75 protein-coding genes, 2 tRNA genes and 3 pseudogenes are annotated in these 101,866 nt (G+C 57.9%); 38 read left to right on the top strand and 42 right to left on the bottom strand.

Features of this window, described 5'->3' with window-relative positions; genetic code table 11:
- Positions 1 to 99: 99 nt before the first annotated feature.
- A complete protein-coding gene (locus tag LC334_RS19030) occupies positions 100 to 1,131 on the bottom strand; it encodes an SDR family oxidoreductase (protein WP_085801805.1) in 1,032 nt (343 codons plus the stop codon).
- Positions 1,132 to 1,556: 425 nt separating this feature from the next.
- On the opposite strand from LC334_RS19030, the gene LC334_RS19025 reads away from it, so the two are divergent.
- Positions 1,557 to 2,918 carry a sulfotransferase family protein gene (locus LC334_RS19025; RefSeq protein WP_176237746.1) on the top strand — a complete coding sequence of 454 codons (1,362 nt, stop codon included), beginning with the start codon at positions 1,557 to 1,559 and terminating at the stop codon, positions 2,916 to 2,918.
- 144 nt (positions 2,919 to 3,062) lie between these two features.
- Here LC334_RS19025 and LC334_RS19020 read toward each other — a convergent pair whose 3' ends face one another.
- Positions 3,063 to 3,734 carry a hypothetical protein gene (locus LC334_RS19020; protein ID WP_370737946.1) on the bottom strand — a complete coding sequence of 224 codons (672 nt, stop codon included), beginning with the start codon at positions 3,732 to 3,734 and terminating at the stop codon, positions 3,063 to 3,065.
- 12 nt (positions 3,735 to 3,746) lie between these two features.
- Entirely contained in the window at positions 3,747 to 5,153 is a 1,407-nt protein-coding gene (locus LC334_RS19015; RefSeq protein WP_085801802.1) for a selenium-binding protein SBP56-related protein, read from the bottom strand.
- Between the two features lie 625 nt (positions 5,154 to 5,778).
- Between LC334_RS19015 and LC334_RS19010 the strand changes: the two genes are divergently transcribed.
- The 3 genes from LC334_RS19010 to LC334_RS19000 all read left to right on the top strand — a co-directional run bounded on the left by LC334_RS19010 (position 5,779) and on the right by LC334_RS19000 (position 16,659).
- Positions 5,779 to 6,846 (top strand): CAP domain-containing protein, encoded by a 1,068-nt coding sequence (locus LC334_RS19010; RefSeq protein ID WP_085801810.1) that lies wholly within the window; start codon positions 5,779 to 5,781, stop codon positions 6,844 to 6,846.
- Between the two features lie 343 nt (positions 6,847 to 7,189).
- Positions 7,190 to 10,840, top strand: a complete 3,651-nt coding sequence (locus LC334_RS19005; RefSeq protein ID WP_085801800.1) for a Tc toxin subunit A-related protein — start codon at positions 7,190 to 7,192, stop codon at positions 10,838 to 10,840.
- A gap of 2 nt (positions 10,841 to 10,842) precedes the next feature.
- Positions 10,843 to 16,659 (top strand): toxin TcdB middle/N-terminal domain-containing protein, encoded by a 5,817-nt coding sequence (locus LC334_RS19000; RefSeq protein ID WP_085801799.1) that lies wholly within the window; start codon positions 10,843 to 10,845, stop codon positions 16,657 to 16,659.
- A 406-nt stretch (positions 16,660 to 17,065) separates the two neighbouring features.
- Here the strand turns inward: LC334_RS19000 and LC334_RS18995 are convergent, their stop codons facing one another.
- The 8 genes from LC334_RS18995 to LC334_RS18960 form a co-directional block, all read right to left on the bottom strand.
- Positions 17,066 to 18,454: an NAD(P)/FAD-dependent oxidoreductase gene (locus LC334_RS18995; RefSeq protein ID WP_085801798.1), complete on the bottom strand. Its 1,389-nt coding sequence runs from the start codon at positions 18,452 to 18,454 to the stop codon at positions 17,066 to 17,068.
- 48 nt (positions 18,455 to 18,502) lie between these two features.
- Complete coding sequence (locus tag LC334_RS18990; RefSeq protein ID WP_085801797.1) at positions 18,503 to 20,008, bottom strand: aldehyde dehydrogenase family protein; 1,506 nt, start codon at positions 20,006 to 20,008, stop codon at positions 18,503 to 18,505.
- Positions 20,009 to 20,035: 27 nt separating this feature from the next.
- Positions 20,036 to 20,395: a cupin domain-containing protein gene (locus LC334_RS18985; protein ID WP_085801796.1), complete on the bottom strand. Its 360-nt coding sequence runs from the start codon at positions 20,393 to 20,395 to the stop codon at positions 20,036 to 20,038.
- Positions 20,392 to 21,669 (bottom strand): nucleotide disphospho-sugar-binding domain-containing protein, encoded by a 1,278-nt coding sequence (locus LC334_RS18980; protein WP_085801795.1) that lies wholly within the window; start codon positions 21,667 to 21,669, stop codon positions 20,392 to 20,394. Before LC334_RS18980 ends, LC334_RS18985 begins: the two co-directional genes overlap by 4 nt.
- 28 nt (positions 21,670 to 21,697) lie before the next feature.
- Entirely contained in the window at positions 21,698 to 22,759 is a 1,062-nt protein-coding gene (locus LC334_RS18975; protein ID WP_085801794.1) for an ABC transporter ATP-binding protein, read from the bottom strand.
- A complete protein-coding gene (locus LC334_RS18970; protein WP_085801793.1) occupies positions 22,756 to 23,547 on the bottom strand; it encodes an ABC transporter permease in 792 nt (263 codons plus the stop codon). The genes LC334_RS18975 and LC334_RS18970 overlap by 4 nt, the downstream gene beginning before the upstream one ends.
- Positions 23,540 to 24,400 (bottom strand): ABC transporter permease, encoded by an 861-nt coding sequence (locus LC334_RS18965; protein ID WP_217809124.1) that lies wholly within the window; start codon positions 24,398 to 24,400, stop codon positions 23,540 to 23,542. The genes LC334_RS18970 and LC334_RS18965 overlap by 8 nt, the downstream gene beginning before the upstream one ends.
- Positions 24,401 to 24,489: 89 nt before the next feature.
- On the bottom strand, positions 24,490 to 25,530 hold the full coding sequence (locus LC334_RS18960) for a polyamine ABC transporter substrate-binding protein (RefSeq protein ID WP_085801792.1): 1,041 nt from the start codon (positions 25,528 to 25,530) through the stop codon (positions 24,490 to 24,492).
- A gap of 197 nt (positions 25,531 to 25,727) precedes the next feature.
- Here LC334_RS18960 and LC334_RS18955 point away from each other — a divergent pair, with 197 nt between their 5' ends.
- The gene (locus LC334_RS18955) at positions 25,728 to 26,660 is read left to right on the top strand and encodes a GntR family transcriptional regulator (protein WP_085801791.1); all 933 of its coding nucleotides are present in this window, start codon (positions 25,728 to 25,730) and stop codon (positions 26,658 to 26,660) included.
- Complete coding sequence (locus LC334_RS18950) at positions 26,657 to 27,940, top strand: nucleotide disphospho-sugar-binding domain-containing protein (protein WP_085801790.1); 1,284 nt, start codon at positions 26,657 to 26,659, stop codon at positions 27,938 to 27,940. Before LC334_RS18955 ends, LC334_RS18950 begins: the two co-directional genes overlap by 4 nt.
- A gap of 177 nt (positions 27,941 to 28,117) precedes the next feature.
- Here the strand turns inward: LC334_RS18950 and LC334_RS18945 are convergent, their stop codons facing one another.
- The 5 genes from LC334_RS18945 to LC334_RS18925 are packed head-to-tail and all read right to left on the bottom strand — an operon-like array spanning position 28,118 to position 33,612.
- Positions 28,118 to 29,242, bottom strand: coding sequence for a zinc-binding dehydrogenase (locus LC334_RS18945; protein WP_085801789.1), 1,125 nt, complete (start codon positions 29,240 to 29,242; stop codon positions 28,118 to 28,120).
- Positions 29,243 to 29,269: 27 nt separating this feature from the next.
- Complete coding sequence (gene gabT, locus LC334_RS18940; RefSeq protein WP_085801788.1) at positions 29,270 to 30,556, bottom strand: 4-aminobutyrate--2-oxoglutarate transaminase; 1,287 nt, start codon at positions 30,554 to 30,556, stop codon at positions 29,270 to 29,272.
- A gap of 42 nt (positions 30,557 to 30,598) precedes the next feature.
- Positions 30,599 to 31,957 carry a TRAP transporter large permease gene (locus LC334_RS18935; RefSeq protein ID WP_085801787.1) on the bottom strand — a complete coding sequence of 453 codons (1,359 nt, stop codon included), beginning with the start codon at positions 31,955 to 31,957 and terminating at the stop codon, positions 30,599 to 30,601.
- A gap of 6 nt (positions 31,958 to 31,963) precedes the next feature.
- Positions 31,964 to 32,551, bottom strand: coding sequence for a TRAP transporter small permease subunit (locus LC334_RS18930; protein ID WP_085801786.1), 588 nt, complete (start codon positions 32,549 to 32,551; stop codon positions 31,964 to 31,966).
- A 32-nt stretch (positions 32,552 to 32,583) separates the two neighbouring features.
- Positions 32,584 to 33,612: a TRAP transporter substrate-binding protein gene (locus LC334_RS18925; RefSeq protein ID WP_085801785.1), complete on the bottom strand. Its 1,029-nt coding sequence runs from the start codon at positions 33,610 to 33,612 to the stop codon at positions 32,584 to 32,586.
- A 220-nt stretch (positions 33,613 to 33,832) separates the two neighbouring features.
- On the opposite strand from LC334_RS18925, the gene LC334_RS18920 reads away from it, so the two are divergent.
- The gene (locus LC334_RS18920) at positions 33,833 to 34,807 is read left to right on the top strand and encodes a LysR family transcriptional regulator (RefSeq protein WP_085801784.1); all 975 of its coding nucleotides are present in this window, start codon (positions 33,833 to 33,835) and stop codon (positions 34,805 to 34,807) included.
- On the opposite strand, the gene LC334_RS18915 is transcribed toward LC334_RS18920, so the two are convergent.
- Positions 34,754 to 36,121: a uroporphyrinogen decarboxylase family protein gene (locus LC334_RS18915; protein WP_085801783.1), complete on the bottom strand. Its 1,368-nt coding sequence runs from the start codon at positions 36,119 to 36,121 to the stop codon at positions 34,754 to 34,756. The two genes, LC334_RS18920 and LC334_RS18915, sit on opposite strands and share 54 nt — an antisense overlap.
- A 127-nt stretch (positions 36,122 to 36,248) precedes the next feature.
- Between LC334_RS18915 and pdxR the strand changes: the two genes are divergently transcribed.
- Positions 36,249 to 37,727 (top strand): MocR-like pyridoxine biosynthesis transcription factor PdxR, encoded by a 1,479-nt coding sequence (gene pdxR, locus LC334_RS18910; protein ID WP_085801782.1) that lies wholly within the window; start codon positions 36,249 to 36,251, stop codon positions 37,725 to 37,727.
- Positions 37,728 to 37,844: 117 nt separating this feature from the next.
- On the opposite strand, the gene rtcR is transcribed toward pdxR, so the two are convergent.
- Positions 37,845 to 39,422 (bottom strand): RNA repair transcriptional activator RtcR, encoded by a 1,578-nt coding sequence (gene rtcR, locus LC334_RS18905; protein ID WP_085801781.1) that lies wholly within the window; start codon positions 39,420 to 39,422, stop codon positions 37,845 to 37,847.
- 173 nt (positions 39,423 to 39,595) lie between these two features.
- On the opposite strand from rtcR, the gene LC334_RS18900 reads away from it, so the two are divergent.
- From LC334_RS18900 to LC334_RS18885, 4 genes are all read left to right on the top strand, one after another.
- Positions 39,596 to 41,152 carry an RNA-binding protein gene (locus LC334_RS18900; RefSeq protein WP_085801780.1) on the top strand — a complete coding sequence of 519 codons (1,557 nt, stop codon included), beginning with the start codon at positions 39,596 to 39,598 and terminating at the stop codon, positions 41,150 to 41,152.
- Between the two features lie 184 nt (positions 41,153 to 41,336).
- Positions 41,337 to 41,411, top strand: a tRNA-Lys gene (locus LC334_RS18895).
- A 179-nt stretch (positions 41,412 to 41,590) separates the two neighbouring features.
- A tRNA-Asn gene (locus LC334_RS18890) sits at positions 41,591 to 41,665 on the top strand.
- A gap of 279 nt (positions 41,666 to 41,944) precedes the next feature.
- A complete protein-coding gene (locus LC334_RS18885; protein ID WP_085801808.1) occupies positions 41,945 to 43,363 on the top strand; it encodes an RtcB family protein in 1,419 nt (472 codons plus the stop codon).
- Positions 43,364 to 43,417: 54 nt separating this feature from the next.
- On the opposite strand, the gene LC334_RS18880 is transcribed toward LC334_RS18885, so the two are convergent.
- The 5 genes from LC334_RS18880 to LC334_RS23210 all read right to left on the bottom strand — a co-directional run bounded on the left by LC334_RS18880 (position 43,418) and on the right by LC334_RS23210 (position 49,749).
- Positions 43,418 to 44,794, bottom strand: coding sequence for a TRAP transporter large permease (locus tag LC334_RS18880; RefSeq protein ID WP_085801779.1), 1,377 nt, complete (start codon positions 44,792 to 44,794; stop codon positions 43,418 to 43,420).
- Positions 44,794 to 45,462 carry a TRAP transporter small permease gene (locus LC334_RS18875; protein ID WP_085801778.1) on the bottom strand — a complete coding sequence of 223 codons (669 nt, stop codon included), beginning with the start codon at positions 45,460 to 45,462 and terminating at the stop codon, positions 44,794 to 44,796. The genes LC334_RS18880 and LC334_RS18875 overlap by 1 nt, the downstream gene beginning before the upstream one ends.
- Before the next feature lie 96 nt (positions 45,463 to 45,558).
- Positions 45,559 to 46,560 (bottom strand): DctP family TRAP transporter solute-binding subunit, encoded by a 1,002-nt coding sequence (locus tag LC334_RS18870; protein ID WP_085801777.1) that lies wholly within the window; start codon positions 46,558 to 46,560, stop codon positions 45,559 to 45,561.
- Between the two features lie 235 nt (positions 46,561 to 46,795).
- Complete coding sequence (locus LC334_RS18865) at positions 46,796 to 48,007, bottom strand: sigma-54-dependent transcriptional regulator (RefSeq protein ID WP_085801776.1); 1,212 nt, start codon at positions 48,005 to 48,007, stop codon at positions 46,796 to 46,798.
- On the bottom strand, positions 48,004 to 49,749 hold the full coding sequence (locus LC334_RS23210) for a sensor histidine kinase (protein WP_085801775.1): 1,746 nt from the start codon (positions 49,747 to 49,749) through the stop codon (positions 48,004 to 48,006). The genes LC334_RS18865 and LC334_RS23210 overlap by 4 nt, the downstream gene beginning before the upstream one ends.
- 29 nt (positions 49,750 to 49,778) lie before the next feature.
- Between LC334_RS23210 and LC334_RS18855 the strand changes: the two genes are divergently transcribed.
- Positions 49,779 to 49,916 carry a hypothetical protein gene (locus tag LC334_RS18855; protein WP_176237745.1) on the top strand — a complete coding sequence of 46 codons (138 nt, stop codon included), beginning with the start codon at positions 49,779 to 49,781 and terminating at the stop codon, positions 49,914 to 49,916.
- Positions 49,917 to 49,972: 56 nt separating this feature from the next.
- Here the strand turns inward: LC334_RS18855 and amt are convergent, their stop codons facing one another.
- Both amt and LC334_RS18845 read right to left on the bottom strand, forming a co-directional pair.
- Positions 49,973 to 51,295 (bottom strand): ammonium transporter, encoded by a 1,323-nt coding sequence (gene amt / locus LC334_RS18850; protein WP_085801774.1) that lies wholly within the window; start codon positions 51,293 to 51,295, stop codon positions 49,973 to 49,975.
- 22 nt (positions 51,296 to 51,317) lie between these two features.
- The gene (locus tag LC334_RS18845; protein ID WP_085801773.1) at positions 51,318 to 51,656 is read right to left on the bottom strand and encodes a P-II family nitrogen regulator; all 339 of its coding nucleotides are present in this window, start codon (positions 51,654 to 51,656) and stop codon (positions 51,318 to 51,320) included.
- Positions 51,657 to 52,144: 488 nt separating this feature from the next.
- Here LC334_RS18845 and LC334_RS18840 point away from each other — a divergent pair, with 488 nt between their 5' ends.
- Complete coding sequence (locus tag LC334_RS18840; protein WP_223413078.1) at positions 52,145 to 54,247, top strand: eCIS core domain-containing protein; 2,103 nt, start codon at positions 52,145 to 52,147, stop codon at positions 54,245 to 54,247.
- Between the two features lie 12 nt (positions 54,248 to 54,259).
- Here LC334_RS18840 and LC334_RS18835 read toward each other — a convergent pair whose 3' ends face one another.
- The 4 genes from LC334_RS18835 to LC334_RS18820 form a co-directional block, all read right to left on the bottom strand.
- Positions 54,260 to 55,834, bottom strand: coding sequence for a sialate O-acetylesterase (locus LC334_RS18835; protein ID WP_085801772.1), 1,575 nt, complete (start codon positions 55,832 to 55,834; stop codon positions 54,260 to 54,262).
- An 85-nt stretch (positions 55,835 to 55,919) separates the two neighbouring features.
- Positions 55,920 to 56,693 (bottom strand): FkbM family methyltransferase, encoded by a 774-nt coding sequence (locus tag LC334_RS18830; protein WP_085801771.1) that lies wholly within the window; start codon positions 56,691 to 56,693, stop codon positions 55,920 to 55,922.
- Positions 56,690 to 58,414, bottom strand: a complete 1,725-nt coding sequence (locus LC334_RS18825; protein WP_085801770.1) for an FkbM family methyltransferase — start codon at positions 58,412 to 58,414, stop codon at positions 56,690 to 56,692. The genes LC334_RS18830 and LC334_RS18825 overlap by 4 nt, the downstream gene beginning before the upstream one ends.
- A gap of 12 nt (positions 58,415 to 58,426) precedes the next feature.
- Complete coding sequence (locus LC334_RS18820; RefSeq protein ID WP_223413077.1) at positions 58,427 to 59,965, bottom strand: glycosyltransferase family 2 protein; 1,539 nt, start codon at positions 59,963 to 59,965, stop codon at positions 58,427 to 58,429.
- Between the two features lie 620 nt (positions 59,966 to 60,585).
- Between LC334_RS18820 and LC334_RS18815 the strand changes: the two genes are divergently transcribed.
- Positions 60,586 to 61,635, top strand: a complete 1,050-nt coding sequence (locus LC334_RS18815) for a glycosyltransferase family 2 protein (RefSeq protein WP_085801768.1) — start codon at positions 60,586 to 60,588, stop codon at positions 61,633 to 61,635.
- Here LC334_RS18815 and LC334_RS18810 read toward each other — a convergent pair.
- Positions 61,620 to 62,465: a hypothetical protein gene (locus LC334_RS18810; protein ID WP_223413076.1), complete on the bottom strand. Its 846-nt coding sequence runs from the start codon at positions 62,463 to 62,465 to the stop codon at positions 61,620 to 61,622. The two genes, LC334_RS18815 and LC334_RS18810, sit on opposite strands and share 16 nt — an antisense overlap.
- 6 nt (positions 62,466 to 62,471) lie before the next feature.
- Here LC334_RS18810 and LC334_RS18805 point away from each other — a divergent pair, with 6 nt between their 5' ends.
- Positions 62,472 to 63,881: a glycosyltransferase family 2 protein gene (locus LC334_RS18805; protein ID WP_223413075.1), complete on the top strand. Its 1,410-nt coding sequence runs from the start codon at positions 62,472 to 62,474 to the stop codon at positions 63,879 to 63,881.
- A 118-nt stretch (positions 63,882 to 63,999) separates the two neighbouring features.
- Here LC334_RS18805 and LC334_RS18800 read toward each other — a convergent pair whose 3' ends face one another.
- Entirely contained in the window at positions 64,000 to 66,303 is a 2,304-nt protein-coding gene (locus tag LC334_RS18800; protein WP_176237743.1) for a M23 family metallopeptidase, read from the bottom strand.
- Positions 66,304 to 66,680: 377 nt separating this feature from the next.
- Between LC334_RS18800 and LC334_RS18795 the strand changes: the two genes are divergently transcribed.
- From LC334_RS18795 to LC334_RS18780, 4 genes are all read left to right on the top strand, one after another.
- Positions 66,681 to 68,231, top strand: a complete 1,551-nt coding sequence (locus LC334_RS18795) for a winged helix-turn-helix domain-containing protein (RefSeq protein WP_176237742.1) — start codon at positions 66,681 to 66,683, stop codon at positions 68,229 to 68,231.
- Positions 68,232 to 68,349: 118 nt separating this feature from the next.
- On the top strand, positions 68,350 to 68,631 hold the full coding sequence (locus LC334_RS18790) for a PepSY domain-containing protein (protein WP_085801764.1): 282 nt from the start codon (positions 68,350 to 68,352) through the stop codon (positions 68,629 to 68,631).
- Positions 68,632 to 68,694: 63 nt separating this feature from the next.
- Positions 68,695 to 69,204 (top strand): helix-turn-helix transcriptional regulator, encoded by a 510-nt coding sequence (locus tag LC334_RS18785; protein WP_085801763.1) that lies wholly within the window; start codon positions 68,695 to 68,697, stop codon positions 69,202 to 69,204.
- Between the two features lie 9 nt (positions 69,205 to 69,213).
- Positions 69,214 to 70,533, top strand: coding sequence for a ferredoxin reductase family protein (locus LC334_RS18780; RefSeq protein WP_085801762.1), 1,320 nt, complete (start codon positions 69,214 to 69,216; stop codon positions 70,531 to 70,533).
- Positions 70,534 to 70,570: 37 nt separating this feature from the next.
- Here LC334_RS18780 and LC334_RS18775 read toward each other — a convergent pair whose 3' ends face one another.
- Both LC334_RS18775 and LC334_RS18770 read right to left on the bottom strand, forming a co-directional pair.
- The gene (locus LC334_RS18775; protein WP_085801761.1) at positions 70,571 to 71,098 is read right to left on the bottom strand and encodes a VOC family protein; all 528 of its coding nucleotides are present in this window, start codon (positions 71,096 to 71,098) and stop codon (positions 70,571 to 70,573) included.
- A 28-nt stretch (positions 71,099 to 71,126) separates the two neighbouring features.
- Positions 71,127 to 72,062, bottom strand: a complete 936-nt coding sequence (locus LC334_RS18770; protein ID WP_085801760.1) for a carbon-nitrogen hydrolase family protein — start codon at positions 72,060 to 72,062, stop codon at positions 71,127 to 71,129.
- Positions 72,063 to 72,246: 184 nt separating this feature from the next.
- Between LC334_RS18770 and LC334_RS18765 the strand changes: the two genes are divergently transcribed.
- Positions 72,247 to 72,597, top strand: coding sequence for a hypothetical protein (locus tag LC334_RS18765; protein WP_085801759.1), 351 nt, complete (start codon positions 72,247 to 72,249; stop codon positions 72,595 to 72,597).
- Between the two features lie 115 nt (positions 72,598 to 72,712).
- On the opposite strand, the gene LC334_RS18760 is transcribed toward LC334_RS18765, so the two are convergent.
- The gene (locus tag LC334_RS18760; RefSeq protein WP_085801758.1) at positions 72,713 to 73,642 is read right to left on the bottom strand and encodes a LysR family transcriptional regulator; all 930 of its coding nucleotides are present in this window, start codon (positions 73,640 to 73,642) and stop codon (positions 72,713 to 72,715) included.
- A 478-nt stretch (positions 73,643 to 74,120) separates the two neighbouring features.
- Here LC334_RS18760 and LC334_RS18755 point away from each other — a divergent pair, with 478 nt between their 5' ends.
- The 3 genes from LC334_RS18755 (at position 74,121) to LC334_RS18745 (ending at position 81,593) form a co-directional block, all read left to right on the top strand.
- Positions 74,121 to 78,434 (top strand): spondin domain-containing protein, encoded by a 4,314-nt coding sequence (locus LC334_RS18755; RefSeq protein WP_085801757.1) that lies wholly within the window; start codon positions 74,121 to 74,123, stop codon positions 78,432 to 78,434.
- Positions 78,435 to 78,525: 91 nt separating this feature from the next.
- A complete protein-coding gene (locus LC334_RS18750) occupies positions 78,526 to 80,250 on the top strand; it encodes a type I secretion system permease/ATPase (protein ID WP_085801756.1) in 1,725 nt (574 codons plus the stop codon).
- Positions 80,250 to 81,593 (top strand): HlyD family type I secretion periplasmic adaptor subunit, encoded by a 1,344-nt coding sequence (locus LC334_RS18745; RefSeq protein WP_176237741.1) that lies wholly within the window; start codon positions 80,250 to 80,252, stop codon positions 81,591 to 81,593. The genes LC334_RS18750 and LC334_RS18745 overlap by 1 nt, the downstream gene beginning before the upstream one ends.
- Positions 81,594 to 81,726: 133 nt before the next feature.
- Here LC334_RS18745 and LC334_RS18740 read toward each other — a convergent pair whose 3' ends face one another.
- Both LC334_RS18740 and LC334_RS18735 read right to left on the bottom strand, forming a co-directional pair.
- Positions 81,727 to 82,863 (bottom strand): MFS transporter, encoded by a 1,137-nt coding sequence (locus LC334_RS18740; RefSeq protein WP_139836481.1) that lies wholly within the window; start codon positions 82,861 to 82,863, stop codon positions 81,727 to 81,729.
- Between the two features lie 254 nt (positions 82,864 to 83,117).
- On the bottom strand, positions 83,118 to 83,558 hold the full coding sequence (locus tag LC334_RS18735) for a DUF4399 domain-containing protein (RefSeq protein ID WP_085801753.1): 441 nt from the start codon (positions 83,556 to 83,558) through the stop codon (positions 83,118 to 83,120).
- A gap of 53 nt (positions 83,559 to 83,611) precedes the next feature.
- On the opposite strand from LC334_RS18735, the gene LC334_RS18730 reads away from it, so the two are divergent.
- The 5 genes from LC334_RS18730 (at position 83,612) to repC (ending at position 88,731) form a co-directional block, all read left to right on the top strand.
- Positions 83,612 to 84,154: an RNA polymerase sigma factor gene (locus LC334_RS18730; RefSeq protein ID WP_223413074.1), complete on the top strand. Its 543-nt coding sequence runs from the start codon at positions 83,612 to 83,614 to the stop codon at positions 84,152 to 84,154.
- Entirely contained in the window at positions 84,151 to 84,912 is a 762-nt protein-coding gene (locus tag LC334_RS18725) for an anti-sigma factor family protein (RefSeq protein WP_085801752.1), read from the top strand. Before LC334_RS18730 ends, LC334_RS18725 begins: the two co-directional genes overlap by 4 nt.
- Positions 84,913 to 85,094: 182 nt before the next feature.
- Positions 85,095 to 86,306 (top strand): plasmid partitioning protein RepA, encoded by a 1,212-nt coding sequence (gene repA / locus LC334_RS18720; protein ID WP_085801751.1) that lies wholly within the window; start codon positions 85,095 to 85,097, stop codon positions 86,304 to 86,306.
- Positions 86,303 to 87,316, top strand: coding sequence for a plasmid partitioning protein RepB (gene repB, locus LC334_RS18715; RefSeq protein WP_085801750.1), 1,014 nt, complete (start codon positions 86,303 to 86,305; stop codon positions 87,314 to 87,316). Before repA ends, repB begins: the two co-directional genes overlap by 4 nt.
- A 176-nt stretch (positions 87,317 to 87,492) precedes the next feature.
- Positions 87,493 to 88,731, top strand: coding sequence for a plasmid replication protein RepC (gene repC, locus LC334_RS18710; protein ID WP_085801749.1), 1,239 nt, complete (start codon positions 87,493 to 87,495; stop codon positions 88,729 to 88,731).
- A 66-nt stretch (positions 88,732 to 88,797) separates the two neighbouring features.
- Here repC and LC334_RS18705 read toward each other — a convergent pair.
- Positions 88,798 to 89,123: pseudogene (locus LC334_RS18705) on the bottom strand (integrase); the annotation flags it as partial.
- Between the two features lie 126 nt (positions 89,124 to 89,249).
- On the opposite strand from LC334_RS18705, the gene LC334_RS18700 reads away from it, so the two are divergent.
- The 3 genes from LC334_RS18700 to LC334_RS18690 are packed head-to-tail and all read left to right on the top strand — an operon-like array spanning position 89,250 to position 91,011.
- Positions 89,250 to 90,158, top strand: a complete 909-nt coding sequence (locus tag LC334_RS18700) for a DUF1403 family protein (protein WP_085801748.1) — start codon at positions 89,250 to 89,252, stop codon at positions 90,156 to 90,158.
- A 3-nt stretch (positions 90,159 to 90,161) separates the two neighbouring features.
- Positions 90,162 to 90,779 carry an SMC-Scp complex subunit ScpB gene (gene scpB, locus LC334_RS18695; RefSeq protein ID WP_085801747.1) on the top strand — a complete coding sequence of 206 codons (618 nt, stop codon included), beginning with the start codon at positions 90,162 to 90,164 and terminating at the stop codon, positions 90,777 to 90,779.
- Complete coding sequence (locus LC334_RS18690; protein ID WP_085801746.1) at positions 90,763 to 91,011, top strand: WGR domain-containing protein; 249 nt, start codon at positions 90,763 to 90,765, stop codon at positions 91,009 to 91,011. Before scpB ends, LC334_RS18690 begins: the two co-directional genes overlap by 17 nt.
- An 8-nt stretch (positions 91,012 to 91,019) precedes the next feature.
- On the opposite strand, the gene LC334_RS18685 is transcribed toward LC334_RS18690, so the two are convergent.
- Both LC334_RS18685 and LC334_RS18680 read right to left on the bottom strand, forming a co-directional pair.
- Positions 91,020 to 92,027 (bottom strand): nucleotidyl transferase AbiEii/AbiGii toxin family protein, encoded by a 1,008-nt coding sequence (locus LC334_RS18685; RefSeq protein WP_085801745.1) that lies wholly within the window; start codon positions 92,025 to 92,027, stop codon positions 91,020 to 91,022.
- Positions 92,028 to 92,029: 2 nt separating this feature from the next.
- Positions 92,030 to 92,626 (bottom strand): DUF6088 family protein, encoded by a 597-nt coding sequence (locus LC334_RS18680; protein ID WP_085801744.1) that lies wholly within the window; start codon positions 92,624 to 92,626, stop codon positions 92,030 to 92,032.
- 516 nt (positions 92,627 to 93,142) lie between these two features.
- Between LC334_RS18680 and minC the strand changes: the two genes are divergently transcribed.
- The 3 genes from minC to minE are packed head-to-tail and all read left to right on the top strand — an operon-like array spanning position 93,143 to position 94,901.
- Positions 93,143 to 93,775: a septum site-determining protein MinC gene (minC, locus tag LC334_RS18675; protein WP_244900073.1), complete on the top strand. Its 633-nt coding sequence runs from the start codon at positions 93,143 to 93,145 to the stop codon at positions 93,773 to 93,775.
- Positions 93,772 to 94,620 (top strand): septum site-determining protein MinD, encoded by an 849-nt coding sequence (gene minD, locus LC334_RS18670; protein ID WP_085801742.1) that lies wholly within the window; start codon positions 93,772 to 93,774, stop codon positions 94,618 to 94,620. Before minC ends, minD begins: the two co-directional genes overlap by 4 nt.
- Positions 94,617 to 94,901 (top strand): cell division topological specificity factor MinE, encoded by a 285-nt coding sequence (minE, locus tag LC334_RS18665; RefSeq protein WP_085801741.1) that lies wholly within the window; start codon positions 94,617 to 94,619, stop codon positions 94,899 to 94,901. Before minD ends, minE begins: the two co-directional genes overlap by 4 nt.
- 517 nt (positions 94,902 to 95,418) lie before the next feature.
- Here minE and LC334_RS18660 read toward each other — a convergent pair.
- Positions 95,419 to 95,778, bottom strand: a complete 360-nt coding sequence (locus LC334_RS18660) for an H-NS histone family protein (protein WP_085801740.1) — start codon at positions 95,776 to 95,778, stop codon at positions 95,419 to 95,421.
- A gap of 277 nt (positions 95,779 to 96,055) precedes the next feature.
- Positions 96,056 to 96,214 (bottom strand): hypothetical protein, encoded by a 159-nt coding sequence (locus LC334_RS18655; protein WP_176237740.1) that lies wholly within the window; start codon positions 96,212 to 96,214, stop codon positions 96,056 to 96,058.
- 689 nt (positions 96,215 to 96,903) lie between these two features.
- Here LC334_RS18655 and LC334_RS18650 point away from each other — a divergent pair.
- Entirely contained in the window at positions 96,904 to 97,179 is a 276-nt protein-coding gene (locus LC334_RS18650; protein ID WP_085801738.1) for a hypothetical protein, read from the top strand.
- Between the two features lie 1,153 nt (positions 97,180 to 98,332).
- Positions 98,333 to 98,491 (top strand): annotated as a pseudogene (locus LC334_RS18645) (transposase); the annotation flags it as partial.
- Positions 98,492 to 99,524: 1,033 nt separating this feature from the next.
- Here the strand turns inward: LC334_RS18645 and LC334_RS18640 are convergent.
- Positions 99,525 to 99,770, bottom strand: coding sequence for a hypothetical protein (locus LC334_RS18640; RefSeq protein WP_085801736.1), 246 nt, complete (start codon positions 99,768 to 99,770; stop codon positions 99,525 to 99,527).
- A 790-nt stretch (positions 99,771 to 100,560) separates the two neighbouring features.
- On the opposite strand from LC334_RS18640, the pseudogene LC334_RS18635 reads away from it, so the two are divergent.
- Positions 100,561 to 101,046 (top strand): annotated as a pseudogene (locus LC334_RS18635) (integrase core domain-containing protein); the annotation flags it as partial.
- Positions 101,047 to 101,866: the final 820 nt, after the last annotated feature.

Below are 101,866 nucleotides of genomic sequence, written 5' to 3'. Positions count from 1 at the left end.
TAAACATGCGCCCACCAGTACCTGAAACCTTATTAGAGAAACCTCAAATCAGTGGTACGGAAACAGGGGGCTAGACATTCTTCTGAAACCGTTTTCCGCTCAGTTGATCAGATCTAAATCAATCAGGCTTTGTGCTGTGGCGACCACGGCTTCTTCTGTAGGTATGAAATCTATGTTCAGCGCATCTTTCGTCGCGGTGTTATCCACTATCACCGCTCTTCCGAGATCTGGCAGCACTGAACGGACATCTGGATCAAAGAGAGCAATGAGGCGCACCACGAAATCCGGGAGCTGTCGTTTTGGTACCTTGCGTGCCCGCTCTTCCAGCCCATCTCTGATCGCCTGGGCAAAGTCCCGAAACCATATCGCCCTGTCTGAAGCGATGAAGCGGTCCAAGCCGCTACCATCGTTTTCCATGGCCAGACGATGACATTTCGCGACGTCACGCACATCGACGCAAAACATGCTCAACCTCGGCGTTCCAGGGTACTTTCCGTTCAAAAGGTTCAGCACCAGCCCTGCAGAAGAGCCAAGGTTTTTGTCGATAACCGGACCAAGAATGAAACCGGGATTTACGGAAGCATAGGTCATCGGGCCTGAATACTCAGACATGAACTTGCGGGCCGCCTGTTCCGCCAGTGTTTTGGACTTCGCATATGCCGAGACACCCTGGTCAATGACATTGGTCCAGTCGTTTTCTGTAAAGGGTTCAATTCTGTCGTGGGGATGACCGTATGCCACCGCCATCGTCGAAGAGGTTTGAACAAACCGCTTTACACCACCTTTGGATGCGCTTTTCAAAACACGCAGCGTGCCCTCAACCGCTGGCTTAATCAGCTCGTTCTCATCTTTCGGCGGCGATAGTGGAAAAGGCGATGCAATATGGGCCACATAGTCACATCCCGCGACGGCCTCGTCCCATCCCTCATCTGACAACAGATCTGTCGCGACAAACTCGAGGGACGACACATCGGTATGCATCGCCAAAAGCTCACGGACGCGATCCGCCTTTTTCATTGAGCGCACGGTTCCGCGAACCTTGTACCCGTTGTTCAGAAGCTCAATTGCTGTTTGAAGTGCGACGAAGCCGGAAACTCCCGTCACCAACACCGTTTTGTTAGATTTCGACAACGCATCTTCTCCATTATTGCGTTAAGCGGCTAGCGTTTTTATCCGGGTCGAGCATCCATTGAGCCTTCCTTCTCGGAAATTCGAAATCTTCTCATCACCACGCGGGCAGAAATAATCGCTGCTGCAACGATCAATGCGATTCTGACGAACCCAAATGTGAAAACAACCCAGCCTGCAATCCAACCTGAGACAAACATGGCACCCTTTTGCTTTCTTCGACATCTTTATGATTTGAATTAGGGTCTAAGACGAAAGCGAGAGTAATCCGGTCGCGCTTGAAACTCTTGGGCAATTTTGCCCATTCGTGCACCGTCATTATGGCGTACCAGTCAAGAAGCCACGAGTGCGGGCCAAAGAATGAGCGCTCAGTTCTGCATGGCACGCTAAGTTCGGTTAAAAAAGGAATTCAAGGCCGGGGGGAAAACATGCCACATTATTACCACGTCGATCCGTCGAAGACCGCAGGCGACACCTCGGGCCGATATCCCGGAAACCACGTGAAATTCTCGAAACTCCTGGCCCCGGTGCGCTGGCTCGACAAGACCAAGAGAGCGTTGACCGGTTCCAGTGCGTTCAACCTGACCAGGACAATGTTGAATGAGTTCGACAAGCCGGGCGATCTGCATCCGCGTTGGGGATCGAAGAAAGACATTCGGGTCTTGCGTGACTGCGTGGAAATGTTCGCAACAGGCATCGACAAGAACCCCTATATTTCGCCGATTGGTCGGATGTTGTTGAAAGGCATTTACGTGGCGCATCTGCGCAATCGGACGGCCTTGATCAAATTCTATGAAGAAAACGCAGATTTCATTGAAAAGAATGGCAAATACAAAGCGCCGCTGCTGGTGACAGGTTATCCACGGACGGGCACAACTCTCCTACATCGCCTTCTGGCCGAAGATCCGCGCTCGCGCTCGCCCTACACATTTGAGATGGAAAAGGTCCTGCCGCCCCTCAGGCAAGGCGAAGATCCGCTGGTGAACGACCGTATCAAGAAAAGTAACGCTTCGATGAACCTGCTCACGAAATTCGCGCCAGGCTTTGTCGAAAAGCTCAACGAAAGCCACCTGTGGTCGGCCACCGAAAAAGAAGAGAGCTTGCTTTACATGCAGGTTCACAACGGCATGAGCAATGTCCATCACTACCAGGCCGGGCTTGAATACATGCTACGATCCGCGGAAGCGGACGCGGCTCCGGCGCTTCTGAAATACGAGCGCAACTTTTTCACCATGCTGGATGCCTATGCGCCGGCGCAATCGCATTGGATCAACAAGGCGCCGAGCTATGCGCTGTATTTCGGTGCGATCTTTGATGAGTTTCAGGACGCCCGTGTGGTCGTGACCCATCGCAATCCGGCCAAGAATGCTCCATCAATAGCCCGCCTGCAGGAAAGCACTGCTATTCCCTTTGACGTGGAGGGCAGTTTTGACAAGCATGCCTTTGGCCAGATGGCGACCGAATTCTGGGGCCTGACGTGGCAACGACCGCTGGAATATCGCGCCGCGCATCCTGAACGTGAAAGCCAGATCATTGATGCGGTGTATAATGACACTTTTGCGGACCCGATGGCGATGGTGCGCCGGATTTACGAGAAATTCGAGATGGATGTCACACCTGAGTTCGAAGAGCGGATGAAAGCCTATCTTGCCAATAATAAACAAGGAAAACATGGCCGCCATCGTTATTCCAACGAGGAATATGCGATTGACACAGAAAAATTGAGGATGCGTTACTTGGACTATTTCGACAAATACAACTTCACTACAGATCCGGCCAAGCACGACTGAATCTTTCACGAATAAGCTGAGACTCTGCTTAACCGACGTTGAAGCGAAGCACGGCAATCGGTAGAGTTGCCATGTTCCGCGGCAAGTTGACTGCCACCAAACATACACATTTTGAGATGGCTCACGCGGGTGCTCATCATTGGATCAATGGTGGCCCGCATAGGCGGAATAGATACCAAAAGCGCCAACAAACACGAGGCTGAACGCCCAGACAAGATCAAGGTTGAACCAGCTTTTAGAGATGAACTTCAGGCCAAACCAGAAATAGACAAAGACCGCAATCGCCGCGCCGATCCCGGTCATGGCGAGGGTGTGTGCGGCCGCGACGAGCAAGGCCGTGGTAACGTTGCTGCTCATCAGTTGCTGGGCGGCGGCATGGCCAGTGTCGGTAATGTTACCGGGTTCCAACAAGCCGCAAATGCCCAGAAAAATTGGCACCAGCATCAGACCGGCCCCATGAGCTGTGGCCGCCAGGAATGACCACAACCCAAGCTTGGCGGGATGTACGCGCGCCAGGATCTTTGGGTGACGCCTGTTGATCAACAGATACACCCCCATGGCGACAACCAGAACGCCTGCGCCGATACGAAATTCGCGCTCGTTGTCGGTCAGAAAAAACATCAACGAAAATGGCAAGAGGATCACGATCATCGCCAGGAAGTGACCAGCCGCCAGCATTGTCAGGGCCTTTGGCATGGCACTTTTCTTACGCTCCATCAGGGCGGCGGACACGGCTAAGGGCCAGCCCATGCCGGGATTAACGCCGTGATAGAGCCCTGAAAAAATGACGGCCCACCAAAGGGCCGTCACTGTCATGTCTTCCATGGATTATGCCGACGGGTAACAGAAGCTGTCGGTAGAGCAATCGCCACCTTCCAGGCGGATTTGATGGGCGCGCGACCCCTCCGGGAAGTTGATATAGAAATCAGGGTCCAGCGCAAAACTGCCGTCGTCTCCAACCTGTGCCATCACCATCTGACCTCCTTCCTGATCAGGATAAAACTGATCGTCCCATGAGGAATAAAGCGAGTTCGTCCAGTAGACCCGCTTGCCGTCGCGGCTGATCTCGACCATCTGCGGTCCATAGATAAACTCTTTGCCATTCGGGTGCTTGGTCCTGCGGCCAATGCCACCCAGTTCGACCTTGCCGTTCAGGACCGGGTTCATCGGGTCAGAGACATCATATTGATGCATTTCGCCCAGACCCCAGCAGGCAACATAGAGGTATTTATCATCGAGGCTCAGGTCGATGTCTGTGACCAGTGGCGGCACTGCGCCAAAACCCTTCAGAAGTTCAGGCAGGTTTTCCGGATCCTCGGGGCGGGGATCAATGGTAATCGTTTTTTTGGACTGCCACTTACCGTCTTCGTCGCGCCACCAGGTAAAGATCGCTCCCTGAAGATTGGTCGTGTCAACAACGACGCCGCAGAAGCCATAAGATTTGGTCGGATCATGGGCCGGGCGAATTTCCAGCGCCATCTGGTAGTTTTCACCGAAATCCATCGTCTGGATATTCTTACGCGCCCGCAGGTCCCAGAAGTGGATCGAGTGCCCATATTTGTTCGACAGAAGGTCTTCGGGTATCACGCCATTCTCGTATTGCGGCGGCAAGGCCCATTCCGAGCTGACCATGTAGTCCTGCGGAAGGTTCCACCAGAAGTCGTAGTGCTTGTCCTGCTTGCCGCGATCCATCTCGTATTTGCCTATGATCTCGAAGGTCTCGCAGTCCATGATGAAAATGCCCGGGGGACCGTCAGTGCCGTCGGGGCCACCACCACCCAAGGTCGAAACATAGATACCTTCGGGCCCGCAATGGATGGTGTGCGGGCGCGAATAACCGGTCTTCCTGAACAGTTCTTCGGGTTCGATCACCTTGTGAATCTTGGCTTCCAACGGCTCTTTCACATCAAAAATGTATATCCGCGATGACCGGATGCCCGGGACGATCAGATAACGTCTTTCCAGGAAGGCATGGCCCGATAAAGGCGACAACGACGAGGAACAGGCGTTCCAGCCGAAGTGGTGGAATTCATCCCCGGTGGTCGGCGTCATTACCGTATGAACGATCTGGCCATAGGTTTCCGACCCCTCGCGCAGATCTACAACTGCAATCCCGTCGTGTTGACTGGAATCTTTGCCAAGCATCACCGTAAAGGCAAAGTTCTCGGGCGGTGCCTCCATTGCCAGTTTCGGGGACGCATGGAATGTCGGGTCCGGTCTCATTGGTCTATTCATCTTTTCCTCCCTTTGGTTTCAACCCCGTACCTCAAGTGTATCGCAAATTAAGTCGCGTTGGTCGTCCTAAATCTCGCCAACGTTACACAATTGGATCGCACTGCTGATTGTTATTGGCCAGCCCTGCCAACTGACGCCTGATACTGTGTATCCCATCTGTGTCGTGCCGGCGCACAGAACCCCCAGCCCCAACGCCGAACGTGGCCACGATGTTACCCATAGTGATGAGAGAGCCTCCCCATCTGAATGGGCCCATCGTTCTTTTTTGGAAACGGAGGGCCAAGATATGGCACATAAACGAAACTGAAACAGAGCGTTTCGAAGTTACGTCAGGTTGATGTTCTGACAGGGCAGGAAGCCTACATCTGGCTATTTGCATCGGGCTTTAGATACGATCAGATGGAATTGCGTTGGCATAATTTCTCCGATTTCCTCCAATCCTATGGGCGCATATCAGCCAATAAGACGAAATTGCGGCGGAACGACCAAACTTTGGCCTTCATAACTAAATAGCCATTCTTATACAGACCGGACACTCTTGGTAATGAAACTCCTGGAGGCGACGGGTGAAATCAACTCAACTTCGGCGCCTTGGGGCACAAACAACAAGAAAGATAACCGTCTAATGTCCAAAGCAAGCTCTCTTGAACGCCAAATGCTGGATCTGATCAACGCCGAACGCGCTAGCCGGAATCTCAACCCGCTGCAGTTGGAATTGCGGCTTAACGATGCAGCCGAGGATCATAGCCAGTGGATGATTAACACCGACCGGTTCAGCCATACGGGCGCTGGCGGGTCATCCCCCCGGGATAGGATGGAAGACGCGAACTTCAATTTTACCGGCAACTGGCTTTCCGCCGAGAATATCGCCTGGCAAAGTGTGCGTGGGCAACCCGGGCTGGCAGATGACGTTGTCAATCTGCATCAAAGCCTGATGAATAGTTCCGGCCACCGCGCCAATATTCTGAATCCGAACACCGAAGTCATCGGCATCGGGATAGAACGCGGCGATTATAATGGATGGGACGCGCTTTTCGTCACGCAGAATTTTGCCCGCACAAGTGCCCCGCTGCAGATTGACCAGCCGGGATCAACACCTCAACCTCTGCCGCCGGCACCGAACAACAGCGATCAGCAGCTGAACGGCACAGGTGTGTCCAACATTTTAGCGGGCGCCAGTGGCGATGACACGCTGAACGGCAATGGCGGCGACGACACTCTCAGGGGCAATGACGGAAATGACCTGCTGAATGGTGGCACGGGTGCGGATAAGCTTTCGGGCGGGCGTGGCAGCGATGCAGTGATCGGCGGCGACGGCAATGATGTTCTGCGGGGAAATCACGGCCGTGATGACCTGCAGGGTGGCAATGGGCGCGACCGCCTGATCGGTGGCAGTCAGGCCGATGTTTTAGACGGCGGCGACGGCCACGACATCCTGATAGGCGGCAAGCACAATGACCGGTTTGTATTCGCCAACGATCACGGCCGCGACAAGATCATGGATTTTGACGCCCTGACGGCCCGGGAAAAGATCGACCTTCGGGGCATCGATGCCTTCGATAGCTACCGTGATGTCAAACAGGCGGCGACACAAATAAACAACCATGTGCGAATTGAGACGGGCGATGATAGCTGGATCACGCTGATGCACACACAGCTGAGCCAACTGGATTCGGGCGACTTCCTGGTCTGAGTGGCACCGCCCCGGCGCCAAAGCTGGAACAATCGGACGCGTGTCACCCCGGTGACGCGCGTCCTTCTTTAGCAGGTCCGGCAGAGCCGATGAAACCGGGCGTGCCGTCCAGTTATGGCGGCAAATGAGAGGCGTCATTAACGCATTTCAAAATCTTAGATCGCCGCAACATCTGCATTTAGCAGCACCCCGAACAAGCGAATTTGCGCCACTCGCGCCATGTGCTTTTCTACCGCAAGCTCGACATACCATAGGTTGTATGATACCATTACCCACATTACCATAAAGATATTCTTCGACCTCAGCTTTTCTAGCAAAATGATTTTATTGAGAGAACCCGGCAATGAAACACCTGGACAATTTGATGTCCGTGGCCTCGATCAAGGGCACGGTTACTGATCACACTGCGCATTTCGATAACCTCGTTTCAGTCTTGCAGGCCGACCCCGAGCCGGATGCAAACCTGAAGTCACGGCATAAGCTGGCCCAGATCCGGATGATCCTGGCGCGCGCTAATCGGAATTTCCAGCGAGGGCGATATCAGAGGGCCTTGCGAGGGTACCGCAGGCTGCAAGGCCTGATCTACGGGTTGCTGCAGCCAAGCTTCAATCCCGACATTGTTTTCAACCCGTCGCTGGTCATTCCGCTCGACACCCAGCTCTTTCCGCTTCTAATGACCACGAGCCTCGACCTGGTCGAAAAGATATCTCCAAGCGGCATCTATTCCAGCGCCGGAAGCACCACGCTGAACCTGCCTGTTGGCGTCGTGAAAGACATGCAGCCTTTCGTGAACGCGGGGGTCACGGCTGAAACCGGACTTGCGCCAGAGGTGCGTGAAGCTGCCATGGTCGGTGCCGACTACATGGCGAACAAGCAGTGGACCAAGGCTGCCGAGTTCTTCCAGCTGGGCCTTAAGGGGATAAGCGGCAGCGGTGAAGTTCAAACAACCGCGAAGGCCGCGATGGCAATGAACCTGGGGACGGCATTGCTGCAGGCAGGCCAGCTTGATCAGGCTCAGAGCCAGCTCAAGAAAGCGATCTCCAGCTATAAAAGGGCCGGAGACACCGTCGGCCAGTCACAGGCCTTGACGAACCAGGCCGCCGCCCAAGCCAAGGCGGGTGATTTCGACGGAGCGACGAAGACCCTCGAAGAAGCCGACCAGCTTCTGGTTCAGGCAGGTGGCAAGATCCCGGTCGCTCCGCAGACTTTTGAGATCAAGCCCGCGCAATCACCGGCCACGCCGACGGCACCTGTCACGCCTGCTTTCCCTTCCGGCCCGGCTGTCATCTCGCCAGTGGCGCCAACCCCGAACTTTCCCGGAGTGATCGCCGGGCCGCGCGGACGCGCCGCCCCGTCGAGCACACTTGTTGCCAGTACCGCGCCGATGGTTTCGATGCCCTTGGCGACAAACACCGCAACGCTCGATTCCAATGCGTTGTCAGGAGCCATCGACGCGTCCGCAACCGCGGTCGTGATAAACATGCCCGCTGCATCTGACGGTTGGGTGGTTCAGGATCTTGCCACCGTTGTCGAAAATGAGGCGGCACTTGAAACCAAATCCCTCGCCGCCCAGTTTGGCAAAACGGAATTGAACCTGACATGGCAGGTTGACGAGAAGATCGACGACAGCGCGGTGATCGACGCGCTCTACAAAACGCGCCTCAAAAGCGACGACCTTGCGCTTTTGAATTTCCGCTACGATCTAGATTCCGACTTTTCGCTGCGGCTGCCGCACCTCTATTATTTCTCGCTGCCGGTGAAGATCGGCGATTGCTACAGAGAGCTTGGGCAGTACGACGAGGCAATCGCCTCTTTCCGCGATGCAGCGAATTACGAATTCCTAAACGAAGTCGTCGAGATGCCAGCGCTTTGGCTACGGCTGGCGGAAACCGCGCTTCTGTCAGGTGATCTGCTTTTCCGTCAGGGCAAACCGGTCGATGCGGTCGATATCTATGCTGAGGTCATGACGCTGGAAGAAAAAGCACCTGACGACACCTTCCTGTATGACGGGCCGCTTGACTCATTCGGCGCAACGGTCGCACAGGTCATCGACGACCTCGACAATGCCGCCGACAGTGATCTCAACCCACGTCTGACCGGCATTCTGGTCGATATCCGTACCAAGCTGCGGATGATCAAGGCAGGACTGAACTTTTGGGGTATCCCGGCCAATTATTTCCCGATTTTCAAATTCGACTACCTGCAAAGCGTGGCCACACACTTCGCACAGCTCGCCGTGCAGGCCGAGCGGGAATACATCAACTTTACCGCCCGGGGTGAAGACGAGGAACTGACCCGCACGCAGATCGAGCAATCAGTGGAAAGCGCCAAGGCCGAGGTGGATCTGGCCGAGGAGCAGCTCGACTACGCCCAGGCCGAAGCCGACGTCACGCAGGAGGCACTGGATCTTGCCCGGTTGCGCCGACAGAATGCTGAACAGCAGCGGCAGGACTTTGCAGATGCTGCCTATGAGATGGCGCATCTGGATGCCGCCTCGCAGTTCGCCGGCGGGCCGGAAGGTTATTCGGTTTCCTATACCTACTATTCACCCTCGGAAGGCGAGAACGTCACGCTTGAAGGTAGTGACGCATATAAGGTGATGGCAGACGCCGCCTACAAGAAGGGTATGATCTCGCGCGATCTGGAACTGGCCAACATGGACCGCCAGATCGCCGAACTGGAGCAGAATGAGGATCTGGCGGAGGCGCAGGTCGACGCGGCCGAGGCGCGTGTCGATGTGGCCGAGCAACAGCTGAACATCGCGCAGCTGCACCAGGACCATGCCGAGGAGTTGCTTGACCAGTTCGAGGATCAGACCTTCACCCCCGAAGTGTGGTTCCAGCTTGGCGCCCATATGCGCTGGATTTCAGCCTCGCATATGTATCGCGCCCTGCAGGTGGCCCATAAGATGGAGCTCGCCTACGAGCTTGAAACCGGGTTCAAGGTCAACGCGATCAAGGACAGCTACAACACCAACATCGTATCAGGCCTGCTGAGCGCCGACTACCTTCTGAAGGATATCGAGTATTTCACCTTCCACCGCATCATGCAGTCGAAGGCGAAGGACGTGCCGATCAAACAGGAATTTTCGCTGGCATCGCTGAACCCCCAGGGTTTTGCCACGATTTTCAAGCAGACCGGCATCCTGGATTTCGATCTGGCACTTGCGGATTTCGACCGGGCCTATCCCGGCTCCTACATGCGAAAAATCAAGAAGGTCGAAATGGTGGTCGAGGGGCTGTTGCCACCGGGCGGCGTGCACGGCACGTTGAAAAACACCGGTATTTCACGCGATCGGCGCAAGAACGGCGATGTCTTCTTCAGGCTGCAACCGCGTGAGACGCTCTGGCTGTCGGAGTACAGCCCCAAGGCCGACATCGCGATCTATCAGCCGGACAACCGGGTGCTCGACGTCTTCGAGCATTGCGGCGTGGCCAGTGGCTGGACGCTGGAAATCCCGCCCCATGCCAACGACCTCGATTATTCGACGATCTCGGACGTGCGGATGATCGTTTATTACACGGCGCAGCACGATCCGCTGCTGGAGACCGCGATCCGCAGCAACCTGCCGACAACAGGCTCCGAAGCCGCGGTGATCCCCTTCCGCATCCTGCTGCCGGACGCCTATTTCGCCTTCCTCGACACCGGAGAGATGAATTTCGATCTACGGGCCGCCGATTTCGCCTACAATCAGGAAAACCTCGCGATCAAAGAGGTCGCCATCCGCGTGGTGCGGCAGGACGGTGCCGATCCGTCCGGCATCTCGCTGACGGTGGAGACCGGAGGCGATCAGGGGCAGGATACCACGGACGCCAATGGCACCGTGCGCTCGGATCCGAACGATCCGGCACCTCTGAACGCACTCAGGGGAAATCCGGTGATCGCCGACTGGCGGGTTGCCGCACCCGAGGTGGATAATCCGGGCTTCGACCGGTCAACGATCCGCGACGTCTTCCTCTTCCTCGAATACGATTTCGACTATCGGGGACTTTAAAGATGGCGGCGCAGAATGGCACAGACTCCACGGTCCTGCCGCTCCCGAAGGGTGGCGGTGCGGCGCGGGCAATAGACGAGGAATTTCAGATCAACCTCAATACCGGCGGCGGGCTTTACCAGATCCCGATCCGGCTGCCCAAAGGGGTGGATGACCACCAACCGAACCTTGTCCTGAGTTACTCGACCGGCAAGGGCAACGGCCCTTTCGGGCTGGGGTGGGAGTTGCGCGTTCCCTCGATCCGCATTGATCCCGACCGCAGACGCCGCGGCGTAGATCCCGTCTTCCTGTTCGAAGGACGTCGACTGTCCCCGGTCGGTGGCGGCCGGTATCAGCCGGTGGCCGAAGCCGAATTTTCGCGCATCACCCGCCTGCCCGGCGACGCCGGTTGGGAAGTACGTACCAAGACCGGGCAGCTACTGCGGATGGGAACTGACCCGTCATCGCGTGTGGGTGACGGGGTCGAAACACGCGAATGGCTGCTGGACGATATCCGCGACATCAACGGCAATACCATCACCTTCACCTGGGAAGAGCACGGCAACCGCGCGTATCTGTCACGTGTGGCCTATGCTATCTACGAGGTGCACTTCGCCTACGAAGCGCGCCCCGATGCCCATTCGTCCTTCCGCGACGGTTACGAAGTGGAAACCGCAAGGCGCTGTTCCCAGATCGCCGTCCTGCTGACGGTGCCCGATCCCCGGCGCTTCAAGACCTACCGCCTGAACTATACGCAAGCCGCACATTCGGAGATTTCGCTGCTGACGCGTGTCGATCCCGTGGCGCAGGAGCAAACTGCACAGGGCGGACCTGTAACCGAGTTGGCTCTGCCCCCGGTGTCGATGGAGTATACGACCTTTGACCCCGGTTCGGCCCAACTGGAAATTCTCGATGCCGGGTCCGATCTGCCACCGGCGCTCAGCCAGTCGGATACCACGCTTCTCGACCTCGACGGCACCGGGCGACCCGGGGTGATCCAGATGTCCGGTGGCACGGCGCGCTTCTGGGCCAATCACGGAACCGAGGGCTGGGGCGCGCCGCGCAGTCTGGGCAACCTGCCGACATCAGCCGATCTGGGCAGCGGCAGCCTCATCCTTGCGGATATGGAAGGCAACGGTACTGCCGATCTGATCGACGCCGCCGCGCAGACAAATGGTTTCTTTCCAGCCATTCCCGGTGGGGAATGGGGGCGCAAGATCGACTACCGTGAAAGCCCGACAACGGCGCTGGCCGACCCCTCGGCGCGCCTGGTCGATCTTGACGGCGACGGACGCGTGGACCTGCTGACCTATGATGGCAGCCGTGCCTATCACTATTTCAACGAGGGCGCCGACGGATGGGACCCGGCCCCCGTGGTCACCGGACGCGGGGATTTCCCGCCGGTCGATCTTGCCGACGACCACACCCGCTTTGCCGATATGGCAGGCGATGGACGCTCGCACCTTGTGTCGATCCACGACCGCCGCGTGGTCTGGTATCCGAACCTCGGCCAGGGCCGCTGGGGCGGTGCCCGGCACATTGCAAACGCACCGGAATTGCCCCGACACTACGACCCAGATCGGCTGTTCCTTGCGGATGTTGACGGCAGCGGCATGGCGGATGTCATCTACGTCGATTTCGACCGGGTGATGATCTGGATCAACCGCTCAGGCCGCAGTTTCGCGCCGCCGGTGACCATTCCCGGCACGCCGCCGATGGCGGCCGCCGCGATCCTGATCGCCGACATGCGCGGGCGCGGCACACGCGGCATCCTATGGAGTTATCCGGCCGCCCTGCGCGGACGTGACGCCTACCGATATCTTGACCCGACAGGCGGGACGAAGCCCTACCTGCTGACCCGGATCGTCAATAACCGGCAGGTGGAAACCCGCCTGACCTATAGCACCTCGACCGACTGGGCGCGCGACCGCGACGACCCGGATATCGAACAGGCGGGTTTCCTGCCCTTCCCGGTTCCGGTGGTCGCCCGTATCGACGTCACCGACCCGGCGCGTGGCCTCACCTCATCCAGCGAGTTCGAATACCGCAACGGGCACTTCGACGGCGACACACGTACTTTCACGGGGTTCGGGCGTGGCACCCGCCGGGACCTGGGCGATGCGAGCATCCCGACGCTCGCCACTGTCAGCTATTTCCACACACTCGATCCGGGCAGGAAGGGGCTCAGCTTTCTGACCCGTACCTTCGGCGAGGACGGTTCGGTCAATGCGCATCGTCCCTATCAGGAGGAAGAGTCGCGTTTCGAGATGGTTGAGCTGGCCGTTGGAGAAGACGGTGAACCGATCCGCCATATCCGCCGGACCGAGGCAATAGCCCGAACGCTGGAACGCGGGGCAAACGCCATGGAGCGGCGCACGGTCGAAACCTATGACGCTTTCGGCAACGTTACCGAAATCCGCGAAACCGCGACCTGGAACGACGGCGCGCCGCAAGAGAACGTGACCGTCACCACGCGCAGCTACACCAGTAACGAACCCGACTGGCTGGTCGGCCTGCCGGTACGCGATGTTACCCGCGATGGCGCGGGCAACGTCCTGTCCGCCAAGGTCCGGCATTACGACGGGCCGGATTTCGCCGGGCTGCCGGAGGGTCAGGTCACGGTGGGCAATCTGACCCGCGAGACCGATCTGGCAATGCTGCCCGAGCATGACATCTTCGGGTTCGATCCGGCGCGGATTGCCAATGCTGGCTATCACAGCCGAAATGACGCCGAGCTTGGCGGCAGCTTTTGGGTCGACAGTGTTTCGCAGCGCCGCGATGCCAATGGACTGCTTGCAGAGCGCCGCAATGAACGCGGCACGCCGACGGTGATCGAATTTGACAATCACAACCTTTATCCGGCGCGAATTGTCTTTGACAACGGCGCCGAAATCCGGGCCGAATACGATCTGCGTTACGGCGGGATCAACCGCTACACCGACGTCAACGGCGTTGAACGCGGTTTCGCCTATGACATTGCAGGCCGGCTGATCTCGGCCTCGCGCTTCGACGACGCGCCCGGTCAGCCGTTCATGGAACATCGCTACGACGAAACCGCAGTGCCAATGCGGACCGAAACCCTGACACGCGCGGAACCAGGTGGCCCGCAACACCGCAAGGTGCAGTTCTTCGACGGGGTCGGCGAAGTGATCCAGACCCGCGCGGAGGCCGCCGATAGCCAGATTGTCGTCAGCGGGCGAAAGGATCTGAACACTCGCGGCCTGTTGGAGCTGGAATTGGAGCCTTACTTCAGCACCGGACTCGACTTCTCGACAGCGGATCAAACGGCCGCTGATCGGGCCGTACGGATCACCTACGACGCCCTGGGCCGAACCCTGAGCCGGACCGACTGGAACGGTGAGGTCTACCGCTCTGAATACGCGCTTGGCCAAGCGGTGCATTCTGATCCCTTCGATCTCGATACGACACCCGGTAATGCGAAGGCCAACACCCCGCAGCGTGTCCACAGCGACGCGCTTGGCAGGGTAACGCTGATACGCGAAGAGCACGAGACCGGGGCTTACGAGACGCGCTACAGCTACGACGCCGCCGGACGCCGGACCGGCGTGGAGATCAACCGCGACACCTTCGCATCGAATACCTACGACTGTCTCGGGCGGCGCATCCGTTCAGTCTACCGCGATGCGGGCACATGGACTTTTTTTCACGATGCCAGCGGGAACCTTGAAGAGCGCCAGGACGGCAAGGGCGACCGGGTTCACAACAGCTATGACGGATTGAACCGGATCACCGAATTGCGCCATGGCGGCCCAGCAGGATCGCCGGAGGAATCCTATCGCTATGACGTCGGCGAACCGGGCGAAACACACACCATGGGCAAGCTCACACAGGTGACCGGTCCTTTTGGAGTGGTGCGCTACGGCTACGGTCCCTGCGGTTGCCTGCAATCCAAGACACGCGAGTTTCCCGGTCTCGCCGCGCCGCAGACCTTCACCTACCTGACCGACGCCCTCGACCGGTATCAGACGGTGATCTACCCCGACGGCTTTGCGCAGGACATGCTCTATGACGAGGGTGGCCTGCTCCGCGCCATCCCGGGTGTTGTCAACCGGATTGACTACACCGCCACTGGTCGGAAAGCGCAGATCGAGTATGCCTCGGGCGTCGTGACACGTTACATCTACGAACCCGGGTCACAGCGGCTGTTGCAACAGGTCACAACCGCCCCGGACGGGACGACCACTTACGTAGATGCGACCTACGCCTACGATGTGCTCGGCGCTGTCGAAACCATCACCGATGCCGCAAATGTTCCCGGACATGTGACGAACACAAGGGGTTATCATCACGACGGCCTCAGCCAGATTCTTGAAGAAACCGGGATCGACGGTGGTGGCGCCTATGCAAATGTCTACGACTACGATGCCCACGCGAACTTGACGGCTTATCCGGAAAGCTTCGGGCCAGATGCCATTGTTCACGGCGATCCAGCACATCCGTTTCAGGTGACCGACCGTGGCACACCTGCGGCGCCCGCAGGGTACGCCTACGATGCGGCAGGCAACATCACCCAGACACCAACCTGCCAATACACGTTCGACGCCCGCAATCGGCTGACCCGGATCGACCACAGCAATGGCACGGTCATCACGTATCAATACGACCACCAGGGCGTTCGGGTTGTCACGCAGGTCACCGTCGGCGCCGTCACTGATACCGAGTTCAACTTCGACGATGTCTTTCTGATCAACGGGGCGACCACCACCCGGATCGTGTTCGACCCCGAAGGTGCGCTGGCGATGGTGCGCTCGGACGGCACGCAGGCCGTTTTCCATCAGGATCACTTGCGCAGCCATGTGGCGGCGACCGACCTCGCGACAGGATCGTTGTTCGGAACAACAACCTATTACGCCTTTGGCCGCATTGCGACCACGACCGGCGGCATCCCGGGGCCTTTCCGATACAATGGCAAAAAGTACGACGAAGCCTGCGAGATGGTCTTTTTCGGGTCGCGTTACTACCTGCCGGAGCTTGGGCGATTCCTTTCGCCAGACCGGCAGTTCCTTGAACACCAGCCGGACCGTTTCTTCGCCTCGCCGCGCCAGCTTGCGCTCTACACTTTCGTGATGAACAATCCGGTCAACATGCTCGACCCGGACGGGAGCTTTGCCTTCCTCGCGGCTCTCGGGATCGCGGCTCTGATCGGCTTCGCGGTGGGGGTCGGCGCCTACTCGATCAACCAAGCGGTGTCAGGCGGTACCTGGCAGTTGAGCGAAGCCTTGTTTTCGGGCCTGATGGGTGCGGTCGCCGTAGGGATCGGTTTTGCAGTGGGTGGTCTCGCTGGAGCTTTCATCGTGGGCGCGGCGATGCTGCTGAAACCGGCGGTCACCGGGGCGCTTGATCAGGCCGCCATGGGGGATGATTTCGGCTCCCGTTTCCTTGGCTTCCTGAGCTTCGCGATCAAGTTCGCCTCTTCCCCCGTGACCTCGACGATCGGCCTGCTGATCGGCGGATTCGGAACGGGCTTCGGGCTGTGGGGCGATGTTGAGTGGTTCAAGGGCGGTGTTATTGCGTTTGAGTATAATCCCGGCTCAGCAGGTTTCTCGGCTGTTACATTAGGCGCTACCGTCAACATCTGGGAGGGAAACACTAACAACGCACTATTTGCCCACGAATTGTATCACTCGCGCCAATACACCTATTTCGGGGACGCCTTCATTCCCTTCTGGCTTCTGGGCGGCGTTTACGGCCTGATCTCCTCGGCGGCAGCCGGGAACTTCCAGTGGGATTGTTTCAATTCAGGCAACCCGACACGCGGTTACGGCAACCCGCTCGAAGACGGGGCGCACGCCGCCGCACGTGGGGGTGGCTGTACCTGACGTCGCCCTTCATCAGGATAAGACGTTTAATACACAAAGCCAGTGCTGCCCGCGACTGCGTTTTGGCAACTTCGAAATTGTTGAGCGAATGTTATTGGGCGACACTCATGAGACGACCACGCTTAGTCAGCCCTGCAAGTCTATTTCGATTGACTTCGCCAATCTAAGAGCGGCTTCACAGCTTTTTCACAAATATCATCACTGTCTTGCGAGACCGCCAACTCTCCATGCTATGCTTTGACTTATTCATCTGTCGAATTCTTTGGTCGATACATTAGTGGAGGGGGGTTTCGTGAAAGCCGAATGCGATTTGATCATGAAAGGCGGGGTAACATCAGGTGTGGTCTATGCTAAGCGCTAGTTAGTGTGGCTTTCGTAGTCCAAGTATTCTGAAATTGCACAGCACTTATGAATCGAAACCAACGCCAAACCGGTCCAGCGCACGCAGGAAAAGGGGGCGATGGCCTGTCTTGTCTTCGTGTGCCAGGCCCTTTTGGGCCAAGCGAATAGCCAATGAGCGAAACGGTTCCGGTGGAAATCGGACAGGCGCACTGTTCAGCATTTTCAGGGAGGTCCGTTCCGTTCGGTCACCCTGAAGCAGATCTAGCATGGTCAGCGCCGCAAACCGGCTGGCAGACACGCCCTGGCCGGTAAAACCCATCGCATAGGCCAGTTTGCCTGCGCACTCGGTGCCGACAAAGAAAGTCGTGCGCGCGGATGTGTCGATGATGCCGCCCCATTTGTAGTCAAACTTCACATCGGCAAGGGTTGGGAAAACCGTGGCGAATTGTTCGGCCAGAAGTGCAAAGGTTTCCTCGCGCTGCATGAGTTCCGCGTCGCGGCGGCTGCCATAGTGGTAAATCGCGTCAAATCCGGCCCAGAGAATGCGGTTATCCACTGTTTTCCGAAGGTAATGAAACTGGTTGCCTGTATCGGCCGCGCCGTGGCGACCGGTCCAGCCGATTCCAGCCAATTGCGCATCACTCAGCGGCTCCGTGACCAGCGAATAGTCGAATATCGGCAAGATCGCCTGACGCAGTTTACGCAATATGGGTACGGCGGCATTGGTGGCGAGAATGGCGTGTTTTGCAGTGACAACAGCGTTGGGTGTTTCGAGGCGCAGGGCGTTTCTCTCGTGGCTGGCGCGTTTGACGGGCGTGTCTTCGAATATCCGAATACCCTGAGCCAGGCAGCTTTTGCGCAACCCTGCGGCAAGCTTGCTGGGATTGACTAGCGCATAGTTCGGCTCGAACAGCCCGGCGCTATAGACAGGGCTGTCGAACTTTTCACGTAGCGCGTCACCTGCCATCAGGCGGCAATCTATGCCAAACCGCTCATAGTTCGCGGCCATGTTTTTGAGGTCGTGGACCTGCCACGGGGTCGCGGCGAGGTTCAGCTTGCCGGCCCTTTCAAAGTCGGCGTCGATGCAATAGATTTCGAGATCGTTTGCAAACGCATCCAGATTTTCCCGCCCCAGACGGATCAGGGTCTCCGCCTCGTCCGGCCAGCGGGTCAGAGCGTTCGAGACACCGTGAGAAATCGAGGGCGCGCAAAACCCACCGTTGCGGCCTGACGCCTCCTGACCGCAGCGTTTGGACTCAAACAGCATGATGTTCGCATCCGGATGCCGCCGCCGTGCATGCAAGGCGCTCCAAAGCCCGGTGAACCCGCCACCGATGATCGCCAGATCGCAGTTTGTATCACCGGCCAGTGCCGGACACGGCTCGCTATCGGGCACCGTGGTAAACCAATAGGGTGTGGTGTTGGCCTTGGCGTAGGGAGTGGGTGGGGTCATCTACACCTGCCTTCGCGTCCTTGCAGGTTGCCTCGAAGGATCAAGGCCTTACACAAGTTTCCGCCCGCCCGCGTCCAGAAACCAGTTGTCAGGGTACGGGTACCACCACTCCTGACGGACCGGTTTATGATCCATGATTACCATCTTGGTGCGCCGGAATGCGTCAAGGCCCTGACGGCCCAGCTCCCGCCCCATACCCGACGCCTTCCAGCCGCCAAAAGGCAACGCATCATTGTCGATCATTGGATTGTTGATCCAGACCATGCCGGATTGAAGGCGTTCATGTGCCTCGTGCGCCTCCTCCAGAGACCTTGTGAATACGCAGGCGCCCAAACCGAAATCCGAGGCATTCGCACCGTCGATTGCGGCCTCAAAATCCGGCACGCGGAGAATGGCGGCCACCGGGCCAAAGCACTCTTCGTTCAGGATATCCATATCGGCGCTGCAGTTGGTCAGGATCGTGGGTTCATAGAACCAGCCGTTGTCAAGTGCTGGGGGAATACGCCCGCCGCAGATCAGGTCGGCGCCTTTAGATACCGCGTCCGTCACCAGCCGTTCCACTTTGTCGCGCGCGAATTTACTGCTGAGCGGGCCGATTTCGGATTTGCCAAGACCGTTACCGATCCGCAGGCGCGCCGTTTCTGCCGCAAAAGCCTCTACAAACCGGTCATGAACGCTGTCCACCACATAAAGCCGCTCGGTCGAGGTGCAGACCTGCCCCGACATGTGAAACGCGCCGGTGACCGCGCCTGCGCTGGCCACGTCGATATCGGCATGGGCGCTGATGATCATCGGGTCCGAGCCGCCCGCTTCGATGATCGCGGGTTTCATCCTGGCCCCGGCGGCTGCGGCCACGGCTTGCCCGACCGTAACCGATCCGGTGAAAGCGACGGCATGGGTAAGATTGCTGTCGACCAAGGCTTTTCCCACCTTAGCCCCGCCGGGCAGACACGCCATCAGATTGTCCGGAAGGCCTGCAAAGACCTTCATGAACTCCAGCGTCGACAGCGTGGTGATTTCCGCTGGTTTGACCACACAACCATTGCCCGCGGCAAGCGACGCCGCGACCGTCCAGCACATCAACAAGACCGGAAAGTTGAATGGCATGATATGTGCCGACACCCCCAACGGTTCATATTTCGCAAACTGAAACGACCCGGCCTGTGTTGTCCCCGCGATCTTGCCGGCCTCGTCACGGGCCATCTCGGCGTAGTAGCGAAAGATCGGGGCACAATTCTGCAACTCTCCGATGGCTTCGGGATAAGGTTTGCCCATCTCGCGGCTCATCAGGATGGCGCAATCGGTCAGATCGGTGGTCTCAATCCGATGAGCAAGATCATGCAGCGCCTTGGCACGCGATTTTGCGTCCACCTGCTTCCACAACGCCTGTGCCTCGTTTACCCGGATCAGAACCGAGGATAGCTCCTCGGTGGTCACTTCCGTACGCTCGCCAACGGTTTCCAGCGTGGCTGGATCGATCACGTCATGCACCTGTCCGGCGCTGGCGTGATAGCCGGGGCAGAGGAAATAGCGGGCGGTCGGCGTGTCGGGCATGAGGCCTCCTTGGGCGTAACGATCCGGTCAGCGGATCATGTAAACCTTCTTGACGGTTTCGTGGACGGTGCAAACGCCTTTCCAGCCCTGGGGAAAGAATGCAGCGGTATCTGGCGTGACCTCGATCACGTCGCCACTTTCGTGGACATAGGTGCAGCGCCCTTCGAGGAAATGACAGAACTCATCCCTGGTGACATGGCATTCCCATTTACCGGGGGTGCAAATCCATAAACCGCATTCAGATTGCCCGTCCGGTCCCTTGTGAAGCAGTTTGCCGCTGGTATGCGACTGCCCTTCGAGCATGGTCGGGATCGGCCCCCAATCAACGAGGTCATCATACTGACAGGGTTCGTGGATGTGCGGCGCTGAGGCGGCGAGGCTGTTCATTTCAACAGACTCACCAGCAGCTTGGCCGCCTTGGTTGGGCCTTCGCAACCCTGCATGTGCTTGGAAATATCCGCCAGCTTGCCCTGCATCTTCGTGTCCGTCAGGCAGGCTTCGATCTTGGCGATGATATCTTCATCACTCCAGTCATACCGATCCGAACGAAAGCCGTATCCGGTTTCCTGCACCCGCATGGCGTTGTCGTGCCCGTCCCAGACATAGGGCATAATGATCGCGGGTTTGCCAAAATAGAGGCATTCGGTGAAGGAGTTGTTGCCGCCATGATGAATCACCACATCGACCTGCGGAATGACTGATGGCTGCGGATACCAGCTTTGGATCACGACATTGGGCGGTATGTCGGCATAGTCGGCCTCGTAATCGCCGACATTGACCAGTGCGCGATAACGCGATTTACCTACCAATGCGATCAGGCGCTTCAGCAGGTCCGTATCGCCAGCACCCAGTGACCCGAAAGAGATATAAAGCAGTGGCCCGTCATTGTTGGCGGCAAATGCCGGCACCTCATAGGGATCGTCCTGCCGCACGCAGCCCTCAAGATACTGGAACCGCGCCGGATCAAGCGGCTTTTTGCGGTTATACGTTAGCGGTTCGGGGTAGAGCATCATGTTCATATGCGGTGAGGGCTCGAAGAACTCACCGATTTTGTAGGGTGCTTCGCCGCACTCGGCCAGGAAGCTGTTGAAGTCGGCATGGATCGGCGCGATCACCTCTTCGAACCGCGCGCGGAAAACGGCGTGACCTTCTTTGTCATTCTCGGACATGCCCGACAGATGCGGCGGGATCGCAGGGTCTTCGATTTCGTTTTCCGAACACGAGATAATCCGCACCCAGGGCACGCCGTATTGCTTGATCGCCGGAAACAGGATCACGTTATCCACGGCGATCACATCCGGTTTGATCTTGTCCAGAACGCCGGGCAAATCCTTTTCCGCCCATTTGGCGCTGTCGACGATCGCCTCCCAGCATTCCTTGACGTAATTGTCGATCTGGTCGATCGGCGCCTTACGGAAATTGGGGATGTGACCGTTGATGAAATCCTCCCAGAACTTGGCCATCTGTTCCGACGGCATCGGCTCGGACAGGGCAACGGGATGGGCTTCGAACCCGTACCCCTCATAGATTTCTACAAAGCCCGGATCAGACAGGAACACAGCCTTGTGGCCCATCTTTGTGACGGCCTGCGCGATGCCGACGGAATTGAGCGCCGGGCCAAACGCGGCCTCGGGGAAGAAGGCGAAAGTTTTCTGTTCCATAGTGTCTCCTCTGCGGAATGCCCGGCGGTCAGGCCGGAAAAATCAGCGTGTCCTTCGCGGACCAGCTTATGGTTACGGTCTGGCCGACTGTGGGGCGCAGGTCGTCTGCGACGTCGGCGGTCATGCGGGAAATCAGCGGCGTGTCTGTCGCGTTGGTTTTGATGTGCAGCAACTGGTCGAGGCCGTGATAGGCGATCTCGGAAATCTCGCCGCTCAGGCAGTTGTCAGACTGTCCGCCGACCTTCAGCCGTTCTGGCCGGACCGCCGCAACACCCGCCCCGATGCGGGAGCCATCGGCAGCGGCGGATACGGCGATCCGGGTGCCATCGGTGGTCACGAACCCCTTGCCATTATCGGTGACAGGCAGGAAATTCATGACCCCGATGAAGTCAGCGGCATAGCGTGTCTGCGGGCGTTCATAGATGTCGTGCGGCGTGCCAACCTGCAAAAGCGCGCCGTCTTTCATAATGGCCACGCGGTCCGCCATCACCAAGGCCTCTTCCTGGTCATGGGTGACGACAATGAAGGTGATGCCGAACTCGTGCTGCAGGCGTTTGAGCTCCAACTGCATCTCGCTGCGCAGTTTCTTGTCGAGCGCGCCAAGCGGTTCATCCAGAAGCAGCACCTTGGGCCGTTTGATCAAGGCGCGGGCCAGGGCGACCCGTTGCTTCTGACCACCCGAGAGCTGATCGGGTTTGCGCTTGGCCAGATGGGTCAGTTGGATCACGTCCAGTATCTCATCAACGCGAGCCGTGATCTGGGCCTTCGGCAGCCTGTCCATCTCAAGCCCGTAGGAAATATTTTGCGCCACGGTCATGTGCGGGAAGAGCGCATAGGACTGAAACATCAGGTTCACGGGGCGTTTGTTGGGCGGGATGCCGGCGATTGATGCATTGTCCAGCAGGACATCGCCGCCCGAGAGTTGTTCAAACCCCGCCATCATGCGAAGCAGGGTCGTCTTGCCGCTGCCGGAGGCGCCCAGAAGCGCAAAAAACTCGTTCTCATAGATATCGAGCGAGACCCCGGAAACGGCGGTCACGCTGCCGAAGGATTTCTTGACGTTCGCAAGGGTCAGAAGGGGAGAGGTCATTGTCCTGGCAATCCCCCGCGGTTCAGACGTTGCGACAGAGCCAGCGCGATCACCGACACCGCCATCACTAATGTAGCCAGCGCGTTAATCTCCGGCGTGACCCCGAACCGGATCATTGCAAAAATTTGCATCGGCAATGTGATCGACGACCGCCCTGCCCCTGCCGTAAAGAACGCGATGATGAATTCATCAACCGACAGCGTGAACGCCAATAGAGCACCCGCAAGAATGGCAGGCATCAGCACGGGTAATACGATCCGCCGCATCGTGGTGAAGGTGGACGCCCCCAGATCGGCAGAGGCTTCGACAATTGACCAATCAAAGCTTTTGAGGCGCGCGCGGACCACGGCGCAGACAAAGGCCAGATTAAAAACGACATGGCTGACGATAATCGTATGCAGCCCCATGGCCACGCCCAACAGGGAAAAGAAGCTGAGCAGCGCAATGGCCAGCACGATGTCAGGGATGATCATCGGCGCGAAGATGATGGTTTCAAGCCATTTTCCATTGCGCCGCCGGATTTCTACACCGACCGCCAAGAGGCTGCCCAGCAGGGTTGATAACAGCGTTGAAAAGAGCGCGACCACCAGGGTGTTGCCTGCGGCCTGCAGAATGTCCTCATTCTCTAGCAGCGCGCCGTACCATTTCACTGAAAAGCCCGTCCATGCGGTGGGCAGACCGCCTCCGTTGAACGACAGTCCGACAAGCACGGAAATCGGAATGTAGAGAAACGCAAAGATGATGCCGAGGATCAACAGCATCAGGCGGAATGTGTTGCGATCAGCCATCCGCGCGCGTCCTTCCGCCTGATGCCCGTTCGGCCACGGTGGCCTGCATAATCAAAAGCCCCAGCATAACCAGGATCAACACCATCGACAGAGCCGCGCCAAAGGGCCAGTCATTGGCCGTGAGGAACTGCGCGTAGACAAGGTTGCCGATCATCTGGAACTGCCCGCCCCCCAGCAGGGCGGGCGTCACGAAATTCCCGATCGACAGCACGAAGACGAACACGAAGCCTGTGGCAATGCCAGGCACGGTCATCGGGAGCGTCACTCGCCGGAATGTCGTCCAGCCCGATGCGCCTAGATCGCGCGATGCTTCGGCCACGTCCGGGTTAAGGCGCGACAGCGGCGCGTAGCAGCTCAGGATCACGAAGGGCAGGTAGTTGTAGATCAGGCCGATCACGACAGCCGACTCGGTGTAGAGCATGCTGGGCAATTCGCCCTCATACCCGATCCAGCGCGCCAGGTTCACGATCAAACCTTCGCGGTTCAACAGAACGATCCACGCATAGGTCCGCACCAGATAATTTGACCAGAACGGCAGCACGGCAAAGAACAGCAGCATGGGTTGGTGGCGCCGTGGCATGGCTGCGATGGCATAGGCAGCGGCATATCCCAAAACACAGGCGATGCCCGCGGCCAACCCGGCGATCCCCGCTGATTTCAGAAATATCTGAAAGTAGAGAGGGTCAAACACCAACGCGATGTTTTCAAGCGTTAACGTGTATTCGATGCCGCCGTAGATACCGCGCCTGAAGAACGCCAGGGCCAGAATCAGCAGGCATGGCACTACCATCAGCCCAAAGAGCCAGAGCAGCGCCGGGGTCATCAGGAACAGTGGTCTGCGATCGGTTGTCATACGTCAGGCCCGCACCGCAAGGCGGCGAATTTCAGAAGTTTAAGGCAGGGATGGAAACCCCGGCGACAAGTCGCCGGGGCCAGGCGCAATCAGTTTGCCGCCTTGATTTCCGACACGACACGGGAATAGTCGCGCTGTGCCTCACCCACATCGCGCAACTGTTCAAAACCCAACATGTCAGCGGGTTTCATGCCCATGTTGGGGAAGGTTTCGATCAGGGACGCGTCAACACCCGCCATCGCAGCCTCATTCGGAACTTTGTAAAGGATGTTTTCAGCCGCCCAGCGATGGTTGTCCGCATCCAGAATATAGTTCACGAAGGAATAGGCCGCGTCCTTGTTCTCGGATGCTTTCAGGATCACCATCGTGTCGACCCAGAGATCGGATCCCTCCTCCGGGATCATGTATTTGATGTCGGCGTTTTCGCCGATCCCGTAGTTGCACCACCCGTCCCAGGCCTGAACCAGTTCCGCCTCGCCCGAGACAAGCTTGGCGTAGAAGGTGGTGTCGTCATAGGCCAGCAACGTTCCCTTGGCATCAATCAAGAGGTCGCGGACTTTGGCCATCTTGTCAGCGTCGGTTTCATTGACGGAGTAACCAAGCGCCAGTTGCCCCGCTGCCAGAAGCCAGCGGTCAGTGGCCAGCATGGTGGTCTTGCCGGCCACATCTTCTGCTGGCTTCAGAAGGTCGTTCCAGGAGGACGGCGCATCGACGAGGTCCGAGCGATAGCAGAGCCCGGTTGTCCCCCAGGCGTAGGGCACCGAAAACGAGTTTCCGGGATCATGTTCCAGCGCATTGGCTTCGGCATAAAGGTTCTGGATGTTGGGAATTTTCGAATGATCCAGTGTTTCCGCCAGGCCAAGATTGTTTAGCACCTCCGCGAAAGGGGAGGAGACAAAGACCACGTCATAGCCGACGCCTTTTGAGGCAATCAGCTTGCCCATGATCTCTTCGTTGGTCGCGTGCAGAACCAGCTCGGCTTCGTTGCCGGTTTCAGAATTGAAACTGTCGATTGCATCTGCCGCCATGTAGCCATCCCAGTTCGATACGGTCAGCGGGTCGGCCAGAGCCGGCAATCCGACGGCGGCCAATGCGGCGGCCAGATAGGTGGTGGTGCGAAGTCGTGACATGAATTTCCTCCCGGGTCGTCTGTTGAAATGCCAAGCGTTAGATCGTCGACACAATTAAACTTGCGATTCTTCGTGATCGCGATACCTTCAGTATTAATAACAGTAAAAATACGTCAAAGTGTTTTTGCTGTCTTTTTCTAGGCTCGAATCTTCAGGTGGCATTTGGTTCGAACAGCTTATCGATGTCAGGCAGATGAATGCTAAAAACCCGCAGCAATACGCGCCAAAATCATCTGAAGCTGGCGCGGCAGATAGTCGATTATGCCTTGGAAAACGGCCTGGGTGAGGGTGATCATCTACCCGAAATGATCCTTTCGAATGCCTGTGGTGTGTCGCGTACACCAATACGATCAGCACTTAAGATATTGGAAATAAATAATATTGTTATACGCCGGGAAGAGGAGGGTTACTTTCTTAAGATCCATCCAGAAGTTGCGGTGTCAGGAGGCATGGCTCAACTAGAGGACGTCGAAGACAGCCTCGCCAACAGAATCTTGAAGGATCGTGCGGAGCGACGAATTGCCGACGTGCAATCGGTCAGCGCATTGGTCAGGCGATACGAGGAGCCACGATCATCTGTACTAAATGCGCTAAAAATACTAAGCGCTGATGGTATTGTTGCTCAACTCCCTGGTCGAGCCTGGGCATTTCAGCCGATTTTGGACACTCCCAACGCATTGCGAGACAGCCTTTCCTTTCGCCTGATCCTTGAACCTCAGGCGATCTCGGCCCCCGGATTTGCCATGGACAGCCAAAAGGCCGGGATGATGCGACAGCAGATGGAGGAAATGCTGGCGCGGCACGAGGACGAGATAAGCAACACTGCTTTTCTGCGGCTTGATTGTGCCTTTCACAGCCTGATCGCCGAAGGGTCAGGCAACCGGTTCATTCGTGGTGCATTGCTGGCCCATCACCGCTTGCGTTCAACCACGCAAGAAGATCAATCCATCCCTGATTTCAGGCTGCGCCAGGCCCTGGAAGAGCATCTGGATATTTTCGACAGTCTTGAGCGTTCGCAGCACCAGCTGGCGGCGGATCAGATGGTCTTGCACCTGCGGCGGTCACAAATCCGCAGACCGCAGGCCGCTAACCGTGGCATCCGCCCGCTTTCACAAGGTACGATCGGATGACAGCACCGGTGATTGCCCTGTTTCCCGAAGCCAGCTTTGGCGCGGCCTTGAATTGCGTGGGCATCGCCCAGCAGTTGAAACGGTCGGGTGCCGTGCCGGTTTTCCTATGTCACGCGGGCTTTACCGGTGTCTTTGCCGAATACGGGTTTAAGGAATACCACCTGCCGGCATCTGCCCAATCCAGCCAGCAGGCAGAAGAAAACTGGCAGGCTTTTATCTCGACCCATCTCGACCACTTCAATCAATCCCCGATGGCGCAACTGCAAAGCTATGTCGCGCCCACATGGGAGGCGATTGTCGACACGGCGATACAGGCCGAAGCCGGGCTGGAGAAGCTGATCAAACGCATCAAACCCGATGCCATAATCCTCGATAATGTGATCATGTTTCCCGCCATCGCAAACGCCGGTGTGCCCTGGATTCGCGTCGTGTCCTGCGCCGAGACCGAAATTCCCGATGCGAACGTACCGCCGTATCTGTCAGGAATGAGGCCCGACGATCCCGAGCGGCAGATATTCGAGGCCGCTTATCTGGATGCGACCGCCGCTGCGCACAAGCGATACAACCGTTTCCGCCACTCTCGGGGCCTTGCGCCGCTGCCTGACGGGCAGTTTCTGGAGGTTTCAAAACATCTGAATCTTTTGCTTGCGCCCTCTGCCATCCGGCATGAGCGACGCCGTCCCTTGCCCGAGGGTCAGTTCGTGTTTCTCGAAGGATGCGTGCGTGAAGAAACCCGGTTTGAACTGCCGACGCTCCCCGTCAATGACGGGCCTCTGGTCTATCTCAGCTTTGGCAGTCTCGGCGCGATTGATACTGGTTTGATCGGCCGCATGATTGACGTCTTCGCAACCATCCGCGCCCGCTTTTTCGTCAATGTTGGCGGGTTTCTGGAAAGTTACCAGAACGTACCGGACAACGTGTATCTGGGCAGTTGGTTTCCGCAGCCTTCCATTGTCAAACAGGCTGATCTGTTCATTCACCACGGGGGCAATAACAGCTTTTGCGAAGCGCTGTATTATGGCGTGCCATCTCTGATAATGCCCTATTGCTGGGACGGCCACGACAATGCGTCACGCGCAGCGGCAACGAAGACCGGAGAGCATCTGGGTCGCGCGGGCTGGGCGCCGGAACAGCTTGGCAATAAAATCAGGGAACTCATCATCTGCGAAGAGATGCAAATCAGGATGAAGCGCATCTCTTCGCAGATGATGTCGCAATCGGGAACCGCGAAAGCAGCGAGCAGTATCTTGCGTACGTTCAGTATGTTGGACAGCGCTTAGTCTGGCTGTGTGAGTTGAATTCGGGATGATACCCGGCGAGCAGGCATCTGTCTAAAGGATATATCCATCGCACCGCAACTTGGGAAATGACGGGTTGCATCGCTGACAAGATGGGCATCGCTGCCGGTGAGCTAGAGAATTTCGAGGCGCACTCGGTCGTTCCTATCGGCAGAGATGTCAGGGGATCAGCACTTCGCGCACCGTAGCAGCATCATCAAGCCGATCCATCGCGGCATTCAGGTCATCGAAACCGATGACACGGGTTAGCAGGCGGTCGACCGGCAATTTTTCATCTTTGAACATGGCCATATATCTTGGGATGTCCCGTTTGGGGATGCAGCTGCCCATGTATGACCCTTTCAGCGTCCGTTCATGCGCCGCGATGCTGAGATGCGATATCGTGACCTCTGCGTCTGGCCCGGGCATTCCGGCCGCAACGGTTGTGCCGCCGCGGCGGGTCACGTCATAGGCAGTCTTCAACGCGCGAGGTGACCCTGCGGTTTCCACAGCGACATGCACCCCGCCTGACGTGGCTTCGAGGACTTTTCCGATACAGTCGGGATCGGCGGCATTGAGCGCGATATGTGCGCCCAGATCCCGAGCCAGGGCCAGTTTGTCCTCGCTGAGGTCAAGCGCAACAATCCGGCCCGCCCCGGCAGCCCGCGCCGCCAGCAAGGCGCTGAGCCCGACACCGCCCAGACCGACCACCGCAACGCTTTCGCCGGGCCGGACGCCGGATGTGTTAACAACCGCACCCACGCCGGTCACCACGCCGCAGCCAAAGAGCGCTGCGTGTTCAAAGGGAATGTCCTTGTCAATCTTGACGAGTGCTTCCATCGGCATCACGGAATACTCGGCGAAACCGGCAATCCCGGAGTGGTGATGAATACGGGTGCTATCCTTGTGCAAACGGGTTGTACCATCGCGTAGGACTGCCGCTGCGTTTGACGCCGTCGCAGGCTCGCACAGGGCTGGTCTGCCGACGTTGCACATCTCACAATGTCCGCAACTTGCAACGTAAGAAGGCACAACGTGATCTCCGACCGCCAATCCCGCGACGCCAGCGCCAAGTTCGACGACGATACCAGCGGCCTCGTGCCCGATAACGATTGGCATCGGTTTGCCGCGCTCGCCGTTGATGGCCACCAGATCGGAATGGCAAAGCCCCACGGCCTTGATCTGCACCAGCACTTCGCCCTGCTGCGGCGGGTCGAGGTCGATCTCCTCGATATTCAGAGGTCTGCTTTCAGCATAGGGCCGGGGAAGATCGGACCGTCTGAGTACTGCCGCCTTGATTTTCATCGCTTCCTCCAGCCCTGATCGCGACGGTCAGGTCATCGCCTCATCCACCGCGTTTTCTAGAATCTCCAATCCCTCTTCGACCAGCCCGGTTGAGGCCGAGAGCGGCACCAGCAACCGGATCACGTTGCGGGCGGGGCCTGCCGTGATCAGGATCAGGCCGTTCTTCAGCGCGATGGATGCGATCCTTGCGGTCAAATCACCATCCGGTTCGCGGCTATCCCGGTCCCTGACGATTTCGATGGCGTTCATACAGCCCAGAGCACGGACATCTCCGATGCAATGGAAACCATTGCGCCGCGCCATCTTGCGCAGCCTTGCGTCGATCAGTGCGCCCATGTCCAAGCCACGTTGCAACAGGCCTTCAGCCTCGAGCACATCCAGCACGGCCAGCGCGGCGGCGCAGGCAAGCGGGTTGCCGCCAAATGTGCCGCCCAGCCCGCCCGGGGGCACTGTATCAATAATATCCGCCCGCCCGACGATGCCCGAAATGGGCAGGCCGCCGCCGATGCTTTTGCCGATGCAGGTCAGGTCGGGGGAGATGCCGAAATGCTCCATGGCGAACAGTTTGCCGGTCCGGCCCATGCCGGTCTGGATTTCATCCGCCACCAGAACGATGCCATGTTCGTCGCACATCTCGCGCAGGTAGCTCAGGAAATCCGGCGTGGCGATGTTATATCCACCCTCGCCCTGCACAGGTTCAAAGAAGATCGCGGCAACCTGATCAGGCGGACAATCGCTGCGAAACAGTGTCTCAAACGCGCGTTTCGTATCGTCGAGGCTGACGCCGTGGAACTCATCGGGAAATGGCATGCGGTAAATCTCGGTCGGGAACGGGCGGAAGCCCTGCTTGAACGGCACCATCCGTGCGCTGAGGCCCATGCCCATGTAGGAGCGCCCGTGATAGCCGTTGGTAAAGGTGATCAGGGCGGGCCGACCCGTGTGATAGCGTGCAATTTTTACCGCGTTTTCAACCGCTTCACCGCCTGCTGAAAAGAACAGGGACTTCTTTTCAAAATCGCCGGGCAAAAGCGCGTTCAGCCGCTCGGCCAGCACTATATAGCTTTCATAGGGTGTCACCTGAAAACAGGTATGGGTCAACTGGTCAAGCTGATCCTTGATGGCCGCAACAACTGTATCGTTGCGATGCCCTACGTTCTGGCATCCGATTCCGCCGCAGAAATCGATATAGCGGTTACCTTCAACATCCCAGACCTCGGCATTCTCGGCCCTGTCGGCCACGAAAGTCGACGAATAGGCGATGGCGCGGGCTACGGCATTGTCGCGTCGGGCCTCAAAATCATGATTGGTGGTCATTTCTTGCCTCGTCAGATGCAGGTGCAAACGGCTTTCTGCAGGTCAGACCCGCGTGAGCCACAAAACAATGTCCGGAACCAACACAAGCGCGCCAAGGCAGATGAGTTGCAGGACAACGAAGGGAACGGAAGAACGATAAATCGTCTTGATGGTGACACCCGGCGGTGCGACGCCACGCAGGTAAAACAGCGAATAACCGAAGGGCGGCGTGATGAACGAGGTCTGCATGTTCACCGCTGCCAGCACCGCGAACCAGATCAGCATTTCCGGCCGGGTCGCCTCGAACCCGAAGTCAAGAGAGGTGACGATGGGGGCGAAAAGCGGCAGCACGATGAAGCTGATTTCGATCCACTCGAGGAAAAACCCCATGACAAAGATCAGGCCCATCATAAGCAGAAGCAGGCCGTAGGGGCCGAAGCCCGTGCCAATAAACAGCTCCTCGATCATATCATCACCGCCTAGGCGCTTGAACACAGCGCTGAAACAGGCCGCACCGATCATTACGAAAATGACCATTGCAGTGGTCTTGGACGTATCGCGCACCACGTCGCGCATCACACCAAAGCTCAGCTTGCGCGCGATGAGTGCCAGCAGCAATGCACCGCCTGCCCCGATGCCCGCGGCCTCGGTCGGGGTGGCAAGACCGATCATGATGGACCCCAGCACAGCGGCAATCAGGAAGAGCGGCCCCACCAGGTTCAGCAGCAATTCGACCAGCAGGTTGCCTTGCCTTTGGGCGATTTTGTCAATCTCGCTGCGATCGGGCACAGGCGCCCGGTGCGGTGAGAAGATTCCGACGCCCAGAATGTAAAGGATGTAAACCGTGCCCAGCAGAAGGCCCGGGATAAACGCTCCCTTGAAAAGCCCTCCGATGGAAACCTGCAGGATCGCTCCCATGAAGACCAGCATGATGCTGGGTGGGATCAGAATGCCCAGTGTGCCGCAAGCCGCGGTCACGCCGGTGGCAAATTGCGGATCATAACCCTGTCGGATCATCACCGGCAGGGCGATCACACCCAGCAGCATGACCGACGCGCCAACGATCCCGGTGCTCGCTGCCATGATGATGCCAAGCAGAGCAACCGATAACGCCAGCCCGCCGGGCAGCCGTCCACAGAGCCGTTCGAGCGTGAGGAGGAGACGCTCGGCCAAGCCGGACTTATCCAGCATCAGCCCCATGAAAATGAAGAGTGGAGCCGCCAGAAGCAGCCAATTTGAGAGCGTGCCCGCGTAGATCTTGGAGACCACGGTGCCCATGAATTTCAGCGGGATGCCCGAAAGAATGGCAAATACAATTCCAAGCCCGCACAGCAGGAAGGCCACCGGGTAGCCGGTGAAAACCCCCGCCACCAGCGCAAGTATCATGGCAATCGCCCAACTGTATTCGACGAAAAATTCCATGACCTGCTACAAGCTTTCTTCTGTCGCGGAATAGGTGCTATCGGCAAGTTCATCATCCAGAAGTCGCCGAATGACTCGCGCCAGTATGACGAGGAACAGGATTGCGAAACCAATCGGGATGGTGGATTTGATCAGGAACCGGTCCAGCATCCCGCCATAGTCCGACCCTTCAGATGAATTGTAGGACCGCATAACAAAGCCGATGGACAGCCAACACATGACCGCTGCAAACGGCATCATCAGGAAGACGTCGCCAAGTGTATCGATCCATTTCTTTTTTGACTGTGACAGCCCCGCATAAATCAGGTCGGATCGGACGTGCTTGTCATCCATGTAGGCATATGTGCCACCAATCATGACCATGATTGCAAAGAAGTGCCATTCCAGGTCGATCACGTCGTTGACCGTCAGATTGTCGCCGAACAGGGGAATATCGACCCCCCAGTCCAACATTACATTTGCACGCATCGCGCTTGCGATGACGGCGACAAGGACGGAGGCCAATACTCCCAGTGCTAGCCAGCTTGTGATCTCGCCCAGCCAACGACCAATGCGTTCGATAAGCCGGGCGATATTCACCAATAGCTGTTTCACTGTTGGGCCTCCGCCTTAGGATCGGGTTGGTCTCAGTCCAAGCTTTGCAACTCGTTCCAAGCGTCTACCTTAGCCTGATGCGCCTGAAGAGATTCGTACATCTCTTTCACAACCGGTTTAGCTGCCATTTCTTCAGCCAGAACTTCGGCCCAGGCTTCGCGCAGTCGTTCCATCACACTGTCCGGCAGACGCTTCGTGATTGCCCCTTTTTCCGCCATGCGTGCAATCACGTCCATCTGCTCGGCAGGAAGGCGGTTGAACGTATACTGAATGGTCGCCTGACAGGCCATGTGTAGCTGGGCCTTACGCGCGTCGCTGTAGCTGTCATAGAGATCCTTGTTCATGATGAACGAGAACCAGCTTGCCGACTGGTGCCAGCCCGGAAAGTAGTTGTATTTGGCGATTTCGTAGAAGCCCATCGCCTCGTCAACGGTCGGGATCGCAAAGTCGGCCGCATCAACACGTCCTCGCTCGAGCGCCAGGAATGTCTCACCGCCCGGCACCAATTGTGTAGATGCACCCAGTTTGGTCAGCACTTTCGCGCCCAGACCCGAGATGCGGATTTTCATCCCGTCATAGCTTTCGGGCCCGGTGATCTCTTCGCGATACCAGCCAGCGGTTTCCTGAGGCTCGATAAAGCAGGGGAACACCATCACGCCGTGCTTGGCGTATTCGCGACGAATGATTTCGATGCCGCCGCCGTTCCACATCCAGGACGATGAGACTTCGGAGGTCGGACCAAAGGGCAGACCGCCGTAGAACTGTGCCACTGGCACGGTACCGGACCAGTATCCCATCCAGTCCCAGCCCGCATCAATCGCGCCTGACGCGACCGAGTCGAAGACTTCCAGCGTCGGCACCAGATCGCCGGGCTCGGCCAGTTCAAGCTCCAGCTCGCCACCGGTTGCGATGGCGACGTTCTCGGCAAATTTCACCCCCATCTGTCCAAGAAGGTTGTTCGTGCCAAAGGTGCTGGCAACATCCAGCTTTTCGGCCAATGTCGGTGCCGTACTTGCGATAACGGCAGCGCCTACAGCGGCGATTAAACTAGTTCTCTTCATATTATGGTCCTCCCAGGTTCAATGTGTCGACGACTTCCTCGCCTGACAGTTTAACAACTGTGTGACATCCCCCCGGATGACAGCAGCGGCTCTTCGCGCGATCATGCCGCTTTTCTCAAAACGGGTCAGGAGCGCGGCGAACTATTCCAGCATGTTGAATGGATCAGCCAATATCTGTAAAATAGTATTATAATATCAATCAATCTCAGGTTTTCTTATAATGATCCCGTTTCGCCAGCTTTCCTACATTGTCGCAGTTGCTGACTACGGCAGTATTTCGGCGGCGGCAGAGAACCTGGCGATTTCGCAACCGGCAATAAGTGCCGCAATTCAGAAGGTTGAGGATGAATACCAGCTAAAGCTGTTCATCCGCGAGCGTCCGCATCGCGTCGTGCTTTCACCGGTTGGACGGCGCTTTATCGCGCGCGCGCGTCGATTGCTTGAGAACGCGCAGGAGTTCGACGATGATGCCCGCAATTTGCGACAAGCGCTTAAAGGCGTCGTTGAGGTGGGGTGTTTCCTTCCGACCGCAGCCTTTATCGTCCCGATTATTCTGCGCGGATTGAGGGAACGGGGATTCGACATTTCCCTTCAGGTTCACGAGGCGGATCTGGACGAGATCAACCTGATGCTTACCCAGGGCCGGATTGATGTAGCCCTGACCTACAACATGCATCCCAGCCCCGGCATCGAATTTGAAACCCTGATCGAAGCGCCGCCTTATGTGCTTTTGTCCAAGGACGATCCATTGGCAAACCAGACCTCAATCTCATTGGCGCAGCTTGCCGACCGGGACATGGTTGCGCTGAACCTGCCGATTACCCAGCAGTTCTTTCTGTCGCTTTTTTCGCAGGCCAACCTGAACCCCAGGATAAAACATCAGGCCAAGTCCTACGAGCTTGTCCGAAGCCTGGTCGGCGCAGGCGAGGGTTATGCGCTTCTGATCATGCGGCCCGTGAACGAGCGCGCCTATGATGGTAGCGAACTGGTCTATGTCCCGTTGAGCGATGATGTGCCCGCACCGCAATACGGGCTGGCACTGACCAATCGTTCCATCCCAACAAAACTGATAGAAGCTTTCGCGAATGTCTGTCGCGAGACGCTCAAATCAGAGAGAAGTGCAGAGAACTATCTGGTTCAATTACCCAACGGCAGCATTGTCGGGCGCGGCCTGAACAATCGCACTGACCCCTGAGCGCGCCCGTTCGATCGCCGGACAGTCGCGGACCTCTCTCAGGATCAGCTCAACAAGCTCGAACTGGGACTGACCATTGACGTCTTCGAAATAGACATGGCTCGGCCAGGACTGCCCCACATGGTTGTCATCCGGCAGATCAACCGTTTCGCAGACGTTTTTGATCGCGGCAACGAATGACCGTGCGTTCGCAACAGTTTCTGCCTTGGTCGCGTCGAGGTCTTCGATGCTATTACGGTCAATCTCTGGTGAACCGATGCCAACGGTCAGGGGCATGTTCCGTGCGATTGCCTGTTCCTCGTAGAACGAGATATCCACCTTGTCGGATTCAAGGCGCATGATGAAGAGCGGGTTCACGCTGACCTTGGCCTCGGTCAGCGCCAGCAGCTTGGCGCGGTCCGTCGTGGGCGCGCCTTCGCTGATCGCACCTCGGCGTCGTGCCGTCCGGCCCTTTTTTCGCACTTCGGCCACGAAATCGCCGCGGTAGTTGTTGTCGAACACGCGGTCTGCATAGGATTTCCCTCGCAACATGTGTCGGATTGAGCGGATCGACATGTTCATGCAGTTGTCCGGCCCGATGAAAAAGGGCGACCCCGATGCGTCCGACAATTCGACCCATCCATCGGGAAACATCTCGAAGTGATGATCCATCCACGGCGCCAGCACGGTATCGCCCAGATGATCCAGCAGCGCATTTACCTCGTCGGGGTCATTGATCACATCTGCCAGCAGAGGTTCCTGCCCATAGATATCTGCAGCAAGGCTGTAGGGCGCAGATATCTGCAACAGGGGCGCGACGCCGGTGAGCTCCTGCGTGACGCGCAGGATACCGTCGATGGCCGCAGGTACACCGGTAGAAAAATCGGGTGTCTTCAGATCGCGCCAGTTGTTTTTGTTGATCAGGATGGCATCGGGGTCAGCCCCCGGAGGAAACTTGTCCGGATACATCATCGTCTGGCCCAGCGGTTCACAGGTCCAGGCATAAAGCGCCCATGTCATGTAGAACTTGCTGATCCCCAGAAGGCGGCTGACGGCAAGGTTGGCACGCACATAGCGATAGGGGTCTTCGTGGTAGTATTCACGGGATTCAATGCCATAGAGATCATGCAGCACCGCGAGTCCCAGCATATGGACAGAGGCCGTTGAATGCACGCATTTGGCGGGCGCAAGAAGCTTGAAGTTGTTATCAAACTTACCGGCGATGGCCGCGTCAAAGAACCGGGCCACCTCCTGCTTTGCGTCAGCGTCCCCCGACTGCCAGCGTTGCAGCAGATGAAGGCCTGCGGGGAAACGGTAGTTCTCCAGATCGGTCATGCCCGGTATCGCTCCTGATCAAAATTCTGCTGCCTTGCGACAGGCCGTCGATAATAGGCTATTCTGGAGTGGATATGTAGAATATACCCATTATTGTGGTTTCTATAGATCCATTTTGAGAGGACCCATGCCGAAACCCCCCGGAGGCGCATTGCTGCACGGATTTAGCGTTGATCGTGCGTCGCCGGTCCCGATCTATCGTCAGCTGGATGCTGCGCTGCGCAGGTTCATATTGGACGGCACGTTGCGCCCGGCACAGAAACTACCCTCTACACGCGAACTGGCCCAGGACCTGAACGTGTCGCGCATCACCGTCAAATCGGTTTATGAACAACTGGTTGCAGAAGGATATGCCGAGGCCCGAACGGGCGCCGGAACCTTTGTCGCGCAGGGGCTCGATCCGGACTATGCGCCAAGTTTTCGGCTGCCGCGCCGCCGCGCAAAACCGCCGGAGATCGAGATTTCGGATCATGCCAAAATGATCACCTCGTCCAAAGCGAGCATTCGTCACGGAAAAACCGATGGGTTTCGTCCGGGGGTGCCTGCCTTGGATGTGTTTCCGGTCAAAGCCTGGAACAAATATATTTTTGACGCAATGACCAGTCACGAACGCCGCAACCTCAGCTACGGGCCGGTGACCGGCTCTGCCGCGCTGCGACAGGCGGTTTCCCGGCACCTGGCCGATGCCCGCGGCATGCAGGCCGATCCTGATCAAATCGTTATAACCTCGGGGGCGCAGCAGGCCTTTGTGATGATTGCTTTTGTGCTGCTCGATCGCGGTGAAACGGTCTGGTATGAAAACCCGGGCCATATCGCCGGACGAGATATCATGCAGGCGATGGGGGCGAGAGTTGCCCCGGTGCCGATAGATAGTGAAGGGCTTGACCTTGATGTTGCGATGTCACGCTATCCCAATCCCACAGTTATCTTCACCACCCCCTCACACCAACAACCGCTGGGGACAACGATGTCGCTGGTCAGGCGCCTGGCGCTGCTCAACTACGCTCAGGAAAACGGCGCGTGGATCATTGAAGATGACTATGACAGCGAATTCCGATATCGCGGCAGGCCCCTTCCGGCGCTCAGCGCGTTGGATACGGAACGCCGGGTGTTTTACGTCGGCACGTTTTCGAAATCCATGTTTGCCTCGATGCGGCTGGGTTACATCGTGGTGCCGCCGGGGTTGGTCGATACGTTTGCCAAGGCGCGCAACCTGCTTGGGCAAAGCTCTTCGGCCGTAGTGGAAAGCGCGATGGCCCAGTTCATGGATGACGGCCGTTTTGTCGAGCACATCCGGAAAATGCGCCGGGTTTACCGTGAGCGGCGTGATATATTGTACGATTGCCTGCTACGGGACTGCGCAGATCATCTGGACGTACAGCCAACAGATGCGGGCATGCACATGCTGGCGTGGCTGAAGCGCGGCATTGACGATCAGACTGCGCATAGCGCGTTACTGGACGCCGGGATCGAGTCCCTGCCTCTATCGGTCTACACCTCCGAACCTATCGAACGTCAGGCGCTTGTCCTGGGGTTTTCGGGCGTTGGTGAGAAGCGCATCCCCAATCTGGTTAGCCGTATGGCCAAGGCCTTGGCAGAGTTCTGACGATCCAGATAATGCCTGGCCGAAGAACTCCGTGCGTGGGCAAACTGGATCTCCCCATTTGCCGTTAGCTGCATCCAGCGATGACGTTCTGGCCTGATAACGGTATGTGTCGCGGCATCAAAGGTCGCGCGCCGTCACCTTCTCCCAATTCAGATCGAATTTGTTCAGGTATTTTCTAAGGCGGTCAGCGTCATTCTGGGTCTTTCGCTTACTGCGAGACACGACAAAAAGCGTCCGACCAGCGGCACTCAGGCTAGAGGAGGCGCGGCAGGTGCGGATGACCTCGGCCAGTTGCACCCGGTCGAAGGGATCGACCTCCGCTGCGCCGTCCGGCAGAACCGAGGCGACAAGCTGATAGGTGTCATCGGCAGTCGCGCGGCGCCAGTCCCGTTTCAGGGTGCCGATTTCGCCGTCCACCATGGCGCGGGTGATCCGGCCCCGGGGCGCAAGTGTACAAAGCCGCCGGACCGAACTGCTGAAATCGCGGAAATTGCCGGGCCAGAGGGTTGCGGGATCGGCGGCGAAGCGGAGGTAGTGTTCGCGCGCGTCGGTGTTGAAGCCGACCTGCGTGCCCAGATCGCGTTCCGAGCGGGCCAGTTCGAACACCAGATTGGCCTCGATATCCTCGCGTCGGTCGCGCAGGGCGGGCAGTCTGAAGCTCCACATGTTGAGCCGTGCCAGCAGGTCGGGGCGAAACGATCCGTCCGCGGTCAGGCTGCGCAGATCGCGATTGGCCCCGGCGATGATCTGGAACCGGCTTGATACCTCGTGATCCGAACCCAGAGGGTAAAACCGCCCGGTTTCCATCGCGTGCAGCAGGACCGACTGGGTGTTGGGGTCCAACTCGTCCACCTCGTCCAGAAACAGCACCCCGCCATCGGCCTCGCGCAGAAGCCCGCTGCGTTCTGATCCGGCCTGCCCGGTATGGCTGCGACGCTGGCCAAAAAGCATAGCCAGCGCATCGGGGCCGTTCAGCGTGGCACAATTGACATGCACGAGCCGCCCCTTGATCCTGCGCCGGTCGAGTTTGAGGTTATAGACCCGTTCGGCCAGTTCGGTCTTGCCAGTGCCGGTTTCGCCCAGCAGCAGGATCGGTTCATCCGAATTGCTGGCTACCAGTTCGATCCGGTCGATCAGGGTGTTGTAGGGGGCATTGCGCGTCTCGATCCCGCCTTTCAACTGGCTGCTGTATTCGCGCGACAGCTGGTCGAACCGCTGTTGCAGCGCGTTATAGCGGCTGAGGTCCAGATCAATGATGTCGAATTTCGCGACTTCTTCCTCGGGCCCCGGCGGGCCGGTCTGGATCAGCCGGGCGGGGATGTGGCGGCTCTCGGTTAGCAGGAACCAGCAGATCTGCGCCACATGGGTGCCGGTGGTCAGATGCACGTGATAGCGCTCGCGGTGCTCGTCAAACCCGTAGGCGCGGGCGAAATCGAAGAGTTTGCCGTAGACCTCCTGAAAATCCCAGGGATCGTCCAGATCAAGCTGCTGCAGAAGCACTTCGGTTTCGGGCGAGGCCTCCTCGATCTCGCGTTTGACCTGATGCGCGAGGCGGTTGAATTTCCGGTCATGCAGCAGTTCCAGCCGGTGCACGTCGAAATGATCGTGGCTGACAAGGCTGGGCGTCGGCTTCCACCGCCGTTTCTTGCCCATATCAAGCTGGGTTCCAAGGAAACCGATCACTACGTTCTGCATGATTTATCCAAAAATATAAATTCAGATAAACATGGATACTATATTCTTGAAGCGAAAAGCTCAAATGGCGTTATTATTGTTATTTTATAGCATGTTACGTGATTTTTCGATTTCTTTAGCGGCAAGGCGTGAGCCATGGCAAAACAACCTCACAACAAACGAGGAACGAAGAAATGGCGAACAAATCCGTGTTTGCATCGATCAAAGGCCGGTTGCTGCCGAAAGCGACCGCAAGGAACGCCCACGCGGCACCGGCTTACGCCTATTCCGATGCCCATGCCCTGGCGCAGGTTGCCGTGACCGGCACGTTCGGGGGCATGTTCTATCAGTCGCCGCAGGAAGAGCTGGAATATGTTCTGGACGTGGCCGAGGCTGTTGAGCCGGTGTTTCTGGCGCAGGCGGCAATCTATGCGCGCCAGTCGGGGTACATGAAGGATATGCCCGCCGTTTTGCTGGCGGTTCTGGCCCGGCGCGATCCGGTACTGTTCCGGGCGGCTTTTGGCCGTGTGGTCGATAACGGCAAGATGCTGCGCACCTTCGTGCAGGTTGTCCGTTCCGATCAGACCGGTCGTAAATCGCTGGGCTCGGCGCCGAAAGCCATGGTGCAGAACTGGCTGAACACCGCGTCCGACCGGGCGCTGCTGAACGCCAATATCGGCAATTATCCGTCTTTGGCGGACGTGATCAGGATGGTGCATCCGAAACCGGCCTCGGCCGAGCGGGAGGCGCTGTTTGCCTGGATCGTCGGGCGGCCGTGCAATCTGGCACGGTTGCCACAGGCGGTGCAGGACTGGATCGCGTTCAGGAAAACCGGCAAGGGGCCGGTGCCGGACGTGCCGTTCCAGATGCTGACGCAGCTGGAACTGTCCTCGGCCCATTGGGCGCGGATCGCGCGCAAGGGTTCGTGGCAGATGGTGCGGCAGAACCTGAACACGTTCCAGCGTCACGGCGTTTTCGGCGTGCGGCGCAACGTGGATCACGTGGCGGTGCTGTTGCGCAACCGCGAGGCCATCGCCAAGGCGCGGGCGTTTCCGTACCAGTTGATGGTGGCGGCGCAGAATATCGCGCCCGAGATGCCAGCGGCGATCGTGGACGCACTGCATGATGCGATGGAAATCGCGGTGCAGAACGTGCCGAAGATCGCGGGGCAGGTTGTGGTCTGCCCGGATGTGTCCGGGTCGATGACCGGGTCCGTGACCGGGTATCGCCCGGGGGCAACCTCGGTCGTGCGCCATGTGGATGTGGCTGCTTTGGTGGCGGCGTCGTTTAGCCGTGTGAACCGCGGGTGCCAGGTTCTGCCGTTCGACTTCGACGTGCGTGATGTACGCCTGAGGTCGCGCGACACGATCCTGACCAACGCCGAACGGCTGGCCGATCTGGCGGGCGGTGGGACAAACTGTTCCGCGCCGCTGAAATGGCTGAACCAGCGTGGCCGCAGCCCGGATCTGGTGGTGTTCGTCTCGGACAACCAGTCCTGGGTCGATGCCCGCGCAGGTGGTCAGGCAACGGCGATGTTGAAGGAATGGGAGGCGATCAGAGGTCGCAATCCAAAGGCCAAGCTGGTCTGCATCGACATCGCGCCCTACGGGACCACGCAGGCGCGGACACGTGAAGACGTACTGAATGTCGGCGGGTTCTCGGATGCGGTCTTTGACCAGATCGCGGCGTTTGCCAACGGTCAGACCGGCCCGGACCACTGGGTCGGCGAGATCGGGAAGATCGACGTATGAAACCTGTCCGGGCGGAGCGCCGCCCGGACGGATCGAGGAAATGAAAGGAAAGACATTCGGCGAATGCCGGTGGAACTACAGATCATAATCTCCGGGCCGCGGGTTCGAATCCCGCCATCGCGTTGCGATGTAGCTCAGTCAGGTAGAGCAGGTTCGTTTCACCACACCCTTGTCGCCGGAACACGCGCCCGTAGCTCAGTGGCAGAGCGACCGCCTTTTAAGCGGTACGTCGTGGGTTCGATCCCCACCGGGCACACCAGAAAACGAAAGGATACCCCCGGCGAATGCCGAAGGAACTACATGGCACCAACGGGACAGGTCGAGCGGGTTCAACTCCCCTCCGTGCCGGCGCCCAGATGGCAAACGCATCCGCCCATTCGGATGCGGGGCGGGCCTCCCATCTGTTTCTTCACCTCTTGTCGCCGGGACACCACATATTCGGCTGTAGCTCAGCGGTGGAGCGCCTGACTGTTAATCAGGATGTCGTTGGTTCGATCCCAACCAGCCGAGCCAGAAATGAAAGGAAAATGTCCGGGGGAATGCCCGTGGGAGTACATCGCTATGGAACGACTGCCGAAAGGCCTCTCACGAAATCCTTGTCCCCCGGACTGCGAAATATCGGGAATGCCTGCAGGATTACAGGCAGACGCGCCCGTCAAGGGTGGCATGGGCAGCCATGCCGTGCTGGTTCAACCCCAGCCCGGAGCGATCCGGTGGCGGAAAATTCATCCTGCAAACCTCTTGTCCCGATTTGTCAAGAAATGGACGTTATCAGTGACTATGAAAGATAGAATGATGGTTGAAGAAAACACATATGACCCGGTGACCGGGGAGACGCTGAAAGACTGGGGCCATCGCCCCGGCAGGCAGTTTCCTGCGCTGCTGAAGCGCGCCAACGAGATGCGCGCCGAAGGGTTCGGGCTGGTACGTATCCGCCAGGAGTTGGAGGGGGAAATCCCGCCCGTGCCGGTGACGCTGGATCTGCGCGCACCCGGTGAAGTGGCATTTCATGAAAACATCGACATCGCGCATGTCGATGAAGAGGATAATGTCGCCAAGGTGCGCGAAACCATGACCGCGCTGATGCGCACGCCGACGATCGAGGCGGGCGCGATCATGCCCGATGCCTGCCCGGCAGGTCCGGTCGGCACCATCCCGGTGGGGGGCGTGGCGGCGGCGCGGAATGCAATCCATCCTGGGATGCATTCGGCCGATATCTGCTGTTCGGTTATGATCACCGATCTGGGCAATGCCGACCCCAAGGCGGTGCTGGATGCGGCGCAGTCGGTGACCCATTTCGGCCCCGGCGGGCGGCCTCAGGGCCGACGCTTCACCACCTCTCTGAAGCTGCTGGATGCGTTTCGGGAAAACCCGTTTCTGGACAACCCGAAATCCATGCGTATGGCGCAGGAACACATGGGCACGCAGGGCGACGGTAATCATTTCCTGTTCGTGGGCCGCTCGCGCGCCACGGGGCGCACCGCAATTGTGACCCATCACGGATCGCGCGGACCCGGCGCGGTGCTGTATAAAAACGGCATGGCCGTGGCCGAGCGGTTCCGGCGTGAACTGTCGCCGAAAACGCCCAAGCAGAACGCCTGGATTCCGGCGGATACCAAAGAGGGGCGCGATTATTGGGAGGCGCTGCAACTGATCCGTAAATGGACCAAGGCCAACCATAATGCGATCCACCAGGCGACCGTCGAGGCTGCGCGCGTGGGTGATGTTGGCGACCGGTTCTGGAACGAGCATAATTTCGTCTTCAGGCGTGGCGATCTCTACTACCACGGCAAGGGCGCGACCCCCGCCTGGGGTGATTACGCCGCCGATGCCACCGGTCTGACGCTGATTCCGCTCAACATGTCCGAGCCGGTGCTGGTGGCGCGCGGCAAGGATCCGGCGCATGGGCTGGGCTTCAGCCCGCATGGGGCGGGGCGGAACTATTCCCGTTCCGAGCACAAGCGCCGGATGGGATCGGTCACGCCGGAGCAGATGCTGAAGGCCGAGACCGAGGGGCTGGATATCCGGTTCCATGCCGGTGGTGTTGATGCATCGGAACTGCCGTCGAGCTACAAGAAGGCGGAGAGTGTCGTCGGCCAGATCAAATCCTACGATCTGGCCGAGATCGAAGACTATATCGACCCTTACGGCTGCATCATGGCGGGCGATGTGCCGCCGTTCTGGGCCAACCGTAAAAAGAGGAAAAGATAGGTTAGGCGGCGTTTCGCGACGCCGCCTGCTGCTTTTGGCCCTAGGAAAGGCGGATCAGTTGGTGATGATCTCCGGACCCATGAAGGTGTTGGGCAGGAAGGTCGACAACCAGGGTATATAGGTCACCATGATCAGGAACACGAAGAGCACCGCCAGGAACGGCAGGGCGGCGCGAACGACTGACATCATCGGCATGCCCGCCACGCCCGAAGTGACGAAAAGGTTGAGGCCGACCGGTGGTGTGATCATTCCGATCTCCATGTTCACCACCATAATGATGCCCAGATGGATCGGATCGATACCAAGCTCGATGGCGATCGGAAAGACCAGCGGCGCCACGATGACCAGAAGGCCCGAAGGTTCCATGAATTGCCCACCGATCAGCAGGATCACATTGACCACGATCAGGAACATCACCGGCCCGAAACCGGCATTAAGCATCGCGCCCGCGATTTGTTGCGGAATCTGCTCGTCGGTCAGTACGTGCTTGAGAATAAGTGCGTTGGCGATCACAAAGAGAAGCGTCACCGTCAGCTTGCCAGCCTCAAAAAGCGTGTGCACGGTGTCACGATGCACCAAGGCGGTCAGAAGCGCCCAAGGCTTCCGGATCAGGCTGTGATTGGTGCCCTCGCCCTCGGCGGCAAGCGGACCCATGTCCTTGTAGACGAAGCAGGCGATCACGAAGGCATAGACTGCCGCCACCGCCGCGGCCTCGGTCGGCGTGAAGATGCCGCCATAGATACCGCCCAGGATGATCACGATAAGAAAGAGCCCCCAGGCTGCGTCGCGGCCCGATGCGATGATCTCACCCCAGCCGAGCCAATCGCCCTTGGGCAGGTTCTTGACCTTGGCCATCACGTAGATCGCCACCATCAGCATGAACCCAGCCAAGAGGCCCGGGATTACGCCCGCCAGGAACATCCGGCCAACCGAGACCTCAACTGCGGCGGCATAGACCACCATCACGATCGACGGCGGGATCAGAATGCCCAGCGTACCGGCGTTACAGATCACCCCGGCTGCGAAATCCTTGGTGTATCCTACCTGCCGCATCCCCGCGATCACGATCGTCCCGATGGCAACCACCGTCGCCGGGGAGGACCCCGATAGGGCCGCGAACATCATGCAGGCAAAGACGCCCGCGATTGCTAACCCGCCAGGCAGATGCCCGACACAGGCGATGGAAAAGCGGATGATCCGCTGTGCCACCCCTCCAGTGGTCATGAAAGACGAGGCAAGGATGAAGAACGGAATGGCCAGAAGCGTGTAATGCCCAGCAAAAGCCTCGAATAGCGTTGCCGCGACCGAGGCCAGCGAGCTTTGCGAGAAGAGCAGCAGGAAGATGGTGGAGCTGAGGCCAAGCGACACTGCGATCGGCACCCCGATCAGCAGAAGGCCGATCACCATGAAGAAGAGAAGGACAACTTCCATCAGTTTTCTCCTCCACGTTGCTGCTCAAGGTCCTGAAGATCTTCCTCCATCTCATGGCTGGCCACCAGTCGGTCGACCTCGCCGCGCCAGATCGCGGCCGCCATCTGCGCAAAGCGAAAGGTCAGCAGCAGCATCGATACCGGCAGCACGACATAGGGGATCACCCGCGGCAGTTTCTCGTAGCCTTCGCCGTAATTGATCAGATCTTCCAGAAACTTGAACGGGGCGATCATCGGGATGTCCTGCACCTCGTAGAAGCTTTGCGACCGGGCCGAGCTATCAAGTCCCGTAGGGAACCAGCGACCCGAGGTCGGCGGCAGATCGGCGAAGACTGCCCAGTAATCATAGGCGCCCTTAAGTAGAAGCAGCGAAAAGACCAGGCAGCAGGCCACCGAGATCAGCGCCAGCACCCGCCGCACCGGTGGCGAGACCAGATTGATGATTGCATCAACACCGAGATGGCTGTGGGTCTTGACCGCATAGCTGGCGCCCAGAAGGACCAGCCAGGCGAACATGAACACGGTCAGTTCCAGGCCCCAGAGAATGTTGGAATTGAAAACATAGCGCGCAATCACATTGGCGAATGTGAGCACCGTCATAAGACCGAGAAGGATGGCAATCGTCGTCTCCTCGATCCGGTCCGTCAGGTTTCGGCCTGTTGTCCGCATCTGTCCTCTCCCCACTTTTCCCGGGTCGTGCGGACGGGCCGGTTTTGTGACCCGTCCGGTGCGGCGCGCCTGAACCGGCGCGCCATCAGGTCCGGCTTACATGCTGGCGTTGATCGCCTGTGCCGCGTCGATGTTTTCCTGTCCGACATCGTCCTTGAACTGATCCCAGACGGGTTTCATTATCTCAACCCATTTCGCACGTTGGTCCGCATCAAGTTCGCGTACCTCGCTGCCAGCGTCGAGGATTGCCTGTTTGGCATCAAGATTGACTTGGGTGGATTCGGCGTTACGCTGTTCTGTCACCTCGCCCAGGATGGTCAGGAACTGGTCGCGTACTTCCGGTTCGAGACTGTCGAGCCAATCAACGCTGGTTACCACCAGATAGTCGATGATGCCGTGGTCGGTCTGGGTAATGCCGTCCTGCACTTCGAAGAACTTCTTACCGTAGATGTTTGACCAGGTGTTTTCCTGCCCGTCCACAACGCCTTGCTGCAACGCGCCGTAAACTTCCGAGAACGACATCTTCTGCGGGCTCGCCCCCAGTGCTTCCATCTGCGCCACCAGAACGTCCGAGCTTTGCACCCGGAACTTCAGGCCGTCGGCGTCGCCGGGCTCCATCAGCGGCACGTTTGCCGACATCTGCTTCATGCCATTATGCCAGTAGGCCAGCCCCTGCAGGCCACGACGCTGCATGCTGTCCATAAGCGACTGACCGGCATCCGAGGCCTGGAACGCGTCAACCGCTCGGATGTCCTTGAACATGAAAGGCAGGTCGAAGAGGCGGAACTTCTTGGTGAATTTTTCAAATTTCGACAGGCTTGGCGCGGCCAACTGAACGTCGCCCTGCAGCATGGCTTCGAGCACTTTGTCGTCATTGTATAGCGTGGAATTCGGGAACACCTCCATGCAGGCGACGCCGTTCATCTCTTCGTTAACGCGCTCTTGCAGTAGCGAGGCGGCGATGCCTTTGGGGTGTTTGTCGGTGTTGGTGACGTGACTGAACTTGATCACCATCTCACCGTCGTCGCAGGCGGCCATTGCGGTGCCGGCAGTTACGGTCAGAGCAATGGCCGTGGCGGCCGTGGTCAGGAATTTCATCTGGTTATCTCCTCCGGTTGGAACGCTTATTGCGCAACAATTGCTGTGGTCCCATGTTAGAATTGATCAGTATGGTATCACAAAGCATTTCCCCTGGCGCAGCGGTAGTGAGATTTATTTTTTATAAACAGAGTTTTAATCCGTTCCGCAGCGCCGCTTCCGGCTGCGGGTCGTTACTGTGTGCGGATATCGGAACAGGATGGATCGGCCAACTGTGCGGATATCCGCACAGTCTTCAACGGTAGTCTTCCGCTTTGATTCCATGCTTTGCAAGCTTGTCGTAGAACGTCTTGCGCGGCAGCTTGAGCGCCCGGGCCGTGGCCGAGGCGTGACCTGCGTGCTGAACCAATGCCTCGATGATCAGTGCCCGTTCGACCTGGGCCATCTTGTCCGCAAGGCCGATCGTTTCCCCGCCCAGCGGCTCCTCAAGGCCCAGCACAAAACGCATCGCCGAATTTCTGAGCGCGCGGGTGTTGCCGGACCAGTCCTGAACCATCAGCCCACCGATAATTTCAGGTGTCACCTCGGGCACCGCGACACGGGCTTGTTCTGCGATCTCGCGCACGTAATGGCGAAAAATGACCGGTATGTCCTCGGTTCGCTCTCCAAGCGCGGGCACCCGGACGCGAAGTGCGTCAAGCCGGTAGTTCAGTTCTGACATAATCCCGGGGCCGTCCTGTGTTTCGGTTGCGCCTGCCAAAACGCGGGCACCCTGCATCGCGTCGAGATGCTCAAGAAGTGCGAATTGTGCCGCTTCTGGCATCGCTCCTACCTCCTCGATGAATAACGTACCCGTTGCGGCGGCTGCCAGATGCTCGGCCAAAGCCGCCGGGGACAGCCCGGCACCAGCAATGCGTCGATACAGACCGTCGGGGCGGCGGGACAAATGGTGGATCACCTCGGCCACCTTGGCGATTCCCGATCCGGGCGGTCCTTCGATCAGCACTGCGTCGTCAATAGGTGCCAGGCGCCGCACCTGATCGCGCAGCGCCTCGACCAAGTCCGATGCGCCAAAGATCATCCGTGCGGCCGCGTCACCCCGGGTCAATTCGGATTTCAGGGCGCGGTTCTCCAGCACCAGGGCCCTCGCGCGCATGGCCTTTCTGACGGCATCGACCAACACCTCGTTGGCGCAGGGTTTCTCCAGAAAATCGTAGGCGCCCTTGCTGATAGCGCCCACCGCCATCGGTATGTCGCCTTCGCCGGTCAGCAAGATCACCGGCAAGTCCGCATCAACACTCTGCACATGGTCCAGAAGATAAAGGCCATCGCGCCCCGGCATGCGGATATCTGACAGAACAATGCCTGGAAACCCGGTCGTGATATGATCCTTGGCGACGATGAAGGACCCGGCAAGAATGGATGCGTACCCGGCGAGTTCGAGTGTCTGCCCCAACGCTTCACGGACCAGCGGCTCATCTTCGACCACAAGCACGGTGTTTGTCATGCCGCCGCCTCCTCGCTCCAGGGCTGCAGCTCGACCGTAAAGATGGCGCCGCCGTCGGGATGGTTCTGCCCGCGAATATTCCCACCGAAGCTTTGTACCAGCCCGTAAGAGATCGATAAACCCAGTCCCACACCTTCGGCCTCGCCGATCTTCTTGGTAGAATAAAATGGCTCGAACACCCGGTCGGGCTCCTCGATCCCCGGCCCATTGTCACGGACACTCAAAAGGACTGGCGCGCCGGGTGTCAGCGTGACACGAACTTCGCGCCGATCGGCCTCTGCCATCGCATCCGTGGCATTCGTGATCAGGTTCAATATGACCTGTTGCAATCGGACCTCTCCGCCCTGCACCCAAACCGGCGCGTCCGGCAGGTTAAGGCGCACTGTTGCATCGCGCTGCCTCAGGTGAATTTCGGCAAGATCGGCTGCCCCCCGCACGATCCCTATCAGATCCACCCTATGCACCGTCTCCTTCTCCTGTCGGGCGAAGGCTCGGAAATTCTGGATAATCCGCCCCATGCGCTGTGCAAGCTGGCTGACCTTGCCAAGGTTGCGCGCCGCGGTTTCGGTATTGTTGCGCTCCAGAAAGGTCACGGCATTGTCGGCAAAGGATTGGATTGCCATCAGCGGTTGGTTCAGTTCATGGCTGATCCCGGCGGACATCTTGCCCAGTGCTGACAGCTTTTCTGCCTGCACGAGGTCTTCCTGAGCCCGTCGCAGGGCCTCCTCCGCCTCCAGTCTTTCGGTAACCTCGGCACGAAGCGATTGGTTGGCGTTGCTTAATTCGCGTGTGCGTTGGGCCACGCGCCGTTCCAGAAGTAGATTGTCGAGCGTCAGCCGCCTGCGCTGGCGCGCCACGACCAGGATGACCGTTCCCAGCAGAAACATCACCGCCCCGGCGGCAGCGGCCTGAATTTCCGCGTTGATCAAGGCAGGCCGCAAATCGATCAGGGCTTCTGCCGTCATTCCGATTACGGGCAGGTCGCGGGTCAGGTGCAGGGCGTGGCGCGGCAAATAGCGTCCCGCCGAGACTGACCAAAGCTCAAAACCCCAGAGGCGTTGCGTGGTAAAGTCGACGAATGGCGCGATCGTTTCGTCTTCGCTCTGCGCGGCGCCAATCGCCGCGCTCAGGTTGCGGTTGCGAAGCACGAGTTCCGATCGATTTGAGAAATAGATGATCCCGTATTCATCGGTCACATAAACGGCCGGGCGCGACCCGCGGAATTCGGCCTCGATGGATTCAAGATCGACCACCGCCACGACTACCCGATCTACCTTGCCAGAATCGGAAAAGACCGGTGCGGCATAGTAGAAAGCGCGACGCCCGGATTCGGCGCTGATCTGAACCTTTCGACCCATTGCACCGTGCAGGGCGCGGCTAACGAAGGGGCTGAGCCGCCAATCATACGCTCCCCCACGCGATGCACTGGCAATGACTTGTCTTTCACGGTCAAGAAGCACGAAGTCGAGCGCACCCGAGAAATCGGACGTACCCAACAGGATTTCCGCCAGTTCGGGGTCAGAGACGCTCAACCGCGCCAGGCGCGGATCGGAGGCTAGCGCAACGGCAAGCTGGCGATATCCGAACAGGCTGCTGACCAGCCGATCCGAGGCCAGGGAAAGGTCCGATTGTCCCCGGCGCTGAAGTTCGTTCAACGATTGTGTCGCTGAATAGAGGAACACACCGCACGTCGCGCAGATGACCACGACGAAGAAAGATATGATGACGGGGAAACGTTTCACCCATCCATTTATGCGCCCTATGCGGCACGATGCAACACATCAGCACATTGCCAGAAATGCCGGGCGAGATCGGGGTGCCGACCCACGTTTCCGGGGTCGTGGCGCCTGTCCCCTATCAGCATGATCTGTTCCGCCTGGTGGAAGATAGGCATCGCGCGACCGATTGAACTTGGCCCCCCGGATACTCTGTCCCGGAGGGCCGCACTCGTAAAACTCATACAGGTCATGCTGGTGTGAATTCGGGATAAGCCTCCATACCCAGCTCTGCCATGTCCAGCCCGTTGATCTCACTTTCCTCGTTTACACGCAGCCCCACGGTGTATTTGAGCGCGAGCCACACAATGGCCGAGGCGCCGCAGACAAAGAGGCCGACAATGATGATGGAATAAAGCTGGGTCAACAGACTGGCCGCATCATTGGTGAAGACCACGGCGAGCGTTCCCCAGATGCCTGCAAATAAATGCACAGGAATGGCACCGACCACATCGTCAATCTTCATCCTGTCGAGCATCGGAACCGCGAAAACCACGATCACACCGCCGACGCCACCAATGAGCGTCGCTTCGACCAGCGTGGGTGTCAGCGGCTCTGCCGTGATTGAAACCAGACCTGCCAGTGCCCCGTTGAGGATCATGGTGAGGTCAGGCTTTTTGTACATCACCTGGGTCAGGGCCAGTGCAGCGAACGCTCCGGCAGCAGCGGCGGTATTGGTATTCGAAAAGATGCGGCTGATGTCGGCCACGTTGCCGGCAGTGTCCATATAAAGCTGCGAACCGCCGTTGAAGCCGAACCACCCCAACCATAGGATGAACGTCCCCAATGTGGCCAGCGCCAGATTAGAACCCGGGAACGGGTTGACCTTGCCGTTTTTGTATTTGCCCAGCCGAGGGCCCAGTATGATTGCGCCGGTCAGTGCGGCCCAGCCGCCCACGGAATGCACGACGGTCGATCCAGCAAAATCCTGAAAGCCCATCCCGTCGAGAAAACCGCCGCCCCATTTCCAGCTGGCCTGAATCGGGTAGATAACCGCCGTCAGCAATACGACAAACACCAGAAACGGCCATAGCTTGATCCGCTCAGCCAGTGCACCCGACACGATAGAGGCGGTAGCGGCACAGAACATCAGCTGAAAAAAGAAATCTGATCCGACTGAAGCATAAGTAAGGTCGGGATCAGCGCCATCCAGCCCTACCGGTTCCAGCCCGGTGATAGAGAACTCACCAAGGATGTTGGCAATTGTCCAGCCGTCGCCCGGATACATCAGGTTGTAACCCAGAATGTAATAGAAGAGTGACGCCAGCGAAAACAGTGCGACGTTCTTTGTCAGTTGCATCGCAACATTCTTGCCCCGCACCAAGCCTGCTTCCAGCATGGCAAAGCCCGCGGCCATGAAGAATACCAAAAAGCCCGAGACCAGAAACATGAAGGTTGTGAAGATAAAGCCGATATCGGCATTCAGCGGTGTCGTGCCAGCCTCCTGTGCGCCCCCCGTCTGAGGCAGCGCGATCAGCATCGCGGCAACGCCCAATTTGATGTAGTTTGACATATCCTTCTCCTTGTCCTTCGCGCTACAGCGCGTCTTCGTTGGTTTCGCCAGTGCGCACCCGAATGGTTTGCTCGATGTCCTGAACGAAGATCTTGCCATCCCCAATCCTGCCGGTGCGGGCAGTAGTGGTGATAGCGTCGACCACCTGGTCGGCCATCGCCGCCGTGACTGCGATTTCAAGCTTGATCTTGGGAACGAAATTCACCGTGTATTCAGCTCCACGGTAAATTTCAGTGTGACCGGATTGTGCGCCGAAGCCCTTGATTTCATTTACCATCATGCCGCGCACACCGACATTGGTAAGCGCTTCGCGTACCTCGTCTAGTTTGAACGGTTTTATCGTCGCCGTTATGAGTTTCACAATCTTTCCTTTCGGGTTTCCGTACAGGGATAGTGCAACCGCAACGTAGAAATTTCTGCGATGCAGCGTAAAGCGAACGTGACGATTTTCGGGGGTGCTTTAAGCGGGAGCGCTCATTTACCGGGCAGATTTTCAGTTTTGCCCGGTAAATAGGCGCAAAATGTGTGGGATTTTGATGCAGGGATGGTCTTTGGCGTAAGTTGGAAGGCGGTATGGTCCGGTGGCACGGATGTTCAGCCCTCTGATGCGATCAACTGCGTTGGAAACCACAACCAATGGCCGGTTCCAACTCCTTGCGGACCTGCCAATATCTTGCCATGCGCCTGTTGAGGATGCTTTTGCTGCTGCCTCAATACACTTCAATGACAGGTATCCGGAAAGGTTCAGACTCGGCGTAAATTCCGCATCCGGAAAATCGTGACTTGTTCCGAAATGCTGCTAATCTTGCACGGTATGGTTGAATTGCCTGTCTCAAGGAATGCCGCAAAGTGCCTGCCCATCCACCCAAGACCGCCAATATTCCAGCCAAAGCACCAACCCCTACGCGCTCTGGCGCGTCCCGGGCGCCGGAAATCGCGGGCAATTCTGAACACGCCGCTCTGGAACAGCTTCAGCTGCGCGCAGATGCCAGTCCTCTGGTTCAGCGGCTGGCGGCTCTGCGGCAGCCACCGGATGCGCGACCGGAACCAGTTCAACGCGTCGAAGATGAAGACGAACTTCTACAAGGCAAAGAGATGCAGAGCGGGAATGGTGATGTGGCGACGGATGGCGGTTCGGCAGAGGGCGGCGAAGCAGGACAGTTGCCGCGCGACCTGCGGGCCGGGGTGGAGCATCTGTCAGGGGAATCGCTGGGTGATATACGGGTGCACCGCAACTCGGCCGCACCAGCGCAGGTCGGTGCGCATGCCTATGCACAGGGGCGTGACATCCATCTTGGGCCCGGGCAGGACCGCCACCTGCCGCATGAAGCCTGGCACGTGGTGCAACAGGCACAAGGCCGGGTGCGTCCGACGCTGCAGGCTAAGGGCGTTGGTATCAACGATGATCCGGGATTAGAGGCCGAAGCGGACCGGATGGGCGCCAAGGCACAGTTGCTGGGCCCCAATGTTGCCACGGTACAAACGCTGAACGACCCGGCACAACAGGGTGACGCCCCGATCCAGCGTGTCCGCGGCGGCGTCGAATACACCGAGACAACGGGCACCCTGCGGGCCTATGATTCAAACGCCGATTTTCCCCACACCGCACAGCACAGCAGTTTCGCCGTCGGCGAGGGGACGGTTTCCGCATATATCGTCAATTCTGATGCGGCGGGCGACCCCGATATTGGCGACATGACGAACGAGGATTTCGACCTGGTGTCGATCAGCGATACGGTAAGGTTGACCAACGATGTCGAAAGCGCCGAGTGGATCATCGAACGTCATCGGCAAGATGTCACGCCGGAGGTAATGACACAGAATCTCAAGGATGATTTCAAGGCGCTGTTCCGCGCGCGCAAACAGGTCGCCAGCAAGGCCAGTTCGCTTGCGTCCAGCAACCCCGGCAGTCACGTGGTGCTGGTCACCGGAAATAATTTTGGATATCTCGACGTTGCCTCCAGGGTTTTTGTCTACAAGCCCGGCGCGAATAAGGGCTCTGCCCAGATTACAGCGCAATACTCTAACGAAGACACGATCGCGCGGATCAACCAGCTCAATCTGTCCAAGTTCCTGACCGGAACCAAGGTGGCCGAAGGCGAAGACCTGCCAACGATCGCGGGCCGTCGCAGTACGGCGCTGCAAGCGGCGGACGTGGCCGGTACGACCAGCTTTTCGAGTGCCGGCACGTTGTTGGGCACATTGCAGGGCGCCTCGAACGCCATACCCATTGACGGTGGGGGTGGCGACCGCCTGACGGCGCAGCAGGTAGGTATTGTCAAGCTGATGGTTATCAATGACGCGCTGGCGACAACGATGGTGCGCTATGCGGACGAAGTGGGTCAGGGGCAGGACAAGAACCTGCAGCGTTTCTTCCCCAAATCGCGCCGCGATGAATACGTAAAGACCGTCGCGGCAGCAGATCTGCATGACAACGAAATGACGGCCCTGCGGGCCGAGATCAATCGCACCCGGGCCGTAGATGCTCAGCTTGTCTACACTGCGGCAGACCCGGGTGCGCTGCGTGTCGACGAGGCGTTCACAGAGCTGCAGGAGGCGGGTGGGGCCGGTCTTGCCGAGATGGTCGAGACCCGCAGCAAGTTGGGACCGGGTGGCTTGACCGGCGTTCCAACGGCTGACGAGATGAACGCACTTCGCACGGTTGTGCTGGGGGCAAATGGGGCGCTTCTGGCCGCCTGGATTCAGCATGCGGCCAATGCCTATACAGATGTCTCGGATGACGAGGCCGATCATTCTCGTCTCGTCGGCGGGAATACTGTCGGCAACGTCATCGAAACGTCGCGCGGGTTCACGCCTGTTCAGGGCGGGCGCGGTGCCATTTACGAGATGCGCGAGCGTGAAATCGGCATCGACAAATCGGGCATCTTCAATATCGGCAGTATGAATGACATCGAACAGGCGCTCGAGCTGGTTTTTGGCGCGGCGGGCTAACGCGTGTCGATCTTAGCCCGAGATATCCAGTACTTTTGCGCCGCTGCTAGCGGGCTCTAATAGGAGCCGATCAATATGCTTTTGTATCTTTCTAGGCGGGCCGCCACATGCGATGGCTTCCTGAAAAGCTTTGAGTGCCGTGGTGGGATGTCTGGGCGCACACGCCTTAGCAAGCGTCATCCAGTAGATTGAGCTTTTGCGCCGATTTGCCCTGGACATCAGCGCAAGCTTTTCAATTTCCCCATCCTGCTTGGTAATCAAGTCAACCAAAAGCGAGAGACACCCCGTTTCGCGTAAGTAGCGCAATACCTGATGTGAGGCATGGGGTAGTTTTACAAGGTCCCATGTTTCATCGACGGGAAGCAGATCGATATGCTGTCTGTCCACTGATGTACTGTCATAAAATACGGTTTTTTGCACCGTTGGATCAATGTGTTCGATGAGATCGTACTGGAAATCTTTTATGCGCGCTGCGGATCTCGACCACCTGGTTTCCCAGGGTACCATCTTTCGGTCGATCGAGAATTGGGGCGCAATTGCAAAAATTCTTTTTGGCGTGAGGCTGCCGGACAACAAAAGTGCCGCATAGGCGCCCATGCTCGCCCCATAAAGGGTTAATTCTGTGTCCACGCCAACATAGTCTCGTATCTTCGCAGCGATCTGGAAGACTTCATCATGCTGAAACCAGTTTGACGCATTTGAACGAATATAGATTGTCCCGGTTTCTCGCTTGTCAAACGCGCGCTGGCCGAAGCCAAACTCATCATAGCCACTCTTCGCGACGGCAAAGGGAAACGAAACGACCACGTGCTCGGGTATCGCCTCCGGACCCGTATACCAACACTGGTAATTCGATGAATTCCAGAACCAGTGGTGCACGAGTGCAGGTTTTGGGCGTTTTCCGAGTTCTCGTGCAAATCTCTTCCCCATCAGGGCTAAGCCGCGATGCGACAGGTGCAAGCGATCACGTTGGAGTTCCAAATCGTCCATCGGCACTGTTTCGTAGTTTTCAAGCGGTGCCCGTTTCAAGGACCGCCTGACCTTATCCCGGTACACGCACCGGTCTTCAGGAGGATTCACAATGCCGGCAATGACCGGCATGGTCGGGGCGCTTAACGAGATACGCACCTGGTTGATGAAGTTTGTAAATCTTCGCCGGTACAGGTTTGCGTCTTCTTCGTTCAGACTGTCTGCTTCTCCCTGTAGCCAGATCATCCCATAGAGGTGGCTTTTCCCACTTGCGAGAGCGGCCTGGGATTGATCGATCAGTTTCGAGAAAAGCCCGTCTGTTCTGGCCGGTGACCAGTGACGCTCCAGATAACTGCCATTTCGGGCAACTTTAACAATGCCAACCGGGCTTTCATCGATCCCGACAAGCCTTTGTGCCAGCGTAAGCTCAGGCCCAAAGGCGCTTTTCTGGTTCATTTTATTGGCTTGAAGTGGAATCCAGCCCGTCCCCTTCCAATAAAAACACCCGTCTTGAGCCTTCCGCCAACGTGGGGCCAAATCTTGGACCGTAGTACGATAGCCAACCATATTGCTTTGGCCCGCAACGATGACGATACGAGGGGGAGAGACAAACTGCATGTGTGAGTTTCAACCCTATTTTCGTTGCTCATCAACATTTTGAAACGGCGCGGAGCTTCTCATGTCGGGATGCCTCCGATCATTGTCAGTCAGGCTTAACAAAAAGAGCGTTCCTGCCATATTCTTTGACCATCTTGTAACCGGATTCCAGGATCAGGGCCGTGATATCAGTCTTCCAGAGGCTGTTGTGCTTGTGCTCAAAGAAGATAAGCCTTGGCCGTTGCGTTTTTGGTGCCTCGGTTAGCAAAGGTTCGATAGCCCGATCTTCGAACCCTTCGATATCGACTTTCAGGAAAGCGATTTCTGTCGTTTCGTCCTCTGGCAGAAACTCGGTAAGTTTACGGGTTTGCACAGTCCGCTTTGTGCCATTTTCAAATGGTTCGTTCAGCCGTGCCTGGCCCAGATTGTTGACGTCAGGTATATAGAAATCCATTTTGCCAATCTGATCCGATATGGCGCAGTCATGTACCGTCACTTCATTTGGCTTGTTCAGTGAAAGATTATGGACCAAGCGTTTGCGCATTTCCGGGTTCGGTTCAAAGGCGTGAATTTGCGATCCCTTTGGTGCATGCGCACCTAACCGGACAGAAAACGACCCTGCGTTGGCCCCAACGTCGAAAGCAATATAGGGATCGGTGCCCAGTTTCTTGAGAATATCACGCAGAGCGGCTTCCTCGTGAGTACGCCCAATCCGCCAAATCTGAAACTCAGTATTGTTATCGGCGGGATGAACCCTCATCCGGCACCCTTTATAGTCGACCTCAACGGGCTCAAGACACGCACGAATTTGCCGCCTGATGCCGCGTGTCGTTGCTTCGTCCTTATAGATCGTACGAAGAAGTTCGTGTGGAAAACTCATGCGCTCTGCTCGTCCTTGACGCCGCCCTTCGTTTTTTCGTGTGAAGCTTTAGCGCTTTTGAGCAAGCCCAGCATGGTCTTGTCTTTGCGCAGCTTTTCTATTTCTGCCTTGTGATAGCAAACCGCTTTTTGATGCAATTCGAACAATACCGGATCTGCCAGCAGTTCGGTCATTTTTTGTTTCGTCCTGTCCAGCAGTGGCTGGATTGTTTCATCCCGGTCAGCATTTCCATTTCGCTTCACCCAGTATTCAAGTCCGACAAAACTATCGATTGCGATGACGTTACCCTTCACAGCCTTCGTAAGGTAGGTTTCGATTGACCGAACGGGGTAGTGGTTGAGTTGCACCTGCTCGTAAACGCCGTGGGGCGTCATTCCCTTGTGCTGTCCCACGCGGCGTGTTTTGGGAAACTTTTTGCCGCCGCCATCAATCCAATCAATCTGCTTGTCATTGGGGTCATCGAATATCGGTCGGTGATTTGAAAGCGTGTAGCCAGGCGCCGAGCGATGTATCAGAGTCTTGATCCCACGCCGTGGCTTTTGAGCCGGAAATTTGTCGTCACAGCTTCTCATCTGCTCGGTCACGAGACGATCTTCGTAGTGCTCGATCCCGTCGCATCCAAAATCAAGATGGCAAAGCGAGATGATATTTGCCGAGCTATTGGCGTCGAAGAGCGCGTTCAATGTGCGGTCGCCGATATGGACATTGATGAATTCATCCACATCCATAGAGATAATCCAATCCGCGTCGCGGTACTCACGGTGATATCTGGCATATTGTAGCGCCGCAGGTTGGTGACGCGGGGAGTTGAAACCCATTGAAGGGTTCGGCAAGTGGCGCACATGCCCGAGGTGGTCCAGCTGATCGAGAATTTCGGTTGTCCCATCGCTGCAATCATTGGTGAAGATCAGAAAGTCGGTTACGCCAACCATCTTGTGATAGGCGATCCATTCGAGAATGAATGGCCCTTCATCTTTCATACATGTGACGGCGGTGACGCGAGGCTGGGTCTTGGCAGGAACTTTGATACGGCTGAATACAACCACCGTTCCCCCACGAGACTGCTTGGCGTCATAGGCAAAGCCCTTCGTCCTTAAGGCATCGAAGCATCGGGCGATCCCCTCCAGCTGATACACTTTGGGATGCAGTTCGATTACAACAGACCGACAAGACGAAAGATCAAGCGTTGGCAGCAGATCAAGTTCGCCGCCTTCAATGTCCAGGACGAATACCGAGGGCCGGTGCTTTTCGAAAATGGCATTCAGATCAATCTGCGAAACAGATACGGGCGTTATCGTCCCCGTCTCTCTTTCATGAGGTTTTTCAAGCGAAGACGCCCAGAAATCCTCACGCAAATAGAACGTGGCTTCGCCGCCAACTGGTGCGCCAACCCCAACACCGTTCAGGATTTCCACGCCCTCAACGCCGTTGAGTTTATGGGTCTCGTGAATGATCGGGATAAGATTTGGATTAGCCTCGACCACGATGACCTTCTCGGGCCCAGTCACCAGTGCTGCGGCGGTGGACACAACGCCGACCCCCGCGCCCAGTTCCAAAACTCTATCTCTTGGCCGTAAGATCTTGCGTAATAGTTTGATTTCAGAGGCTTCGTAGCGCCCTTTTCCGATAACCTGTTCCATACGCGGGCTGATAACGTCGGAAACGAAAGGAACTTTGATGCCGTGAGTTTCCAGAACGGTCTTGTATTTAGGCTTGTTCATGCTCCGCGCTTCCTACAGGTCTGGAACAGTAATCATGAACTGCTGTCCGATCCGCGGTGGCGGATCATCCATTCCATGAGCTTTCATGGCGTCTAAAACAGCTTCTTTCACATGCTTTCGGCCATCTTTTTCCCAGAAATAATCGTCGCCCGCGATGATCCCCCCTGCCCGCACCTTGCGGAACGCAACTTCAACGTCTTTCAGAACGAATTCGTACAGATGGTTCCCGTCAATGTAGAGCCAGTCAAAGTAATTGTCGGGAAAGCTCTCAAGAACCTCGGCCGAAAACCCTTTGCTGATCGAGATATTCGGCAGGTGTGCGTAGTTTGCGAAAACATTTTCGAACATTCCGCGCATGAACTCGTGGTTCTGGTGCTTCTTGTGGGTCCACTCCCCTTCATCTTGTCCTGACAACAGTTCCCAAGGATCTATCAGGGTCAATTCACTTGGCTGGGTAACCTCAAGAATGACACCCGAAAAACCACCATTCCACACACCAATCTCGGCGCAACGTCCGTTCTTTGGCATATGTTCCAGCATCCGGATGCGATTTTTGTGACGCTTGGGCGCTTTGACGCGCAGGGCTTCGGTCTCGGGCGTGACGGCCACTTTTTGCTTGAGCGCAGGTGACACTCCGACAAGCTCCTGTTTCAGCGCTTTGAACTCGTCAAGCTCCAGCAAACTGCCGAGCTGTTGCTCCTGGAACGCGCACGCACCTTCCTGCAAATGGGCGACGACAGGGTCTTTCACCAGTTCCTGATACTCGCTGTTCATCGCGTCGACATGGCGCTGAATCGACGTATCAATCTCACCGCCCTGACACCAGCGCGCCCAGTATTCTTTGCCAATTGTTTCGTTCACATGATTTGCCCGGCCACGTTTCCGTTTGATGAGGAACGCGTCAATTGACCTCACCGCGTAGTGATTTATCTGCGCGATGTCATATCCGAAATTGTCAGTCGGGCGTCGCGGATCGGATTTCGGATCTTCCTGCAGCCATGACGCGCGCCAGACAATGTCGTCCTCTTCACCATCTTCAAATACGGGGGCATGCAGCCCTATCCGCTTGATCTTTGAATTTGGCTTGAACAGGGATTTGACAAACCGGCCCTTTGCGCCTTTCCCGGCAGCGGCTGGTTCGGCGTCTGTGAACGCCTGAATGCATTTTCCCGGAAACAAAGAGCTATGGCCGTTATTCGAAAAGAGCCGCCAGGTCACCGGGATCACGTCAGCATCTGAATAATACGAGATCAGATCGTCAACACGACCGTCCCCGATTTGCACATTCAGGAATTCATCAACATCGCAAACATAAACCCACTCAGCGGACTTATAGGTTTCGTGAACCTTCGCATATTTTAGCGCCGACTTATGAGGGCCGCGCTTGAGCACCTTGTTGCGGACATGGGTAACGATCTTGTTCTGCTGCAGACGGTCGAGCAGGAGATCTGTTCCGTCGCTACAATCGTTCGTGTAGATCAGAAAATCCGTGAACCCGATTGCGCGATGATATGCGATCCATTCCAGCAGGTAAGGGCCTTCGTCTTTCATTGTCGAAACAATGAGCTTTTTGCCTGCGACTACCGGATTTTTTTGCTCCGGTTTCTTCTTGTTTTTTGTAACGCTGTCAGGGTCAAGCACCATGCTATCAATTCCTTGGCCACGCGACGAGCTAACTTGGTCTTTTGCAGAGGTACGGCGCGCTTTTTTTGGTGCTGCGGATTTTGAATCGCTCCTACGTCTCATAGCCATTTGATCGGGTTACTTCCATGTGCGAGGGATTTAATACAAATAATGAAGACACTGCGGGGAGCATCCGTAAGTTTGCGCATGAGGCTCCGCCCATGCGGCTTTGACGGTTCACCTGTTAAACCGTTGTGAGCGCATGATAACGAACTAGTTAACTGTGGCAACCCATTCTCTAGTCGAGTTGTCGATACCATTTGTCATGGGTGTATTTCGCAACCAGTTCGAGCACTCTTTGCGTCAGGTTAAACCCGCGGGAACAGCCGGAACAATAGCGTAAGCAAAAAGTGCGATTTTCTGGTCTTTATTCCCAAACGATATCAGACATAGCGGTTCGGGATGCTTCCGCTAATCCAGAGTGACTTTGCATGTCACCCGTTGTATTAGATAGATAGAGCAGAGAACTATCAGCTACGAGGCACCTTTTGACCATTGTCGGCGTCACCTGTCAGCGCGATGACGGGCCTTATCTGACCGAATGGATTGCTCATCATCTCGCTACCGGTTTCGATCGAATGCTGGTTCTGTCGCATGACTGCAACGATGGGTCCCAAGCGTTGCTTGAGGCGTTAACTGCTGATGCGCGGATAGCACATCTGAGTTTCGAACCACGCGGCAAAAAATCAGTACAATGGCAGGCTCTCAATATCGCTCGGAAGCACCCTTGGGTCGAAGCCGCCGATTGGGTTCTCTTCTTTGACTGTGACGAGTTCATCTGCCTGCCCGAAGGCAACCTGCCCGGCTTGATCGCAAAGTTTGAAAGCGAACAGGGAAGTTTCGATGCCCTTGCCATGCCCTGGCGCTTCTTCGGCTCTGCTGGTCTGCAACACCGTACGCCCGGCGTGACGCCTGAACGGTTCACCAAGGCGGCACCGGAAAACCTGCATTTCCCCTTGGCGCATCTTTTCAAGACCCTCTACCGGCCCAAGGCGTTTCAGAAAATGGGCGTTCATCGCCCGCGCAGCAAACCGCATAAGCCTGCCCGCTGGCTTGGCCCCGACGGTCAGCCCCTGCCAGACCGGTTTGCCGCGAATGATGCCATCATCACGCTTTATGGGATGCCCATGCAAAAAAGGCGGATTTGGCTTAATCACTACTCCCTCCGGTCGGCTGAAGAATTCATTGTCAAGCGCGCCCGGGGCCTGCCCAATCATTCGAACCGGCAGATCGGATTGACCTACTGGGCCGAGCGGAATTGGAATACCACCGTTGCACTCGACATCACTCCCATGATGGATGCCACACATGTCGAGCATGACAAGCTCAAGGCTTTAACGGATGTTCCGGACTGGCTTGGGCGGTGTGACCAGTGGCACCAGCGACGCGCGGCAGAGCTTATGGCCGACACAGACACACTTCGGTTTCATTTTCGGCTCGGTTTGCTGACGGGCAGCACGCCTCCAAGTGCGTCGGCAGCTCTTGCCTTCCTGCAGGCGCAGCGCGCTGTTTCTGCACAAGGTCAAAACAGCACATGACCGCAGGATTGATAGAACGCCGTCTCGTCAGCCACCAGTATGATGACCTGTGCATTGTTGATATTGTCGAATGTCGGAAAGCTGATCGGCGTCACGTCACCCTGTTCTTTGATCGCGAGGTTTCGGCGGAAATCGTCTTGCCGCCTGCCGGCGCAAAGCTCACGGCGACCAGTTTGGTCGGCGGCGCCGCATTCCTGACATTTGAACTGCCAGAGGAGGCCCGGAACGATTTTGAAATCGCGGGCCGATCGGTCAGCCTTGTTCCCGCCGAGGCAGAGCTTTCGCTGTTGGAGGGCCGCAATGCGCTGGCGGCTGTTCGCAATGGTGAATCCGCTGACATCGTACTCGACTGGCTGGCCTATCACATAGAACAGCAGAATGCTGATGCCGCCGTCATCCTTGATCGCGCCCAGCCCGGAACCGACAAGAAATTCGCGAACAGGTTGCGCAAGGGGCTTCGTCGTCGCGATTTGCCCTGCATTGTTGTCCTGCTCAGCAGCGATATCCCACTTGGCCGACCTGATCTTCCGGCCGAAGCTCATCCGTTTTGCGTGCCCGAAGCACCGGGCAAGGATCGAATGGTTGTTGCCGATCCCTGCCCCTGGAGCAGCCCGCTTGGGATGCTCTCGATCTACGAAATCATGCGCGCGCGCTTTCTGGACCAGTCGCACGCGGTTGCGAATGTCGATGTGCACGATCTGATCCCACCGGGTAAAGAAACGGTTTTTGATGCTGCTATTTCGGCAGAAGGTGGTCTCATCGCGCTCGTAGGACAACACTGTTATCCTTGGCGCATCCGAAAAGGTGAGAAGGTTCACTTTGCCGATCATACCTGCGTGCAATTCGATGCAAGCGGCGGTCGGCAACGTTGGTGTATTGCCCCCTCGAAATCACCCAAAGGTGCCATCTGGCGCCTCGTCCGCGTCGGCAATGCCGAGCCGGACATGACGCGGACTCAGAAGTTTTTTCGCCACATGGCGCTGCGTCACCCAGCCCCAACAATATCCAAGATTGTCCCCAAGACCTCTCTGATCGAACACCCTCTGCTGCTAGAGCAATCCACCGAGCACTTTGGCCACAATCCGGTACAGATGCCCGAAATTCAGCTCGATACGAAATCCGGCACGCGCGGGAGATGCGCCATTATCACGACGATGAAAAACGAGGGCCCCTTCATCCTGGAGTGGCTGGCCTATCACCGCGCGATTGGCGTCGATGACTTCATTATCTACACCAATGACTGCACTGATGGCACGGACACGATGCTGCAGATGTTGCAGGATAAGGGCTTCGTGCAGCACCGCGAAAACCCGTTCCGGGACTCGGGTCTAAAGCCGCAGCATGCGGCGTTGCAGGCGGCCGAGGACGAACCGGTATTCCGCGACGCGACCTGGCTGGCCTGCATTGATGTGGACGAGTTCATCAATATCAAAACCGGCGATGGCACTCTTGACGCGCTGTTCGCCGCCGTTCCCGATGCCAACATGATCGCAATGACTTGGCGGCTCTTCGGGAACAGCGACGTGCATGGATTTCAGGACCGTCCTGTAACCGAACAGTTTTTGCGCTGCGCTCCGGAAGAAATTCGAAAACCGCATCAGGCATGGGGGTTCAAGACGCTTTTCCGCAATATCGGTTTGTTCAAGAAACTGGGGGTGCATCGCCCCAAGGGCCTGAAGCCGCAGCTATGGAACAAGATCAACTGGGTGAACGGATCGGGCAGGCCATTGCCGAAAGACATCTACCGCAATGGCTGGCGCTCGACGATCGATACCTATGGGTATGATCTGGTACAGCTAAATCACTATGCGGTTCGGTCAGCCGAAAGCTTTCTCGTCAAGCGCGACAGGGGTCGGGTAAACCACGTGGCACGCGATCAGGGCCTCGCCTATTGGTTTCGGATGAACAATAATTCCGAGGTGGATATGTCGATCCAGTGCCGCCTGCCCCGGATGCAGGCAGAGCTTGCCCGGTTGATGTCCGATCCGGAAATCGCCGCTGCTCATGAGCATTCCGTTGCGCACCATCGCGACAAGATACAAGAACTTCAGGCGGCCCGAAACAACGCGGCTTTCTATGATGAACTCACCGGGCCGCGGCTGGAAAAGCTGTCCCGGATGCACAGGCATTTTGGCGCGAATGTATTTCTTGCAGGCCCCGGTTCCATCCCTGACGAGGTTGTTGCGCGTGATCCAGAGGCTGATTGGTTTTTCTCGGTAGAATTGCAAGGCGATACGAAGCATTAGAACGACCTGGTGTCAGACAGAACGAATGACGCTTCCTTTGGCCTTTTTGCGGGCAGTTACGCAAAGCCGCACACTGGCGACGGGGGGTGAGGCACCGGTTGACCGGTGCCTCAAAGCTTTAGTGATTGAATTCGATCACCTTCTGTTTGCCGCTGGTGACCTTTGCTGTGACGGCAATCCGGTCACGGGCGGTTGCCACGGCAGAGACAAGCGGTGCACTGCCCATCTGGTCGCCACTGTAACCCAGCAGGGTGACCGATCCGTAATCGGGTTCAACACACCAGACCGACAGGCGTGCCTTGCCCTTATTGTCGGACAGCCCGACAGCAAAGCATCGATCGCCAAGATCGGTCAGCGACATGACCTCGTTGCTGTCGATCTTGTCACCCTGGCTGCCGGCATCGCCGAGAGGGCGAATGCTGTCGCCTTCGACAACCCATGCCGTCAGGTTGGCGCGGCTGCACCGTGCGTCGTTCGTCGCGGTGACGATCAGGTCCGGGCCAAACCCAAGCACACTGACGTGATCCACGGACCAGCCTTCGGATCCGCTGTCGGCGATCTCGTCAATCGAGTCGCCGTCATCGCTGACATCCCAGAGCCGTAGCTTGAACTTGCCGGTCGCTTCGTTCCGCGTGCAACTGACGACTTTCGAGGCGCCAGCGGGGGCAAAGGCCAGCCGGTCGATATCTTCCGGTGACGTCGCACTTGATTCAAGCCGCGTGACGTCACTTGCCGATACGTCCCAGGCAATCAGCTTGAGCTTGTTCAGCTGGGTCCTGACGGCGGTGATTACACGCCCGTTTCCAAGGCTTGCGATGCCCGGCAGATCACCGGCGCTGGCCTGGCTGCCGCTGTCGCTGACCCTTGTCAGGGTGCCGTCGCCGCTACGTTCCCAGACGATGATCTTGTGCCGCCCGCTATTGGTGCGGGTCACAACCGCGATGACCCCGTTGGAAACCTCCGTCGCCGCAAGCTCCTGCACACCGTTGGCCTGATTGCCACTGCTCGACTGCAATTCGATTTCCGCGCCGTCGATTTCGTACGAGAACAGGCGAAGCCGGTCATTTGCCGCCATTCGACTGGCGGTAACCACCACGTTCGGGCCAAGCGCCACGGTAGAAAACGCCGCGACATCGCCGTTGCCATTCGGGCTGTCGATCCCGCGTGTCAAATCACGCGGTGGTTTGCGCGACGGCCAGAGCATGATCTTGTCGATGTCGGTTCCGACAGGCTTGGCCGGCAACGCTTGCCCGTCCAGCTTCAGCCAGTCGTCATTCGACACCGTCGCATCGCTCCCATCGACCCCCAGCGTATAGACGTCGCGGAACTGCAGGGGCCGCAAACTTTGTGTCGCCGCGTCCCGAACATCCACGTGAAGATGCGGCGCCGTGGATGATCCCGAATTGCCACCAAGCCCAAGAAATTGCCCAGCCCGAACCTCTGATCCGACTTCTAGATCCGGATCAACGCTCCAACGCATCAGGTGAAAGTAACGTGCAACTTCGTTGCCATGCCGGATGGTAACCTGATTGGCGGCGGGAATATCCGTTCTGCACCCCGGCAGGTTGTCATGGCTGTCCCGTCTTACCGATGTCACCACGCCATCGGCCATGGCGTAGATGGGACGTGCAAAATAGCGAAAATCAAGGTTCGCCGCACCGTTGGTCCCCGGCATTCTGCCCGAGGCAGACCCGCCCTCGGGATCGACAAATCGACACCCCGTATCATAGGCAAATCTCTGGTCGCGCGTGTGGTGCGAATTGTTGGTGCCACTGGCACCCGACCAGAATTCACCCGGCCGTAAATCCCGCGCTTTCATCGGATAAAGGTAGCTGCCGGCGGCTGTTCCGTTGTCGTTGGGGGCGGTGCGTACCTCGCGCACCACAACGACATCTTCTTGCAGGCCACCCGTCTCAAACCGGAATGTCAGCCTGACCTGATCCACCGTGCCTTCTTCGAAAAAGACGTTCTGGCTGGCACCATTCTGAATTTTTTGGACGTGGATGTTCCGTGTCTGGCCCGCGTTGAATAGCGGACCATCGCTATCCGTCTGTCCAAAAACATCCGTGACACCGTTCGCTCCGATTTGCGAAGCGGCAAACAGGATCTGCGGACCCGCAGGCAACAGCAAGCCGCCGCTTTCGGCCAGAAGGTCAAAGCGGACCTCTGTCAGCCGTATCGCAAAGCCGCTGGTGTTTCGGATCGTCGCGCGCAACGCCATTATCCCGGTGCCGGGGCTGCCGCTTTGGCTAGCGCCCGCATGCGAATAGACGATGGCGTTGCCTTCGTTCGGCAAGATATCCTCGATCTCCGCCGAGATGACCGCCGGCGACAGAACGCCGCTGGCGTTGGCGCCGGCAGCCGCTGTTCTTGCGTCTTTTGTTTGATTTGACAATTTCTCGTCCAGAATATCATCAGTCATTTTGGTCTCCAGTTTCATCAATAAAATACGCCGTCCGACCCGGAATGAAGGAAGCTTTGAATAAGCGTCACCAAGTCTTGGCAGGCAGAAGTGTAGCGCGGTCACGCCGCATCCCGTGTTGAGTTTGTGTGGAGTTTTTCGCAACGCTCAGACAACGTTTCATAGGGGCGATGCGCATCCGTCGCATCGTTAGACCCGTTCGTGACAGGCCGGTTCCCTGGCCTGATTTCACTGCCGAAGGGACGCAAAAGAAGATTTTCTAGGCGGCGAAACACCTAATAGTTGCTGCGCGCTTTGAGCGCGGGCGGTTTTCGATCTATGCTGCGTCAGGATATTTGTGGGTATTTTTCCACGCTCACGCAATGCAGATGGACATCATGCGCAGTTGGACATTCGATCCCGGTACCATGCGGCTGGAAGCGGAAGGCGTTTGCGTCAACCTGACGCCAAAAGCATCGGCCATGCTGGCCTGCCTTTTGCGGCACGAAGGCCAGACCGTCAGCCGCGAAACGCTCCTGAGTGAAATCTGGCCCGGTCTGAATGTCACCGAAGGCCTGGTGCGCGAATATATCTTCGATTTGCGGTCGGCGCTTGGCGATAATGCTAGGGACCCAACCTATATCGAAACGATCCGTGGCAAGGGTTTTAGGCTGATCGGCCCGGTGCAGCTGAAGGCGTCGGGTGCAGGCCGTGCCCAAACCAGCGGCCCGGGCGGGGATGTGCGCGTCACGGTCGCGGTGATGCGGCCCACCCGATCCGAAAGCGACTGGGACTGTCAGCAATTTGCCGATTGCGTGGTGCGCGACATCACGACCGATCTGTCACAGCACCACGATATCGCCGTCATATCGCAGCAGGCCGCCTTTGCGATGGACCGGTCCGGTGATCCGCGCGAAACCGCGGCTGAGCTGGGCGCGGATTACCTGCTCGACAGTGCGTTTGTCATTCACGAGGGCACCGTGCGCGTCAGTTTCCACCTCGTCGACGGCAAAACGGCGCGCCACATCTGGACCGAACGTATTGATCACAGCTTTCAGGATCTGCTCACGCTCAGCGACAAGATCGTTGATGCGGTCGTGGGCGCGCTGGTCGGCTGGCATGGTGAACTGCATCGCGCGGAATTCAAAAGCGTCTCGGCCCGCGACAGCAACGAGCTTAACTCGTTCGAGAATTTCATCCGCGCCTGCGATATTGACATGAGGCTGAATGAGCCGGAAATTCGCCGCTCGCTCGTACATCTTGACCGCTCGCTCGAACTCGATCCCAGTTTCGCACGCTGCTGGGTCATCAAGTCGGTGATGTCGCAATGGGCCATCGACATCATCCCCGAACCGGAAGAGGCGCTGCTGATCGCCTCCGCCGACGCGATCGAACGCGCCTATTCACTGGACCCCTATGACCCGACAACCCTTGGGTATTACGCCATGAAGCGCGCCCGCGATGGTGACCTGAACGGTGCCGCGGACCTGACAAATCGCGCCGCGCAGGCGGCAGGCCCGGACCCTGACGCCGCGATTACGATTTCGACGTCTCTTGCCCTGATCTGTGCGGATTTCGACGGCGCTGTGACGTTTCTCAATCGCGCTTTCGAGCTGAACCCGACACCGCCGGGCTGGTATAAGTTCATCGAAGCGCGTGTCGCCTATTTCGCCAGGCACTACGATCGTTCGATTGCCGCCTCATATGCCGGAACCGAACATGTGTCGGGCCTTGCCTTCCGCTGTCTGTCCCATACCGGATCAGGCGATCGCGACGCCGCACTCAACGCTTATTCCGAACTGATCGAACGCTACCCCCGCTTCGATTTCGACCGGTATGCCAAGCGGATGCCAGTTGCGCATCCCGAAGCGCTGGCGCGGTTCCGCGCCGGTACTGATCAGCTGCGCAAGCTGCTTTCGTGGGATGCGATGCCTGGTCTCGCATCATAAACCTTCGGCCTAGGCCGCCCGCTGTCTTCCGGAAGTCCAATTTCAAATCCCGCCCTGCCCGCTCAGATCAAGGCAACCGCAACATCGCGGTAGCTGAACAACTCTGAAAGGGAACGACATGATAAAATACGCGAAACCGGCGCTTTTGGCAGGTCTCTTGATCCCGGGCATTGCGTTTGCGCAGATCAACAAGGGCGACGCTCTGGGATCATCCGAGGCCGCGATCCTCTCGGCGCTTGAGGCGCAAGGCTATACCATCACCGGAATTGAGACCGAGGGCGGCGAGATCGAAGTTGATGCGATGCTTGATGGCACGGCCTATGAAATTGAGGTCTCTGCCGAAACCGGTATGGTGATCGAGATCGAGCTGGGGGATGACGACGGCTCTGACGACAGCTAGGAATTTACGGTGCGCTCCGACCTGCGTCGGGGTGCACCGTATTAAAATGCAATAGGTGAAACCATGTCCCGCACTGCCGTTCTGTGGTCTTTATTCGCGCTGCAGGCCTTTTGCTGCACGTATTTCCTTATCGACACGATCTGGGACGTGTTCTGGCCGACCGCTGTGAACGGATTTGCAGACAGCGATCTGATCGAAGGTCTGGTGACGGTCGCGCTGGTTTTCGGCCTGATCTTTACCGGCAACGAACTCCGCCAGATCCTGAGCCGCCAGAACAAGCTGGAAGATCAGATCAAGGTGGCCTCCGGCGCCTTTACCGAAGTGCTTGAGGGGCGTTTCCGGACCTGGTCACTGACCAGCGCGGAACGCGAGGTGGCGATCTTGGCGATCAAGGGTTTCTCGATTGCCGAGATGGCCGAGCTGCGCGACACCAAGCAGGGAACCGTCAAGGCGCAATGTGCCTCGGTGTATCGCAAGGCCGATGTGGCCGGGCGCCTGCAGCTCCTCAGCGTATTTCTGGATGACCTTCTGGCCGATGATCTGGTCAATCCATCCAACGCCGGGACCTCCTGAGGCACGATCATGAACCCATTTGGAATTTTGCTGATTGCCGTAACGGCGATTGTCCCCGCCTGCCAGCTTGTCATCTTGCCAAACGTGACGGATCAGGTGGCGCTGTTTTCACAATATCTGGGCCTCGCCGCCTTGATCCTGATGTCATGGGGACAGATCCTGGCAACCCGCGCGCCGGGTATCGAGACCATGTTTGGGGGTCTTGATCGGGTCTATGTCCTGCACAAATGGGCCGGGATCGTGGCGATGGTCGCGATCCTGCTCCACGATACGATTGACGCCGAAATGCGCGGGCTGGGCCGCGAGACGGCGCTGAACGAACTGGCGGAAACCCTGGGCGAGATCAGCCTTTACGGGTTGCTGATCCTGGTGGTGATCTCAGTCGCGACTTTCATCCCTTATCATCTCTGGAAGTGGACGCATAAAGCCATGGGCGCACTTTTTGCCGGAGGCGCATTTCATTTCTTCTTCATCATGAAGCCGTTTTCGATGGGCGACCCGGCGGGGCTCTATACCGGGTTCTTCTGTCTGGCCGGGCTGGCCGCCTATGCGTGGACATCATTGCCCGACGAGATGCGCCCGTCGCGCGGCTACAGGATTTCGGAACTGACGCAGACCGGTGGTGCGCTTGCCATCACCATGACGCCGATCCGGCGCGGGCTCAGGCCAGCCCCCGGGCAGTTTGGCATCCTGCGCTTTACCGGCGCGGGCAAGGCCGAGCCGCATCCGTTCAGTTTTTCCGGAATAGGCACTGACGGCAGCTTACGGGTGACGGTAAAAGCCCTTGGTGATTTCACAGCCGGGCTGAGCAGCGCGTTGAGCGTCGGGCAGGATGTGCACATTCAGGGCCCGTTCGGCCGCTTCCGTCATCTGGGGCAAAACCCGGCAGTCTGGGTGGCGGGCGGCATCGGGATCACACCGTTTCTGGCCTGGGCCAAAGCGCTCAGGGCCGAGGACGCGCCCGTGGACCTTTTCTACTGCGCGTCATCACGCAGCGCCGCACCGCATCTTGCCGAACTTCAGAACCTCGCAGCCGCAAAGCCGAACCTGACATTGCATCTGATATCCTCTGCCGAAGGGGCGCGCCTGACGGCCGAACGCATTGCGGAAGCTGCGGGCGCGGACCTGGGCAATGCGAAGGTCTCGTTCTGCGGTCCGGTCGCTTTGCGCAATGCGCTGCAGACGGGACTGCGCCCATACGGTGTCACACCGCGCCGTTTTCACTTTGAAGAATTCGAATTCCGAACCGGTATCGGCTTAACCCGGCTCGCGACATGGATATTGACCAGAACACGGCGCGACATGCGCCGTCAGGAGCGCTGGTCCTGATTTCCGCATCACGACCAGCTCTCTGACGATGTCTGCTTTAGTGGGCCAGTTCCGGCGTCGGTGCGGTGGCGTCTTCCGTCACAGCCTCGATCACTGCGGCCATCTCTGGCATCGGATAGCCCAGTGCCGCGCGGGCCCGTTCGTCGCGTTCTTCCGCGCTCAGGCGTTGCACCCGTTGCGCAATGCTCCAGCGTACGCCCAGCGGGTCGATCATAAGACCCATCCGGTCGCCCCAATAGGTCTCTTCCAGCGTACTCAATTCGGTGAAACCGGCGGTAAGTGCCGCAGCCCAGGTGGCGTCCAGATCCTCGACATAGTGGTGCAGGCTAAGGGTGCCGGCGCCAAACGCCTCGCCCTGGCCAATGGTCAGCAGCGAATTGCCAATCTTAACCTGTGCAAAAAGAATCACATCCGTGTCGGGCGCCTTTTCGACCGAGGCGACCGAGGCCCCGAAAGCAGCCCCGTAAATGGTTATTGCCGCGCTGACATCCGGTGTGGCGAGATGCGGTGTAAGCGATCGGAACCCGCGCGGGATCGGCGCAACTTTCTTGGTTTTTACAGTCATGATTTTTCCTTTCAAATCTTTGGCCGCGTTACACAGCCTTCAGTTCAGTTGTGAGGGCCCCCTGCCCTTGTGGCCAGCTTTCGAACTGGTCGTTATTATTGAAATCGTTGGACTGGCTTGCGCGTGATGGTTTCGCAAGCGGTCCCAGCCCGTTCAGGTAGCTGTGATCGAAGCCGTCGGCGTAGACGTCGAACTTTACCTTCCGGTCGCGGAAACTCTTGAGCACCTGCCCCATGCCCAGCAGACCCCGCTCCCGCTGGCGGCGGACAAGGCCGAAATCCACTTCGACCGGGATCAGCTCTTCCTGCACGTTGCCGTCATGCAAAATCTGGCCCGCCGGATCTACGACCCGCGAATAGCCGTTACCGCCCGCCAGCAGACCGTTGATGTGGAACACATAGCTCTGGAACATCGCCGCCGAGGCCTGCGCGATCGAAAGATCCGCCGGGCGGTCCACGAAATGCGCCAGAACCGGGTTGATGATCACCTCGGCACCCATCGAGGTCAGCGTGCGCATGACCTCGGGAAACCAGATGTCATAACAGATCGCGACGCCAAACCTGCCCACGTTCGGCACGTCGAAGACGCAAAATTCGTCACCGGGTTCGGTTGTATCCTCGTAGGGGGTGAACGGGAACATCTTGCGATACCGCGTCACCACCTCGCCTTCGGGGTTCAGAACCGGCGTCATGTTATAGATGCGACCGTCCCTGCTTTCAAAGATCGATCCCGGGATCAGCCAGATATTGTGTTTGCACGCCATCTCGGCAAAGGCCTGTTCGTTCGGCCCGCCCAAAGGCTGCGCCGAGGCGGGATTGGGCCCGTCAGCGGCCAATTCGCTGAACACCACCATTTCCACCCAGGGGTAGAGATGCATCAGCAGGTCCAGCCGGCGGTTCATCTCGTGCAGATTGCTTTTCATGCCGATATGCATCTGAATGCCGGCAATGGCGAAATGGGTCATGTGGTCGCTCCTGTATCGTGCCGAGGCCCGGACGGTCAGACTGATTGGTTTCCTCTTTACCCTGAACAGCATTCAAGGCAGGTTCAGTTAGCCGTCGACATCACTATGCGTCATGATGTAACACTATGCGTCATAGTGTATACAGAGCGGGTTGCAACAAAAAACCACTGAGACATTATTGCAAATGAATGAAGAAGCACAAATACCAAGCCGGACGATCCGCCAGAATGATATCGCCGCTTACGCGTCTGCCGGTCTCATCGGGGATTATCCGGTTGCGGTCCGCACCGAGCGCGAACTTACCGCGGGTGGTTTTGCCGATCAGACGCGCCACCCCAACACCTGGACCGTGTATTTCCTGATCGAAGGGGAATGGGCCCAGCTGCTGAGCGCGCGCGGCCTTCGGCGCGAATGGAGCAGCCTTGACCGGCTGGAAAACTGGCTGCGCTCGATGTCCTTCCGGTTTTTCTGGGTGCGCAATGACATCGACATGGTCGAACCGCTGGAGGATAACCCGATGGGCGGCCAGGCCTGAACCAAGGCGTGTCAGCGGATATGCGGCGGTTTAGGCAGCTCAGGATCGGCCGGGAACTGCCCTTCGAGTTTATCGCAATCACGCAGTTTGGCCCGTGCGTTGCCGCAGAGCCGCTCTAATGATCCCCGCGTAGGGCCTGCGCAGCGAGATCGGCAAAGAAGGATGCGGTTGCGCGTACCCGCGCCACGTCCCTCAGCTCCGGGCGCATCAGGATCCACAGTTCAACCTTGGGCGCAAACTTTTGCGGCAGGAGATGGATCAGGTTGGACGAGGGTGGTGCCATGTAGCCTGGCAGTGCCCCGATGCCGCTCCCGTCTTTTACCGCGTTCAGCTGAATCTGGATGTTATCCGTCCGCAGTACCCGCCGGGGCTCGGGAACCAGTTTTTCCAGCGCGGCTTCCTGCGGCAGTTTCCCGGCGCCGACCGCCAGTTCGATAAACTGATGCTGGCCCAGATGGCTGGTCGATTTGGGCATGGGATTCTGCCTGAGATACCGCTCATGCGCGTAAAGGCCAAAGTTGACGGTGCCGATACAGCGTCCCAATAACGAAGTCTGGAGCGGGTCTCCGACCCGGAACGCGATATCGGCAGCGCGCTGCATCAGGTCAAGCTTGCCCGCGCCGATGCGCAGTTCAAGATCAATCCCTGGATGCAGCACCCGGAATTTCTGCAGGCCACCGGCAAGAACCGCCACGCCCAGACCCTCGGGCGCGGTGACAACAACCTTGCCCGACATCTTCTGGCCGTCATCACGCAGGGTTTCCGTGATCCCGATGGCTTCGCGCTCGATCTTCTGAATGTGCTCCAACACCAGCTCACCGGCAATGGTCAGCGTCGCGCCAGTAGTTGTGCGCTCTACCAGCTGAGCCCCCAGTGACGCCTCCAGCTCTTTCAGCTTGCGGCTGACGGTGGGCTGGCTTTCCTGTAAACGCTTGGCCGCCTCCGACAGGCTGCCTGCCCGCGCCACCGCTAGAAAATACCGGTAGATATCCCAGTTCTGCAGCAGGACATCGCCGGACATGTCGGCAACAGAAGTATCGTTCATCGCTCACCCGCTGGTTTGGCATATCGCGGATACCGACCGGGCCCATGCCTTTTCGCCAGTGTTGCCGGAAGGTGGCTGAATTTGCTGTAAATCCCGGGCAAAGCTCTGAAGTCAGGGCAAAAAGATGCACACGAAATACATCCGCTCATATGACATTTTTGTGTTCGAATAATAATCCGGCCCCTGTGTTAATCGCCACCGATTATCCCGCATGTTGGTAAATTTGTGAATACCCTACATTCACCTGTGTTGCTACCCACCCCTACCTGCCACCGCTAGTTCGATGCCATGAAAGGCCGGACTGAGCCTTTCGTGTTCGTATCAGTGAACGGAAGGCGCGGCATGGCCGAAAATCTGACCACTGCGATCAGGCGATCGCTTCAGCGGAACATCCGGTTTTGCGGGGACACCCCCTGAACCGGCGTTTTCCAGGTCGTGCCTTCCAGTATGAAAATTCACCTTAGAAAAGGAACCAGACATGCCCTTCTTCCCCTTCTTCCCCTTCTTCCCCTTTTTCCAGTTCGGGCCTCAGCTCGGGCAGGGGGGTAACCTGAGAGCCTCGACGGCGTTATCGTCGCCGCAGCCTCTGAACTTCGCGCAAACCAACGCGAGCACCGAGAATGGTCAACGCTTTGTCGTCGACTCGGACGCCGAAGTTTCGACCATCGGCGAGCCGGCCTTCGATTTCGATAACCGCGACATCGAACTCAGAAACTCCGGCGAGATCAACTCGACCGGGGCGAACGCCGTCGAAGCCGCAGGCGATGACCTGCGCGTCGATAACCGCTCCCAGGGCGAGATCCTGTCGGATCAGACCGCGATTGAAGTCGAGGGCGAAGATGCCCGGATTGACAACAGTGGCACCATCGCCGGCGCCGTGAACGGCATCAACTTCGCTAACAATGGCGATTCCGGCGGGCGCGTTGTGAACCGGGGTGAAATCAGCTCGGACAGCCGCGCGATCAACATCGGTGGCGAAAACACCCGTATCGTCAACGAAGGCGAGATCGTCGGCACCGGTGATCAGCGCAACGGCACGATCTACACCAACGGTACTGCCGATGATTTCCGGATCGTGAATCAGAGCCGCGGCCTGATCGACGCCGGCTCGGGCAATGATGGCGCCGGTATCGCGCTACAGATCGGCGAAGAGGTCGGCGAAGAGGTTGACGGTCTGATCCGCAACCGCGGCGACATCAACGGTCGTGGCCAGGCAGCGCCGGATCAGGGCACCGCCGGTGACGGTATCCGCGTGTTCGCGGGCGCTGCAGACACCACCTTTGACGGCGACATCATCAATACCGGTACCATCACGTCGGAAAGCGATCAGGGGGTCGTTGCCGGGGTACGCATCTCGAATGGCGTGAACTTCGACGGCACCATCAGCAATGGCAGCCGCGGTATCATCGAAGGCGCGAATAACGGCGTCTACTTTGGCACCAGCGATCATGATGCACGTCTTGTGAACCGTGGCACGATCAGTTCAGACAGCCGCGCCGTCAATATCGACGGCTCCGGTGTGGACGTCGTAAACTTCGGCCGGATCATCGGCACCGGCGATCAGCGCAACGGTACCATCTACGCTGACAGCACTGCTGACGATTACACCGTCCGCAACACGCGGAGCGGTCGGATTGATGCAGGCACCAGCAATGACGGCTCGGGCGTTTCGCTGCAAACCGGCGATGTGGACGGCGATGTCGTCGACGGCTCGGTCTCCAACGCGGGCCGGATCATCGGTCGCGGCGATGCGGACACCGGCAACACGATCGGCGATGGCGTGCGCATCTTCTCGAATGTCGAGGATGCAACCTTTGACGGCAACATCGTAAACAGCGGCGTCATTCGCGGCTCGCGCGACAGTGACGCGGCGGTTGGTATCCGCATCGAAGACGGTGTCACGCTTGACGGCGAGATTTCGAACACCGGCCTTATCCGGGCCGAAGAGACCGCGATCGACGCCAGCGAAGCCGGCGGATCGGTTCGCATCGTCAACCGTGGCAACATCGACGGCGATGTTATCCTGTCCGATGGTGATGACGCCTTCCTTGGCGGTCGTGGTCGTGGCGCTTCCGACGTGACTGGCGGTCTCGGTAACGACACCCTGATCGGTAGCCGCAGAGGCAGCCAGGATACCGTTCGCTACGATGACCAGGACGTACCGGTGACGGTCGATCTGACCCAGGGCACAGCCACGCGCGAAGCCGGGTTCACGGTCACTGTTACCGATGCGCCCCTGGCATCGCTGACCACCGGGCAATCCCCGGCCGATCTGGTGAACGAGGCCCTGGCGAACAACCTCTACTACAACATCCACACGAATGACTTTAACGGCGGCGAAATTCGCGGCCAGCTGATCGTTCAGTCGGATGATGTGGTGGGCGGCGACCGGGTCATCACCCTGCAGGCGTCGCTTGACAGCGCGCAGGAGCCCGGGCCCCTGTCGGACAGCGAAGCGACCGGTCAGGGCACTGTCGTGATCCGCGTGGATAGCAGTGGAAACGTCACCTATAGCTCGACCCTTACGGTCGTCGGTCTGGCGGTATCCGATCTGTTGCCCGTCGCGGGCGTCAGCTCGATCCACCTGCATAATGCACCGGCGGGCCAGAACGGTCCGGTCATCACCGATATCGTTCAGGATGCCGGGGGCGACGTGAACGGCATCGCGCAATCCCCCGCAGCCGACACCGGCGACGGCAACGTCTTTGTCGAGGCCGATGAAATCGACCAACTCCGCAATATCGATAACGTGGTGGCGTCGAATGACGGCGATACGGTGATCGGTAATGGCGACAACAACCGTCTGGAAGGTCTGGACGGCGATGATGTCCTTTCGGGCGGCGGTGGCGGTGATACGCTTCTGGGTGGTGACGGCGACGACACCCTCGAAGGTGGCGGCGGCACGGATGTCATCGACGGTGGCGCAGGCCGTGACACCAACAGCTTTGCCAATATCAACCTCGGGGCGGACAACCCGGCGATCGCTGGTGTGGATGTCACGCTGGCGGCTGATGGCAGCGGCACCACAGAATATCGCGGTGGCGGTGGCAACGGTCCGCGTATCTCGGAAACCTTCACGGGGATCGAGGATATCATCGGGTCGAGCAACGATGACAGCATCGTGGCAACCGGCCCGGCGGGCAACACCATTGATGGCGGCGCGGGTGATGACTTCATCGCCGGTGGCGGCGGCACAGACTTCCTGGATGGCGGTGACGGTATTGACACCAACAGCTTCCAGGGCATCGGTGCCGAAGTTGTGGCCGATCTTGGATCGGGCAGTGCCTCCTATCAGCCTGCACCGGGGGTCACCGTGTTCGAGAACTTCTCGAATTTCGAAAACCTGGACGGGTCTGCCAACGATGACCAGCTCTTCGGTGACGGCGGTGTCAACGTACTGACCGGCAACGACGGCAATGACCTGCTTGCAGGACGTGGCGGCAATGACGTGCTCGAAGGTGGCCTGGGCGATGACGTTCTGCGCGGCGGCGGCGGTAGTGATACCGTTGACGGCGGCGACGGCATCGACACGGTCGACTTCTCGGATATCGGTGTCGGCGTGAATGTCGATCTGGCTGCGGGGAACGGCGACTATGTTGTCAATGGCAACACCATCGTTGACCAGATCTCGAATGTCGAGAACATCACCGGGTCGGCGCAGGCCGACAATCTTACCGGTGACAGCGGTGACAACCTGATTGCGGGTGGTGCCGGTGATGACGTGATCGACGGCGGTGCCGGCAATGACATCCTGCGGGGCGATGCTGTGGGCGATGGCGAAGCCATCACCGTGACAGTCACCAACACGCTGGGTGCAGGCGGTACGTTCCTGACCCCGCTGTGGTTCGGTTTCCACGATGGTGCCAACTTCGATCTGTTCGATGCGGGTTCTGCTGCAAGCCTGGGGCTCGAGCGTCTGGCTGAGGACGGATCTGTCGAAGGTATCGCCGCCGAGTTCAGCCAGCAAACCGGCGCAAACGGTGTCGATGCCACGATCATCGGCGGTGCAGGCGCACCGGGTCCGATCGATCCGGGTGAAACCGCCTCGTTCACGCTCAATGTCAACGCGGATGATGTCGGGCCGGGTTACTTCACCTGGGCAACCATGGTGATCCCGTCGAATGATGCCTTCCTGGCGGCGCCGGACAATGCGCTGACCGACCGGATCTTTGACGACCAGGGGAATTTCCTCGGGCCGATCACGATCCAGCGGTTCGGCAATGATGTTCTGGACGCGGGCACCGAGGTCAACACGGAAGACGGTGCGGCCTTCCTCAACCAGACCGCCCGCGATCAGGGTATCGCCGAAAACGGCGTTGTCGGTCTGCATCCGGGCTTCAACGGTTCCGAAGGTAACCCGAATGGCGGCCCGGTGAACGTTCTGGGCGGCACAACCGCTGCCGGAACGATCGTTGACCCGGTTGAAGGTGACTTCACCCGTAACGGCGGTCAGGAGCAGTTGCTTGAAATCGTCATCGACCGGGTTGCCGGTTCGAACGATACCCTGAATGGTGGTGCCGGTGATGACATCATCGATGGTGGTCGCGGCGACGACAACCTGACGGGTGGCATCGGCAGCGACACGTTCCTGTTCGGTCAGGATAGCGGCGACGACGTTGTCACCGATTTCGATGCCGCCTTCGACGTGCTCGACTTCACCGACACCGGTGCCGGTGCACTGAACGCGCAGCAGAACGGCAACGATGTCGTGATCGATCTTGGGGCGGGCAACACCGTCACCCTGCTCGACACGCTGGTCGGCGATCTCGACGCGCAGAACGCACTGTTCTGATGACCTCTCCGGGGGCGGCTTCGGCCGCCCCCTCCCCTACTCTCCCCTTTTCCTTTCCAGCGCCAATTCAGTTTCAGCGAGGCCCGAGAAGATGACCAAGACATCGAAAATCCAGACAATGCGCGCGGCCCTGACCCGCTGTGTCAGCGGTCTTGTTGCCGTCGGCCTGTTCAGCGCCCTGATCAACATTCTGGTGCTTGGTGGGCCGATCTACATGATGCTGGTCTATGACCGCGCCCTGGGCAGCGGCAGCGTTCCGACGCTGGTGGGCCTGTCGGTGCTTCTGGGCGGCATGTTCCTGGCGATGGGGCTGCTGAACATCGTCCGCTCCCGCCTGCTGATCCGGCTGGGCAACCGGCTGTCGAACACCCTGCAGCAACAGGCTTTCCAGATGGAAATGACCCAACGCCCCGGACAGGGCGGCAAGGCACCGGCCTCGCCGATCCGCGATCTGGCGACGATGCGTGATTTCCTGTCCGGCACGGTCCCGTCGACGCTGTTTGACGCGCCCTGGACTCCGGTTTTCATTCTGCTGGCCTTTATCCTGCATCCCGTCCTTGGTTTGATCGCGGTATCGGGCGCGGCAGCGCTTATTTTCCTTGGCATCCTGAATGATATCTCGACCCGCCGCAAAATGGGCAACGCCCACAATCTTCAGGCCAAAAGCGACCATATCGTCGGCGGGGCGATGCGAAATCAGGAGGTGGTAGCGGCCATGCGCATGCTGCCGGGGCTTTACGATCGCTGGTCACGGGTTCAGACCCGCGCGCAGGCACTGCAAAGCCACACGGCGGACGCCGCCGGGGCCTATGGTGCGATTTCGCGCACATTTCGCATGGCGCTGCAATCCGCCGTACTGGGCGCCGGTGCCTATCTTGCCATTCACGGCACGCTCAGCCCCGGTGCCATCATCGCCGCCTCGGTGATCGTGGCCCGTGGTCTGGCGCCTGCCGAACAGGCGATCGCCGGTTGGCGTCAGTTCACCGCCGCGCGCGGCGCCTATGGCCGTCTCGACACCTTGCTGCGCGCCGAAGCGGAGGCGCCCGAGCGTATTGAACTGCCCGAACCCAGGGGCAAACTGGACGTGCGCGGCCTGATCGTGATGGCACCCGAGACCCGCAGCGCCCTGCTGCGCGGCATCTCGTTCTCGTTGTCGCCCGGAGAGGTGCTTGCCGTCATCGGCCCCAGCGGGTCGGGCAAATCCACCCTGGCGCGGGCGCTGACGGGCGCATGGGCCCCGGCCAGCGGCGAGATCCGCCTTGATGGGGCGACGCTCGACCAATGGCAGGACGCGCAGTTTCAGAAGGCGCTTGGATACCTGCCGCAGGATGTCGAACTGTTCGACGGCACTGTCAGCGAAAACATCGCCCGCCTGTCGCCCGAGATCGACGACCGCGCCGTGGTGCACGCGGCCCGGCTCAGCGGGGCGCACGAAATGATCCTGCGGCTGCCCAATGGCTACGCGACGCAGCTTGGCGCTGGCGGGGCCACGCTCTCTGGTGGCGAACGTCAGCGCATCGGCCTTGCGCGTGCAGTCTATGGCAACCCCGCGCTGATCATTCTGGACGAGCCCAATGCCAGCCTCGATGCGGTCGGCGACGCGGCGCTGAGCACTGCGATCAACGCGCTCAAGGCCGGGGGCAAGACCGTGGTGCTGGTGTCGCACCGGCCCAACGCCATCCAGAACGCCGATAAGGTCCTGGTGGTGCAGGACGGCAAGATGAAGAATTTCGGAACCCGTGAAAACGTGATGGGAACAAGCACGAACCGGCCCGCAATGGCCTCGGTCGTGCCGATGGAAAACAGGAAATCATGATGTCTGACGCAAAGCACAAAACCCCCGACCACGCGAAAGCCACACCTCCCGAGCCGGTCTCCGAACATATCGTCGGCACAATTCTTGTGGGGCTGACCATCGCCCTCGGCCTGATCGGCGGCATGGTGTTCTGGAGCATGACCGCCCGGATCGACGGCGCGATCATCGCCCCCGCCAAGTTCGAGGTCGAGGGCAGCCGCAAGACCGTGCAGCACCTCGAAGGTGGCATCGTCTCGCGTATCGCGGTCAAGGAAGGTGAGCTGGTAGCGGCCGGGCAGACCCTGATCCATCTGGATCGCACCGCCGCGCGGGCCGAGCTTGATATCGTGCGCAATCGCCATGTCGGGCTGCTGGTGCGCCGGGCGCGCCTTGAGGCGGCACTGGATGGCGCCCGGGATTTCGACCTGCCCGCCGCCGCCCGCGCGCGCGCCGATGAACCGGCCCTGGCGGCGGCCATCGACACCGAACGCCGCCTGCTCGCTGCAAGCCTTGAGGCGCAGCAGGCCAGCGCGGATCTGACCGACCGGCGCGTCGCCGCGCTCAGGGCGCAGATCGACGGGTTGGCCCAGCAGAAAACCTCGGCCCTGTTTGAACTTGGCCTGATCGAAGAGGCGCGGGTCAACCTCAGCAGCCTGCTCGAGCAGCAACTGGTGCAGGCCGACAGGGTGCTGACCTTGCAACGCGATATGGCCCAGCTCGAAGGCAGCGTTTCCGGGGCGGAGGCCCAGGCCATCAGCCTTGACGCCCAGATCCTCGAAGCCCGGGCCCAGCATGAACAGACGGTCGCGACCGAACGCGGCGCGGTGGCGGAAGAGCTGTCTCAGGTCCAGTCCGAACTTCAGTCGTTGCAGGAACAGGCCGTCATTCTGCAGGACCGGCTGGTGCGCAACACGATCACCTCGCCCTATGCCGGGCGGGTGCTGAACCTGGCTGTCAAGACCGAAGGCGCGGTGATCGCGCCCGGCGCGCCGGTGATGGAGGTCGTGCCGATTGACGAAGACCTGATCCTGAACGCCCGCATCGATTCAACCGACGTGGAACGTATCGCGGTTGATCAGTCGGCCCGCATCCGCCTGACCGCCTTCAACCAGAACGTCACGCCCGAGCTTACCGGCCATGTTGTCTCCGTCTCCGCCGACGTGCTGGTTGATCCCGACAGCGGCCAGGCTTTCTACAAGGCCAAGATCGCATTGCCGCCGGATCAGCTTGCCCTGGTCGATGATATCTCGCTCAAGCCCGGCATGCCGGCCGAGGTGCTGGTGTCCACCGGCGACCGCCTCGCGGCCTCCTATCTGCTCAGGCCGCTGCGCGATGCCTACCAGCGCTCTTTCCGCGATGACTGAGGCCGTGTTCAACGGTCGGGCCGGCAACCCGCACGGTCCGCCCCCCTGCCCTTCTATGATACTGCGGTCAGCGGTGAGCCGGAATGACACTTCAAACCGGCCCTTTGTCGTCCGCGCCGTCCGGGTTTCGCTTTTACCTGATGAATTTTCGCACGGTTAGGGCCGAAACAGTGCCAAGCGCGGCTGCCATCCAAAGAGCCGGGGTATAGCTTCCGCCCCAGTCGTAGATCTGGCCAGCAAGCCACGGTGCTAGCAGCCCCGCAGCGCCCCAGGCGGTGAAGACCCGCCCATAGGCGCGCGGGCCATTCTCGCCCGGGAACAGTATGGCAATCACTGCCGGGTAGGTGGCGATTGTCCCGCCATAGGTGAACCCTACGACCCCCAGCAGCGGGATCGTCAGCCCCGGCAAAACTGAAAGCGCAAGCAGCGCGGCGGCGCCCGTCAGGGGCAGGATCGTGAGGATGCTCTGATGCGGGATCCTGTCTGCCAGCCACCCGGAAAGAAGACTGCCTACAAGGTTGAAGCCAGCGATTGCGGCAGCCGCGATCCAGCCGGAAAACCCCGCCGCTGCTGCAATTCCGGCGGCATGACCGATTGCCATCAGCCCGGCGGCAACACCGCTGCCATATGCGATCCAGATCGTAACAATCAGGCCCGGCGGCAAGGCGGTGATGCTCGCGCTGGCCTTTGTGTCGGAATATTGCGCGCCGCTTCGCGCGACCAGAATGGCGGCCCCGATGCTGACAACAAACACCGCCGAACCAAGGGCGGTCATGGCCGAACCGAAACCACCAAACGCCAGCGCTGCTTCAAACCCATACGGCGCCACAACAGCGCCAAAGGCGTATGCCGCCGTGACCACGCCCATGGCAAGGCCCTTTCGTTCCGGGTTGGCGCGGGCGGCGAACTGAAGTCCGAAGCCATAGCCCAGACCGTTGGCTACGCCAAAGATCAGGCTGTACCCGATAAAGACGGTTTCCAGGCCGCCTCCGAGACCCGCAAAGCCTGCCCCGATGGCCCCAAGAAGTGCGACCCAGATATAGATCGTCGTAGGTTGCAGGCGGGCATAGATGGCAGGCCCAATCAAAACCGCGGCAGTCAGGAAGACCAGGCCGAACGAGTAGATCAGGCTGACCGTCGCGCGCGACGTGTCGAACATGGTTTCGAGAGGTTCCAGAAAGACCGAAAACGCATGTATCGAGCCCAGAACCATTGATACCATTGACGTGGCTAGCAGGACCTTGCGGCCTTGGGAGGGGTGCGAACTCATGGCGGAACCGTAGCCTAAGTGGTGCATTAGACAACGTTTGCGATGCCCTGAATCGCATCTTGTAAATGATAACGAGGCATCCGTGTCGCCCGACAGTCCGGCCTTTCGCTGCCAGTTGAGGTTATCGCCAGCGCGGTTTCAGGGCCGCAGGCCGCCGCGCATCGTCATGCCAAAGGCATGTGTCCCGTATGACCGGGCCATAAACAAACCGGGGCGTTCAGGCCCCGGTTATACTCGTTACCGCACGCTGACAATTACTCGACGGTGATGGTGATCACCTCGGACATGACAGGGTCCGCATGCGGGGCGTGGTTAAGATCACCCAGCAACAATTGCAGCGAATGTTCGCCCGGGGCCAGCTCGACGGTGGTTTCGGTCTGGCCTTTGCCGAAGTGAACATGGTTGTCATCGGCATAAACCCCGTATTCCAGCATCTCGGCGTCATCCGGGCCGTCGCCAAAGGGGGCGCGATTGATCAGCAGGTGGTGATGCCCCGTATTGTCGGCCTCGGTGCCCGCAGGGGCCACGCCCATGCCCGACAGACCGAAGACCACCTTGACCGGACCCTTGACCGTGTCGCCATCCTCCAGATTGACAAAATAGACCTCTGCACCCGGCGCCGAGGGGGTCTCGCCCGCGATCAAAGGTCCTGAAATTGCCGTGATGATCGCAAGTGCTGCAGTGGTGATTCTCATTTTCGTCTCCTATTGTGGTCTGTGCGGTCAGGCCGCGATATTTGGGTAACACTGTGGGGAACGACTCTATTCGGTATTTTTCCAAAAATAATTCCGAGAGCGCAGTACGCGACGGGCTACCAGATTGCTTTCCGCGGCTCTGGCGGTTCTGCCTGTCGCTGACCGGGCGACGCGACGCGGCGGATGATCTGGCCCAGGCGACCTGCGCTCGCGCCATCGAGAAGGCGGCGCATTTTCAAGCTGGCACGCATCTGGACCGCTGGCTTTTTGTCATGGCGCGCCGGGTGTGGCTGAACGAGGTGCGAAAAGACGCCATTCGCGGCTCGGCCGGTTTTGTCGCGATCGAAGAAAATGAAATAAGTGACGGATCTGCGCCGGCTGAGACGAATATTTTCGCGCGCGAAGTGTTAAGTGAATTGAACAGGCTGCCCGAGGCGCAGCGCGTTGCGGCGTTGCTTGTATTCGTCGAAGGGTACAAATATGCCGAGGCGGCAGAAATATTGGATATTCCGACGGGCACGGTAATGAGCCGTATTTCGGCGGCACGGGCCAGCCTGGCCCGGCGAATGGATCAAGCGACGGGAACTGGTAAATGACAGCCAAAGGCGGGTTTTCAGATCAAGAGTTGAGCTGCTATCTCGATGGCGAGGCGCCCGATGATCTGGCGCGGGCGATTGCCTGCGCGCTTGAAACCGATCCGGCGCTGACCGCACGGCTCGACGCGCTGAAGGCGGGCGAGGCCGCCTTTGTCCGCGCGATGGACAAGGCCCTGATCGCAGCCCCGGTCATGCCGGCCCTCGACGATAGTCCGGCAGTGCGACAGGCCCCCGCGCGCACCCCGTGGACCTACGGGCTGGCGGGGGTCGCGGCAGGCGTTATCGCGGCCATCGGCCTGTCCTGGCAGTTCTCGCCCAGCAATGAGCCCGGCTGGCGCGATGTGGTGGCAAGCTACCAATCGCTTTACGTCACCGAAACGCTGGCGCTGGTCAACCAGACCCCGGCGGCCCAGCAGGCCGATCTGGAGCGTCTCTCGGCCAGCCTGGGCATCGACCTGACCTCCCTGCCCGAGGCGCCGGGCCTGTCGTTCAAACGCGCCCAGCAGCTTGGGTTCAAGGGCAAGCCCCTGGCGCAACTGACCTTCCTGACCACCGATGGCGGACCGGTGGCGCTCTGTATTGTGCGAACCGGCGGCGATACCAGCCCCGACATGACCGCAGAGGTGCTGAGCGGGCTGGATACCTATACCTGGACCCATGATGGCTACGGCGTGTTGCTGGTCGGGCCAAAAGGCAGCCCCTATCTGGAAGAGGCGGCAGAAACCTTCCGGTCGGCCCTGAACAACGCCACGACCTGATCAGGCGGGCGTGGGCCTGGGTTTGATCCGTGCGGTTAGTGTAACCCGGGTATATCTGCTACCAGATATAGAAAAACCTTGCGCGAATCTGACACTTGCTACAATAGTCACGGAAAAGAGGCGATAAACGCCAAATTCCGTGAACACGGCTTTCTGTAAGTCACGCGGAGGTGAGAGGGCAGATGAACAAGGTTTTCGTACAGGACGACCTGAACGCCGTGATCCGGCAGCATTCGGAGTGGCTGGCAAGCCAGCTCCATACGCAGCGCGAAAGCCTGTTTCCCCCCGATGCCGAAAAGACCATGCGCACCTTCACCTCGGGCGAGGCGGCCGCCCTGCTCAAGGTCAATGACAGCTATCTGCGCAAACTGCATCTCGATGGTAAAGGCCCCTCCCCCGAACTGACGCCGGGCAACCGCCGCCATTATTCGGCGCAGGATATTCAGGCCCTGCGCGAATTGCTGGAAAAAACCGCCCGCAAACCCGGCGATTACCTGCCCGGACGGCGCGTCGATCCGGAGGATCGCACGAAATATACTGATCATTTGCAGGTCATCGGCGTGATGAATTTCAAGGGTGGGTCGGGCAAAACCACCACCTCGGCCCATCTGGCGCAGCGCCTCGCCCTCAGCGGTTACCGTGTGCTGGCGATCGACCTTGATCCGCAGGCGTCGCTGACCGCGCTGCACGGTGTCCAGCCCGAATTCGACCTTGTAGATGGCGGCACACTCTATGACGCGATCCGCTATGACGACCCTGCCCCGATCGCCTCGGTCATCCGCAAGACCTATATCCCCAATCTCGACCTGATCCCCGGCAATCTCGAACTGATGGAGTTCGAACATGACACCCCGCGCGCGTTGGCGCAGGGCAATGCCGGGTTGTTCTTTTTCCGGGTAAAAGAGGCTCTAACACAGGTGGAATCGCAGTATGACGTAGTGGTGATCGACTGTCCGCCACAGCTCGGGTTCCTCACCATGTCCGCACTTTCCGCCGCCACTGGCGTGCTGGTCACGATCCACCCCGAGATGCTTGACGTGATGTCGATGTCGCAATTCCTGCGCATGACCGCCGACCTGATGGATGTGATCGCCGAAAGCGGTGCCGACATGAGCCATGACTGGATGCGCTATGTCCTGACCCGCTATGAACCGGCGGATGCGCCGCAGAACCGGATCGTCGCCTTCCTGCGCACCATGTATGGTGACGCTGTGCTGAACGCGCCGATGCTTAAATCCACCGCGATATCCGATGCGGGCCTAACCAAGCAGACGCTCTACGAGGTCGAGCGCAGCGCGTTTACCCGCACCACCTATGACCGGGCGATCGAAAGCCTGAACGCCGTCAATGACGAGATCGCCGGACTGATCCAGCAGACCTGGGGGCGGCCATGACCAGCGGCAAGAAAAAGCGCATGTCAATGCTTGATAGTCTTGCGGGCGCCGGGGCCACCCCCTCTGCCCCGCCCGTATCGACCCAGATGATGTCGTCGAACCGCGCCTTGCGCTCGGCCCGGGACGCCGTTGATTCCCACCATGTGTGGGAGCTGGACCCCGCCACCATCGCCGATGATCGCATGGCCGACCGGCTTGATCCGGCAGACGTGCTCGATCTGCGCGACGCGATCGAAGCGAACGGCCAGACCGTGCCGATCCTGGTGCGCCGCGACCCGGGCCAGTCTGACCGGTATCTGCTGGTCTATGGCCGTCGCCGGCTAGAAGCGATCCGCGGCTCTGACAAGGTTGAAAAGGTCCGCGCGCTTGTGGCCAACCTTGACGATGACGCGGCGCTCAGGGCACAGATATCGGAAAACATGGCGCGGCGCGACCTGTCCTTCATTGAAAAGGCTCTGTTCGCGCAGGAGCTGGTCAAATCCGGCTTCGGAACACAATCACAGGTTGCAGAGGTGCTGACCGTCACCAAGTCTGCCATTTCGATGGCGCTGGCTGTGGTCGATATGGTTGGCACCGATCTGGCCCGCACCATCGGCCCGGCCCACGGCATTGGCCGCCCGAAATGGGAGGCGTTGGGCAAGGCGATCGAAGAGACCCGCGCAGATCGTACCCGGCTGATCCGCATCGCCGAAAAAGCCCAGGACAACGCCGCCGTCGCAATGGTGGTCGAAGAAAGTGGCCCGTTCGAGGACCCCTCGGTGCTCGCCTTCGACGCGGTTGCCGCGACGGTTGGAAAGGCAGAGGCTAAAAAACCCAAACCCGAGCCCCCTGCCCGCGCGTCCGGCTTTACGCTCAAGCTTGCGGGCCGTCGCGGTGGATCGGTCAAACGCACCCCTAGGGGCGTATCGATCAGCCTTGAAAGCGGCGCGTTTGCCGACTGGGTCGAGGCTGAGGCACAAGACTTGATAGAAGAGCTTCACGCGCGCTGGCTTCAGCGTTCGGAAGACTGAGGAAGAGCAGAAACTAAAAAAGGAGGCACGATCAGGCCAAAGAAAAGGTCCCGCAAAGACACCGCTCCACGAGACCCTAACTTGTTTCTCACACTCTCAAGCTAGTGCCCGGAGCCTTTTTTCGCAAGTCCAAAGTGATTCGCGGGCCGCATTTTCTTTGTCTTCGTGATGCAAAAATGGACTACACCCCCGTAACGCCGTTCAGGCGAACAGTGGATGCTGCCATTCTGAAACATCAGGCGGCAACACAGGAGGATCTGCCGCCCACCGGCGCCAACAAGTGGGAAATGCTGCGCGAGCTGGCCGCCGCACGGGTGGCCTTTGGCCTTTCCGATCGCGATCTGACCGTGCTTCAGGCGCTTGTCAGCTTTCACCAGAAGACGATCCTTGGCGGCAATGATGACAATCTGATCGTTCATCCGTCGAACAAGGCGATTTGTGAGCGTTTGAACGGGATGCCCTGTTCCACCATGCGGCGGCATCTCGGCAACCTGGTGCAGACCGGCTTTGTGGTACGCCGCGACAGCCCCAACGGCAAACGCTATGCGCGGCGCTACGGTGATGACAAGATCGCCTTCGGGTTTGATCTTTCGCCGCTCGTGCGCCGTTTTCACGAGGTCTGTGAGGCCGCCGAGGCCGGCCGGGCGGCAGAGGAGCGTCACAAGCGCCTGCGCGCCTCTGTAAGCCTCATGCGGCGCGATCTGGCCGGTCTGGCAGAGTATGGCCGGGCACAGCGCCCGGATCTTTCGGTCTGGGATCAGTTCTCTGACCTTGCCGCCCTCTCGGCCCGCGATCTTCGCCGCAAACTGGATATGGCGGAGCTTAGAGACCTTGAGGCGATGCTGGCAGCTGCTCTTGGCGAAGCACGCAATCGCATTGATCCATCTGAAACGGAAGATATGAGCACCAATGCTGTCGAAGATGAGCATCACTATCAGAATTCAAATAAAGAATCTTATGATCTTGAACCTTGCTTAGAAAAAGCAAAGGGCGAGGGTAGTGCGCCTGCTTCTGCTAGTGCCGATACCGATAATCTGGTGTCCGAAGAGATGGGCGAACCAACGCCCCCGGATATCGGCGACGAGAAATTGCCAAACATTCCGCTCGGGCTTGTGCTGGCTGCCTGCCGCGAGTTCCGAACCTATTGTGACGGTCCCGTACGCCATTGGCACGAATTGGTCAGGGCCGCAGATATTCTTCGCCCGATGATGGGCGTTTCACCCTCCGCCTGGGACGACGCCAAACGCCACATGGGCCCCGAAGAGGCCTCCGTGGTCATGGTGGCCATGCTCGAGCGCTTTGCGGATATCCAGTCACCCGGTGGGTATTTACGAAGCCTTACCGGAAAGGCCGCCCTCGGAGGATTCTCCTGCGGCCCCATGATCATGGCGTTGATGCGACGGGAGGCGGCGTAAGAAGTTCACAGTTGTGAACAACCCGTACGATGCTGCGTGCCCGAGTTCACAGCTGTGAACCGGCAGCCCCCGCTGCGCATAGTTCCAAGCAAGCCCGGAAAGACGTCGATCAATCGTGCTGACCGATAGGGCAGAGGAGGGACCTGTCGGTGCGGCCAGGTCGGTCAGGTAGAGGCCTTGTTGGTGTTTTCGGCCGTGGAGGCTTTGGCGTAGTCGCGGGCCGTGTCGACAAGCCGGTCAAGCGTACCAGATCCGGCAACATGAGAGGGCAGGGCGATCGGATTGCTTTCTGGGTGATCTCTCTCGTCGCGTTGATCTTCATCGGTGGTATCAATGGGCGCCGACGTCGATTTCTCGGCTTCTGGCGGTTGGTTTTCGGGTGTGTCGCTCATGTTTCCGAGCCTATCTTATTTATGTCCGATAAATCAACCTTATTGGACATGGCGGAGAACGGCGAAGCGGGGCGGTTTCTACACTATATTGTGGACGAAAGCGCCGTCTGAGACTAGTGTTGTGGCATGACATATCAGCCAGGCACCATCTCGGACGATTTGAACAGCCTACCGAAACTTCCCGATTGGGTCACCTCTGGCCGTGCAGAGACCCCTGAAGATGTGGCGTTTTTGTCAGGCGCGGCGCTTGCCCACCTGCATCTTGTGGTGAGCCGGGAAGATGTGCCCCAGAGCTTGTTGCGCGAGCGCCTGGCCCTGCGTGCGGCAGAGGCCTGTATGATGCGCTCAGGACGTTCCGAAAGGGCAGGGGAGCTGCGCGACGCGGTGGCGTTTTTGCAGCCCGGAGATCAGCCCGGACCGGCGGGTGAGGTCACCCTGTCCTGGCGGCACGCGGTCGAGCGGCCGATCGCGGTCAAGGCATTGCACCGCGCGTTACCGACCCTGGCGCCGGAGCAGATCGCGACCTGGCTCGACGGGTTCGACCCGCGCGGGGCGGGGCAGGGCGGTCCGGTGGCGCGGTCTGCGGCTGTGTTAGAGACGGTTCTGGCGGAAAAGCCGCGCGAAGAGGCCACAGCGCTGATCCTCGCGGACGCGATTCTGGCGCAGGCCCTGGGCTGGAACCACATTGTGCCGCTGCTGGCTGTGGGACTCAAACGCGGTGATCTGCGCAAGCGCGGCGAGGATCTGCGCCTGGCCTGCCATCGGGCGGTGATTGCGTCGACAGTCGAAGTAACGCGGCTGGCGGCCGACCTGACCCGCAGCGTGGCGCGGCTACACGCTGTGGCGCCGAAGCTGCGCGCCAAGGGGGCAGGGGAGGCCCTAAAACTGTTTCTGACCCGGGATGCCGTCGCGCCTTCCGCGCTCACCTCGCTGAACTCGGACCGGGCGGCGCGCCGGTTCTGTGGCCGGCTGGTGGAATTGGGCGTGGTGCGTGAGCTGACCGGGCGCGATACGTTCCGGCTCTATGGTCTCTGAACGATGGCCAAGGATCATCAGGATATCGTGTTTGACCGAGAGCTTCTCGATCTGCCGCAAGACCTGCGCTGGCGGGAATGGATGCGCCGGATCGAGGCGGTGCTCTTTGCCAGTGCGTCGCCGGTGCCGACAGGTGACCTGGCCAAGGTGATAGGGCAGGGGGCCTCGGTCGATCTGCTGATCGAGGACCTGGCGGTTGAGCTGTCTGAGCGCCCCTACGAGATTGCCCGTGTGACAGAGGGCTGGATGTTGCGGACGCGCGCGGTCTATGCACCGGCCATTCGCGCCGCCGCGGATCTGGGAGATCAGGAGCTGGACCTGCGGGAGTTCGATGTCGCCGTCCTCGCCGCCATCGCCTATCACCAACCGATCACCCGCGAGGGGCTGAAGGACATCTTCGGCAAGGAGATCAGCCGCGACTTGATCGGTCGCCTGCACGCCCGCGACCTCATCGCCACCGGTCCCCGCGCGCCCCGCCGCGGCGCTCCGTACACTTTTGTCACCACCGAACAGTTCCTTGTAGCCTTTGGACTGGAAAGCCTGCGCGACCTGCCGGACCGCGAGCAGCTGGAGGATGCGGGGATCACCGGGGCAGGGAAGGCACATGCAGATCCGGCTTGAGAAGATCATCCCCGAAAAGCGCCAGCACCGGTTTTACGTGATGCAGGTCACACGGACGCTTTTTGGCGAATGGTGCCTGATCCGAGAATGGGGGCGGATCGGATCCGCCGGCGGACAAAGAATGACCGACTATGTTACCTCAAGAGAAGAAGCCCAAGCCGCCCACACCAAACTGTCGAAGCAGAAGTGTCGGCGCGGTTACAACCGGTGTAAAATTCCCTACGCAGTATGAGACAGGGTTCAATTGTTGATATCCGCCTCGAACGTCTCGATCACGCGCAAGATATGATCGAAGTCCGGGGCTTCACCGAAGATCATTTCGCGCATGCCGATGTAATCCCTGCGAAGGGCGGCGGTTAGTTCCGGATTAGGTGCAAGACGCAATGACCCGGGTTTGGCACTTTCGTAACTGGCCCAGGCTGCCTTGAAGAAGACGGATTTGTGATGCGCGACCTGTTCCAGCAATTCGAGACTATCTAATGCGAGCGTTTTGGCGTCGTGGCCAATGAGCTGGGCCATATCGTAGTAATGGCGCGACATACGGTCCGCGAGGGGTTTGGCGGTGTCCTGATGGTAAAGCATATGCAGAATTGTTGCCTTCTCCCAGAAGGTGCGTTCGACGCCGAGAACTTTCAAGTCGACCTCACCTGTTCCCAGCAGATCAGGGAAGGCCTCATGCAGGTAGGGCGAAACCCCCCTGACCTCAGCGGGCAGATGCACGCCGCGTGCGCCGAACTCAAAACGCACGATGGGTTTGACGTACGCGTCTGATCTTTCCGATAGCGAAGGATAGGCACAGAGCAAGGTTTGGGCGTCGCTTGGATCGACCAGAAGCGAGAAATCCTGGTTCAGGTTGGCATCGAATGCGGCCTGAATCTCCGCAAGGAGCGGTCCGGAGACCTCCGCTTTGGCTCCATCCTGCAGTTCTTGCAGTAACTGCCTTTGCTTCTTTCCCGAAAGATCAGGGTTTTCGGGATCACGATCACCGTCAAACCCCAGCTTTGCCCGGTCGAGTGACAGGTCCACATCTTCCGAGAAGCGGTGGATCACGTTGTAGGCTTTGGAAAGGGATGTTCCTCCCTTGAAGATCATGTGATCGCCAAAGGAGGGCAGGGCGAAGAGTTGTTTCAGGGACCAGCAGACCCAGAAATCCTTTTCAACGATCGCCTTGGACAAGCCGAGCTGCGCCGCGGTTTCCTGGAAAGCCTCGTCTCGGGCTTCTGGTGTGTCCTTGGCGAAGTGATCCATGCTCAGGCGTGGGCAACGATCTGCTGCACGATCGGATGCATCCAGGCCGGGACGTGCCGGCTCTGCTTGGAAAGCTGCGCTCGATCCTTGTCATCCAGCGCACGGGCCAGTTTGCTGATCACCTGATCATCGATCCGACCCTTGCCGACATAGCGCAACGCCTGGAACACCGCGCCGGTCTTCTGGCCTGCGCCGACGAGCGTCTTGGACGAGGCATTCCGGAATTGGATCACCTGCCGGCCCACTCTTTTGGTGCGCGTCGGTCCATCAGTCATGTAAGTCGGCTTGGACGGCACCTGGGTGGACAGCCCAAGCTGGTTGGCAGCCATGGCAGGGGAGGGTTGCAGGACCTGACTGTCCTTGCGGGCTACGGCCCTGGCAATGTCATCCGCAGACGGCGACAGAAATCCGAAGCGAGGGCTTTGCTTCGGATAATCGTAAAGCCCCCGAGTCAGGCGCCGAATCATGCCCTGATCGGCCAGGCGCGACAAAGCCTGGTCCACACTGGCGCGTGATCCGATGTCCAGAAAGTCTGGCGGCGCAAAAATTGCCCCGCGGCCCTTTCCGATGATGCGCTGTTTGATCCTTGATGTGATCATGATCTATCTCCATGTCAGAAAATAATATATGTTTTTCTGAATGTCAATATTCGGAGAAGTGAGCTGGATCATGCAGGATAGTTGCATGAACTTGAACAAGACCAGGTCTACGGATGGGTCTTAGCAGCTCTTGCTTCAATGCCACCCTATTCCAAGATGTTGGCCTAGAAAGGCTGAAATACATTGAAATCGCAAAGCGGCTCTCTTGCTAATGTGCCAAGCGACACCTGCCTCGGTCAATTCGCACAGCCAAGCGAAGTTCGGCCGACGCGCGGCAAATTCCTGCTGACGACGATTCAAGGTGGCCTTCCGGCGTAGACCGAAGACCGCTAAAAACAAGCAAAAAGAAGAACAGCGCGACTCGACTCGCGTCAGTTTCAAGAGCAGGAGTAAAATTTCAACGTGTCAGCACGATACGAGCAGGATCGGTGCGCCCATGCGTCCTTAACAGTCAGGCCATTCCAGATCCGCGGGCGGTTTCTGACTGCGCTTGCGCTTCGAATTGAAAACAAAGCAATGGATGCCGGCTTTTTCGAAGCACTGGACGACCATCTCCGGGCAACGCCGCAGTTCTTCGCCGACGCGCCATTGGTGATCGACCTCGCCAAGGAACCAGGTTTGGCCGACCCGAAACAGCTCCGCGATCTGGTCGACAACCTGCGCCGCCGGAAACTGCTGGTCTTCGGTATTCAGAATGCAGGTCTGTTAAAGGCGGACGTCCTTCTATCGCTTGGACTGATTCCGATCCACAACGGGCGCGATGCCCCCGCACCGAACGAGAAATCCGTCCGCGCGAGCCGCGTTGAAAAACTGCTGCCGCCCGACAACAGAACCGTCGTGGCGCCCGTGCGTTCTGGACAAATGGTTGTCGCAGAGCGTGGTGACCTGACGATCGTCGGTTCCGTCGCTTCGGGTGCCGAGGTGATTGCGGGTGGAAATATCCATGTTTACGGAACCTTGAGGGGTCGCGCCATGGCCGGTGTCCACGGCGACGATAAGGCGCGCATCTTCTGCCGGAGCCTCGACGCCGAACTGGTGGCCATCGCCGGCCTCTACCAGACGAGCCAGACACTTGAAGCGGCGGGCCCGGACCGGTGCATGCAGATATTCCTGAAAGATGAAAGATTACACATGGAGGCGCTCGCATGACGACGCAACTGATGGAAGAACCGCCGCTGGGCCGGGTAATTGTAATCACGTCCGGTAAGGGCGGTGTCGGCAAGACCACCTCGGCGGCCGCGATTTCAGCGGGCCTCGCGCAGCGGGGCTACAAGACGGTAGTTATCGATTTCGATGTCGGACTTCGCAACCTCGACATGACCATGGGCTGCGAACGCCGCGTGGTCTTCGATTTCATCAACGTGATTCAGGGGGACGCGCGGCTGAAACAGGCGCTGATCCGGGACAAACGGATCGAGACGCTATCGATCCTGCCCACTTCGCAGACCCGCGACAAAGATGCCCTCACCAAGGAAGGCGTCGAGACGGTTCTGAATGAGTTGAAAGAGGATTTCGACTATATCATCTGCGACAGCCCTGCCGGGATTGAGCGCGGCGCGCAAATGGCGATGTATTTCGCCGACGAGGCGGTGGTCGTCACCAATCCCGAGGTGTCATCCGTCCGCGACAGTGACCGCGTGCTGGGCTTGCTCAGCAGCCAGACCAAGCGCGCAGAAACCGAAGGCGCGGACCCGATCAAAGCGCAGGTCCTCCTGACGCGTCATGACAGGGGTCGGATCGACAGCGGTGAAATGATGACCGTCGAGGACGTCTTGGAAATCCTCGCCGTGCCGCTCCTGGGGATTGTCCCCGAAAGTCAGGCGGTGTTGCGCGCATCGAATGTCGGTACGCCTGTTGTCCTCGACGGGCCCTCCGGCGCGGCCACCGCTTACGAGGACGCTGTCGCGCGGCTGATTGGCGAAGAGGTCCAGATGCGCGTTCTGGCCGATCGCCGCCCCGGCCTGTTTCAACGACTGCTCGGGCGCACGGCATGAGCTTCTTCGGTTTCTCTTTCAAACCGCGCCGCGCAACCTCGGCACAGACTGCGAAGGACCGGCTGCAGGTCCTGCTCGCCCATGAGCGCCGCGGCGGCTCCACCGCGCCAGACTATCTGTCGCATCTTCAAAGCGAAATCGTCGAAGTGATCAGAAAGTACGTCGAGGTCGACGACGAGGGTGTCGATATCAGAATGGAGAAGGGCCAGGACGTCTCCTGTCTCGAAATCAATATCGAGCTGCCGTGTGGCGCAACGGCGGTCCGAGGAACGCAGTCCTAAGCCGTTCATCGCCTCGATCCGCCACACAGAATAAGACCTGCGCGAACCGCATGCCATTGGGCGGACTCATGTAGGTCGTGCCCTCGTTCAGGAAGTGCGGCCCCAGCGGGGTGTGTTAGTCGCTGACGCTGCTCATCCCATGACGGGCGGGTAACCGACGGTCGCAACCCGCTTTTCTGAATTCGCCAATTGCCTCTTCGCTTCCAGTATAATCCACGTGGTCAGAATCTGATGTGGCGTTTGACGCGAAATCGCTTTCGCGGAGCGACTTAGGCTTTTCTCTGAGCATCCAAGCGCGTTTGCATAAGTGCCAATGCGCGACCATTCACCAAACCGCTGTTCAACTAAACTCAAAAAGTCCAGATGCCGTCGCAGATGCCCTTTTACAGCACCTGTCGGCACATGCGCTTGGCTGTTTAGGTAACCTACAGACGGATTCTGGACGTGGTCCAATTTCTCCTTTAGGCCGGTCAATCAATCAACTAAGTAGGAAAATAGTGTCTTTAGTGCCGCTGATTCATACATTGAAATCGGCCAACTGTTTTCCATCTGCCAGTTCTTGTTTCAGCCATGTCGGCCGGGGGCCAAGGCCGATCCAGGTCTTAGATGCATCATCGGGATGACGATATGCTACTTTGGCAGGTACTTTCTTCTTGGGAGTGGTGCTTCTTTTTTTCGGCGCGATTGCTTTGGGTTTTGGCGCTGCGCTAGCGACCAAGTCATTCAATGAGAAGCCCAACTCTTTTGCCTTTGCTTTCAACTCGGCTACTGCGTCGGCTTTTCGTTTTACTTCGTGTCGCTCAATTGCTTTTTCGACACGCGATTTGAGTGATTCCAGTTCTTTCAACGACAGCGGTTTGAGATCGATCTTCGCCATTTCGTTTTACGTCTCCAGCTTGATTGACGCCTCCATCTACTATGGACGTTCGACAAATAAAAGTAGTTCCGACACTCCGTAAACAGAATGGCATCACTCTACGATTTTCTGGGTTTAATCGGCCGCGCTACAGCAATAGTTGAACCAGGCGAGGTGTAGCTTTGGGCCATTTTCTACCTAGTTTCAACCGGCATCTATACAACCTTTGTGAAGACCACCCATGAAGTGCGTCGTTCTGCGGGTTGAAGTCGTCACTGAGCGGTTGTCTTTATTCCGATCAGAAATGGGATAGGGCGGCGATACCGTCTTCACCACAAAGGCCAGCCAAGACAATCTTAATCTTCTCCTCAGCTGAGTAATGCTTATGGGTTTTCCGTTTAATACCCCTGACCGGCTTGTCAGCAGCGCCCTTTGATGTTCCGGATTTCTTACTCATCTTCGTTCCATATTTGCTTCGATGAACCAGAAATCCTCCGCTAATCAAACCCCAAAACTTATCCGATAGGTGCTGATGTCAGACAGTGAGAGATACCTCAGAGAAATCAGTTAAAAAGGGTGAAAAGCCGATTAGCAAACCTGAACATGACTTCTAATCAATGAAAGTGGAATTCGTCTGTGGACGAGTTCCCTCTCTTTTCGTCGATAGATTGTGTTTGCGAATTCATAAGTCGCAACAGGCTTTTAACGATTCCATCAAAGGCATCCGCAGTGTTTATGAAGCCTCGTTCTCGTGCTTTTGTTGCGGCATTCATAGCTCGGACTAGAACCCCTTGAGTATTCATTATTTTCTCCAGGTTTTTGCGAAAGTTTGCCGATAAATGGAGCCATTTCCTTAAAAAATCCCTAATGATTTCATTCGCTTGAAACATTTTTTTGGTTAATACGGCATTATCTCGCCGGTATTGCTTTTATCGCGCGTCGGCTCCTCCTTTGTCGCAGTCTCCGTCAGATAACGCGATATGAACCGTTCAAACCCTGGGCGCATTGAGGTTGCTAGGTCTAAACGAAGGGCTCTTCATCAATTCCGAGTGTTCCACCGCATCCACCAGGATTTTTCACCTACGTCGTCATTATACGGGATTCCCCCAATTTAGTTAATTCAATCGATATGCGACGTATGGCAGCATGAACATCCTCACTCACAAAACCGACCAAAGCTGCAACGGAGCAATCCACAATTCAAAGGTTCGGAAAAATGGTGCTTCCGGAATAATTGCTGTTCTCACTATTGGTGTATTCGTCGGCCTGGCCTCTGCGATGTCGGCGGCGCTCTTCGTTCAGTCGTTGGTTATCGCAGGAATTGCATATTGCGTATCAGGGATTTTTGTCGTGCTGGTACTTTCTGTAGTGATGTACGTCCGGCAAAAAGACGAGTTCGCCAGAGAATACCTGCTTGAATAAATTGCTCAAAAGCTCTGTTTTGGCATTGGCCTGTATCAATGTAGCCATTCTTCCGGATCAACTGCCTTCGGCTTGATTTCACACTTGTCATCTGCTTTGGGTATAAAGATTGCAATGGGTACAGTAGCCTCTGCCGCGTTGTTCCGCTATTCTGGCCCGCCTTGCACCCTAGCTGCTTCACTAGCGGCACCTGAGACACCACGGGCAAATAACTCAGTTGCAGGAGCGTAGGTACTGGCATGGGTTATCTGTCCGACAAGCCAGCCCGACCGGCTGGCATTCAGAGTTGCTCTATCACCTGGTAAGACTACGGAGATGGAGCTTATTGTGTCCTGCAGCCAATGATTTAATTTCGGGGAGTTGGCCTGCAACTGATATGCCTGTGCCGCTTACAGGGCAGTGGAGCACCTGACGAAAAAATAGAAGAGTGGATTGTCGCTGCCGAATGCCTGCTTGCTGCGAAGAAGAAGCGGAACGATAACCTATCTGGTTATGGGCTGGTATTCTGATTGGAGAACGGCAATTTGTCGGTGTATTTGCCTATGGATTTACGGTGAGAAATTATTGTTATTGGTTTGGTTGAATGGAGTTTTCGACGGCACGTTTTGCCATTAACTGCGTGAGGCTTCACCGACAGTGCAGGGACTGGTCTCGGCTGAAATAATTCCTGCTTTGTCTTCTGGCTGTTGCTGGAACGAAAGACAAACGCTAATGCGAGTTTTATGCCATTTGTAAGTGACGGATGAACGTGTTCCACGATTGCACACAGCACAAGACCAAGTAACCCGCAGCCAACATAACTCGCCATAGCCATCCAAAGTGGCCATCCAGAAAACGTTAGAGCGACCGCCATTAGTGATCCGGAGAACATTGCGACGAAAACTATTCCAATCATTTTTATCTGCCTGATATAGCTCAGTATTTCAACCATAGGATGAAATATATCGGTTAACTGCAGGTTAATGAATTTGAGAAAATTGTCGCGAGCTCTGCAATGGTGAACAATTTTCGTGAAATCAGCTAATATATTACGCTTCCAAAGTGTCGCGAATCCGACAACTTTATTTCCATGATTGGTGGTCTTGATCCCTGACGCTATCCGAAGTGAATGCGAAATTTTGGGTAAGTTTCTGGCCAGAGAAGGAGTGCACCAATGCCGAAGAAACGACTTACAGACGACCAGATTGCCTTTGCGTTGCACCAGATGGAAATCGGGGCCGGGGTTGGCGAGATCTGCCGCAAGATGGGAATCGCGGAGGCGACGTTCTATCGCTGGAAGAAGGTCTATGCCGGGATGAGCGTGTCCGAGATGCTCTCAACCTTATCACGGCCATCAACCACCATCAATTAGAACATTGCAGCATACAGATTTCCAATGGCAGATATCCGTCAAGAGCATGTCTGTTGCCTGTCTTCTGGTTCGAGTGCGGTTTCGAGAAGATGGTTGCCCTTAACGCGTTCGATCTGCGGCAGCGTCAGGTCGGACCATTGTCTTTCTCGCGGAAATTATGCTTCACAAATGTACCTCGCAAAACGGCCGCCAAAACAAGGCGCCCTATACAACCTGAAAAATCCAATTCGAATTGCTTGAAGTATCTGTGGAATTGCTATGTGTGTATAACATCAAATTCATGTTTCTGCCGTTAATTAGCAGCGCTCCAAGTGGCAGGGGCTGGAAGAACGAGGCCCCGTCTTCACCCCATTGGCGGGGCTTCGTTTGTCCTTGGAAAACCTTTCAAATAATATCAACCTGAATCCTGTTACTCTCAAGCCTTGCTATATTCCGGGCATGGTAGGCGGGCTTGGCGTGAGTTGATGTCTACCGGTACATGTGAGACCCCGGCGATGTAACCGGATACCCGCTCCGATGTCTTGCGGAAAGCCTCGCGATTACAGTACCGCGGGTCATGCGGAAGAAGGCAATTTGAACTCGCTAACGACCTATTTGACTGCTACAATTGCATCTTCCGCAGACACGCTATCGAACAATGAGGTAGAAAGTAGCGCTGCGAGTTCAGATTTGACCAGATCTTCTAATTCTCTGAAAATATTAACAATAGCTCGTTGCAACGGCGACGTTTCGACTGGATCCGGAGGCGTTCAAGATTAAACGACCGCCAGCCAATCCTACCGGAAGGCTGGTGAATGTGGATCAAGGCCTTCCTAAAGACAAAACCGAAAATTTGCGGAACAAAGATGCGACGAAATTGCTTGTCTACGCAGCAAGTCAATATCCCAAACCAGTAAGATTGGGATCATACTATTTGTAATAGAGGTATATTGATTAGTTTATTGGGTTATGTTTTGCACCTAACATAAACGCACACAGACTTCTGACGAATATGTCAATAATCGTACCACCGCACGCAGTTATACATTTCTTCGTCTGTTTTGCGCGCCATTGAAACCGTTACCGATTTGCAAACGAAATTTTCGCCGTGCGGCGCTTCTTGGCCCGCACGCTCAGTTTGAAGAAGATTATAAACCTCCGCCAGTTTTCCAGCCGTGTGTTGAAGATTATTATGACCTGCAAATTTGACCAAGTCTAAAAGAACAAGATCAAACCAACCGTGAGTCTTACTTGCTTTCATTATTTCGACCCTTCCCATGATCAAAAGCAGATTGAAAACAATCAGTTGTTTACTAAGAACAGGTTAAGCATCTGGTGAAATTCGAAATTCATCGAAAAGACTTACCGTGAAAAGGCAATTACTCCCGGAACGCCCAATACAACGTTGGTCAAATTACGCATAAGAACACATTAGAGTCTCAACTCGCTACGGTTAGAACGCACCATATTGCGGTGTCTGACAGGGAAGATAGCAGCTGTGGTGCGGGACGACTGAGGTTCACAGTATCGAGATTTACCCAGGGGGTTTTCAGTGGAAATGGCCGTCAATAGTATCATGACGGAATACGAGGAAGGATTGGATGCCTATGCGAGTCCTGCCAAAACCAGACGGTAAAGGCGGGATAGAGCCGGAATATTGTCGGCTTAACGAACTTAACTAGTTCTAGTGGTGAGATCAGATTGTCCTCGATGTTCTGCGTCTGTTGATAATGTCAATTCGGCTTCTTCAAGGATTTTCCCGTCTAACACGATTGCTCTGCGTGCATGTTCAAACCACTCTCGCAAGTTTTCCAAACCCTCACGTTCGGCAAAGTGCTCAAGGTCGTCGATAACATTAGATATCCACTCATAGCGATACATTGTCCTGGCCTCACTTTTTGAAATCCAAAAGAATTGTTTATAGTTAACAAAGTGTAAATTTTAACAAATTTAAACTTCGAACTATGCAAATAGTCTGCTCTTTGTTGAAACGGTTTCTCTTCATCGTTTGTCTCCTTCGTTGGAGAACAGGCTAGCCTCAAATCGAGGACTATTCTTACGACTTCGTGCATCATCGTACGGATGACGGCAGGGCTTTTAGGACGCTGAACATTCTGGACGAACACAGCCGAGAATGCCTGGCTATCCGAGTAAAGCGAAAGCTGAACTCGACTGAGGTAATCGATGCTCTCACAGACCTGTTCATTCTGCGCGGCGTGCCTGCCTACATTCGTTCAGACAACGGCCCGGAGTTCATCGCTGAGGCTGTCAGAGACTGGATCAAAGCCGTCGGAGCCAAGACTGCTTACATTGAGCCCGGATCGCCCTGGGAGAACGGATACTGCGAGAGCTTCAACGGGCGGATGAGAGACGAGCTGTTAAACGGCGAAATCTTCTACTCGCTACGTGAAGCCCAAATCATCATCGAAAGCTGGAGGAAACATTACAACACCAAACGACCCCATAGTGCATTGGGCTACCGCCCACCTGCGCCAGAGGCCATCATCCCGATGGACCAACGGCCAATCATGCACTAACTTTTAACATGGACCACTCAAGTGGGGCTGCTCAAGGGGAGCAGGTCACTTAAGAGCTCATTAGGATTTTATTAAGAATATGCCACCCATAAGTAGCCCAGCTTCTTACTAATCTGGGGGTTCCAATGGTTGCATATCAGCTTTTGATCAGATGCATTCACGCGGCAAAAGTTGCACGCGAAGAAGGTTTCGATAATACTGCGAATGCTTTAGACGATTTAGTTGATAGCTTGTCAGCCTTAATTGACGCCTCTCCTCAGCCTGAGGGCCAGCATTCATCGCAACAGATGCCCGGGCAACGACCGCGACGACTAAGCACAAGACTAGGTTAGCGCATAGGGGCATCTCAGATTCCCATAAGAATATGTGTGAGAATCCCCGAAATCGACTTCGGGCGAAAACTTGAGGAAATCAACCGGTGGTTGGATCTGGAATTGAGCACGGGCAATCCTGCCTGGACTGGCGATACAATACCCGGCCACCACTCCCCAGCAATCTATTTGCCGATCGCGGAGGGTACGATGACAGCGAAAGCGACCCTTGAGAATGGCGGAAACGATGGTACCTGCCTGCATCCACAGCTCGCAAATATTTCTTTCACGTCATTATCTATTGAGAGAATCTCCTACAAAGCTAGTATAGGTTTAGATAATTTAGAAACGCTACCCGTGTTACCGGATGTCAGCTATGCTGTTGAGCGCCGGTTGAAATGTCAGATTTTCGAGAACTACGCCTTTTTTCAACCTGGTCGCGCAGGTCTTTTCGGAGCGCTTCGCGGGCGTTCTTGATTAAACTTCCAGCCTCTGTAATTTGTTGATCT

The organism is Roseovarius aestuarii (assembly GCF_019966515.1).
Classification (GTDB): Bacteria; Pseudomonadota; Alphaproteobacteria; order Rhodobacterales; family Rhodobacteraceae; genus Roseovarius; species Roseovarius aestuarii.
Note: the sequence above shows the minus strand (reverse complement) of the source record. Positions and strands in the feature narration are given on the sequence as shown.

Excerpts from the sequence above, each read along its gene's own strand:
- LC334_RS19025 (WP_176237746.1), top strand. The coding sequence starts at position 1,557 with ATGCCACATTATTACCACGTCGATCCGTCGAAGACCGCAGGCGACACC.
- LC334_RS19020 (WP_370737946.1), bottom strand. The coding sequence starts at position 3,734 with ATGACAGTGACGGCCCTTTGGTGGGCCGTCATTTTTTCAGGGCTCTAT.
- LC334_RS19015 (WP_085801802.1), bottom strand. The coding sequence starts at position 5,153 with ATGAATAGACCAATGAGACCGGACCCGACATTCCATGCGTCCCCGAAA.
- LC334_RS19010 (WP_085801810.1), top strand. The coding sequence starts at position 5,779 with ATGTCCAAAGCAAGCTCTCTTGAACGCCAAATGCTGGATCTGATCAAC.
- LC334_RS19005 (WP_085801800.1), top strand. The coding sequence starts at position 7,190 with ATGAAACACCTGGACAATTTGATGTCCGTGGCCTCGATCAAGGGCACG.
- LC334_RS19000 (WP_085801799.1), top strand. The coding sequence starts at position 10,843 with ATGGCGGCGCAGAATGGCACAGACTCCACGGTCCTGCCGCTCCCGAAG.
- LC334_RS18995 (WP_085801798.1), bottom strand. The coding sequence starts at position 18,454 with ATGACCCCACCCACTCCCTACGCCAAGGCCAACACCACACCCTATTGG.
- LC334_RS18990 (WP_085801797.1), bottom strand. The coding sequence starts at position 20,008 with ATGCCCGACACGCCGACCGCCCGCTATTTCCTCTGCCCCGGCTATCAC.
- LC334_RS18985 (WP_085801796.1), bottom strand. The coding sequence starts at position 20,395 with ATGAACAGCCTCGCCGCCTCAGCGCCGCACATCCACGAACCCTGTCAG.
- LC334_RS18980 (WP_085801795.1), bottom strand. The coding sequence starts at position 21,669 with ATGGAACAGAAAACTTTCGCCTTCTTCCCCGAGGCCGCGTTTGGCCCG.
- LC334_RS18975 (WP_085801794.1), bottom strand. The coding sequence starts at position 22,759 with ATGACCTCTCCCCTTCTGACCCTTGCGAACGTCAAGAAATCCTTCGGC.
- LC334_RS18970 (WP_085801793.1), bottom strand. The coding sequence starts at position 23,547 with ATGGCTGATCGCAACACATTCCGCCTGATGCTGTTGATCCTCGGCATC.
- LC334_RS18965 (WP_217809124.1), bottom strand. The coding sequence starts at position 24,400 with ATGACAACCGATCGCAGACCACTGTTCCTGATGACCCCGGCGCTGCTC.
- LC334_RS18960 (WP_085801792.1), bottom strand. The coding sequence starts at position 25,530 with ATGTCACGACTTCGCACCACCACCTATCTGGCCGCCGCATTGGCCGCC.
- LC334_RS18955 (WP_085801791.1), top strand. The coding sequence starts at position 25,728 with ATGCTAAAAACCCGCAGCAATACGCGCCAAAATCATCTGAAGCTGGCG.
- LC334_RS18950 (WP_085801790.1), top strand. The coding sequence starts at position 26,657 with ATGACAGCACCGGTGATTGCCCTGTTTCCCGAAGCCAGCTTTGGCGCG.
- LC334_RS18945 (WP_085801789.1), bottom strand. The coding sequence starts at position 29,242 with ATGAAAATCAAGGCGGCAGTACTCAGACGGTCCGATCTTCCCCGGCCC.
- gabT (WP_085801788.1), bottom strand. The coding sequence starts at position 30,556 with ATGACCACCAATCATGATTTTGAGGCCCGACGCGACAATGCCGTAGCC.
- LC334_RS18935 (WP_085801787.1), bottom strand. The coding sequence starts at position 31,957 with ATGGAATTTTTCGTCGAATACAGTTGGGCGATTGCCATGATACTTGCG.
- LC334_RS18925 (WP_085801785.1), bottom strand. The coding sequence starts at position 33,612 with ATGAAGAGAACTAGTTTAATCGCCGCTGTAGGCGCTGCCGTTATCGCA.
- LC334_RS18920 (WP_085801784.1), top strand. The coding sequence starts at position 33,833 with ATGATCCCGTTTCGCCAGCTTTCCTACATTGTCGCAGTTGCTGACTAC.
- LC334_RS18915 (WP_085801783.1), bottom strand. The coding sequence starts at position 36,121 with ATGACCGATCTGGAGAACTACCGTTTCCCCGCAGGCCTTCATCTGCTG.
- pdxR (WP_085801782.1), top strand. The coding sequence starts at position 36,249 with ATGCCGAAACCCCCCGGAGGCGCATTGCTGCACGGATTTAGCGTTGAT.
- rtcR (WP_085801781.1), bottom strand. The coding sequence starts at position 39,422 with ATGCAGAACGTAGTGATCGGTTTCCTTGGAACCCAGCTTGATATGGGC.
- LC334_RS18900 (WP_085801780.1), top strand. The coding sequence starts at position 39,596 with ATGGCGAACAAATCCGTGTTTGCATCGATCAAAGGCCGGTTGCTGCCG.
- LC334_RS18885 (WP_085801808.1), top strand. The coding sequence starts at position 41,945 with ATGATGGTTGAAGAAAACACATATGACCCGGTGACCGGGGAGACGCTG.
- LC334_RS18880 (WP_085801779.1), bottom strand. The coding sequence starts at position 44,794 with ATGGAAGTTGTCCTTCTCTTCTTCATGGTGATCGGCCTTCTGCTGATC.
- LC334_RS18875 (WP_085801778.1), bottom strand. The coding sequence starts at position 45,462 with ATGCGGACAACAGGCCGAAACCTGACGGACCGGATCGAGGAGACGACG.
- LC334_RS18870 (WP_085801777.1), bottom strand. The coding sequence starts at position 46,560 with ATGAAATTCCTGACCACGGCCGCCACGGCCATTGCTCTGACCGTAACT.
- LC334_RS18865 (WP_085801776.1), bottom strand. The coding sequence starts at position 48,007 with ATGACAAACACCGTGCTTGTGGTCGAAGATGAGCCGCTGGTCCGTGAA.
- LC334_RS18855 (WP_176237745.1), top strand. The coding sequence starts at position 49,779 with ATGCAACACATCAGCACATTGCCAGAAATGCCGGGCGAGATCGGGGTG.
- amt (WP_085801774.1), bottom strand. The coding sequence starts at position 51,295 with ATGTCAAACTACATCAAATTGGGCGTTGCCGCGATGCTGATCGCGCTG.
- LC334_RS18835 (WP_085801772.1), bottom strand. The coding sequence starts at position 55,834 with ATGCAGTTTGTCTCTCCCCCTCGTATCGTCATCGTTGCGGGCCAAAGC.
- LC334_RS18830 (WP_085801771.1), bottom strand. The coding sequence starts at position 56,693 with ATGAGTTTTCCACACGAACTTCTTCGTACGATCTATAAGGACGAAGCA.
- LC334_RS18825 (WP_085801770.1), bottom strand. The coding sequence starts at position 58,414 with ATGAACAAGCCTAAATACAAGACCGTTCTGGAAACTCACGGCATCAAA.
- LC334_RS18820 (WP_223413077.1), bottom strand. The coding sequence starts at position 59,965 with ATGAAAGACGAAGGCCCTTACCTGCTGGAATGGATCGCATATCATCGC.
- LC334_RS18810 (WP_223413076.1), bottom strand. The coding sequence starts at position 62,465 with ATGATCGGCAAAGTGAACCTTCTCACCTTTTCGGATGCGCCAAGGATA.
- LC334_RS18800 (WP_176237743.1), bottom strand. The coding sequence starts at position 66,303 with ATGACTGATGATATTCTGGACGAGAAATTGTCAAATCAAACAAAAGAC.
- LC334_RS18795 (WP_176237742.1), top strand. The coding sequence starts at position 66,681 with ATGCGCAGTTGGACATTCGATCCCGGTACCATGCGGCTGGAAGCGGAA.
- LC334_RS18790 (WP_085801764.1), top strand. The coding sequence starts at position 68,350 with ATGATAAAATACGCGAAACCGGCGCTTTTGGCAGGTCTCTTGATCCCG.
- LC334_RS18785 (WP_085801763.1), top strand. The coding sequence starts at position 68,695 with ATGTCCCGCACTGCCGTTCTGTGGTCTTTATTCGCGCTGCAGGCCTTT.
- LC334_RS18780 (WP_085801762.1), top strand. The coding sequence starts at position 69,214 with ATGAACCCATTTGGAATTTTGCTGATTGCCGTAACGGCGATTGTCCCC.
- LC334_RS18775 (WP_085801761.1), bottom strand. The coding sequence starts at position 71,098 with ATGACTGTAAAAACCAAGAAAGTTGCGCCGATCCCGCGCGGGTTCCGA.
- LC334_RS18770 (WP_085801760.1), bottom strand. The coding sequence starts at position 72,062 with ATGACCCATTTCGCCATTGCCGGCATTCAGATGCATATCGGCATGAAA.
- LC334_RS18765 (WP_085801759.1), top strand. The coding sequence starts at position 72,247 with ATGAATGAAGAAGCACAAATACCAAGCCGGACGATCCGCCAGAATGAT.
- LC334_RS18760 (WP_085801758.1), bottom strand. The coding sequence starts at position 73,642 with ATGAACGATACTTCTGTTGCCGACATGTCCGGCGATGTCCTGCTGCAG.
- LC334_RS18755 (WP_085801757.1), top strand. The coding sequence starts at position 74,121 with ATGCCCTTCTTCCCCTTCTTCCCCTTCTTCCCCTTTTTCCAGTTCGGG.
- LC334_RS18750 (WP_085801756.1), top strand. The coding sequence starts at position 78,526 with ATGACCAAGACATCGAAAATCCAGACAATGCGCGCGGCCCTGACCCGC.
- LC334_RS18745 (WP_176237741.1), top strand. The coding sequence starts at position 80,250 with ATGTCTGACGCAAAGCACAAAACCCCCGACCACGCGAAAGCCACACCT.
- LC334_RS18740 (WP_139836481.1), bottom strand. The coding sequence starts at position 82,863 with ATGAGTTCGCACCCCTCCCAAGGCCGCAAGGTCCTGCTAGCCACGTCA.
- LC334_RS18735 (WP_085801753.1), bottom strand. The coding sequence starts at position 83,558 with ATGAGAATCACCACTGCAGCACTTGCGATCATCACGGCAATTTCAGGA.
- LC334_RS18725 (WP_085801752.1), top strand. The coding sequence starts at position 84,151 with ATGACAGCCAAAGGCGGGTTTTCAGATCAAGAGTTGAGCTGCTATCTC.
- repA (WP_085801751.1), top strand. The coding sequence starts at position 85,095 with ATGAACAAGGTTTTCGTACAGGACGACCTGAACGCCGTGATCCGGCAG.
- repB (WP_085801750.1), top strand. The coding sequence starts at position 86,303 with ATGACCAGCGGCAAGAAAAAGCGCATGTCAATGCTTGATAGTCTTGCG.
- repC (WP_085801749.1), top strand. The coding sequence starts at position 87,493 with ATGGACTACACCCCCGTAACGCCGTTCAGGCGAACAGTGGATGCTGCC.
- LC334_RS18700 (WP_085801748.1), top strand. The coding sequence starts at position 89,250 with ATGACATATCAGCCAGGCACCATCTCGGACGATTTGAACAGCCTACCG.
- scpB (WP_085801747.1), top strand. The coding sequence starts at position 90,162 with ATGGCCAAGGATCATCAGGATATCGTGTTTGACCGAGAGCTTCTCGAT.
- LC334_RS18690 (WP_085801746.1), top strand. The coding sequence starts at position 90,763 with ATGCAGATCCGGCTTGAGAAGATCATCCCCGAAAAGCGCCAGCACCGG.
- LC334_RS18685 (WP_085801745.1), bottom strand. The coding sequence starts at position 92,027 with ATGGATCACTTCGCCAAGGACACACCAGAAGCCCGAGACGAGGCTTTC.
- LC334_RS18680 (WP_085801744.1), bottom strand. The coding sequence starts at position 92,626 with ATGATCACATCAAGGATCAAACAGCGCATCATCGGAAAGGGCCGCGGG.
- minC (WP_244900073.1), top strand. The coding sequence starts at position 93,143 with ATGGATGCCGGCTTTTTCGAAGCACTGGACGACCATCTCCGGGCAACG.
- minD (WP_085801742.1), top strand. The coding sequence starts at position 93,772 with ATGACGACGCAACTGATGGAAGAACCGCCGCTGGGCCGGGTAATTGTA.
- minE (WP_085801741.1), top strand. The coding sequence starts at position 94,617 with ATGAGCTTCTTCGGTTTCTCTTTCAAACCGCGCCGCGCAACCTCGGCA.
- LC334_RS18660 (WP_085801740.1), bottom strand. The coding sequence starts at position 95,778 with ATGGCGAAGATCGATCTCAAACCGCTGTCGTTGAAAGAACTGGAATCA.
- LC334_RS18655 (WP_176237740.1), bottom strand. The coding sequence starts at position 96,214 with ATGAGTAAGAAATCCGGAACATCAAAGGGCGCTGCTGACAAGCCGGTC.
- LC334_RS18650 (WP_085801738.1), top strand. The coding sequence starts at position 96,904 with ATGAACATCCTCACTCACAAAACCGACCAAAGCTGCAACGGAGCAATC.
- LC334_RS18640 (WP_085801736.1), bottom strand. The coding sequence starts at position 99,770 with ATGAAAGCAAGTAAGACTCACGGTTGGTTTGATCTTGTTCTTTTAGAC.